The organism is Vibrio rubrogenes (genome assembly GCF_059641415.1).
In genome coordinates this window covers 1-110252 of sequence record NZ_JCARSY010000013.1, presented here as the reverse complement: position 1 = coordinate 110252, position 110252 = coordinate 1, and the positions used below count along the sequence as shown (strand labels likewise).

The window sequence follows — 110252 nt, the reverse complement described above, 5'->3', positions numbered from 1 at the left end:
GAAAGCCAGTGAAAAGTGGACGCATCCGGTGCAAAACTGGAACCTGACGCTGTCTCAGCTCAGTATCCACTTTGAAGGCCGACTCACTCCATACCTGGATTTATAAAAGTGGGCGTGACACAGAATAATGAACAGTCTCTTTAATCCTGAAATCAAAGTATTACTCCAGCGTGTTTTTGTCCCAGGTTATGTTTGTTTTATATACATATACATGCCGGATGCATTTGGAAGCTCAGCATATTCAAATCCGAATTTTTCATAGAAGGCAGGTTTACCATGATGCGCCATTAAGCTTACGTACGCCGTTTCAGGAGCATTTTTATTTAGCCAACTAGTTAGAGCTTCCATTATAAGTCTTCCAACTCCCTTTCCTTGATGCGCAGGCAATACAGCCATGTCCGTGATCACGAAAAAGCAACCACCGTCACCGATAATGCGCCCAATACCAATACGTTCAGAACCTAAATAAACGGTTACTCCGTAGATGGAATTTGGCAATGCGATTGAAGCGGCTTCTTTAGATTTACGAGATAAGCCAGCTGCCAATCTAATATTTATATAATCACTTACAGAAGGTATCTCTTCTTTTACTTCGTACATTCTTTACCCTTAAAAACATAACGCTAAGCTAAATGGCTGGAAACGCCATTGCGCAAAAACCAAACAAGCCACCTTAACCACCAAACCCAATTTATACTAAAACCGCTAAGCGTTGGGAGCCCCTCTTGAACGCTTGTATGGCAAATTAGTATGATGCACCGTCTATTTTTCTGACCGAAATTCCAGATAACACTTCATTTTCAGCCATTCTCATATTTACCGCTAAAATCTTTTCTGCGCATTTTTCAGTAGTTATGTAGTGAGTTATACAACCACATTCATTGCAGCGATGAAACTCGACTTCTTTGTCACCCCAGCAATAGAAAACAGTTTGCTTTTGGAAACGAATTAGAACTTGTTCTGGAGAGAAATATGCCCAAGATGCTGCGTAGCGACGACAGATTGAACAATTACATTCACCTACCTCAGTTGGAACTGTCGATAATTCGAGACTTACATTTCCACAATGACAAGTTAACTTCATCAGATACTCCTAAGATTTGCCTAACGAATGATACGGATTCCCTCTACCTTAACCGCCGCGTGCCATAGTTACTCATGACAGGTTAATAATACAGAGGTGACTATGCCTACCATTCATACTATTGGTATTGATCTCGCTAAGAATGTATTCAGTATTCATGGCGTTGATGCATATGGGAAAGTGTGTTCTGTTTCAAATTGCGGAATGCCGTCGTTTATGAAACCCACGTCCCAGTTTGCGCGAGAACCGACATAGACATGCGCAGAAACTTTTGTATCTACAGGCTCTGACAGCAATCCTGCTGGAACCCAATATGACTCGCCATCTGAACTGATATTTGGTACTGGACTACCACATTGACAACAAAACTCAGATTTAAAACCAGAGCTCGTAGAGAATGACCGTATTTGATGTTCGCCGGAACACCACTTAAAGCTAGATGCCTTAACTATCAACGCTGAGTTCGATGAAGAGCCCGATACTTTGCGACACAACGAACAATGACATTGATAGATGGGTGGTAATTTACCTGACAACTCAAACGAGACTTCGCCACACAAACAGTTTCCTTTCAATTTCATTATCTCCCTTAATTAGCACGCACATCGTCATTGAAGAACAGGTCGCCTAGAAATGCCATTTATTGTCGCTTGTAGAGACGCCTTCTCCAGACTTCTGTTCAGAATGCTTTCCGAACCCCATTATCACCCATAGAGATAGAATGTGAACCTCCTTTCTCATTACAGATAAATTGTCTCGTTTGTTGTTGTCAATTCAGATATAGCTGTGGTGGTTGTTTATTTGTTATCGCATGCGCGTTAGTTATAGTGCATTAGGTTATATTCTCGAGTGATACTGTCACTCAGCAGAAGTATTCACTAACAAGAGATCCCAAAAGATCCTCTCTCTTTGAAAAAATATACTTCGAGTCAAGTAACACTCTAAGACAGTAGAGTATTCTGTGATAACTTAATGAAAAATATCAATTATTATTAGAATTCAACACAAATGCCACAGCGACTGGAAAAATGATCAACTTATTTTTTATCGAAAAATAACAAGGTGGTGTAAGTAATTACTACGCGCTATGATGTTGGTATAGGGGGCTGAAGCCCAATGGAACGAAAAAGTATGCTAAGTTTCTTACCCCACTGAACGCTCCACTTGTCAACTTCTTAGCAACCCGAATTACTTACTGTACGATCCGAAACATTGGTGAGTTTGGCTGTATCACTTATCACTTATCACTTATCACTAATACTCAGTTTATTGATAACTCGTAGCTGATAGATTTTTTCGTGTAGGTCTGAGTCTGCTTGCCGTCCTCTGTATTTCCCCTCCTCTTTGGCTTTCTTTATTCCTTCAGCTGACGGCAGCGGCAATCTTGGTAATCTTTTCTTACGTTGGACTGAAATAACTTTTCCCATTGATAAATATCGGCTATGCCACGAGTGTCAAATAATACTATGGTGGCCTTGGTCGATTGAATGAAACTATCAGAAACCAAACTTTCCGTTAGTATTTTTCCATTCACTTTGGGCTGGAATGGTTTCAATCGTATCCCAGTGTTCGACCAATTTGTCATTTTCCACGCGGAACAAATCGTAGAACGCAACATGGTTATTTAAAAATGTGCCTTCACTGATCGATAAGACAAAGTTACCTTCGCCTAAAATTTTGTGATTCGCTGAATATGTCATTGGCATACCTGCTTTAGCCAGATCTCCCAGCGCCGCTCCTAGGCCGCTTAAACCATCAGCTACCATAGGGTTATGCTGAATGTATGCACTGTCTTCACTACCAATAAAATTCCCAATTTTAGCCATGTCGCCACTGATCAATATAGTTTGAACAAAATCAGCGACGATGGCTTTATTGTGTTCCGTTTTATCCAGATCTTTGATGATGGTTTCACCATCGAGCTGAGTTCTTCCACTTGGATTTTTGGGTGCCAATTCTTGCAAGTTATCCCAATGTTCTACAATTTTGCCATCTTCAAAGCGGAACACGTCAAAACCAACTTTAGGGCCAAAGAAATTGTATTCGGTATGGGTCATCACATATTCACCATCTTGAATAGCACGCTTAACTTGAGCCTTTGGACTACCTTGAGGTAACGCTTGCATCACCTCACCAAACCCAGCTAATCCATCACCAACGGCAAGATTGTGTTGAATATATTTATTCGGATTAATGTAACTAATCGCCGTTTGATCACCAGTTTCAATGCTAGAAATGACCGCTACGGCTTTTTCTTTATTGGTTAAGTCCGGTGCTTGATCTTTATCCGTTGCACAAGCAGATAGGCTCAATACGCTGATAGCGGTTAGGGAGCAGGTGAATAATTTTGAAAGTGAAAAATTCATACTATGTAATCCTCTTGTTGGTGTGGATACATAGTAAGGCGTTGTACCTGGCTTGCGCAGAGTCAATGTGAGCAGAAAAATGGTAAATATCGAACCTTGTTACCGATAAACAAATTCAGTCTGTATATTTTTGTTGAAACTGACTCGGCGTTATATTAGTCATCTTCTTGAAATATTTAATAAAATTGCTAGCATCATCAAATCCAAACTCATAAGCGATTTGTTGTGAAGATACTTTCCTGATCACGAGCTGACGTTTAATTTCCAAAATAACGAAAGCATCCACCATTTGTTTTGCCGTCAAGCCCGAAGCTAATTTACACACCAGATTTAACGTTTTATAGGTCGTATTTATCTGGTTTGCATACCAGGTCGCATCACGGATCTGTCGGTAGTGGTCTTGTAACAGTGAGAAAAAGTGAGACAGTTTCTTACTTTGTTCCTGTGAAAGCTTACTGGTATGGGACTTTTGATTTTGTTTACGTAATAAAAGTGCAAGTGCCGAAAACAGATACATCACAATCAGTGGTTCTCGTTGTTGATCCGTCAGCTCTGCCATTATTTCTTTAATCAATGTAACCACGCGACCATAGGCTTTTTCTTCAAGTGCAAATAATGGGGAGTGATGCGAATTGAGATGTGTAGGCGTGTAATTGGGTAGATGCATATTGGAATGCACCTGATCTAAAAAAGCTTGAGTGAAGACAAGCACTTTACCCTCAGGTTGATCGGAGAAATCAAAACAGTGTACTTGTTCCCTTTGAATAAAAATCAATGAACCAGGTGCAAATGAATGCTTAACAAAATCGACCATATGATACCCAGTCCCCTGTTCAATCAGAATTAACATAAAAAAATTAATTCGGTGAGGATGTTGAGGATTTGGTTCCAGATTGATTCGTTGCGCCAATGAGGCTAATTCGAAAATTTCTATTTCGGCATTTTGGGATTGTCTATGACTAAATAGAACGTTTGGAATACTCATCACAGCTACCATTTTAATTTAATAACATATTGATTTAACAATTTTTATTGGTTTTACGTTCATCATATTGATTTTGTGCGAGCAAAATGCCGCTAAGATTCACCTCAATCCAGTTAACCAGCTCTTCGACTCGATGTGCGACTTCAATGCCTTGCTCGGTAAGGCAATATTCCACATGAGGTGGAATAACGGGGTGAGCGATACGTAAAACAAATCCATCGGCTTCTAAAACCTGTAAGGTCTGTGACAGCATTTTTTCACTGACACCCATGATTTTTTTTCTCAGCTCACTGAAACGATAAGTGCCATCGAGGAGTGAGAACAACACCAATACCCCCCAACGGCTAGTGACATCTTGTAATATTTTTCGAGACGGGCATTCCTTGGCCAGCACATTACCTCGACTAAACTTTTCACTTAACAGTGTATTTAATTCTCTATTAATACTTTCACTCATATCAGATAACTCCGCCAAAGAATAAATTTGAATTATACTTACAAAAAGGTACGTACTTACATATAGTAAGTATATATGGCAAGCTATACAAAATCGAGCGTCTTAAAACAAACACAGGAGAAATACCATGATTGCAATTACTGGTGCTACAGGTCAATTAGGACAATTAGTTATTAAACATCTGCTACAGAAAACAGCCGCGGACAAGATTGTTGCCTTCGCCCGTGATCTTGAAAAAGCCGAGGCGATAGCAGAGCTTGGTGTTGAAGTTCGTCAGGCCGATTATGCGAAACCAGAAACATTAACTACAGCACTAAAAGGAGTGACTAAACTTCTGTTGATTTCTTCCAGCGAAGTAGGACAACGTGTTACTCAACATAAAAATGTTATTGATGCAGCTAAAGTTGCCGGTGTTGAAATGATTGCTTACACCAGTTTATTGAATGCAGATACCTCTCCATTAGCACTGGCAGAGGAACATATTCAAACGGAAGCCTATCTAAAACAAGTAAACGTCCCTCATGTTCTGTTACGTAATGGCTGGTATACAGAGAACTATCTGGCCAGCATCGCACCATCTTTAGCAAACGGTGGCTTTATTGGCTGTGCCAAGGATGGAAAAATCAGCTCAGCCGCTCGTGAGGATTATGCAGAGGCAGCTGCTGTCGTTCTGACAAAAGATGAACCGCAAAGTGGCAAAGTTTACGAGTTATCAGGTGATGAAAGCTACACTTTGACTGAGCTATGCGCAATCATCAGTGAAGAGTCAGGTAAAACTATTCCATATATTGATATGGAAGAAGAGGCTTTTGCCAAGGCACTTGAAAGTGCGGGTCTTCCGGCTCCATTAGCTGGCGTTCTGGCGAATTCAGATTCTGGGGCATCTAAAGGTGGATTATTCGATGATAGTCATATGCTAAGCAATTTGATAGGTCATCCGACTCAACCATTGCGCGAACTGGTAAAACAGTACCTATAAGAACTTCCGGGTCCCAGTTGATAGCTGGGACTCGGCTTATTTCAAAATCAGAACATCAATTCAGAGTGTCTGATAGACAAACTCTTTAAGTTATCTAGTGCAATTTAGTTTCCATATAACATGGATGGTTTGAATTTTTTTAAACAGAGAACGTCACATGCCCGTCGACTTTCTAACAACTGAACAAAAACACAGTTACGGCCCAGAAAAGAAAAAGCCCCCTCTTTTCAGAGAGAGCTTAGAGATGGATACTTAAGAGAGAGAAAATCAGTGCGTTAGTATGTGGATAATAAGTTCACATAGGCACCTTTTGCATGTGCATTGGTATAGCTTACTGCGGCATCAAGTTCAAATAATCCCAGTAGAGAAATCCCAATTCCCGCTGTATATACATCTTCAGAATCACTATAAGCCAGATTCTTTTTATAGCCGGCTCGCAATTTGAGTTGACGCAGGATATCAATCTCTCCACCAACACGAAGCATCTGGGTATTATCGTTGAAGTTGGTATAGCGCTCTTCTTCATTCAGATCATAATCGACACTAATGGAGGCATAATCACCTATCAGCCCAACACCAACTGTATACAGCGGCCTGAGTTGATAACTATATTGCAGATCAGCCTTGCCTGAGATACTGGAAGCAACTCGTTGAGTAGTGATATCACGAGAAACCAGATTGGTTGCCGCGAGTCCGACCCTCACCGGCCCATAGAACCACAGAAAACCAGCATCTAAGTTAAATACCGTTTCTCCGGTGCTGTTTGCATCAATATCGCTGAGATCGTAGTTCTTCAAACTGGCTTCATACACATAGGTATACACTCGTTGAAGTTTGGGAGAAACTCCGACTGAGATATGTTGCCCTAGAAATGTTTGATATTTTGCCAGAGAAAGTCCAACTTCTGTGACCGCAACAGAAACTGCATCGACCGTACTATTTTGTGCATTATCAAGCGTTGAGGAGCCAGTTGTCGCAATTGATGGCGTCACATAAGTTTCTGCATAGGCTTTGCCAAACAAATTCATCGAAATATATTGATTGGGAATCCCTATTGCAATTGCACCACCAATATCAGCTTTGAGTTCACCGCCCTTGAGCGCATCCAACTGACTCTGGAGTTCTGCTTCCCGTGATGAATCTCCGCCTTCCACATCCCTGATTAAATCACCGATATCATCAATGGTGTTGGAAATATCGTCAGGATCGTTATAAGTCAGTCCAAAACTGGGAAGTAGCATTCCCGCATCATCATTTCTGCGATAAATGGCGACAATAGCAGGATTATAGAAAGGAGCAGTGAGATAATTGGCTGAAACAACCCCAGTACCTCCCATCGCATCCCCTCGGGCCTCAACAGCGTAAGAAGCAGCCATGCTCCCTGATGAAACAACGAGAAGTGAAGGAATCAAGTATTTTAGTTTTATATCCATATGCGCTATAAACCGAATAAAATTTAATGTTTATAACGACAGATTGTTATATATCTTTAGCTATTCCTCTAGTGAAACATCATATGTTTTACTAATAACTTGAGATTGCTCAATAGTAATTGGTCCTTGCCACCGCTGATGATTCATCGATACTGCCAAAACATATCGCCCCGGTTCTAATGTATTGGGGGGTAACTCGCTCGGATAATTAGATTCATAGGTCTGTTTCCAAACTTCTGAATATTTCCCACTATGATAGCTATACGCCGAAACTCTCATTTTGGGTAATGGACAGTAACGATTCGGAATCGCTGTTTTTTCGACACGCCATTGCTCTTTTGAGCGCCAATGAATCGTGTGATAGGTCTTCGGATTATCAAGAATGACCCAAGAACTCCATGACTCACCATTTTTTCGAGAAACAATCAATCGATAGAGCCCCATAGGCAGACGATTATTCAGGTTATAACGTTTTACGTAAGTTAACTCATTGGTGACATTGTCACTTCCTACCTGAGAAAAAGAACTATCGAGTGAAATTGAATGGTCAATCCAGCGAGTGAACGAAATCTCTTCTATTTGTGACGTTGTCACTGTATCAACCAATAATTGAAATGCATCCCGTCCCGGGCTCTGAATCTCAACTCTTCGTACTGCAAGAGACTTAATCCAATCAGGAAAAGGAGCGCGCTCGAGACTCTTTCCACAATCTGCGCTCAAAGATTGGAGTAGCAAATCATTCAAATGACTGCTGAGGTGATTGCTTTCAGCGCTCTGCCATACCTCAACTAAAGAGCTAAACATTTTAGGCAGATCGTCTTCCAGCAGATGTTCATGGGCTTGAGTTAATGGTGTATTGCGTTCAAACCAATTCGCGGAAACAGAATAGCTGGGAGCGCATATCAGCACTCCCAGTAAGAAAAAACTCTTTTTTCTCATCATCAGGCTTTCATTTTATAGCCAACACCCCGTAACGTTTCAATTTCTAGTCCGGGAAGTTTTTGTCTTAATTGCAGAACATGTGTATCAACTGTTCTTGTTGTTGGGAAGTGATTGTAGCCCCATACATGATCCAACAATTCATCTCTGGTAAATACTCTTCCTAAATTACTTGCCAGAAATAGCAGTAAATCAAACTCTGTACGAGTTAACGTGATTAACTCACCTTTGTAATGCACTTCTCGTGTGGCTTTATCAATGGTTAGTTCTGCTGTGACAACTTTGGTGTCATCCTGCTGCCCATCAGGCGCTCGAAGTTGCGCTCTCACTCTGGCGAATAACTCAGCTTCAGCAAATGGTTTAGTTAGATAATCATTCGCACCAGAATCAAGTCCTGCGACTTTATCTTTCACCGTAACCAGTGCCGTCAACAAAATGACCGGAACATCTTTCAGATTTTTCCAATCAACGAGGTGTTCAACGGAATCACCATCAGGAAGTTGTCGATCTAAAATGACTAAATCTGCCTGCTCCCAATATTGTCTTACTTCTGAAATTTTCTCCGCATGTAAACAGTTATATCCGGCTTGTTCTAGACTAACTAACAATCCATCAGCCAAGTTTTTATCATCTTCAACAAGAAGCAACGTCTGTTTCACAAGGTATCTCCAAAATAAATGTTGTTGGTGGCCCGACTAGAGACATCTTGCCTCCCATTCTTCCAACCATTGATTCTACTATTGTTAAACCTAGGCCTAAGCCACTTTTACTGACAAAGGGCTTACGTAGCTGACGCCAGTCTTTCTGTGTCAGCAAGCCCTGATCGATTACCTTGAACGTAACCATATGACTTGACGTCGTTACATCCAACTGCACGGGGGCAATACCATATTTAATGGCATTTCTTAGCAAATTATCAATACAAGTTCCCAACCAATAGACATTTAATTTCGCTGCAATATCCTGATTGATTGAGAAATGAACAGATGATTCAAATTCTTCCTCTAATTTATACTCTAACCACTCAGCGACTGACGGCACCCAATCCACAGCTAAAGGCTTGGTATCGGACTGTAAATAATCTTTACTGGCCTCTGCCAACTGCCTCAGACGGCGGGAATCTTCACATAATCGCCGAAATTCATCATAGACACTTTCAGGAAGATGCTCAAACTCTCGTCTGAACCCTTCAACAGTCAATGAAAGACTGGCAATCGGTGTCCGTAATTCATGTGTCAGTATCTGTAAAATAAGCATACGACTTCTCATTTCAAGCCGTTTTGTATTCCAGCGATAGACAAACCAACTAATCACTAATAAAACGTTAAAAGCAACAAGGCCAACGAGGATATAACGCAGAATATCCGATTGGTCTTCCTCCTCCCAACACAAGTTACCGCGCCGAACAAAACAAGTTGAATCATCAGTATTGACATAACTGAAGACTAACCCCGCCTGTTCGGCATTATTCTTCCAAACATGATCAGCAAAAACATAATACTGATCACCTTTTCTCAACCAAAGCTCATTTTGCTCACTGAACATTGAGTCACCTGATATTAATGAGGTGACCGACTCACTGTCCATCCGTTGCAAACGCCCTAATAAAGTATCTTTTGGTGCTTTAGGACGTTCCTGAATATGCATATAAACTTTGAGTTCATCATAGAGCTCAGGGTGTTTTTTCACATATCGTGCAGCATATGTTCCCCCACCCGGATGAATCAAAGCGCTTCTGGCAAACCAGCGCAATGGGAGCTGCGTCCCTTTACACATTGCCCGAGTAAAAACCAGAGGCTCCGTCGTTAAGGGGCTCAAAGGTAAGTTTCCGGTACACTGTTTCGCTAAAGCGTAAAGCTGCTGGATATCTTTCAAAGGATATTGAAATGTCTGCGGCAGCATGGATTCGGGTGTAATTAGTCTTGTGGCATACTCAGCTTCTATTTTTCTCAAATCATATGAAACAAGTGCTTCGTCATATCTAAATAAGGAAATAAAATGATCGATTCTTGCTGGCAAAGAGTCTGCATGTGCATATGGAATAATAAACATGAACAACAATATGAATCGTTTTAATATCATCTTCTTATGTGACTCTATATTCTCAGGCAAGTTTCATGATCCGGTTAGTATTATGACAAAAACAGTTACCTACGTGTTATGCTGATGTCAATAATGTGTCCCCTAAATAAATAAAGCCAGCATTATTGCTGGCTTATACTACAAAGTTTTCTCTTATCTTTTAGTCCAGATGTTCCAGAATGTGCAGACATGACGCTTTTGCATCCCCAAACAACATCTGAGTATTCTCTTTAAAGAAGAGTGGATTCTGAACACCTGCATATCCGGTATTCATTGAACGCTTAAAGACGATGACATCTTTGGCATTCCAAACTTCCAAAACTGGCATACCCGCAATTGGACTATTCGGATCCTCGAGTGCAGCAGGGTTGACCGTATCATTCGCACCAATGACCAACACCGTATCCGTGTCACTGAAATCATCGTTGATTTCATCCATTTCCAATACAATTTCATATGGAACTTTGGCTTCAGCCAACAACACATTCATATGACCGGGTAAACGCCCCGCGACTGGATGGATGCCGAAACGAACTTCGATCCCTTTGGCTCTTAGTTTTTCGGTAATTTCAGAAACCGGATACTGAGCCTGCGCAACTGCCATACCATATCCCGGTGTAATCACCACAGACTTCGAGTTTTTAAGCATGTCTGCGACATCTTCAGCCATGATCTCACGATGTTCACCTTGCTCGCCATCGTCACTAATCACGACTTCTTGACCGAATCCGCCGGCAATCACGCTGACGAAAGAGCGATTCATCGCTTTACACATGATATAGGACAGAATCGCTCCCGAAGAGCCGACAAGTGCACCAGTCACAATCAATAGGTCATTCGCCAGCATGAATCCTGCAGCTGCGGCTGCCCATCCTGAATATGAGTTCAGCATGGAAACAACAACCGGCATATCTGCACCACCGATAGACGCGACCAAGTGATAGCCAAAAACAAAAGCAATCAGAGTCATCACAATCAGTGCGAAATAGCTCCCGTCAACATTGACAAAGTAGATCAGCAATAGTGTAGAAACAATGACTGCCGCAAGGTTCCACTTATGTTTGTGTGGAATATTCAAAGGTGAAGATTTAAACACACCATGTAGTTTGCCAAACGCAACGATCGAACCGGTAAATGTAACCCCCCCAATAAAAACCCCCACAAAAACTTCAACCAAATGGATGACATGTTCAGCATGTGTCACGGTTTCCGGAGCGTCGATAAAGCTATTATAGCCAACCAATACAGCGGCCATACCGACAAAACTATGGAGGATCGCAACCAACTGGGGCATCTGTGTCATTTCGACTTTCTTCGCAAAGTGGATACCGATCGTACCCCCAATCGCCATTGCAATAATAATCCAGGCAATCCCCGATGTATCAGGCGCAAAAATGGTCGCCAATAAGGCAATCGCCATCCCGGTCATGCCGTAGTAGTTACCAGCCCTCGCCGATTCCTGTTTCGATAAGCCAGCCAGGCTCATCACAAAAAATAAAGCAGCAACGATGTACGCCGCTTGTACTAATCCTGCAGACATTCGCTACTCCTTGTTATTTTTTACGGAACATTTCAAGCATACGCTTCGTGACGGTAAAACCACCGAAGATATTGATACTTGCGATCAACACAGCAATAAACGATAAAAACGTAACAAAACCATTGCCCTGACCAATTTGCAATAAACAGCCGATGACAATAATCCCTGAAATTGCATTGGTAACGGACATTAAAGGCGTATGTAGTGCATGCGTTACGTTCCAAACGACGTAATAACCAACCACACAGGCAAGAACAAAAACCGTAAAATGGCTGAGGAAGGCCGCAGGTGCAACAGAGGCAACCCAAGCGAATGCGCCAACACCAACAACGAGTCCCAATGCCTTTTTCATCGGGGATACAGCTTTTTCTTCTGCTTTCTGGAGCGATTTCACCGGTTGAGGTTTAGCTTGTGGTTGCGCTGAAACCTGAATAGGCGGTGCCGGCCAAGTCACTTCACCTTCCTTAATTACGGTCACACCGCGCTGAACAACATCCTCAAAATCGATGTAAATTTCACCATCTTTTTCTTTGCACAATAACTTCAACAAGTTAACCAGATTAGTGGCATACAGCTGAGAAGACTGCGTCGGTAAACGTCCGACCATGTCGGTGTATCCGATGATTTTCACACCATTCTCAGTAGTAACCACTTGATCAGCAACTGTATATTCACAGTTTCCGCCATTTGCAGCTGCGAGATCAACAATCACACTGCCCGCTTTCATACTGTCAACCATTGCTTTGGTAATCAGTTTTGGCGCAGGCTTTCCGGGAATCAATGCGGTCGTAATAATGATATCGACATCTTTTGCCTGATCTGCGTAAAGTTCAGCCGCTTTACGATTAAAATCATCAGACATCTCTTTGGCATAACCGTCACCAGCGCCAGAATTTTCCTGAAAGTCAACGGAAAGAAATTCCGCTCCCATCGACTGAACCTGCTCTTTTACTTCAGGACGCACATCGAAAGCCCGGACAATAGCCCCCAAACTGCCAGCAGCACCAATCGCGGCTAATCCAGCCACACCGGCACCAGCAACAAAAACTTTAGCCGGTGGCACCTTACCTGCTGCTGTAATTTGTCCAGTAAAAAATCGTCCAAATTCATGTGCGGCTTCAACGACTGCCCGATATCCAGCAATATTTGCCATCGATGACAAAGCATCAAGAGCCTGCGCCCGAGAAATACGTGGCACGGAATCCATGGCAAGCACATTGATTTTTTTACCTGACAAGGTTTCAAGTAACGCTGGGTTTTGTGCAGGCCAGATAAAACTGATCAGGGTTGCCCCTTCTTTGATCAACTCTATTTCTTCGTCAGTCGGCGCATTGACTTTCAAAATAATATCTGCACGCCATACCTCTTCATTGGATACAACCCGAGCCCCAGCGGCTTCGAAACTCTGGTTGTCAAAACTCGCTTTTTCTCCAGCGTCAGTTTCAATAAGAATATCAAAACCTAACTTTAGCAGCTGCTCTACCGAAGTCGGTGAAGCTGCAACTCGCGTTTCACCCGCAAGTCGTTCTTTAGGTACACCAATTTGCATAGTTATTCCCTTATAATTGGCACAGTAAATATGTTTAATCTAACGGCTTACTTATCGATTCAAGCAGCTGACAATCAGGCACAACCACTTGCGTTTCTTTATAACATGTTGTTTCGACGGCATTGGTCCAACGTCTGCCATAAGACTTCACCATACTAACGAGAATGTCCAGTGAATTGAATATCATGGTAAAAATTAATCATCACAAAAAAAGCAACCACAAGCTTATCGGCTTGTGGTTGCTTTCATCATGATTTTAATCAATTTGAGCAACACTCAACTGAAGATCTTTTCTCCCATCTGATCAATAAACATCTTCGCCTTATTGACCATAAGATCATCAGCACTACTGCGACTGGACAAAACATCCGACCGAATAAAGCGATGCTCTTTTATTTCACCATTGATTTCCCGGGTAATCCGTCCGGCAACCCGGTATTGACCATTTTCTGCAATCGCTTCAGGCAAAATAGCAAAATCTTTGTAATAAACAGGCTCAATAGGTGTTGATTCTTGCTGACGTTGGCCAAACAGCCGAGATAAAAATCCCACTTACTTCTCCTTTTGATATTCTGTTTGATGACTAATAATCGGGCTTTCATACCATTCCAACTCAAGGTCATCATCATAACGAGCCGTTGCAACAACAACGGGAACTTCCCGATATTCAGGATTCTGACGACGGTCATTCTTGATCATCGTTTCTCCGGCTTCAACGGCATCTTTTGCAAATTGTTTCAACTTCACTAAACGAGTTTCCGGAAGCGTAGATAAAAAATCAATATCATGGCGAATATATACAGGACGAAGTTGACTCAACGCTAAACAAGCCAGATCAGCCAGTTGCTCATGATCATAGCGAGCTTTAAAATCATCAGAACCTAAAATTTGACCGACTAAAGTTTCCATATAATTATGGACATCAACACTGATATGCATATTTATTCTCCAGTAAACGTCAGCATCCAAATGAGTATAATCTTCACTATATCGGGATTCAGGTATATCATAAACATAGTATCAGTTAACCAACCTGACATACTTTTATACATGTGGATAACAGCCATGTAAGCCAAGTAATGAAAATATTCCGTATTTTTTAGCTTCTTGGTATTTTCATCTTTGTCTCATTCAATGCACCTAGTTACGTACGCCTCACCCAAAATTCAAAAAAAGGGCATAAAAAACGACAAAATGGTGTATTTTTTGCTGAAAATCACGTAAAGTTCGTCAATTGTTTGACGAATCAACCATCTATGTTTTCAATGTCGGTCAGTTCTTCCTGGTTCCGCTCCTTACTTCCTATTCTGTTCATAGTGGCTATCCATCTCGGGATGGGCCATGAAATATTCACGCAACTATCAAATTCCAATGTACTGCTTAACTTGCCTTATGTTTTACTTTTCACGGCATTAGCAGTTGCGCAAATATTCAAACAGAGTCGTATGGGGATGCTAGCTGTCGCTCAGATACTGGCCTATGTTGTCATTCAACTTTGTTTGCAAACACCTTTAATTAGTGGCTCAACTCTCTTAGAGTTATCTTTACTGGCTTTGCTCTTTCCAATTAGTTGCGTCATATGTTACGCATTCCATGATTCAGATCTTTTCACCAAAGAATTTCTATACTATCTGTTGATTCAAGGCCTGTTCTTTGCGTGGTCACTGTTGATTCTGGATTACTTTAACCAGGGTGACTTCCCGGAGCTCTTTACACAACTATTGTTATCTGTGCCCCAGGTATCACGATTACCGTTTATTCTGTTCTTGTACCTGATTGTGTTAAGTGGCATAACCATGTTGCTGCTATTGAGAAAGAATCGTAAACTTGACGCCGTTGTTTATACATCGGTTCTCTTAATTTCAGATGTTTTTGTTTCTTTTCATCTTCCTCACATCTCCAGCATACTATTTTCTATCTCTGGTATTTTCTTAGTGCTATATGTCATTGCAGCTGGACATGAGCTGGCGTTTAACGACCGCCTCACCCACCTTCCCGGCCGTGCAGCGCTCGACCATACCATGAAGTCTCTGGGACGACATTTCACCATAGCCATGATTGATGTTGATCACTTCAAACAGTTCAACGATAACTACGGGCATGATACGGGTGATGAGGTATTAAAACTGGTAGCGAGTAAATTACGCCAAGTCAAAGGTAAAGCGAAAGCTTATCGCTACGGCGGTGAAGAATTTACCATTATCTTTAAAGGCAAAACCTCAGAAGAAGCATTTGATTATCTTGAATCATTACGCCAAGACATCCAAGAGTACGATATGTATCTTCGGAATACAGACAAGCGCCCTAAAAATGATAAAGTGGGACGCCTGAAACGCCAAAAAGATCAATCCAACGGTGTCGTGAATATCACGGTTAGCATCGGTGTCAGCGACAGTCGGTCAAGCCGAAATCCTCAAGAAGTCATTAAATCCGCAGACCAGGCTCTCTATAGAGCGAAAAAGTCCGGACGAAACCGAGTGACTGTGTAAAAAAACAACATTTTCCAATGATGTTGTTTTTTAAAAATGATTAGGTGTCCTAATATAAGTAAATCAAAACTAATATAGTGATAAAAATTAATCTATCATCTACAGTATTCCATAAATACCGATATGTGAATTATCATAAATATTATATGATAACTTGCTGTTTTTTACATGATTTCCTATATTAGAAAATAAGGATTCAATGTATCATGTCAAGCCCTATCCGTTTTAACAGGTGTCGTATGTAAAATTAATCGGATAATTTTTTAGGTAGGAGCGACAGTTGAGGAAAAATCGAATCAAAATAAGTAATAATGACAGGGATAACCTAAAATTAGTGTCTAACCAAGACTTTGGTTTTATGCTCTCTATCATAATTCTTGTTTTAGCTGGCTATCTCAACGCTTATGAGATAGGAAGCTTCAGTACACCACTGGCATTTTTGGGAGGAATTGTTGCCTTGGTAGCAACGGTTCAACCTAATCGATTGTACAGGCTAAATTTTCTATGGACTTTTACCGGGCTCCTTTTAGGAAAGGTATCTCAGACCATAATACTTGGACTCATCTTTTATCTGTTATTTTTACCGACTGGACTGATCATGCGTCTATGTGGCAAGGATGAATTAAAATTAAGACAGAAAGAATCCCACACTTTCTGGCGTCACCGACAGCAGCAGAGCCTCCCCTTTGAAGACACATTCAAAAATCAATTTTAATCACTAGGTTTAATATGGATCACCTAAAAGAGCTTTTGACTTTTCTAAAAGTGCGTAAAAAACTGTGGCTTGCCCCGATCATCATTATCATGTTTCTCCTGTGCGGACTATTCTTTTTAGTTCAGGGGACAGTCGTTGCACCATTTATTTATACCTTATTCTAGGAGAAATAATGTACATCTTGGGGATATCTGCATTCTATCACGACAGTGCCGCCTGCCTGATTCTCAACGGTGAAATCATTGCAGCTGCGCAAGAGGAAAGATTCACCAGAAAAAAACATGATGACAATTTTCCTGTGAATGCTGTTCGATATTGCGTTGCAGAAGCAAACATTACAGCCTCAGATATTGACTATGTTGTCTTTTATGAAAAGCCATTGGTTAAATTTGAAAGATTAATAGAGACCTATCTGGCATTTGTTCCCCATGGTTTCAGAAGTTTTCGTTTAGCGATGTCATTATGGATGGAAGGAAAATTATTTCAAAAATCTCTCCTCATTAATGGATTATGCAAGGCATTTGAATCTCGTATTAATTGGAAAGAAAAACTCCGATTCTCAGAGCATCACCTCTCTCATGCTGCAAGTGCTTTTTTTCCTTCACCATTTGAACGAGCAGCAGTATTAACACTCGATGGTGTTGGTGAGTGGACGACAACATCTTTGGCTATCGGTCATGGGAACCAATTAAATATCATTAAAGAAATACACTTCCCTCACTCTCTCGGGCTGCTTTACTCATCGTTTACTTATTATCTCGGTTTTAAAGTGAATTCCGGCGAATATAAGATGATGGGATTAGCGCCCTATGGTATGCCTAGATATACTCGCCTTATCAAAGACAAGCTGATCACTATTTGTGAAGATGGCAGCTTTCATCTAAATATGCGCTATTTTAACTATTGTGCCGGATTGACCATGACCAATAGGCGATTTCATCACCTTTTCGGGGGATCGCCACGACAACCTGAATCACCGATTACACAACGGGAAATGGATATTGCCGCGTCAATCCAGAAAGTCACAGAAGAAATCATTGTCAAATTAGCACGCTCGATTGCCTTAGAAACAGGTGAGCGAAACTTATGCCTCGCCGGAGGTGTTGCGCTGAACAGTGTTGCCAATGGTGTGATTTTACGAGAAAAAATATTTGATAATATATGGATCCAACCCGCCTCAGGAGATGCAGGGGGCGCTTTGGGCGCAGCACTTGCGTATTGGCATATTCATCATCAAGGGGAACGCAATTGCACCTCAGCACTGCATGACCATATGCAAGGTAGCTATTTAGGACCGGCTTATTCAGAGCATGTGATAGAACAAACGTTGAATAAGCATGGGGCGAGATACGATAAACTGACGACAGACGAATTGATCAATAAAGTCGCGCATCTGTTAACGGAAGGAAATGTCATCGGATGGATGCAAGGGCGAATGGAATTTGGGCCGAGAGCACTTGGTGCAAGAAGCATCATTGCCGATCCGAGAGCCCCAGCTATGCAAAAAAAACTGAATCTTAAAATTAAATTCAGAGAAAGCTTCAGACCATTTGCTCCCAGTGTTTTAAGAGAACACATGGCGGACTGGTTCATGTGTGATATTGATAGCCCATATATGTTACTGGTTGATCATATAAATACTGACAAACAATATAAAGTTCACGATAGTGAATCAGTGGGCATCGAAAAATTAAATTTTGCCAGATCCGCTATTCCTGCTGTAACACATGTGGATTATTCAGCACGGATACAAACCGTCCATCATAATACCAATCCTAAGTATTATGCATTAATCAAGCGCTTCTACGAATTAACGGACTGTCCGGTTATCGTAAATACGTCATTCAATATTCGCGGTGAACCGATTGTATGTACCCCGGGAGATGCTTTCCGATGTTTCATGGGAACAGAGATGGATATTCTGGTCATCGGAAATTATCTGCTGATAAAAGAGCAACAAGATATATCGCTGAGAAGCAATTATGTGAGCCATTATGAGCTGGACTAAACTGATAACAATTAACTTTGTTGTTCTTATTGTTTTGCTGCTCCTTTTGGAAGGGGGAGCTAGAATCGCATGGACGTTGAAAACTTGTATGGCGGGAACATGCAACTATAGTCAATTAACCCACCTAAAAGTACGGAAGCTATCTGAAGATAGACAATATGCTTTTATCAAACCACATGATCAATTAGGCCATGTACCAACGCCGGGATTTAGTCAGATCATTAATATACGTAACTGGTCTCATGTTAAAATTTCAATTGATGAAAATGGTTACAGGAATAATGACAACGGCATCATTGGCACACCTTCTATTCTTGCGGTCGGAGATTCATTTACATTTGGTGATCAGGTCTCGAATCATGATACTTGGCCCTCCTGTCTTGAAAGGAGCTTAGATAAAGGCGTAACAAATGCGGGAGTATCCGGTTATGGTGCTGCTCAAGCCGTTAAACGAGCAGAGATGATCTTAAAAACACATGACTACGATACCGTGATCTTATCTATTTACATTGGTGATGATTTTCACAGAGATGAACTGGATTACTTTTTCGGTTATCCCAGTCCTTCCCTCATCATAAATCAAGGTATGGTTGAATGGGCGCCATTACCATCACAAAATGTTCAGGGCAGTAAATGGAATCCAGCCCAATTATCACCGACTCTCACGTTCCTCAGGTATGCTTGGCGCTACTCCACTATTGCAGCAACACTGATAGACAGAATATCCGCGATGAAAAATATAACCATTAACTGGACAGGACGACATTTGATGCGGGAAAATCCTAATGCAGCATCAATTGACGCAATTATCAATTTCACGTTCGAAAAACTATCTCATTTACCTGTCGCTGAAAAATATGTTCTATTCCAGTATGTGGATACCGATCTCTCTAATCCTGATGGCATTAAAACAATTCGTCATATGGCGACGAGCGCAGCACAACATCACCAGATAAAAATATTAGACAGCTTTGATTATTTACAGACAGCAAGCGAAGCATCCTCATCGCCTATTTGGAATGGACATCACACTGCCTATGGTAATCAGCTGGTCTGTCAGTTTATCGCAGAAAATATGAAGCCTAAATAGCTCACCAAGCAGAAGCAGTTGGAGCGGGCAGCGGGAACCGCTCCCGCATCATCAGCTTGGAAGGATGCAGCCCACCTTAATACACAACCTCATATAAACGCTAATATCACATGTTATATTCTAGATATCAGTTAGTTAAGTAAAATTCAATCTGGTGACTTTTTCACCACACAATACTACTTTAACTCTAACTTACTGAAATTTGGGACCACCAATAATGGCCACTTTTGGCACTCGGTAGCAGAGACAGCGACCTGCGCTATCTCTGATGGTCCATTATTCATTAAATGGCTAAGCTATCTTTTCTTTACAAAAACAAGATTTGAATTTTGGCCAGAATGGTGTATTTGAAAAATAGATCCAAACGATGGCAATAAATAAAACCGTCGATATCGGACTAGTGAATATGCTTCCGATAACAGCAAACAGATCGTTATTTTCCGATAACAATGTTCTTCTCCAGTTTTGATCCATTAAATTACTTAAAATAACACCCAGAATAATGGGTGCAACCGGATAATTATATGTCTTCATAAAGTATCCGACGACACCAAATCCTAATGCCCACCAAATATCGGTTATTGAGTTAGTGATGGCGTAAGCCCCCACAATAGACAAAATTAAGATCAGCGGGATTAGTACCCCTTTTGGACAAGTCACTAGTTTGGTAAAAATACGAATACCAGTTAAACCAAAGACAAGAACGAAGATATTAGCTAGTACCAAGTTACCAACGGTAAACCAGAAAATACTTGGGTTTTCTACCAGTAAAAGCGGACCTGGGTTTAAACCATGAATATAGAGTGCGCCGATAAAGACCGCTGTTACAGCGTCACCGGGAATACCAAGAGTTAACATTGGAATATAAGCGCCTCCAACAGCAGCGTTATTTGCCGATTCTGGAGCGATTAATCCCTCTTTTGCGCCTTGCCCGAAAGGCACTTTAGGATTCTTAGTCGTACGTTTCGCATGATCATAAGCCATCAGTGCCGCGATATCCCCTCCAGTACCTGGTAGTGCACCAATAATGACACCAATTAGTGAACTCTGTACGCTCAGCGGTAAGTAACGTCGAACATCTGCCCATTCAGGAATGATTCGAGACAGTTTTTGTTTTACTGACGCTTTATCCATGTGATGCAGTTGATTTAACGCTTCAGAAACACCAAACATACCTATCATCACGGCCACGGGACTAATGCCATTCCACAATTCAACAATACCAAATGTGAAACGTTCTTCTGCAGTTAACGTATCTAATCCAACAGTACCAATCAAAATACCTAAAGCACCAGTAAACATCCCCTTAGCAAAACTACCTTGAGAAAGTGAGCTTATGAGCATAATGCCTAACATACCGAGCATTAAGTAGTCTCTGGGCTGGAACTCGATAGCAAAATCAGCAACCACTGGTGCAGCAAGCCCTAAAACAATAATCCCAATAAATCCGCCAATGACTGACATAACGGTTGATAGTCCAATGGCTTTTCCGGCTTCTCCCTTTTGGGCCATTGGATATCCGTCCAATGCTGTAGCAATCGCCGATGGGGCTCCGGGGATATTTAGTAATATCGCGGTACGCGAGCCACCATATACACCCCCCATAAAGACCCCGACCATTAAACACAACGCATTATTAATATCCCATGAAAAAGTAAATGAGATTAAAATTGAAACAGCCATGGTCACAGATAGACCTGGAATTGCCCCAATGTAAACCCCTAAGAAGGTCCCTAATGCCGTTAGCAGCAATAATTCAGGATTCATCCAGGAAATAGCAAAATGACTAAGTGCTTCTAACATATTAATATCCTAGACCATGGAAAAAATGAGATAGATGAGCGAGTATTTCACCCTCTGGAATAATCCCTTCTGGTAATACGACAGCAAAGACCAATCTAAATATCGAATAGATAGATACAAGAGACAGGACTGAGATAAAAAGGGTTCTAGCCAACCCTTTTCGATAAAGAACAAATATTGAGATAACCAGAAATACGAATGAACTGATGATAAAACCAACACTTTCAAGTAACACTGAATAAGCAATAATTAGTGCAATCATGAACGAAACCAGATTAGGAATCACCTGATCTTTAAATTGCTTAAAGGTTGCTTTTTCACCCGTCTTTTTATGGTTATCTACCACGGTAACACATGAAAAGACTAACATGATAAAGGCTGCACTCATTGGAAACGTTCCGGCTGAACTCAATGAAGTGAATCCTGAGATTAAATAAGCTTGCCATAATAAAAAGACACTTAGTCCTACCATTAAGAAACCAAATATCGTTTCTCCTGGCAGCTTGGGGGGCTGAACACTCATTTTCCACACCTTGTTTATTTCAATAGGTGGCATTAACACCACCTATCGAGTTTACTATTGATTTATTTAGCGCGATGTATATCAAATTCAGCAGGTGAATGTTTAGCAATCCCATTTTCGTACGCCAACCATGATGCAACCGAGCGGAAATGCTCTAAATATTTAGCCGCAGCTTCACCTGTTAAATTGAGGGCAGAAAGACCACGTTGTTTGAGCAGATTACGAAAACCTTCTGAATCCGCAGCCACATGAAATGCGTTAGTCAGTTTATCAATAGCTTCCTGTGGCGTTCCTTTTTTTACAAACACACCGAAAAATGGGCTATATGGAAGTTGTGGCGCTAACCCCGGATAAAATTGAGTGATTGGCTCTACTCCTGGGAGTTCAGGCACGGATTGAGTATCTAGCAAACCAATCACCTTTAGCTGACCTGATTTAATGTACTCTTTCGATGCGCTGAATGACGCTGGTTGCATGTCTATCGCACCGCCAAGCAGAGCCGTAATCGCAGGACCATCACCGTTATAAGGAATGGTTTTGACATCTAGTTTTGCTTGTGATGAAAGTAAGGCCATCATAATAGAAGGTAATCCACCAGGCCCGGTTGAGCCGACTTTAACCTCATTAGGGTGAGCCTGAACAAAATCGGTGAACTCTTTGATGTTGTTATAGGGAGCATTGGAACGAACCACAAAAATGGATGGTGACTGAGCAAGTATATTGATAGGAACAAAATCACTATAGTCAATATCCGTCAGCCCCATCACTTTGTATAGTTGAGGATTTTCAGCCCCCATAAGAATAGTGTAACCATCATTTTTTTTGGCATAAACGTATTTTGTCGCGATAACCCCAACACCACCAGGACGGTTTGTTAAGATAAAATCACCACCAAGGACTTCTTCGGCTTTAGGAGCAACAGAGCGCATTACTGTATCTGTTGCACCACCGGCAGACCATTGAATGATGCCTTGGATATCTTTTTCTGGATAGGCAGCGCTCGCCATCGCAGAGCTTAGGCATAGTGTACCAAGGAGCATTTTAATAGAGTTCTTCATGTTCACTTCCATTTTGTTGTTTCGCTGACATATGAGGATGAGAAGTAAGGAGAATTTCAGCCCAACTCAATACCAAAGATGAGATTGGTATTTACCTCATGTAATCGCTTGATCGTGTCGTTTTTATTAGTTGGCGACTTCAATCAAGAGTACCTCTTGTTTCGACACTTTTATAATAATCATTTGCATAAATCTAATCGAATTCAATTTTGTATATTTGTATTCAAAAATGATTAACATCGATAATTCTTTGAATCATTAATGAATAAAGGCAGAAATATTAAAAACACCTAAAAGCAAAGGTAAAACTATAAAATACACGAACTTAAATCAAACCATATCAATGCTAAAGCCGTTTATTTCTGGAAAAAATGTGAACTGAACTATAAATTAAAACGAATTAATTCGCCTAAACGCCATAAGTAATTGTGTGGCTCCTTGATAACTCTGCTGTACGACTTTTTTCATAAATTCGTGATTCACATCACCAGAAGGAGCCATCAGCACTTCTAAACCTATGGGAAATTCGACAGGTAGTACAGACTATTTATAAACAGACGCCCTAAGCCTAATCGGCCTAGGGCGGTAAAAATATCAGCACCCATCTGACGTCAAATCACGACAGAAAAACTAGTCAGAACGATGAGCATTTTCTCTAACTTGTGAAGCCATCCGAATATAAGCGTTAATTTCGCCATAACCATCGTAATTTCCGATACGTTGCAGTATCTCAAAGAAAACTCCGTTGATTTCTCTGGTATAGAAGTGGAGAAATTTGCCGTCCGAGTTTTCATCGTACAACACGTTAAATTGTTTTAACTTGGTCATCAGTTCCGGTTCTAACTGACAACGGGCATCCAGATCCCGATAATAGTTATCAGGAATAGATAAACGATAATCACTGGCTACTTGCTCTGCTGCTGCAAAAACGTCATCACACGAGAAGGCAATTTGTTGTACTCCAGCCCCTTTAGTGTGTTTCAGGAAACGCTGAGCCGACGCATCACTTGCCATTGACATGTTAATTGGAATACGAACTTTTTTGGTCGAGTTTGAAGCTACACGGCTAACAACCAAACCGTACACATCAGGAAGATCTTGGGTTGGTGTAATATCAAAGTCAAATAACGAACGATAATGAAATGATGTGTGGAGAAATTCCGCAGGAGAGACAGTTTGTCCTATATGGTCTATAGAATGAATACCAATTGATGTTACGGAAGTTTGGTTTAAATTAATCAGCTCAAAATCAACATCGTAAAATTTATAATTTGGATGATTCTCAACAAAATAGATTAAGCTGTCACCGACACCACGAATAGCTGGAATATTCAATTCACCGGGCCCTGCCTGATTTTGAAATTTATTACAACGGTAATAATCCAGTTTATGGAGTAATTCAGGCATGCGATTGACAGCGACCCCCAACGCACAGATAGAAACACCATGTTTTTCGTAATACTGGTGAGCCTGACTCTCAGTTTCCCGATTCAACACAATATTAACATCACCCTGACGCATCAATGTAATGTCTTTTGATTTATGTCGGTGGGTTTCCTGAAATCCCAGTGCAAGAAACAAATCCACTAACTCTTTCCCTGAATCTGTCGCCGCAGCGATTTCAATAAACTCAATGTTCTCGATACTAGGTGTAGAGATCCTTTCGTCCGGGGACGATTTTTCCTCATTTTCAACACTCATTACATCCAAATCCGAGCGGAGCGATTGCTCTTCTAACCAAAGCAGCGAACGCATACCATCGATGGCTTTTTCATAAGGTGAGGATGACCGGAACTCATCATTAAAGATTTCATGAGACAGATAATCATTGAATCCTTTTTCGCGTAGACATCGAACAAAATCCACCACGGGGAAATCCCCCTGACCAGGGAAACAACGAAAATGGCGAGAAAAGTACAGAGAATCCATCTGTATACTCGGGGCATCAGCCACCTGTACCAATGCTATTTTGTCGATTGAGATTTCATCCCTCAGTAAGTCAAGCGTATTATTACGCACGAACATGTGAAATGTATCCAGAATAATACCTAGACTATCATGGTCTGCTCGTTTCACAATATCCCACGCTTGAGTATAGTCCTTAGTATGAATCCCCCATGCTAACGCTTCATAACCAATATGAAAGCCTTCTTTGCATGCTAGCTCAGCAAGTTCATTTAAGTCATGTGCAGCACGTTGAGGATCATTAATGGCATGAGGTGAAACATTCGAGCAGATCATCAATCCTTTGGTACCAAGCTCATGCATTACCTCAAATTTCTTTTGTGCTCGGTAGAAATTTCGTTCCCGAAACGGTTCTGGCATCGCCTCGAAATCACGTAAAGGCTGCAAAGCAATAATTTCCAGATTAAGTGATTCAGCGAGTTGCCTGACATCTCTTGGGCTCATTGTGGATTGCGTCAGGTCATTTTCGAAAATTTCAATGCCATGGAATCCGGCTCTGGCTGCGGCATTGAATTTATCTTCTAGCGTGCCTGAGATACTGACAGTTGCGATCGAATATTTCATACTTCCCTTTCCCCTTATCTCCTATTCGTCTTCAGAAAAACAACGACGGGCTACTGTTGGATCAACTTTAACACCAGTAAAATATTCGAAAGCATCAATGCCTTGATATAAGAAGAGTTCAAAACCGGTAATCAAGGTCAGACCTGCAGCATCGGCATCAGACAAAAACTGAGTCATAACTGGGGTATACACGGCATCAAAAGCCCAAGTTTGATCCCCTAACAAGTCAGCTGAAAATAGCGAACCAGGCGTAGTATAGTGACCAATAGGAGTGGCATTGACCAGGCCATCACACTGAGTAACACATGTATCGACATCTTCACTACTGACAATCGATGCACTAATACCGGCTCCCGTTAGGGCATCAAGCAACGTTGCCTGACTTTCTGCTGATTCATCATAAAGGTAGATATGTTCTACATCACAGCTAGCCAAACCAAAAGCAATCGCCCTTCCGACACCACCGGTCCCTTTGATCATAACTTTGCCTGCCGATTCACCGCTTAGCCCATTCTGAAGTGCACGAGCAAACCCGGTACAATCTGTGTTCGTGCCTTTAGTTTGTTCTTCGTCCAATACCACAGTGTTAAGCGCCCCCAAATTAGAATCCGTGTATTCTTTTTTATCGATGAGATTCCACGCCCAAATCTTGTATGGGAAAGTGATATTAACACCTCGATATCCTTGTTCTCTTAACTGTGTGATTTGTTTCTCTAACGCTCGAGCATCATCTAAGTCCACATCGAAAAAATCATAATTAACATCTAAATTGTAATGTTTACCTAAATACTCATGCAGTTTCTTTGACTGACTTTTTTGAATTCTTTTCCCAACTAAACCTAATTTCATCTACATTCTCCTGATCGAGCGATAGGGTCAATTTGTAAAAAATATACGCTAACAATCTCAGACAGGCGAAGTGGAAATGTGATAAATCCCATTCAAAAATTAGAACCCTATAAGCATTGAAGGTTGCGTTTTGTATGGTTTTATTTACATGGCTTTTGAAAAAATATCAACTGATGATCAGTAACACAATTACTATCAGAGAGTATGCATTCAGTTCAACATTGAGAGATTTGATGCTACAAGTATATTAAATATCATCATATACTCGATATTTACGTACATATGGAACGTAAATCTATATTTACACCGTCTGTTTGAGCAACGCGTATATTGTGATATGGAATCAATTTTTCATGTGTATCAATCCCAGCCCAAAACATTCATTTTTGCTATAAACATAATTTTTAATTACACCAGAGACAAAACAGGCTCGCATACGAACGACACAAAAATACCGAGCCTGAAAAAGACTCGGTAAACGTGAACAATAACAAGTAAAAGTCCGTTAGAGTTTATTCATTCAGTAATAGTTGCAACCCTGCACCAGTATTCGAAATTGGAGCAACGTAATTACGATGAATTTCTGTCACCTCTCTTAACATGCAACCCCGCATAGCCAACCACATATTTAATTCAACGCCCTGTGCTCCGGCTATTTCTATCAAATCATCGTTAGTATATTTAGTCAAAGCTTCGGGGTCATTTACCAGTTTGTCCATACATTCGATATCAAAATCACTATTAATAAAACCGGCACGTTGGCCGTCAAGCTGATGAGATAACCCTCCAGTACCAAACACAACAACTTTTTGATCGCCCGCAAAAGACTCAACTGCCTTACCAATCGCCTGACCGAATGCATAACAACGTGATGGCTTTGGCATAGGGTGTCGTTCACAATTGATACAAACAGGAATCACTTTTAAGTGTTGGTACTGTTTATCTGGATACATTAGTGACAACGGAACCGTCAAACCATGATCAACTTTGATGTCCTGACAGATTGTTGGATCAAAATCGTCTTCAATCAGGCAATTAGCAATGTGCCAGGATAGCTCGGTTTCACCCGTCACCGATGGAATTGTTGTCATACCCCAGCCTTCATCCGCATTTTCATATTTCGGGGCACAGCCCAAGGCAAACGTAGGCTTCTTATCCAAGAACATTTCTAAACCATGATCGTTATAAAAAATGATAGCAATATCTGGTTTTTCCTGATTCATCCACTCGCGTATGGGTGGATAACCGGCAAAGAAATCACGCCAGTAATCGGTTTGTTCCAGGCCTTTATCCATCGCAATCCCAATGGCCGGAATATGAGATGTTGTAATACCACCAATGATTTTAGCCATTGTTCTTACCTCGCCCTTGACCATCTAGATATGCTTTAAACTCTTCTGTTGTGCGGCCGGTTTGTAATCCGCCGACATCCTGAACATTTAGACCTAATAATCCGGCAAACTTTGCCAGATAATAAATACTGCCACCTTCTTTAAGTAATCCGAGAACATCACGTTTCAGGACGGCTTGTTTTTGTTCTGGTGTCAGGCCAAATTTATCGCAATAAGCAGCCTCATTTTGTTTGAATTCCTCACGTCCTTCTGAGTTATTAAATGAATAACACATTTTATTCAAAGGGTAGCCTTTCGTAGACATTGCGCCATCGAATTTTATCGTAGATAAGTCAATATCATGTTCCATCACTTCACCTCTTCAGGCCAATATAGGCGCAACGGGTTCGTTATCAGTAGCATTCTCTGCTTCTCTTCTGTATCAGCAATTTGAGGAATGACATCCACCAACTTACCGTCATCCGGCACATGCGATTTCATATTAGGGTGTGGCCAGTCCGTCCCCCAAAGCACACGGGTTGGGAATCGATCGACTAACGTTTTAGAAAAGGGAACCACATCGGAGTAATCGGGTTGAGTATTGGTTAAACGTTCCGGACAACTCACCTTAACCCAAATGTTCTCATTTTGTTCCATAAAATCGATTAAGCGCTGAAACCCTTCACTGTCAACACCTTGTGAGACATCCGGACGCCCCATGTGATCAATAACAATCGTGATATTTAATTGAGTCAGGAACGGAATAAGTTCTTGCAAATCTTGTGGTTCAAAATAGACCACAACATGCCAACCCAATACTTTAACTCGCTCAGCAATACCAATGAATACCTCACGAGGTGTTGCATCAACAAGACGTTGAACAAAGTTAAAACGAACGGCCCGAACTCCAGATTTGTGCATAGCCTCAAGCTCTTCATTCGTGATGTCTGGCGCCACAACCGCAACCCCACGAGCCAACGAACCTGCCGAATCTAACGCGTCAATCAACGCTGCGTTATCAGTGCCATGACATGATGCCTGAACAATAACATTACGCTCAAACCCCAAGTAATCACGCAGGACAAATAATGATGCTTTAGGCGCATCACATGGCGTGTACTTACGTTTGGGATGATACGGAAAGCATTCAGCCGGGCCAAATACATGGCAATGAGCATCGATAGCCCCTTTCGGAACCTTAAAGGTTGGTTTAGAAGGGTTGGGATGAAAGGGAAGATAGTCCTTATCCATCATAATTTGGGTACCTTTTGTTATTGGTTAAATTTAATTTATTTTTTATTATTTGGAAAAACGACACCATCAAAGAGCTTTCTGGCCGTCCGCAGAATCGCCGTTGAAAGTACACTCCCAGTTTCATTAAAAGTCAGTATTACACTCATTTCACCGGTTGGGTGTTCAACACTCAAGGTCTGAACCCTTCCAGATGCCGCAGTAGCCAAGTCTGCCGCAACAGAACCTGGTAACGATGCAGCAGTTGCAACACTCACAGCACCAAAAACACCAATTGATGCATGACACCGGTGTGGAATAAAAGTTCGGGTTGAAAGAGCACCACCAGCTTTAGCCGGACTAACCAGCGTCACTTTAGGTACAGATTTGTTTGTTACATCTCCCAAATTCATCAGATGCCCGGCCTGAAGACGAATAGCCTCAATTTTATGCTTTAAATCCAGATTAGTTTCTAGTTCATCACGCCCTTCATAACCTGAAATACCTAACTGCTCAGCCGACATAATAACAACGGGCATCCCGTTATCTATCATAGTGACATCGATACCATCAATGTCGTTTTTTACTTTTCCAGTGGGTAACAACGCCCCACAGCTGGATCCTGCAATATCACTAAATTCGATCGCAATTGCTGAAGCCGTACCGGGCACTCCATCTATTTTTGCATCTCCCTGGTAACAGACCATCCCAGAAGGCGTTGCCACATGAGCCGTCGCGATTTGCTGAGTGTTTAGCATATGAATACGAACAGCAGTTTTTTCACCCTGAACGTCAACTAGCCCCCGTTCAATAGCAAATGGCCCAACCCCGGCTAAAATATTTCCACAGTTTTGAGCATCAGTCACGATCGCCTTGTCAACAAAGACTTGTAAAAATAAATAGTCCACATCCGCATCCTGATGAGTGGACGGACTAACAATCGCAACTTTAGAGGTCAGCGGGTCTGCACCACCGATACCATCAATTTGTCTCGAATCGGGCGACCCCATGACTGAAAGTAAAAAAGCATCACGTTCAGTCAGATCCGTTGGCAAATCATCTGCGAGGAAAAAAGCCCCCTTCGAAGTACCGCCACGCATCCACATACAGCGAGTACCGTTAGACATATTTTAGTCCTTTCGCTTTAAGTCTTGGTCGCATATCATAAATATCCAGACCCAGTTCACCATTTGCCAGTCTAATCCGTTTGGCTTCTTCTCGTTCTATGCGTTCTTGAGATAATTTAAGAACTTCCTCCGCTTTTTCGCGACGAACAACAACGACCCCATCATCATCTGCGACAATCACATCACCGGGGTTGATCAATTCATCCGCACAAACCAGTGGCAAATTCACACTACCTAACGTCTCTTTTATGGTTCCCTGCGAGAACACATGCTTAGACCATACCGGGAAGTTCATCTTTCTTAAATCCCGAGTATCACGAACACCACCATCAATAATTAACCCAACCACACCTCGAGCTTGTGCCGAAGTAGCCAATAAGTCACCGAAAAAACCATGGTTGGATGGAGAGCTGGGGGTAAAGACTAAGAAATCCCCTGATTTTGCCTGTTCGATTGCCACATGCATCATCCAGTTGTCACCTGCTGCACCTAAAATAGTTAGCGCAGAGCCAGCAACACAAACATCCATTTGAATTGGACGTAAATAGTCAGCCAATAGACCATAACGTCCCTGAGCTTCATGAATAGTCGCCACGCCGCACTTTGCCAAACCATCAATAACAGCTTGATCCGCTCGCTCAATATTTTGTACCACTACTGTCTCTTTCATTTTCAGGCTCCAAGTCTATTTATTTACAAGTTGTAACTTTAGGCGACTAAACACCGCTAGAGTGTTATGTTCGAAAATATCCTGTTTTTGTCGCTGATTCAGACTCGCGTTCGCATCAATATAGCGTTTAGTATCATCAAAATAATGACCGGATTCAGGATCAATACCTCGAACTGCTCCGATCATTTCGGATGCAAAAAGAATATTTTTTGTCGGAATAACATCGAGCAACAAATCGATACCTTTTTGGTGATAGACGCAGGTGTCAAAGAAAATGTTGTTCAGAACCCGCTCTTCCAAATCAAAGCCATTATCTTGTGCTAACCCACGAAAACGCCCCCAGTGATAAGGCACAGCACCGCCACCATGAGGTATAATGATTTTTAATTCAGGAAAGTCTTTGAATACGTCCGACATCATCAGTTGCTGGAACGCAGTGGTATCTGCACCTAAATAATGAGACCCGGTAGTATGGAAGCATTCGTTACACGCAGCACTGACATGCACCATCGCAGGAATATCGTATTCCACCATTTTTTCATATATTGGATAAAACGCTTTATCCGATAACGATGCCCCATTCCAATGGCCTCCGCTTGGATCCGGATTAAGGTTAATTCCTATAAACCCCATTTCTTCAACCGTACGAACAATTTCAGGAACGGATTTGGCAGGATCAGCGCCTGGAGACTGCGGAAGCTGGGCAACCGGAACAAAGTTTTGCGGGAAAAGATCACATACACGACGAATTAAATCATTTTGATGTTCAGTCCAATACTGACTAGTGTATTGATTACCAATATGGTGCCCCATCCAACTAGCACGAGGTGAGAATATCGTTAAATCCGTACCACGTTCTTTCTGTAAACGTAATTGGTTTTTGATTATTGACTCCCGAATATCGTCATCACTTATTTCGATAGTACCTTTTTCGCCAATATAGTTGGGGTCTCGGCTTACGGCTTCTTTTTGTTTATCTCGATACGTTCCAACTTGTGGTGGAGTCGTGGTGTAGTGTCCATGGCAATCAATTATCATTTTCTGACTCTCTGTTGTGCAAGGTAAACCCGCATAACCCGATGAAACCACGGTTTCCGTTGTCATACAGGAAGGTAAATGTCATTTCGATTCTCAGTTGTGATTCGTGTTACATATTTGTAAACGAATTCATCATCGGCTGTGACAGTAACAACAGTATTTACCCAGCCCAGCCAGTTAGCTATTTCAATTTAACCTCCAGCCTATTAGATTTTTAGAACACAATGTCAAAACCGGAGTCATCTCAATGGCTGATAAGTCCATCCAAATACCGAATTTACGGCACCTGAGAGTATTCTTGGAAGTCGCGAAATGCCATAGCATCAGCCAGGCTGCACCAAAAGTTTTTCTTTCTCAACCCGCCATCACTCAAGCTCTGGCAAAATTAGAACGGCAACTTGAAACTGAACTGTTTGAGCGTCACAGCGATGGGATGTACCTGACTTCAGAAGGCAAAGTTTATTTCAACCGAGTTTCTCGTTGCACAAACTATATTGAGCAAGGCTTAAAAGATGCGATGAAGCGTCACAAAGAAGAAGGAGCACCGGCATCAAAAGTCATAGCGTTACTTACGACAACCCAGCTTCGGGCACTGATGGCGGTCAGTGACGTTGAAAACTTTACGATTGCCAGCCGCAATATCGGTGTATCACAATCCTCACTTCATCGTTCTGCCCGTGAACTGGAGCAACTGATTGGTATCACTCTATTTGAAAAAACTAATACGGGGATTGCAACCACAAAGGCTGCAAAAGCACTTTGCACAGCATCTAAACTTGGGTTTGCTGAAATTTATCAGGCTTATTATGAAATCAGTGCATTGCAATCCAGAGAAGTCGGCAAAATTGTGGTGGGAAGCATGCCTCTGGCCCGAACCTCCATTTTACCGACGGCAATAAATCAATTTGCCGAGCAGCACCCAAATGTCCAACTCGCCATCCTTGATGCACCTTACTCCGATTTACTCAATCATTTACGTCATGGTGAACTCGACTTTCTAATCGGTGCACTCCGGTTTCCTGCGCCTGCTGACGATATAGAGCAAGAAGAGTTGCTTTCGCCTCACCTTACTGTTGTTGGTAGGCAGGGACATCCTCTAGAAAATGAGCCGTTCATCACACCAGAAATGCTGGCTAGTTACCCCTGGGTAGTGCCTCGCCATGGAGCTCCTACTCGTGACTTTTTTGATACTCTGTTTAATGATCATGGCGTTGAACAGCCATCGAATATCGTGGAAACTACTTCACAAATTTTAATACGAGAATTGTTGCTCGGAAGTGATCGACTCACCATGATTTCCAGTCACCAAATCGAACGCGAACGATCCTTAGGATTACTACGAACTTTTCCTTATTCGCTCAAACATACTCGCCGTCCAATCGGAATTACAACAAGAAAAAATTGGCAGCCAACACCGGCTCAACAGGCATTTTTAACCATGCTCCGAGATGCGTCACTAGTGTATCATTAATACAAAAAATCCCATGGTAATGCTTTTTTTGAATAGCTAACCAAGTTATTGAATTATCCAAGACCTAACTGCGATGCTAGAGTAAATACCATACATTTAACACTAACCATATGAATTTTCTGTCTGGCATAAAATTCAATTGTCATGCATGTACTTGTTAAAAACTAGCGCTTGATAATTGAGCTTACGCTAATAGTTTTTACGAATGTACTCTAGGAGAATATTAGGATGAAAGTATGTGTTGCGGGCGCATCGGGCGCGTTTGGAACCAAACACTTAGATGCACTAAGTGTAATTGAAGGCGTAACCGTTACCTGCATTGTAGGAACTGACATGGAGTCACTGACTCAGGTGGCAAAAAACCGAAATATTCCACATTTCACCGCTGACTTAGCTGAAGCACTTGCCATTGAGGATGTTGATGCTGTTATCCTGGCAACTCCAACGCCATTACATGCCAAACAAGCAATTCAGTGCTTAGAAGCAGGGAAGCATGTCATGGTTGAAATTCCAATGGCAGATAACATCGAAGAGGCTCGGCAGTTGGTGGATGTACAACAAAGAACCGGACTGGTCGCAATGGCGGGACATACACGCCGCTTCAACCCCAGCCACCAATGGATTCATAACAAGATTAGGGCTGGTGAATTAAAAATACAGCAGATGGATGTACAAACCTACTTCTTCCGTCGAACCAATAAAAATGCCCTCGGTCAACCAAGAACCTGGACAGACCATCTGCTATGGCACCATGCCTGTCACACCGTTGATCTGTTCCAGTATCAAACAGGAGAAACAACCAGTAAAGTTCAGGGGCTTGAAGGCCCGGTTCATCCTGAACTAGGTATCGCTACGGATATGAGTATTGGTATGAAAGTACCAGGCGGTGCGCTATGCACCTTATCATTATCGTTCAATAATGATGGTCCTCTGGGTACTTTTTTCCGGTATATCTGTGACAACGGAACGTACATTGCTCGCTATGATGATTTATATGACGGCCACGGCAACAAGATTGATTTAAGTGACGTAGCAATTTCAAATAATGGTATTGAGCTGCAAGACCGTGAATTCATTTCAGCCATTCTGGAAAATAGAGAACCCAATAGTAGTGTTGCACAATGTTTACCAGCAATGGAAACCTTATATCAAATAGAACAGTGCTTCCAGCAGGATTGAATTGTGTCGAACAACCTGCACACCATTAAGCCCCATTAGGGGCTTTTATCTTTATCTTTATCTTTATCTTTATCTTTATCTCTAGTTTAAAAACGTTATTCAGGAGTCTAAGAACATGACTAATTCACTGCTGCTTTCACCACGAATCGGCCTTGGATGTATGAATTTATCCCATGCCTATGGTGCACCCTTAACTGAAAAAGAAGGTATTTATGCACTTCATGCGGCGATGGACATGGGTTACCGGCATTTTGATACTGCAACCCTTTATGGGAAGGGAGGTAACGAAAAGCTCTTAGGTCAGGCACTCAAAGGGAAACGAGAAACAGTTTTTCTGGCCAGTAAAGGTGGAATGTTTATAGATAATGTCAGCGGAAGAAAAACCATTGATGGTTCAGCGAAAAGCATCAGACACCAGTGTGAACAAAGTTTAAAACGCCTAAACACAGACTACATCGATCTCTATTATCTACATCGATTGGATGCGGAGATTCCCATTGAGGAAAGTGTCCAAGCTCTGGCTCGGCTAGTCGAGGAAGGAAAAATTGGCGCCATTGGCCTTTCAGAGGTATCTGCCCATACCCTAGCTCGCGCACACCAGATTTACCCCATTGCCGCATTACAAAGTGAATACTCAATCTGGACACGCAACCCCGAAATCGCTGCTTTGCAAAAGTGTGCGGAACTAGGTACGACATTTGTCGCTTTTAGCCCAATAGCCCGAGGCTTTTTAGCCAATAGCGTGGTGGATATAGACAATATACAACCTGGCGATATTCGTCTAAATATGCCGAGGTTCCAAGAACCACATTTCACCAAAAACATGCTCTTATTGAACCAATTTAATACCATAGCAACCCAAATCAATATCGCTCCAGCTCAGCTCGCTTTAGCCTGGGTATTAGCCCAAGGAGAACACGTCATTGCCATTCCCGGAACTCGATCAATACCCCATATGCGTGAAAACCTATCCGCCATTAATGTCACACTTGGACCTCAGACCATCGCGCAACTTAATCAACTGATTAATCATACAACAGTTAATGGGGCTCGTTACAATACGGCACAACAATGTGAAATTGATACGGAAGAATTTTTCGATTAATTTCTTATGAAATTCAGAAGAATAGATTAACCAGCACCACTTACGGCAATGAAATTTTATTCGACAATATATGCTTTTACGAGAGAATAACGTATTGCTTAAGCAACAACAAAAGGTGATTAGTGCAATAAAAGACACCAACTAAAACGCTAATATTTCACATGATTGAAATAAATTTATTTACGGGGAAGTATTGGAGCGGGCAGCGGGAATCGAACCCGCAATCATCAGCTTGGAAGGCTGTAACCCACCCTAAAGCTTAGTTTTATGAAATCATTGATTTCGTTAAATATTTATATATATCAATAGATAACAGAAATATTTTCTTGTTGATCTTTTAACCACACAATGCCATTTTATTCCAAATTGTTTGCAACTTGGGCCACCATAAATAGACACATTTGGTACCTAATTTTACTCTTAGGGGTGGCTTTATGCCCAAACTTTTGGCCTTACGATCCAAGAAAAATTTGGTTGTTACGATCCATCCCCTTGCGGAAAACGCGTATCAATTTTTTCGTTCTCAGTCATTACTGGTTGTACCATTAGTTTGGCACATCGGTGCTAGAAGGGAGGTGCGTCCATCACATCAAAGCCATCCCTAGAGCCAAATACTAATATTTAGTTTATGCATCTTTCCATCCAGAGGTACACGCACTATATTATTGGTTGTTTGAATATCCATGCCATCAATCACTGCTCTCATATTTTTTTCCACTATTAAAGAGTCTTCTACAGAAACTCTAGCGCCAGAAGAATCAATAAGATCAACCGATTGCGTGACGGCAATAAAGTACTCGGTCTTGGCTATTTTTACGCTGACTTCAAAGCATGGCCAATCTAACGGAATGCAAGGTTGAATCGTCAGTTCTTTGCCTTCTCGATTAACACCCAGAATACCTTCCATTCCTGCTCGATACATCCATCCGGCTGAGCCTGTGTACCAAGTCCAACCGCCTCGTCCTGTGTGAGGTGCGACGGCATATACATCCGCTGCAACCACATAAGGTTCGACTTTATAACACTCAGTGTCTTCGGCATTCAGGGTGTGATTGATTGGGTTTAGTAAATTAAACAACTTGCTAGCTTTGTTGCCATCCCCCAATTTTGCATAGGCTAGAATCGCCCACATGGCAGCATGACTGTATTGACCACCGTTTTCCCTTACCCCCGTTGGATAACCTTTGATATAACCTGGGTCGTGACTGGTTTTATCAAAAGGCGGTGTAAACAATAGAGATAATTTAGACTCGGGTTGAATCAAATATTGATCGACCGAATCCATGGCTTTTGCTGCGCGTTCTGGTTCACCCACTTCAGACAACACGGCCCAAGATTGCACAATAGAGTCGATTTGACATTCATCGCTATCTTTAGATCCTAGCCAACTGCCGTCATCGAAGCTCGCTCGGCGATACCATTCACCATCCCACGCTTTTTCTTCAATAGCTTCTCTGACTCTACTTGCATGCGTCACCCAGCTTTGTACTCGTTCCCCTTCGTCACGAATGTACGCCAGAGGTGAGAATAAATTAATAGTACGAATCAGCAACCAGCCTAACCAAACACTTTCACCTTTACCGCCTTCTCCGACACGGTTCATGCCATCATTCCAATCGCCTGTGCCCATTAATGGCAGGCCATTTTCGCCCGTCAGTTCAATACATTGATCCAACCCGCGAGCACAATGCTCAAACAAGGTTGCCGACACGTCCGATTCAACAGCATGGAAATACGCGTCATGCTGACCCTCCGCCAATATTGGCCCTTCGATAAAGGCGATTTTCTCATCCAAGATGGACATATCACCCGAAGTTTCAATGTAAGTAGCCGTGGCATACGCTAGCCAGACTCTATCGTCAGATATATGCGTACGTACGCCCTGTCCTGTGTGAGGCAACCACCAATGCTGTACATCGCCTTCAATAAATTGACGACCCGCTGCACGTAAAATATGTTCTCGAGTCATATCGGGGCGACGAAAAGTCATCGACATACCATCTTGCAATTGATCCCTAAAACCATAAGCCCCACTGGCTTGGTAAAACGCCGAACGAGCCCACATACGGCATGCGACTGTTTGATAAAGCAACCAACCATTGAGCATGATATCCATCGCTCGATCTGGTGTTTTCACCTGAACCGCGCCTAACAAGGTTTCCCAGTACTCGGTTACTTCCGCCAGAACCTGATCCAAGTCAGCATGTCGATATTGCTCTATCAACTCCCGAGCTTTTCCGACCGAATCACATTGCCCCAGCAAGATCACCACCTCCACCGATTCATTTGGTTTTAGCTCAACGACACATTGTTGCGCACTACAGGGGTCCTGCCCTCCGCCCGTGCTACCAGATAACGGCGAATTTCTTAGCAAAGCGGCAGGCGCACTCATCCGACCATTACGTCCTAAAAACTCCGAACGATCAGTCGTCCACGACGATTGCATCCCGCTCATATCCGTAAATGCAACACGCCCTGGAAACGCCACACTCCAACGATTGCAAGCGAATAATGCGTTTGACCCTGCTGTATCTAAATCTGTGGTAATAAATGGTGCGGTCGCTCCGCGAGCGGTGCCTAATACCCATTCGATATACGACGTCACCGACAAACGACGGTGCTTTCCTAATTGGTTATGTAGCGTTAGGCGAGATATTTTAATAGGATCTGAGAGCGGTACATATTGTAATAACGTTAAGCCCAAACCATCGATTTGATGTTCAAAGCGACTGTAACCGTACCCATGATGGGCAATATACGCCTCCTGATCATTCAGATGCGATCGAAGTGGGTCTGCCGTAGCGCTAAACAACGCTAAGCTGTCTTCGTCGCGTACGTAAATCGCTTCACCCGATGCATTAGTAACAGGATCATTGCTCCATGGAGTTAGCTGATTCTCGCGGCTATTTTCTGCCCATGTATAACCCCCTCCTTCGGCAGCCACATGAAAACCAAAGTGTTGGTTAGCAATAACATTAATCCAAGGAACAGGGGTAAACGCGCCTTTTTCGAGAATAACAGTATACTCGCACCCACCTAAACCAAACCCACCTAAACCATTAAAAAACTCGAGCCCTTCTTTCAGCTCCGTTAACTGTTCCTTTACGCTTAAGTTACGCGATTCAAGCGACATCTTGTGACCATCAATGATGTCATCCGAGTCTTTCAAAGCAGGCGGCCAAATCGGCGCCGAAGGTAGGCGTTGGATATGTTTACTGATGGAGCCACGACGTGCAACAAGCACGACTCGAGCTACAGATTTAAGTAAATCGCGAACCGACACATCCACTAGATCTACACGCAGAACATGTACATTACCTTGCACATGATCGCCATTGAGTTTATCAACAAGTCTAGGACGAGACTGGCTACTTCGCACTGCGGTTTCAATGGCGTTTTGCAAGTCTTGTAAATAAGAACACGCGTGCTCGTTGATGATTACCAGATCCACCGCCAGCCTTTTCGTGCGCCAGTATTCATAGGCGCGCAATAATTGCTTCACTTGTTCAATGTCTTCGACGTCATCGATACGCAGCAGCACAATGGGTAAATCACCACTAATCGAGTGCGGCCACAACAAAGACTGAGCCGCCATGCCACGATGAATGGATTCGGGTGAAACACGAAAACGCGGATCTGCGTAAATAATCGGTGCCGCTAGTCGTTGAAAATCATCCGCCTCGGTTGGACTAATATCCAAATGACGCAATTGCACTTGCGCCTGCGTCCACGCCAAGGTTTTCGCTCGATCATAAGCGCTGCGGTCGTGATGTCGATCAACAAGATCCATTAATTCTTCACGAGAAGACGCAACGACTGTCCAAAACGCCACTTTCACCACAATGCCTGCTGGCACATGCACGGCATAGCGTAACGAGAAAATAGGATCTAGAACAGTTCCGATTGAATTATTGAGATCGACACTCTCAACCGACGAATCGTCACAATCAAACGCCGCCGCAGTGGCAATGGAATTACCTCGCCCAATAAACAAGGCTCGGTTGGTCTCATATTGAGGATCGGCTGTCACTTCCCCTTCTACAATGGCAAAATGCGCAGCCCAAATTGAAGTTTCTTGTGCAGCACGTTTGCGTCGGGTCGCAATTAGCGCATTGTATTCAGGGACATATTCCGTTTGCACAAACAGCTTAGCAAAGGCCGGATGAGCATTGTCAGTAGCTGGCGTTGTTAACACCAATTCAAGATAAGACGTTAGTTCAATGTCATGCGCTGTGCGACCATTATTGCTCAATGAGATACGACGCACTTCACCATCGTCTTCACCAGATACCAAAACATCCATCGTCGTGGTGAAATCGCCATCATGACGCACAAATTCCGCATGATCTTCTTCAAACACACCCACCGGATAATGACCTTTATCTTGCAGAGGTTGAGCAGAACTCGACCAAAGCTGACCTGTATTTTTATCCCGCAAGAAAATGAAACTACCGTAATCATCACATGTGGAGTCCTCCTGCCAGCGCGTCACAGCAATGTCGCGCCAACGACTGTAGCCCGCGCCAGTGGCGGTTAACATCACCACATATCGACCATTCGATAACAAATGTGTAATGGGCGAGCCTTCGGCTGTTGGACTTAGGCATCGTACTATCGGCGCAATCACCATTAGAGAAGACGCGTAGGTTTTCACTTCTTCTGCCCTAGGATGACTAATGCAAACATCCCTTGGCATACGTTCTTGTAATAAGAGCTCACATGCCTGAATCATGGGTTCTTGATGAAAACGCTGTCTAAACACGCCTTCCAGTAAGGCATTGGCAATGGCCACAATAGTCATGCCCTGATGATGCGCCATGAAACTGCGTACAATGGCAACTTGGCTTTCCGTAGGCAAACGTGCTGGCGTAAAGTCCAACGCCTCGTAAAAACCATAACGGCCACAAGCACCCATGCTGGTTAAGCGATCGTAATTATCAACCGCCGCCTGAGGGTCAATCATGGTGGCAAGCCCCGTTGCATAAGGTGCGATCACTCTATTTTCCGCCAAGCCGCGTTTTAGACCAAGTCCCAGCACACCAAAGTTGGCATATTGATAAGTAAACTCGATATCACGCGCATTGTAAGAAGATTCCGACACGCCCCAAGGGATGCCAAGTTGTTTACCGTATTCCTGCTGACGCCCAACGATCAGCCGATTGGTCTGTTCAAGTAAACTGCCTGTTGGCGCTCGCATAACCAGCGACGGCATCAAATATTCGAACATGGAACCCGACCAAGAAATTAGAACCGAGCCGTTGCCCATGGGTGTTGCTGCGCGACCAAGACGAAACCAATGCTTGGTCGCCACATCGCCTTTGGCGATAGCAAATAAACTCGCCAATCGTGCTTCCGAAGCCAATAAATCGTAGCAGCTTGGATCGAGGCAGTTTTCGGCAAGAGAATAACCAATCGACAAAAGTTTGCGTTCAGGGTCGATGAGAAAAGCAAAATCCATCGCTAACGCCATGTCACGAGCTATGCTCACGAGCGCATTTAATCTAGCCAGCAAAGAGTCGGAAGAATTGCGCAGCTCAAGCGTATCGCGCTCCTGCTCAACCATCAGCTTATTTGCGGCTTCGATCCAATAAATGAAATCAGCATGACGACCCTGTGCAATTTCTTCGCCAGAACCTAATGGTCGCTCACGTGCAAGCTTGGCAGCTTTATTAGTCAATCGAATTAAAATTGGCGTTAAGGTCTCGATAGTCTGGCGGCTGTTTAATTTACTCGCTATATCGTCCAAAGTCGCAAGCAATGGATGCGAGCTATCCGTTATGGAGATACTAATATCTCTAATATCTGGACTAACAGGGTTAGTTAGTGGTTTTGATTCAACCATTAAGGATTGTCTAGCCAATGCAATATTGTCCATAAAACCTGAGCGCACCATTGAGTTTGGATTAGCGGTTAAAGTGTCTTGAGATGGCCCAGCCACGAATTCTTCGCGCCACTGCTTGCAGCTATTTGCCAGCGTTATCAAATGCCCAGCAAGATTGCCGCTGTCCACCGATGAAATGTATTCCGGCAACAAGGTATGCAAGCTTTGTGTGCCGTACCAATTGAAAAAATGGCCGTTGTGTTTTGGTAGTTTTTCCAGTGTGACAAAGGTCGTTTCGAGTCTCTCAATCGTTTCGAATAACCCAGCCCAACCAAAATCTCGCGCCGCCACTGAAGACAACAGATACAAACCAATATTGGTCGGTGAAGTACGATGCGCCACCACAGGCTCTGGGTCTTCTTGGTAATTATCAGGCGGTAAAAAATTGTCTTCCTCTGTCACAAAGGTTTCAAAATAACGCCAGGTTTTGCGTGCAGTAAGGCGTAAACTCACCGCGCCGACATCGAGCTCATCAGGTCGCAATACTTCGGGGGATCGACTAACAAACAGGGCGACCAAAGGCGCAAGACACCAAAGCAAAGCAAACGGCAGCACCAGCAGCCACACTGCAGGATTCGCCACAATGACAAACAAGCAAACCGCTATAGCAAGCAAGGTGCCACAGGCCATATTTTGATAAAACCCCATCACCTTGAGTCGTGGGCTCGCATTACTCTGTGCCGCCGTAGCCCATTCCAAACAGTGTTTATGGGTCACGCCCAGGCGCAACAAGGTTCGTGTAATAGCATCTAGTGAACGCCAGCTTTGATCAGGCAGAAAGGCGATAGACAAAAAAGTCTGACTTAAGGCAAGACGCAAATCCCCTAACCACAGACGAAAATGATTACTGGTGTCCACACCAGAACGATGAGGAATCATCGAAAAAACACAGGGCAACAAAGGCGGAATCGCCATGAAGGCCAATAACACAAGAGTAAAAAATAGCGCCGACGATGGAAACAACAGCCAACTTAATGCCAAAGCTAACAAGGTTGTTGGTGCCACCAGCGACCGTCTTAAATTATCGAGAAGTTTCCAACGCCCCAGACTGGAAACGCCCTGCTCTGTTGGCTTGCTCATAATCCACGGCACCAGCTGCCAATCGCCCCGCATCCAACGATGCTGACGTTTCGCAGCGGTATCGTATCGGGCCGGAAACTCTTCCACCACTTCCACATCCGATACCAAACCCGCGCGAGCAAAAATACCCTCGAACAAATCGTGGCTCAGCATGGTGTTATTCGGCACACGATCCGCCAGCGCGGCTTCAAACATATCGACATCGTAAATGCCTTTGCCAGTGAAAGAACCTTCACCGAAAAGATCTTGGTAAACATCGGAAATCGCCGCCGCATATGGATCCATACCACCGGGAGCAGAAAATATCCGCTGAAATAAAGAACCTTCCGTGCCCACCGACAAAGACGGCGTGACACGAGGTTGAAGTATCCCGTAGCCTGCGACAACTCGCTGTTTTACTTTGTCCAAACGTGGACGATTCAACGGATGCGCCATTTTCCCGATTAAGCGCAACGCTGCTTCTCGTGGTAAACGCGTATCGGCATCAAGGGTAATCACATAGCTCACATCACTCGGCACACTTGGCGACTTGCCTTGAATGGCTATAAAAGTGGTGTCCGTTGCGCCGCGTAATAGTCGATTAAGCTCATGCAACTTGCCGCGTTTACGCTCCCAGCCCATCCATACATTTTCACTCGGATTAAACAGTCGACGGCGATGCAGCAAGATAAAACGTGGACCAGATGGACCCTCTTCGTAGCGCTGGTTTAATTGTTCTATTTCAAATGCCGCCCGTTCCAACCACACCGTATCACTTTCTAATTCTTCCAAATCAGCATCTTTGCCATCAGTTAATAAGGCAAAGCTCACATCACCGCCGATGCCGCTAAGATAATGCACTTCTAGGCGTTTAATTTGTTCTAATAAATCCTCTTCTGAAGTGAGTAAAGTCGGCACGGCGATTAAGGTTCGTAACGAGCTCGGTACACCAGCTTTTAGCTCAAGCCCCGGTAACATCACCGCACCAAATCGCCATGTCACTAAACGATTGACGATGACAAACGCCACTTCTGTGGCAGGAATAAAGGCCACCACTGCCCACAGCAACCAAGGTTGTGCGTGAAACGCTAGGAATCCTGCGAATAAAATACTAATGGCAAGAAAAGCCAAGGCGACAATGGCAATCGTACCGCAGTAACCCGCGACGCCAAGGCGTACGTGAAAGCGCCTAACTCTTAACCGCATGGTCGGTGTATAGGCGATGGATTTTTCGAAAGCCAAACGCCCTTGTTCAATCAGATAATAACCTGGATCCCCAAGGCGGTTTCTTTCTACCTTGGCTTCTTCAGAAAGTGCTTGCGCCGACTCTTCATTCTTTGATTCGACACTCTTTGACTCAAAAGACTTTACGCTGTCTTTCGCCATTTCTACGGCACGCTGGGCAATGTCTATTTCCGAATAATCACAGCCTCGTGCCAGTTCCTCTACGGCACTGCGATACAAGTTACGCGTCGGAAAATCCATTTGGGCATATAGGTCATAACGGTAAAATTCTTGATCGACCAGACTGACTTTCTCAAACAATTCCGACCAATCAATATCAGAAATCAAGCGCATACTGGTGATCACATTGCGAATGGTGACGTTCGATGCGCCTTGGCGTTGCTGGGCATGCTGCACCACGTCTTCTACAGAAAGACCTTGTAGCTGCAAACGCTGTTCTAGCCAGTCAAGCGCGGGCGTAGTTTTCGGGTCTTGGTCGCGTAATCGCTTTGCCAGTTGCGCAGCAAACACTTCCGATAAAGGCCCCGATGAACGTGAGGCGATATCTTCTTGTAACGCCGAATGAGCACAACCTTCCACTAAAAGTCGTGCTGTTAAATGATCTGCGTCTTGGCGCGCTTTTCGACCAACGGCAATTTGATCGGCTAAACGTCGCAAGTTTTCAATCAATACAATACGCAGCGTGATCGCCACCGCCCATAATTCACCGATGGTAAGCGGTTGCACCGTCTGATAAGCATGAATAAAACGCACGAGAGTCTCTGGATCAATATGACTATCTGTGTGGGCTACAAACGCCCAGGCTAGCCCAAATACTCGCGGATATCCGACAAAAGGTCCGCTAGCCAATTTGGGTAATTGACGATAATAACTGTCTGGTAGATCGTCTCGAATTTCGCGGATTTGTTCTTCCACTAAATGATAGTTATCTAGTAGCCATTCTGCTGCGGGAACAACACTAAGTCCTTGTTCGAGCTCCGTCGCACAGCCTCGATAAGACTTCAACAACGATCTAGCATTATCATCCAACCTCGCTTGTAACGATAAGACCGACGTTTTTTTGTCGAGAACCTGCTGAGCCTTAGCCAAACTTTTTGCATGCTCTTCAAGCCGCGCTATACCAAATAAAGCCTCGCGAACGGGCGAAGTGCTATGCCATATTGTTTGGGAGTGTTGTTGCCCAAGTCGTCCAAATAAGGAAGTAACGGTATGTAACATAAGCATCTGCCCCTTAGGTAGGGAATCTTGTAATCAACCCTCTAGCTATACTAGTCAAGCCTTGGGATAGGTGTCTGTACGCAAGCGAACAGACATACAGAAGCAGGAAGATCAAGGTGACGATTAGCTCTACAAAACCGACGCAGAAATAGGACGATTCATTATGTTACGCAGCATGATCGACTAAGAGAGATTTACAGTTGCCGCGCAGGTAGCAATATTGGCGAGATGATTGCGTTGAACCAGTAACGTGACTATCTCACCTTAGCCAGTATGGGTCTGTACGCTGGAGCACTTAGTCTCAATAACTGTCCAAAAATTCGTTATAAATTATTTGGGATACTTAAGCAGACGATCAGTTTCTTTTTTAACAACTACGTAGCATTCACAGCTCAATGCCTCAAGCGCTTGCCGATCCAACACGGTAATGTGCCCACGGCTGTATTCAATAACGCCCTTGTGTTGCAATTTGCCGGCTGCTTCAGTAACTCCCTCACGGCGTACCCCCAGCATGTTCGCAATCAATTCTTGGGTCATGGTTAACTGATTGTTATGCAAGCGATCTAGTGATAATAACAACCAGCGACAAAGTTGTTGATCAATAGAGTGATGACGATTACAAACCGCTGTCTGTGCCATTTGCGTAAGTAATGCTTGTGTAAAACGCAGCATCAATACCATCATCTCACCATGACGATTGAACTCCTCCTTGAAGAGACGTCCTTGAAGCCGATACGCATAACCAGCGCTTTGTACAATAGCCCTGCTTGGCGTGCTCTCTCCGCCCATAAATAGAGCAATACCAACCATACCTTCATTCCCCACAACAGAGATCTCCGCCGAGGCACCACTTTCCATCACATACAACATAGAAATGATTGAATTGGTTGGAAAATAGACATGCCGAAGAATATCTCCAGACTCATAAATCACCTCCCCCAACGGCAGTGGCACCAATTCAAGCTGAGGAAAAATTCGTTTCTGGACATCATCAGAAAGCTGAACTAACAAGTGGTTATGTTGCGGCTGTGGCAATTCGAGCATAACAAGTGTCCTTTCCGAAATGACTTGACCTTTACTATTGTATACCTCAAAAAACATCGCTACTACCAACTTGATAAATAGGTAATTGATTGTACTTCTCTCATTGAAAAAAAGGCGCATCACTTTACTTAGTCTGCGCCCTGTTGATGATGTGATTTGATGTTTGTGTTACTGAAAGGATTCGGTGCTGTCTCGCATATGATCCGCACCAGCAGTTTTGGACACCAAATGGCCACCGATGATTTAGTATGAACTAAATTCACAAAGCCTGGGTATGCGAAAACACGCAATAAAGCGTTTTAATTTCAATAGATTAGAAACTTAATTGAGTGCTAGAAAACTTGGAGCGGGCAGCGGGAATCGAACCCGCATCATCAGCTTGGAAGGCTGAGGTAATAGCCATTATACGATGCCCGCGCATCAAGATGACGGTGTTAATATGCCACAATCGACGAAAAAGAAAAGGGCTATTTACAAAAAATCAGTTTGATTGCACACTTCATAATCAAATTAATTTCAATTGGTTATCATACAACCAACCGTTCGTGATCCAACTTATATCCCACATCAATAATCAATCCATTACATATTGGTATACATTGGACCACCACCACCTTCCGGAGGTGTCCAGGTTATATTTTGAGCCGGGTCTTTGATGTCACATGCCTTACAATGGAGGCAGTTCTGTGCATCAATGACAAACCGTTTTTCCTCATTTTCTTCCACGATGTTATAAACACCGGCAGGACAATACCTTTGTGCCGGCTCACCATACACCGCAAAATTTTCTGCCAAGGGAATTTGTGGATCCCGTAATCGAAGATGACAGGGCTGGTCATGCTCATGAGAGACTTTGGCGATATAGACAGAAGAAGACCGATCAAAACTCAACTTTTGATCCGGTTTGGCGTAGTTGATCGGCTGGCATTGACTCACCGGTAGTAATTGAGCATGATCGGCTTGATTATCTCGAATGTGCCACGGCAGACGACCACGGAATATATTCTGATCGATAGAATTAAATAATCCGCCGCCTAAAGGACCAAATTGATGCATCGCTGCACTGCTATTTCTCGCCGCATACAGCTCTTCATGTAACCAAGAATGTTGCAGATTATCGGTAAATGACGTTAAATCAGCGCTTTGAATCTCCTGCAAAAGTGCGGGATAAACCGTTTCTGCTGCCAACATCCCAGATTTCATAGCGGTATGAATCCCTTTCAGTTTCGCACCATTCAACACACCCGCTTCACAGCCAATCAATAGACCTCCGGGAAAAGTCATCTTAGGCAATGCATGATATCCCCCTTTGGTTAAGGTTCTGGCACCGTATGATAACCGTTGCCCACCACGGAGATACCGGGCGATCTCAGGATGATGTTTCATCCGCTGAAATTCATCAAACGGGCTCAAGTAAGCGTTCTTGTAATTCAAGTCAACCACCAGACCGACAGCAACCTGACAATCATCAATAAAATAGAGAAAGCCGCCGCCATTCGCCCGACGATCCAAAGGCCAGCCAAAGTGATGGATCACCTGTCCCAATTGATGACGTTCAGGTTCAATCTGCCAAACTTCCTTTAATCCTAAGCTAAAATGCTGTGTATCAGCATCCCGATCCAGTGCATAACGCTCAAGCAGTTGTTTACCAAGATGTCCCCGGCTTCCTTCCGCGAATAACGTATATTTACCGCGTAACTCGATCCCGGGCATGTGTTGAGATTTGGGTTCTCCCCGGGCGTTTAATCCCATATCCCCCGTGATTACCCCACAAACTTCATCCCGTTCGTTGACGAGCAACTCAGATGCGGTAAACCCGGTGAAAATTTCCACACCAAGTTGTTCAGCCTGACTGGCTAACCACTGACAGAATTTTCCTTGCCGAATCAGATAACTCCCCTGATGATGCATATTCCGGGGCACAAAAAGGTTGGGAATGTGCCAAGACTTATGTTCATCTCTGAGATAAAGCAGTGCTTCCTGCTTTACTTGGGTGATAAGTGGCGCATCTTGCTGTTGCCAGTCGGGAAAAAGCTCATCCAAGGCGCGACTTTCCATAATCGCCCCTGATAAAGCATGAGCCCCGATGTCAGCCCCTTTTTCAATCAGACAAACGTTCAGTTCGTGATTTTCCGCTTGTGCCAGTTGCATCAGACGACAGGCTGCAGATAAACCGGCGGGCCCGCCACCAACAATCACAACATCAAATTCCAGAACTTCTCTCATTGATTTCCCTTACTTCTCATATGATGAATTATTGTGGCCGGCCCAAGTCCCTTACTCCATTTTTTCAATCAGTTCAGGCAGCACATCCATACAGTCTGCAACAAGCACATAGTCCGAGGACTGAAATATCGGCGCATCTGCATCATTGTTGATTGCCACAATCGTTTTGGCATCTTTAACACCAGAGGTATGCTGAATCGCACCGGATATACCGACAGCAATATACAAATCCGGCGCGATCACTTTCCCGGTCTGCCCAATTTGCAGATCATTGGCGGTGAACCCGGCATCTACTGCTGCACGTGTTCCTCCGATCGCAGCACCAAGCTTATCGCCCAGAGTCTCCAACAACGCGAAATTGTGTTCATTGCCCAACCCGCGGCCACCGCCAATCACAATACGTGCCGATGACAATTCCGGACGAGACGATTCAATCTGCTGATGGCTGATTACTTGTGAAAGCTGTACGTCCTCTGTGACCGGAACTTGAACAACGGTAGCAGCACCGCCCATATCAGCACTTGCAGGGAAAGCGGTTGTTCTTATGGTCATCATTTTGATCGGATCAACCGATTGGATCGTGGCGATCGCACTCCCCGAATAAATCGGTTTGCGAAAAATGTCGTCACTCTCGATATCAATCACTTCCGAGATGAAAGAAACATCCAGCAATGCAGCCGCTCTGGGTAAAAAGTTTTTGGAAAATGACGTCGCAGCAGCGACGATATGGGTATAGTCTCTCCCGATACCTGCAATGAGATTGGCAATATTTTCAGCAGATGCCCCAGCATCAGCAACGAGAACCGTCGCCACATTCCCCAACTGAGCCGCTTGCTCAACCACCGACTCACAATGACGACCAACCACGAGTAAATGGATGTCATCACCGATTTGTTTGCCAGCCCCGATCGCATGGAAGGTCGCATCACCTAATTTGAGATGATCGTGCTCTGCAATAATCAAAATAGTCATCAGATTACCCTCGCCTCATGTTTCAATTTACTCACCAGCTCATCCACATTTTCGACGCGAATACCCGCTCGTTGACCGCTCAGCGATGCAACATTAATCAGACGGGTTCGCCGATGCATCGCAACATTCAAGCTCTCTGCGGCAATCGATTCGATGGGTTTTCTGCGGGCTTTCATGACATTGGGAAGCGAAGCGTGACGGGGTTTATTTAACGGTAAGTCAGCAGTCAACACTGCTGGAAGCGTAAGCCGGACAACCTGTTGACCATGGTCGACTTCTCGTGTGACTAGGGCTGAATTAGATTCAAGCTCAATCTTTGAAGCAAACGTTCCCTGAGCAATGCCGAGCAGACCAGCCAACATCTGACCAGTTTGATTATTGTCACTATCCACCGACTGTTTACCGGTAAATACCACTTGCGGCTGCTCTTTCTCGACTATTTTGGCTAATAGCTTCGCAATAATCAGCGGCTCCAAATGATCTTCCGACTCGATATGAATCGCGCGATCTGCCCCCAGAGCGAGTGCCGTTCTCAGTTGTTCCTGACATGGCAGCGTTCCGACAGAAACAGCAACGATTTCTGATATCACCCCAGCTTCTTTATGCTGTATTGCTTCTTCTAATGCAATTTCGCAATAGGGATTCAACACCATTTTGGCATCTGATAAATCAACGTCACGTTGATCACTTAGCACACGAACCGCCAACGACGGATCCGCGACTCGTTTGATTGCTACTAATGCTTTCATATACCTAGCCTTATTCGTGAACTGACTTGCTCAGAGTCCTAATTTTCTGGCGATAATGCCTCTCTGAATATCATTCGATCCGGAGAAAATTCTTGAAGGAACAGCATCCAGTAATAACTGCATGATTCCCATTTCTTTTTCGATTGCGGAACCGCCAAACGTCTGAATGGCATCCAAACCACACTGCACAGCGGATTCAGAGATAACCAATTTGCTCATTGCAATTTCTAACTCGCTATCTTTGCCTTGGTCATAAAGCCAGCCTGCGCGGTACAGCAGTAAACGCGATGTGTCCAGATTGATCTTCATATCAACGATCCGGTTGGATACCGATTGGTTTTGAGCAATCGCCCGACCAAATTGTTTGCGTTCCTGCGCATGAAGAATCACTCTTTCAAGCATTCGCTCCATCGCACCGACGTAATACGCGAACAAGCATCCTTTTTCCCAAATCATCGAATCATAGAACATCGCGCCTCCGGCACCTTCACCGCCGACACGATGAGATTCAGGGACGAAAACATTCTGTAAGTAAACTTCTGACCACAAGCAAGTTCCTAAGCCATCTTTGGCATGGTGACTCCCGACAATCAGTCCTTCAGCATCTTTCGGTACCAAAAAGGCACTCACGCCTAAGAATCCCATTGCCGGATTAGTTTTTGCGTATACCAGGAAGTAGTCCGCGACAGGTGCATTCGAGATAAAGCATTTTTTTCCATTTAAACAATAACCATCCGGAACACGTTCCGCGGTCGATTTCATCCCATAAATATCAGAGCCGGCTTCAGGTTCGGTCGCGGCGTTTGCCATAATGCAAGAGCCGTCAATCAGTCTCGGCAGATAGGTTTGTTTGAGGGTTTCACTGGCAAAACTACTGAAAGGAACCACACAGGCAAATAAGTGAGCAGAAAGCGAGAACGCCAGCCCTAAATCACTACAACCTTTACCCAAAGCTTCGACCATGAGCATGGTTTCCAGTGTTGATAAACCACTCCCCCCATCCGCTTCAGCAATAGGGAGGCTTGCATAGCCAAACTGTGCGGCTTCCTCCCATAACTGACGATCAAAAGCGTGATTAGCCACACGTTCAGCCGCACTAGGTTCTAAGACATCCGATGCAAAACGGAGTGCTGTATCATAAAGCTCTATTTGTTGCTTTGTTAACTCAAAGTTCATGCTTATATCCTTATTCGGAATGAATTACCAAAACGGTGAGGACAACATCCATTAAAATAAGTGCAGCACGATAAAATTACATTTATACTGTCTAAATGTAATTTCAGCTTATGAGATTATTTCTTATTTTCATCAGAGATTGATAGGTGATATTCATCAATCATTTAATTATAAAAACCTAACCTAGCCTGTCCGTCGATATGTCGGTTTAAAACCTGCACTTTATTATTAAATATCAGGAAGCGTCTGAATTTAAATTATTAATATGGTAATCATCATAAACACACATTTTTCGATATAGCTAGTCATACCTGTCATATATTCAGTGTAGCGCACACATTTAGTCATATTTTTAATATATAAATATCAATAGTCATCATTCAATTTATAAATCTTAGTATTTAAATTAGTGTTTTTATTCTATATCAGGCGCAGATAACAATTAATGAACAATTTCATTTCAAATAATTTAAATTTATAGACTATATAATATTTTCATGAAGAAACAATGACACTTATCGAAAAATATATGACCATGTTAAAATAAGAGCCGCCCTTAAAAACACATCGGCGGCCCATTTTTAGAATTGTATAATCCGTTACCTTATTGCTCCGCAGCTATCCGCTAAGTAAGCCGCTCCAACTTGACTAATATCGCGGTTTCAGGGTCCAAAATCGGTAATACAATCCCGACTTCCCGGCACCAAGAACCAGAGACCTCACACCCCGAAAACGTCCATTGCGGCTGAGTATGAACAATATTTTCATAAAATGATGGTTTATCCAGAATAGAGAGCCGGTATGTCGCCTGCTCATCTAAACCGGGAATTCTTAAATTGCCGCTCAAGGCATGGGTCGGCATTGCCAATTGTGCAATCAGCACAACCGCCTCAGACTGATCTGCAGCAACCACGGCTTGAGCCTGATGCGCTTCATCATCCGTCGGAATTCGCCAGTTGGTTCCGGAATGAAGCAAAGGTCGTAAAGATTGATGAAGTGCCACATAACGTGCAAAATTTTCTTTCTCAGTCACATCTTCTTTCACAGGGTCAAGTTCGATACCCATATGACCGAACAGCGCGGTCAACCCACGAAATTCAATGCTGTGACGTCGACGCGTACTGTGACAATGACCAGTCCCGATATGGCTACCCATCACTTCAGGTGGAAAAAAGTAGCTCATACCACGCTGAATTCGTTGCCGCTCCAATGCATCATTATTATCGGACGGCCAGAATCGATCCGTACGTTTGAGGATTTCATAATCAATACGTCCCCCACCGGAAGCACAAGATTCGATGCTCACATGAGGAAATTGCGCCCGTAACTGATCCACCAACGCATAAAATTGCTCGGTCTGCCGAACGCCCGATGCTCTTCCCTGATGTCCGGGTTGAACAATTTCGCGATTCATATCCCATTTAATATAAGCAATATTATATTGACTCAAAAAATAACACAGCCTTTGATATAAATAATTAAATGCATCGCTATTTTGTAAATCAATCGCGTACTGATTCCTTCCCGTCGGCTGATCGTATCCCTCGACCGCCAATAACCAATCGGGATGAGTTCGGTAAAGCTCAGAATTTTTATTGATCATTTCCGGTTCAAACCAAAGGCCAAATTCCATTCCTAACTGATTGACATGCTCGATAATCGGTTCAAGACCATCGGGATATTTATTTTCATCTAAAAACCAGTCTCCCAATGCAGCTGTATCATCATTGCGTGCCCTGAACCAACCATCATCAATAATAAAACGCTCGACGCCTAATTTTACGGCCTGAGTTGCCATTGACATAATATATTCAGGCTCATGATTGAAATAGATGCCTTCCCATGTATTGAGATGAACAGGCCGAGGTTTTGCAATAAAATCAGGTGAATATATTGAATGACGGACATGGGCGTGGAACTGTTGACTCATCCCGTTTAATCCTTGATCACTGTAACTCGCATACAACCATGGCGTCGTCAGACTTTCTCCCTCTTCCAGCGTCACTTCACCCGGTAAATAGATCACTTCAGCCTGCATATAGCGCCGGCCATCTGCTTTCACATCGACACGGAGTCGATGATTACCGCTCCATGCAAAGTGAAATCCCCAGACATCGCCATGCAATTCATCAAAATGCGGTGAACCGGCAACCAGTGCCGGATAGTGCTCATGAGAGGTTCGCCCGCGCCGATTTTCTTGCTGGTAACCACCTTGAAGCAATGGCTGGCGCTCCGTCTGAAACTCTTTCACCCAACGTCCGTAGAATGTCATCAGCTCTTTCGCTCTCGCGGGTAATGGCAATGTATTGGCAAAACGATTGACCTGATACGTGCCAGACTTGATATTCGTTAGTTGATGGCGAGTTTTCACCACATCATGTTCATCGAGATGGATTTCCGTGCTCAGACGCAAGCCTGCCAACGGATCCTCACTTTCAAGATGCAGTGTCTGTCCTTTTAACGCTTTCTCTTCCCCCTGCGACGTCTGTCCCTGTAAAAAATTCTCTTTTAACGTCTGTCCTTTCTGCACTTTTTTCAGGGTAAAAACCGGAGACCAGTCTTGACCATTGCGATGTCCTTCGAGACCAGGACTACTGAACACCCCACGCCCCAATTCAGGTGACAGGGTCATCGCAACATCCGTATCCAGACGGCCATAAGGGATAGGACGATACAAAGACGAGCGGCAACGCTCGATATCACCGCTCACCTTATTTCCCCAATACAGTATTTCTGCAAACTCTCCCAACTCAATCATTAACTGAGTCTGCTTGCCGGTTAATTCAATCAGTTCTCGCTCTTTCATCACTAATCACTCTTTCGTTTTGTTAGCGCGGTGTGTTGTCACATCAGGCAAATCATCGTTGTGAACAAATTAATGAACTCTGGCATGGTCAGCAAATCATGTTCAGCGCATATATCACAAAATCTTACTTTTCCGGATAATATGACAGAATTATCAAACCATATGATGGACTTTAATCACTCGGAAATCATAATATATCTTGATGATATTACTTACAGTACAAACGCATCTGGTGTGTTGAATCCACGATGTCATCACCCCTTACTTTTAAGCACTCGGGGATGGCCTGTTTATACAGATAAAGATGTTCTTACAGATACGGAGATAACAGCATGGATGAACCATTCATCCACTTACCGGACAATCACAATACTCCGGCAGAACCTGATCATCATGGTCCATTGCTTGACGGTGAAGCAGAATTAAGTTTTGAGCTGCGTCAGCCCTTTTATATGAAGGAATATCACTGGCACCAGCAAATCGAAGTGAATATTGTTTATCAGGGGGCATTAGCGTATACGTTCAATCATACCAATGTATTGATAGAAAACGGTCAAATGGCTGTATTCTGGGCTGTCACTCCGCACCGGGTTAAGCAAACCAGTGATAATGCTCTCATGGGAATTATCAATATTCCTCTCAACATGTTTTTAAGCTGGCCACTGCCTCAGGAATTTGTGCAACAGGTCATGAATGGCGGTGTAATCTCTGCTTGTCATACTGACGTCGTCAGTTTTGCAGAGAACCAACGCTGGATGGGGGCGTATCGGGAAGGGCATGCGGTTCGTAATCAAATTGTTCAAGAAGAAATCTTCTTAATGCTGCGCCGGCTTTGCTCCTATGACTATCATGTTGAAATGTTTAATTTCATGCGGGAGACCCCATTCCGTCACACCAATTACACCGGCTATAAAAATGTTCAGTTGATGCTTGATTATATTGCAAATAACCACAACAAGGATATTAAGGTTGAAGATATCGCATCTCATGTAAAACTCCATCCCAAATATGCCATGAGTCTATTTAAAAATATGCTCAGTGTTTCCATCAAACAATACTTAATTATTATGCGTATCAATCATGCCAAAGTGTTACTCGGCAATACCCGTCACCCGATTAAAAATATTGCGACCCATAGTGGTTTTAAACATCCTAGCTCGTTTTTTGCAGCATTCAGAAACCATACCGGAATGACTCCACAAGCATTTCGAGAGCAAAGTCAGCAGCAAACTGTATTGTAATTGATTCAGGTAAATACTCAGACGTTGAAGCGTAACAGACCAAAAAATGCCAATCACACGGGGAATAGATCAATCAGGGGAAATAAGAAAAACTGGAGCGGGCAGCGGGAATCGAACCCGCATCATCAGCTTGGAAGGCTGAGGTAATAGCCATTATACGATGCCCGCATATCGGCTTGAGGTCGATAAGATGCCATAACTAAAAAAAAAGAAAAGCGCTTTTTATCTAAAAACCGTTTGTTTGTACACTTCATCAGCAAATCAATATCAATCGGTTAGCAAATAACCATAAAAATAGTGATTTTAATATTGACCACTGGTCGGACTGCAAAAGTTTCCGCACCGCGATCATTTGACTACAATAACACTGAGTACCATAGTGTGATATACACCATCATCGATAGGAGGAGGTGCAATATGAACATTCGCGATCGTATTGAATCACTTGAGCAGCAGATCTATGTTGCTTGCTCCGAAGGTGATTACCAAGCCGTCAATCATCTGGAACAACAATTAGAACATTTGCAGGGCATCGTAGAACATTCAATGAATGATGAAAGCCCATATGCACTGGAAGGCAAAGACTTCTTAGATGATGACTGGCGGTAATCACAGAAGGATCGACTTTGGCACGATGATATGCCCGAATAGTGCATGCTGTTTGGGCATATTTATGTGCACGCCACTCGGGTTATGACAATGCCACAGACTTGATCTGTGCCCACACAGACATACCGGACGATAACCCCAACTCAGATGCTGATCTCATCGTAATCTTTGCCAGCAAACGATGATGACTGGACAACGCCAGTACCACAACCACCTGCCCTTGCTGCGCTTTGCGATGGTCAATATCGACAATCACAGCCGGCAGGCGATTGAGCATTGTGGTTTGTTCCGGCTCATACAGCGCAATACTGACATCAGAAGCCAACACCCGGCAGCGATACAGCTCGTCTTTCTCCCCGATGTGTCCGGGCGCCCAAATAGTGACACCGTCACTATCAAGTTGAGTGATCCGATCAGGATGATGGTCAACAACCCGGGTATCAAAAATACTGCCCAGCTCCTCACCAAATATATCCTGATAACTGGGATCGGACATCACAACCTCAGCTTGGTCACTGACAATCACTCGTCCGTTTTGGAACAACACCACATGGTCGGCTAAACGGGCCAGTTCCCGAACCGAATGTGTCACATAAATCACCGGAATGGACAGCTCCTGATGAATTTTTTCCAAATACGGTAGGATCTCAGATTTCAGTTTGACATCCAGCGCAGATAACGGCTCATCCATCAATAACAATTTAGGACAGGTCAGCAACGCCCGCGCAATCGCAATACGCTGTTTTTCTCCCCCTGAGAGTTGATGAACCGAGCGATCCAACAAATGACTCACACCGATAAAGCGACAGATACTGTCAACGGAGATCCGCCGTTTACTGGCCGGAATTCGCCGATAACCGTATTCCAGATTCTGCTGAACGGATAAATGCGGAAATAATCCGGCTTCCTGAAACACATAACCAATGTCACGCCGATATGTCGGGAGAAAGACCCCTAGCTCAGAACACTGCCACAGCTCATCACCGACCTGCAATTTGCCGCGTTCAGGATTTTCCAATCCGGCAATCGCTCGCAGACATGTGGTTTTTCCAGAACCGGAAGGCCCAAATAACACCGTAATGCCAGAAGCGGGTAACGTTAAATCAACCGCTAAAGAGAAATCAGGATAAGTGATGGCGAATGTCGCATGGATAATGCTCAAAAACTTACCTCTCCGAATAACGATAGCGATGATTCAACCAATACATCACTAACAAGGCAATAAAAGAAAAGGCAACCAGACTGCCGGCAAGTAAATGCGCTTTACCGAATTCAAGCGCTTCAACGTAGTTGTATATCTCAACCGACATGACCCGAGTTTTGCCGGGAATATTACCACCAATCATCAAGACAACGCCGAACTCGCCCAGTGAATGACAAAACCCCATAATGGCTGCCGAAAAAATTCCCGGCCAAGCCAACGGCAGAATCACAGAACAGAAACGATCCCACGGAGAGGCTCTGAGCGTTGCCGCAACTTCAATCGGTAATTTACCAATCGCGAGAAAAGCATTTTTCAAAGGTTGTAAGACGAATGGAAAAGAATGGATCGTACAAGCAACCGCAATCCCGGTAAAAGAAAAGGGTAATTGCCCAAGATGGAGCTGCTGCAATAACTGACCAATCATGCCTTGAGGCGAAAAGACAAGTAACAGATAAAAACCCAGTACCGTCGGTGGTAACACCATTGGCAGGGAACAAATTGCCTCAATAACGCCTTTATAGCGGCATTTAGAAACACACAGCCACCACGCAACCGGAATCCCAAGTACCAGCAAACTGAAAGTAACGACCCCGGCTAGTTTTAAGGTGGTCAGCACAACAACGCTGTCAATTTCCATCCATCTACCTTTATATTCACTTACCGATACCCATAACTCTGGATGATGCGCTGCGCTCTGTCCGTCTTCAGATAATTCAGAAATGCCTGCGCGGCCTCATTGGTCTGTCCGGCTGGTAACACCACCGCATCTTGCCGGATTGGTGCATAATCTTCACGCGGAACTTCCCAGTAAGAGCCGGATTGATACTGATGGTTCTGATAAACCTGAGATTTCGCCACAAACCCCAGCTCTGCATTTCCGGTGACGACAAACTGGAATGTGGGATTTAATCCTTTACCCTGCACGATTTTGTCCTGAATTTTCGTATACAGACCCATTTTTTCAAGCACCTGTTGCGCAGCAAGCCCATACGGTGCCAATTGCGGATTCGCCATCGCGAGATGTGTATATTCTCCGCTCAGTAAACGCTCTTTCACCGCAATGTTCGGCTGTGCCGACCATAAGACTAACGTGCCGCGCGCGTATGTAAATTGATCATGCGCCTGCCGATCTTGGACCAGTTTGGTCGGGCGGGCAGTATCGGCAGCAAAAAACAGATCAAAAGGTGCCCCCTGCGTGATCTGAACATATAACTGCCCGGTCGCACCAGTTGAAATTTCGATATGGTGTGGAGACTGTGATTCAAAATCCTGACTCAGTGCTATCATTGGCCGGTAAAAATTATTCGCAACCGCAAATAAGGCGTCTGCTGACCAACAAGACGCGCTTAATAACAATCCACTCACCAACATGATAAAACGAACGTTCATACTTATATCCCTAGTCGATAGATGACGATGACTCAACCTATTGAATATTCATCAATCGCATCAGAATATACCCAAGTCACCCTAAGATGAAGTTCCAACAGAAATTATTCAGACAATCATTCCCTAGGCGGTGTCAGCAATGTACCGCAGCAACCAAGAGATGAGCAAAAATAGTGGATTGAAAAATTTAAGAAATATGGCGGGAAATAAGAGAAGAACCCTGATACTCAAACCACATCTGATATATTCAGGCTTTCGATACGCTTGTCATATTTGATCTTATACATTGATTCGTCGGCATGAGACAGTAGCCCTTGTTTATTTGACGCATCATCCGGAAAACAACTCATCCCGATACTGACACCAACAGAAATTTGGATGTCGTTCACCGAAATCGGTTGAGAGATCTCTTCTGACAACAGCTGAATTCTGGCCTCGATACAACCGACATTTTCCAGTAAATCCAAACAAATCACAAACTCATCACCACCAATGCGCCCGGCAAAATCAGGGGCTTGGATGTGATGATGAATGCGTTCGCCAATGCTGCGGATCAATTCATCACCAATTTCGTGCCCGTAATTATCATTCACCTGTTTAAATTTATCCAAATCTAAAAATAAGACCACCACTCTCATTCCAGAACGACTCGCTTTGAGTAAAGCTCGTTCCAAATGTTCCTCAAAAGCCCGCCGATTGAACAATCCGGTCAGATAGTCATGTTCAGACAAGAAAAGCAACCGCTCTTTTTGCGCTTTTAACTCCTCGGTTTGTCGATGAACTTCCGTTTGCAAATCATCCCGGGACACCATTGTTTTTCTCAGTGCACTTTTCATCTGGTGGAATAATTCCGCCAGCGCAACAAATTCAGAGTCTAAATGGTTTGTCTCGATCTGACTGCTCAATTTGCCTTGCGAGAGTTCATGAAAACCATGTTTCAGAGCCTTAAAGCCAGACTGGAAATGTCGATAAATTTGCAAAGCGAAACCCCAGACAAACGCAGAAAAAATCAGTAAATTCGAGGCAGCCAGTATCAATGTGAGCTGTTGATTCTCACGGCTTTGATTCAACTTTTTCCGTTGCAAGTCGAGCAGGTCTTCCGTCATATTCTGCACCAACATATTGTATCGGGCATGGAGTAAATCCCGGCCTGACATCTTCCCTTCCATTTGCATGGCAACCTGACCGAATTTGCTTTCCTGAGCAATCAACACCGATAAATTTTCATTCATCCGGATCATATTTCTCGTATGATGATCCGAATAAGCAAACTGATCTAATTTTTCCGATAGCCGTTGCTGTGCAGCAGAAACCTGCTTCAGCATATCGGCATCTTCATATTGTAAGAATCCCCATAACTGGCTACGCAGTGAATCAATACTCAACTGAATCTGCATGATGGACTCTAAATTATTCCGGGTCTGTTGCTGCTCTTTGGCTAAGCTCCAGAGTGAAAAAACAATCAACCCAAACAGGAGTAAAGTCGTGATTAATAGCAGCAGGAGTTTTCGTGAGATTGAACGGATCATGGTAAGATACCCTGTTTATCCCGTAACCGTTCTAACGTATCTGACGCCAGCATTTTGCGGTAATCCGGCAATGAGCCATTCACAATACCGGTATCAATGGCCCAGCGTGCCTGTAACTGCAGATTTGATAACAATGCATTACCTAACGAAAGCCGGAAAACATAGTATTTCCACGTACTTTCCAGCTGAATTTTCTCGATATTAAGTGCTTTACCGACAATACTTCGGGACGATTCAGGATGTTGATGAATCCAATCGATCGTCTCTGCCAGTGCTTGCAACAAACGTTGATGGGGCTCTTGTTTTTGAATATAAGATGAATGCATCATCAAAAGATTGAATGAGAGTTGATACACACCACTCAGACTTAAATCAACCAGTGGCACGGCTGATTGTGACACCGCCTGATAACCATATGGTTCCCATACGGATATCGCATCAACCTGCCCCTCAAACAACGCCGCGGTAAGCGCTTGTGGCTTTAAATAAACTTTTTTAATCTGATCACTGGTAAGATTATGAGCCAGTAACAATGCATCCAGATAAAACTCTGAAGCACTTGCTTTAACTACGCCCACAGTTTTACCAATCAAGTCACTCATCTGACGAACACCAGTACGTTGTAATGACAACAGTTTCAAGTCATTGTCTGACTGCACAAAACTACTCAGAACCATAAAATCTTGGCGTTTAAAACTCTCAAACATTACCACAGACTCTGAAGCCGTGGCATAATCCACCGCACCTGAAAATAGTTCACGAATACAGGCAACACCGCCATAACAAGGAACAAACGTCACATCTAACCCATGTTTGGCAAATATGCCTAACTGCTTTGCAACCAGAAATGGCGAAGACAACGGTGTCTGAGACACAGCAATATAAATATGCTCTTTAGACTCTTGTGCCAACATTGTTTGTTCTCTATGCACCCCAAATAAAAACATAGAGAAACCAACTACTAGTATGATTAACAATCCGATCCATCTAAGAAAAGTAAAACGTGTGATCATCTATCCATCATCCATATTCCTCCACACCTATATTAAGGTTCAGGAGCAGCATATGATGCCGACACTTTATCCTGATTTAACCTGAAACTGAGACATCAAATGACGTAAATCAGATGCCTGTACCGATAGATCTTCACTGGCTCGTTTTGTTTCATCCGTGCTCATCAGTACCGACTGCCCGGAATCTCTGATATGCACCATACTACGGCTGATCTGTTCAGCCGCAACCGATTGTTGTTCACTTGCAGTTGCAATCTGAATATTGGCTTCATTCAATTCGATAAGCGACTGATCAATAAAATTCATTTGCTTTCTGATGTCCTGAATCAATGTTGAAGACTGTCCAATTTGCTCACCGCTGACCTGAATGGCACTGACTGCGGAGTCGGTGTTAGCCACCAATGATTCAATTAATGAGTCGATTTCTTGAGTCGCTTCCTGACTGCGGGATGCCAGAACTCGGACTTCATCGGCAACGACAGCAAACCCCCGCCCTTGCTCACCCGCTCTTGCAGCTTCAATCGACGCATTCAAAGCCAGTAAGTTTGTTTGTTCTGCAATGGCATTCACGACAGACACAAAATTCTGAATCTTCGTCGTGCCCGATTGTAAATTGCTGATCAATGCCTGCGAGTTCTCAGCGCTTTTCACCAAATTTTCCGCAAGACGACTGGTTTCTTCAATCATCCGGCATCCATCTTTCACATAAGTTTCAGCTCGCTGACTGGATGTGGAAGCTTCTTCGGCATTGGCTGCAACTTGTGTAATTGTCGCAGCCATTTCAGTCATAGCACTCGCAACCTGTTCTGTATTCTGCTGCTGCTCATCAACCGATTGTCGATTACTACTGGCAACGGTTGCCAACTCAACTACCGAGGTCGCAATCGAATAACTACTACTCATCACTGACGACACAATATTGCCCAAAGAATTCGACATCGTCTGCATCGCCCCTAATAAGCGCCCGACTTCGTCACGACGATCCACTTGCACATCAAGATCAAAATTCCCTTGAGCCATCTGCTCGGCAACCGTACAAGCATAAGACAAAGAATGAACTAATTGACGACTGATAAACAAACCAATCAACAACCCGATCGATAGCGCGATAGCCACTAATAAAACCATCCCCCATATTGCCTGCTGCTCTTCGAGCTCCGTTTGCATAAGCGATGATTCGGTGAGTTTTTTCAACTTCGGCCAGAAGCGAACCAAGCTCCTGATTCTGAGCTGTTTGCTGCGCTTCCAGTTGCTGTGCTTTTTCAGATAATATCTGACTGTTTTGATGTTCAATAATGGCCTGAAGAATCTCTGCGGCAGAGTCTTCATAGCGCCGATGATGAACAATCACGGCGTTCAAATGCTGCAATAATCGTTGCTCTTTCTCAAGCACTTCATTTTTATGAAATTGCAACATCCCTTTGAGGTTGGACTGTGCTTGCTGAACTTCCTGATCAAAGGTCTGTGAAACAAGGCTAAAGTTTTGTTGTAGGCGTTGTAATTCTTCTGCATCAACATCCACAGAAAAATCCGCAGCTCGCAATGCCTTCTCAACAATCAACGCGCTTTGTAACTGTTTCACTGTGGCATCACTGACAAGTTGAATCAAAGGTATGTGTTCATGAGCAATCCCTTTGACCTCTTCAGCAACTCGATTCATCTTAAATAGGCTGAAAGAAGAAAGGATAATGGTTAGTATTAGCATCGTACCGACAAGAAAGACCATCTTGACAGTAATAGACTGATTCTTTATCCATTGCATAATAAAACCCGGCCAACTGTAAATGTTTATAATATTCATCGGTCAGACGTATTCATACATAGGCTGTACAATCACGTCACAACTAACTCATTTAATTTAAGTGTATAGGGCTACTGCGTAATTGCTCAGATTTTTTTGGCAATACACCATAAAATAGGCCTGCATATATGCTTAAAGCCTGAAAAAACAATAGTTAATCTCACTCAAAAATATAAAAACGATCTTATAAGAACGATCCTGACTCAGCCAAAGATTCACTCCGAAGCCCAATCCCTCGTAAAACCATATCAACGACAAATTGCGTGGCATCATCAAACTCTTGATCATTGAGGGGGCGCTTTTTAATCAGGAGAATTTCTGTGTCACAATCGGCATAAAATTGAGTCGTTCCCCAAATCATAAATAACAGATACAGTGGTTCAATGGGTCGGATTAAACCACGTTCAATCCATATTTGGATGATTGTGGCTGTTTTCTCCGTCCATTTCACCATCGGTAATTGCATGGCGTTCTGGATATGTTGTGCGCCATTGATCAACTCCAACGCAAAAATTTTTGACTCTTTCGGATGAGTGCGGCTATAACGCATTTTCCCGCGGATATAGTGTTCAATTACTTCATCTGGCGGTTGTTCTAAAGCAGCTTCGGAGAACCCTTGATTCCAGAGGTTGAGAATATCTTCCAACACGGCCAGATACAGCCCTTTTTTGGAACGAAAGTAGTAAAGAATATTCGCCTTCGGCAAATTAACCCGATCAGCAATAGCCTGAACGGATGTACCTTTATAACCATGTTTGACAAATTCATCTGCAGCAGCCTGAAGAATCAGTGCTTCATTGCGCTGACGAATCACACCTGTCTGAGCTTTACGCGACGACATTTGTTTCATATGAAGCAGAGTCCCTTTATTGAGATATGAATTGAGTTGGTACCTTATTCCCTATCCTCTTCATTGCTGTCAAGTTTTCTCTAATTTTTTTACATTACAGGGACAGACACTTTTACAGTCTCGATCCTTTCAGTTACAAGGACAGACAGTTACAAGGACAGACGTTTTTAGATTTGGTTTGCAAGGACACACACTTGTAGTAACCGATATCACAACTCCTCCTTCTGGTATCCCGTCAAGTTCGATGCGGGTCAATTAAAATCACCTCAATATTTTATCTGGATATGATCCACACATTGATAATAAAATCAGCTACAGTTGAACAGTTGGTCAAATTTTTGCATTACGCCAGCTGATATGTTGCAGGGAATGAATTGAATATGACAAAAATACCACTCTTGGAACTCTGGAATGTCAGTAAGTTTTTTCCGGGGGTTGTGGCAAATGATCAGGTGAATTTGAAACTTCATGCAGGCGAAATTCTAGCCTTGTTGGGTGAAAATGGTGCAGGAAAATCTACCCTTGTCAAAATGATATACGGTGTCACACGTCCCAGCCAAGGATCGATCTTATGGGATAATCATGAAGTTGAAATCCATTCCCCTAATCAAGCCAGAGCAATGGGAATTGGCATGGTTTTCCAACATTTTTCAGTGTTTGAAACACTGACTGTGTTGGAAAATATCGAACTGGGTCTCGATCGAGAATTCCTCCACAAAATTGACAACCTGAAACAGAAAGTATTGGAAATCAGCCAGCGTTACGATCTGCAAGTTGATCCGGATCGCTATGTGCATCATCTCAGTATCGGAGAGCGTCAACGATTGGAGATATTACGCTGCCTCATTCAGGATATTCGCTTATTGATTCTTGATGAGCCAACATCAGTTCTGACGCCTCAGGAGGTTGCCGGATTATTTCGTGTGCTGCGCAAGTTGGCCAGTGAAGGTTGTAGTATTTTATTTATCAGCCACAAACTCAAAGAAGTCACGGCACTGTGTGATCGGGCTGTGATCCTGCGTGGTGGCAAAGTCACTGGAGAATGTATTCCTGCGCAAGAAACCCCGAATTCAATTGCTCGCATGATGGTTGGCAGTGATGCCGAACTCTCAGAAAGCTATCCAAAATCTTTGGGGGGACAGACGCTTTTACAGACTAATGCGCTGACTTTATCACCAACCCACCCGTTTGGTTGTGGCCTGACGAATGTCAACCTGTCGATGCAAAGTGGCGAGATTCTCGGCATTGCGGGTGTGGCTGGGAATGGTCAGGAAGACCTGTTGGAGGCGTTAAGCGGAGAAGATCACCGTACGCCGAAAGAAAGTATTTTCTTTCATAGTCAACCTGTCGGACATTTAGATGCAGGCGCCAGACGCGCCCTTGGTATGGCGTATGTACCGACCAACCGTTTAGGCCAGGGAGCCGTACCGGATATGACACTGGAAGAAAATACCTTACTCACACATACCGCGGAACTCACCCGTTTCGGCTTTATTCAACAAAAGATGATGCAAACCCTCGCCCGCAAACTCATCCGGGATAATCAGGTTAAATGTCGCAATGAACGAGCTCAGGCCAAGAGCCTCTCCGGCGGTAATCTACAGAAATTTATTATTGGCCGTGAAGTGAATCAACAACCAACTATTTTGATTTGCGCCCACCCGACTTGGGGTGTTGATATCGGTGCAGCCAGTGCTATTCATCGTCAATTGATCGCTTTGAGAGATGCAGGGACTGCCATTATCGTCATCTCGGAAGATATCGATGAGCTGTTCGTCATTAGTGATCGTCTTGCTGCCATTTATGAAGGGCAAGTGTCTCCCATCGTCAAAACCAGTGAAACCAATATCGAGCAAATCGGGCAGTGGATTGCCGGTGGCTTTTTAAAGGATGAGGAGCTCTCTCATGCTTAAAGTTCAACCGCGCATCGAAAGTTCACGCATGATGGCATGGTTTTCTCCGCTCATTGCCATTTCACTGACATTACTGATTTCCAGTCTGATGTTATTCTGGCTGCATGTCAGCCCCGTCAAAGCTTTCAACGTGTTCTTACTGCAACCTTTCAGCGACAGTTACAATCTCGGTGAGTTGATGGTGAAAGCGACACCTTTGTTACTCTGTGCCGTCGGTCTGGCAATCTGCTATCGGGCAAATATCTGGAATATTGGTGCAGAGGGACAACTGTTAATCGGTGCCGTCGCCAGCAGTGCTGTAGCCGTTCATGCCGGAGAAGATGCTGGTGCGACAATGTTAGTGCTCGTCTTATTGACTGGTATTATTGCGGGCATGTGCTGGGCTGCAATCCCCACATTATTTAACCGTCTGTTCCATACTAATATTATTCTGACCACTATCATGCTCAACTATATTGGCCTGTATGTTCTGCTTTGGGCCGTTCATGGACCACTGAGCGATCCGGATGGTTTTGGCTTCCCTGAATCGATTATGTTCCCTGATGGGGTGACGTTACCCCTCTTGTTTGAAAGTGGACGCGCATCGGTCAGTATTATTGCTGCAATGCTGATTGCTTTCATCACCGCAATCGTTCTGTTCAAAACATTGCCGGGATTTAAAATCCGCGTCTTCGGTGAAGATACTTCCGCAGCACAGTATGCCGGATTTAACCGGCATAAAATTGTCTGGGGCGTCATGCTATTTGCCGGTGCATTAGCCGGATTCGCCGGTGCGGCTGAAGTAACGGGGCCGATTGGGCAGTTGATCCCTTCTGTCTCTCCCGGATATGGCTATGCCGCGATTATTGTCGCTTATCTGGGCAGACTGCATCCGGTCGGTATTATTGTGTCATCTTTCTTCATGGGCGCCTTATACATGGGGAGCGATCTCGCTCAAATCGAGTTAGGTCTGCCGACCGCAGTAACCGGTCTCTTTCAGGGCATTCTGTTGTTCTCTCTGCTCGCGTGCGATTTCCTGATTCATTATCAAATTAAAGTGCGCAAAAAAAGACCAACGACTACAGTGCCTGTCCCTGTAATGGCACCGGCTTTAGCGCTCAATGAGACAGATTCCTCTCACATCAGCCACCAGAAAAATGACAACGGAGCGGCATAATGGACATACTTTTCATCCAGCAAATATTGATTGCTGCCTTAAAAACAGGAACCCCATTACTGCTCATTGCATTGGGAGAGCTGGTCTGTGAAAAATCAGGCGTCCTGAATCTCGGTCAGGAGGGGATGATGCTCATGGGGGCCATGGCGGGTTTTGCCGGTGCCTATTTCAGTGGGAGTCTCGCCTTGGGATTGCTCATTGCAATGTTTGCCGGCACCATGATGGCTCTGTTGTTTGCCATACTGACTCAGACCCTGAATACCAATCAGGTCGCAACTGGTTTAGCCTTGACGATTTTCGGTACCGGGCTGAGCGCATTTCTCGGTAGTCAATTGGTGGGGAATACGATTGAAGGATTTCAGAAGCTAGCCATTCCCGGACTCAGCCAGATCCCCTTTATCGGCCCGATCCTATTTCAACACGATTTATTGGTCTACCTCAGTTTTCTCATTGTCGGTCTGACTTGGTGGATCATGCACCGGACGCGCTTAGGCCTGACCATTCGTGCTGTGGGAGAAAATCCACATGCTGCGAATGCACTGGGGATTCATGTCATTCGTCTTCGCTATGGTGTCATCGCATTTGGTGGTGCGATGGCCGGACTTGCCGGTGCTTACATGTCATTGGCTTACACCCCGATGTGGATGGAAAATATGACCGCAGGCCGAGGGTGGATCGCACTCGCACTGGTCGTTTTTGCGTCTTGGCGAATCGGCTACCTGATGCTCGGAGCCTACTTGTTTGGATGCAGTTCAATCATGCATTTAGTGATGCAGGGATTGGGCATTGATATTTCGCCCAATTTATTAGCGATGATTCCCTATCTGGCGACAGTGATTGTCATGGTTCTGATTAGTTCTGATGCGTTACGCCAAAAATTGGCAACCCCGATGAGTCTGGGAAAACCATTTGATCCAAAACTACATTCATAGCCAGATGGTTCCGCCATCCAAACACCCATTATGGTGCAATTTTTGCACCATAATGGGTGTTTAAAGCACAGAGATTCCATCATGAGTTCGCATGTGAATCCATTGTTGATCAATTTTAAACGGTTCCATCGATAATCAAACTAAATTAAACCATGCTGAGATTTGATTTTGCCAAAATACAACCATGTGGTCAGTTTTTTGCAAGTCAGCATTTTATCAACGGTTTGGCAAAATCGTTCTTGATAAAAACAGACTCTCACCGTGAATGTCTACGCCCAATGAGTAATCACAACAATCAATAAAATGATGAAATGGAGTATTTCATGAAAATAAATCAGTGGTTGTCCGTCGCAGCATTGTCGCTGTCAACGTTGTTCTCCACTTCTACACTTGCCAAAGAACCTCTTAAAGTCGGATTTGTTTATGTCGGCCCGGTTGGTGACCATGGTTGGAGTTATGAACACGATCAGGCTCGCCAAGAAATGGAAGCCCACTTCAAAGGTCAGGTCAAAACAACATTTGTTGAAAATGTTTCCGAAGGCGCTGATGCAGAACGCGTCATTACTCAATTGGCAAAAGCGGGCAATGACATTATTTTCACCACCTCTTTTGGATTTATGAATCCAACGCTCAAAGTTGCCAAACGTTTTCCTAAAGTTGTGTTTGAACATGCCACTGGCTATAAGCGCAGCAAAAATGTGGGCACTTATGCTCTGCGCACTTATGAAAGCCGTTATGTCTCTGGTGTCGCTGCGGGGATGACGACCAAATCGAATGTGATCGGCTATATTGCAACCTTCCCGATTCCAGAAGTGATTCGAGATATCAACGCTGTTTATCTCGGAGCAAAAAGCGTCAATCCGGATGTGAAAATTAAAATTGTCTGGGTCAACACTTGGTACGATCCCGGCAAAGAATCTGATGCAGCAAATGCATTGATCGATCAAGGTGTTGACGTTATGTTGCAGCATACGGATAGTCCCGCACCATTGATTGCCGCAGAGAAACGGGGTGTAATGGGGATTGGACAATCATCAGACATGCAGCACTTTGCACCCAAGTCACACATGTTCTCAGTGAGAGATTATTGGGCACCTTATTACATTAAAACCGTTCAAGAAGTGATGGACGGAACGTGGAAGTCTACGGATTACTGGGGAGGACTTAAAGATGATGTCATTCATATTACCTCCGTCAATCAGTCCTTACCGGCTGACGTCAAGACAGCGATCCAAAACACTCAGGACAAAATCAAATCCGGTGCGATTGTCCCGTTTGCTGGTCCGTTAAAAGACAATCAGGGTCATCTGAAAGTTGCAGCAGGAAGCGCAGCGTCAGATAAAGAGCTGGTCGGTATGCATTGGTATGTTGAAGGAATTGACGCCAGCATTCCAAAATAATGTCTTCACTCACTTCGTTCTCTACACGAGTACGAAGTGAGTTTTTTTTCCGACATAATTTGACCAGATGGACAGCTTTTTTCAGGGAAGAAAAACTATGCTCGAAGTGATGATCAACAACCAAATCGTCAGTATTCCTTCGATATCAGCCGATATGATGCTACTGACTTATCTCAGAGAACACCGTGCATTAAAAGGAACGAAAGAAGGCTGTGCCAGTGGTGACTGTGGTGCATGTACCGTGGTGATGGTTGACCAAGATGAGCACTATGCACTGCGTTACCGTCAGATCAATGCATGTATTACCCCGTTACATGCTGTACACGGAAAACAGATCATAACGGTAGAGTCCCTTAAACAGGGGGAACAACTTCACCCGGTTCAGCAAGCTGTCATCAACCGGCATGGCAGTCAGTGCGGGTTCTGTACCCCCGGTTTTGTTATGTCGCTCTACGCGCTCTCGAAACAGAAAAACCGACCAGAGAATCCCGCAGATTTTCTAGCCGGCAACCTATGCCGCTGCACCGGATATGGGCCGCTCATTGAAGCCGCCCATGATATCGTTCAAACCGACATCACCGATCCCCTTGATGCTCATCGACAAACAGTTCAACACTGGTTCGCTCAGGTACCACCACTCCAGTCCGAGCACTATTTTATGCCGGAGACTCGTCAGGAATTAGCCAAGCTACGTCAAACTCATCCAACAGCAAAATTAATCGCCGGCGGGACCGATCTCTCTTTGGAAGTGACGCAACGTTATCACTCTCTCCCCTTGTTGATCGATGTATCCAAAGTCGATGATCTGCTCACCATCACGGAAACCGGCGATGGTTGGCGGTTGGGGGCTGCGGTCCCGATGTATCGTGTCCATCAATTTATGCAACAACACTTCCCATCAACCGATGAAATTATTGAACGCTTAGGGAGTATTACCATCCGCCATCGTGCTACGTTGGGCGGTAGTCTGGGTCATGCTTCGCCTATCGGCGATATTGCCCCTTTACTGATCAGCTTAAATGGTCAGATTGAAGTAGATAATGGCAAACAGCGCATCCGATATGCTCCCGAAGATTATATTACCGGTTATCGTCAAACCCGGTTGCAAAATGATGAATGGATCAGTGCAATCTATCTCCCCCAAATAAAGAAACAGCAGCGACATGCAATCTATAAAGTCAGCAAGCGTTATGAAGACGATATTGCCACCGTTGTCCTCGCCTTAAATTTCACGTTTGATGATCAGCGACATATCAGTCACTGCATTATCGCGGCCGGAGGCGTTGCGGAAAAATCTGTTCGCCTGACAGCGCTGGAAACTCCATTTATCGGTCAACCCTTGACCCAGTCGCTGATCCGCCACGTTCAGGCACTGGTTCCTCAGGTGATCCATCCACTGAGTGATATTCGAGGTTCAGCCCAATACCGGATTCATCTGGTACAAAATCTGCTTCAACGTTATTTCTTTGACAATCAGAGTATTGCAATCCGGCAGGAACAAACCGGACATCAATATCCACCGATTAAAACGAGGTTGACTTATCATGCGTAAACTTATCAGTCAGCCCTATACGGCACAACCGACCCACTCTCAGCATCGATCAAATGTAGTCGGTCACTCCTTACCGCATGAAAGTGCTAAAAAGCAGGTTTCCGGAGAGGCTCTGTTTGTTGATGATTATCCGGAACCGCACGGATGCTTACATGGGGCATTAATCACCAGTACCATTGCCAAAGGCACCATCAAGCACCTCGATCTCTCTGAAGTACAGCGGTCTCCGGGAGTTGTTCGCGTCATTACCCATCACGATATTCCGGGACATAATGAAATTGGCACGATCCATAAAGGCGATCCGCTCCTGTGTCAGCATGACATCCGTTATTTTTGCCAACCCATTGCCTTTGTTGTCGCGAAAAGCCACCAACTCGCCTGTCAGGCTGCACAGAAAGCATTGATTGAATATGAAGAAGCCAAAGAGCCAGTGATCTCGTATCAACAAGCATCGCAACAGGCGCATTTACTCCCGCCCCACCAGATGGGAACCTACCAAGGACAGACGTTTTTAGCGGAAGGGACTGACCGGAACTTACCAAGGACAGACGTTTCAGCTTACCAAGGACAGACACTTTTAGTGGCTAATCCTGTGAACATCCGTGGTACGCTGGCCGTGGGCGGACAGGAGCATTTTTATCTGGAGGGCCAAATCAGTCTTGCCGAGGTGACGGAAGACGGAGGCATTTTTATCCGGGCATCAACCCAACATCCGACCGAGGTACAAAATCTGATTGCAGAAGTGCTGAACATTCCTTTCAATCACGTCACGGTTGATATACGCCGCATGGGGGGTGGGTTCGGTGGCAAAGAAACGCAAGCCGCAGCATGGGCTTGCCTTGCCAGTCTGGGCGCAAAACTCACCCAGAAAGCCGTTAAATTCAGGCTCCCGCGTGCAATCGACATGTCAACGACTGGTAAGCGCCATCCCTTTTTTAATCGTTATGAACTAACGACCACTGACGATGGAAAAATTCTGGCTGCGACTATCGAAGTCAATGGATTATGCGGTCATTCAGCCGACTTGTCTGACGCAATTGTTGACCGCGCCATGTTCCATGCCGACAACGCTTATTTTCTTGGTCAGGCCTGCATCATCGGCAATCGTCTCAAAACAGATACTGTTTCACATACCGCATTTCGAGGGTTTGGTGGACCACAAGGGATGATCGTAATTGAAAAAGCTATTCAGGACCTGGCAATTACATTGCAGCAGGATCCGTTCGATCTTCGTCTAAAAAATCTTTATCGCCCGGGCAAATCCGTCACTCCTTATGGGATGGAAGTCGAGCAAACTGCTGAACTTCATGATGTACTCACTCGCCTGGAAACCTCCTGTGATTATCGCCAGCGACGTCAGGACATCCACGCCTGGAACCGGCATCATCCGGTACTCAAAAAAGGGTTAGCCCTGACTCCCGTTAAATTTGGGATTTCTTTCACAGCAACGCACCTCAATCAAGCTGGCGCACTCATCCATATTTATACCGATGGAACGGTGCAGGTTTCACATGGTGGTACCGAAATGGGCCAAGGGCTACATACCAAAATTCAACAAATTGTAGCCCAGACATTGGGCATTCCAACTGACTGGATCTTAGTGACATCGACGAGAACCGATAAAGTACCGAATACCTCGCCAACCGCAGCTTCTTCTGGTGCTGACCTCAATGGTATGGCTGCGCATAACGCGGCTATGACCCTCAAGGAGCGGCTGCTTGACTTTGCGGTAAACCACAACGAGTGTCTGTCCTCGCAGTCCCCTCAGCCACAACGAATGGCTCACGGACGTCTGTCCTCACAATCCCATCCACCTGAAGTTAAAGATGGCATCCTCTATCTTGATGGTACAGAAGTCGAATGGGTGACCTTAATTCAACAGGCTTATTTAAATCGTGTGTCCCTTTCTGCAACAGGCTATTACAGTACACCTAAAATTGGTTATGACCGTTCGCAAGCCTGCGGACGTCCTTTTTTCTATTTTGCCATCGGTGCTTCCTGCTCGGAGGTGATGATCGATACGCTCACCGGAGAGATGACGGTTGAGCGAGTGGATATTCTGCATGATGTTGGCAGTAGCTTGAATCCAGCCATTGATATCGGACAGATTGAGGGAGGATACATTCAGGGATTAGGCTGGCTGACGACGGAAGAGCTGGTCTGGAATGATCGTGGACATCTTCTTAGCCATAGCCCGATGAATTATAAAATTCCAAGTATCTGTGACTATCCGAAACAGATGAATATTGAACTTTACGACGTCCCCAATCCAGAACATAGTATTTACCGTTCAAAAGCTGTCGGTGAACCCCCTTTTATGCACGCAATCAGCACTTGGTGTGCGATTTATGATGCCATTGCTGCAATTTCTGAACATCAGTGCATTCCCAATCTTGATACCCCTGCCACAGGGGAAAGAATACTCACGGCTTGCCAGCAACAATATCAATGGCTGGCACACCAAACGCAGACAACCCCGGTTTACAGTGAAGCAGATAGCGAGGGATAAAGGATGGCTGTTCAATCATCTGTTCATACATTGGTTAGCACTTCGATGCATTGGCTGAACGCTTGTCACATGTTACAGCAGCAAGGCTACGACTACTGTCTGGCGACCATTGTTGCAGCCGTCGGATCAGTGCCACGCGCTTGTGGGGCTAAAATGGTGATCACGACACAAGGACAGTATGATTCTCTCGGGGGAGGTAACCTGGAACGGCAAGTGATAGAGACGGCCAGAACCGAGCTGCAACGTCGTTGTCAGCACCCCAATCAAGACCCCACAGTGTCAATCGAGCGATATAGTCTAACCGCTGATCTGCAACAGTGTTGTGGTGGAGCAGTTCAGGTTTTGTTTGAATATTTCAACACGCAACAACCTCATGTCGCTATTTTTGGTGCGGGCCACATTGGTCAAGCGCTCGCTCCCATTATTAATAAGTTACAATGTCACGCAACAATTTTCGATTCTCGCCCGGACTGGTTGGCGCCACTGAATGAACAAGGAATGTCAACGCAATGTTTTGACTCCACTGAAACAGTAATCTCATCGTTACTCCCTCACACGCATCTGGTGATCATGACGCACGACCACCGTTTAGATTATGACTTAACCAGACTGGCACTGGAAAGACAGAGCTTTCCATACATTGGCCTCATCGGGTCTGAAGGTAAAAAACAACGTTTCATCTATCGGCTCAAAGAACAGTTAAGCCAGCCTGAGCTCATCTCTCAGTTAACTTGCCCAATCGGGCATCCCGACATCAAAGGTAAACGACCAATGCAGGTTGCTCTCTCCATTGCGGCGCAGCTAAATATGCTGTTTGAACAACAAGACGCGCCAGTTCAGCGCCCAATAGACATTGCAACAACGGTGACCGATCCAGTCCCAAAAAAGCAACAGCATCTTTGGCAACAAGCCAATACGTTACTTAAAGAGATATCCAAACCACCCTATCAATAAACATAAGGAAAGAGATGAACGCTGCAACTCGAACGATTCAGTTAACTCAGCCCCAATTGGCTCAAATCTGTACCAGTACCTCATGGCAGCAGCTCATGCTCGCTCATATGCCGAGCCCCGACTACGCAACATTGTGTCAAAGAGCTGATGCAGCATTTGCGCAACTTTCAGAGTCTGACTGGCTGGAAGCGTTTGCCGGCCATCCGATGATTGGCGATCTTGACACGTTACAAAAAAAATATAATCAGGGAAAACTTCTCAGTGAACAAGAGCAAGACAAAATCAAACTGGCATCGAAAGCTGTACTGCACGATCTTTTGTATTACAATCACGTTTATCTGAAGAAATTCGGCTTTATTTTTATTATTTGTGCGAGCCAACAATCGGCAAAACAGGTCTTGGAACAGATAAAGGCAAGAATCAAAAATAATCGCAGCGATGAATTGATGAATGCGGCCATAGAGCAACAAAAAATTAGTCGCCTGCGTATGGAGTCTTATCAATGAGTATATTAAGTTGTCATATTCTCGATACCAGCTCCGGTATGCCTGCTGCCCATGTACCCGTCACACTTTATCGTTATCAGGCTGGTGAACCGCTTGCATCGGCAACAACCGATGCCGACGGTCGTATCCGCTTTGCAGATATCACTTTATCATCCAATCACTATACGCTCTCATTTGATGTGGCATCTTATTGTGAAAACACCTTCGGTCAGGCATTTTTTCCCAAAATCGATGTGCATTTTCATGTGACGGCACAGAAGCATTACCATATTCCATTACTTCTCTCGCCCTACGCCTATTCAACCTATCGTGGAAGTTAAGAGTTAAGTATGCAGAAAACATTTCACCGGGGAGAGATTTTGCATTTCCCTACAAGGACACACAGTCCTGAACACAATTACCAGTATCTGAACGATGGCATTCTCGTTATCGAACAAGGAAAAATCATTGATTTACTCGATACCGATGTTTTTTTTCAGCACCACTCTATTGCCCCGGAGCAGATAGAAACACATTCGGGGTTGCTGATTCCGGGCATGATTGACAGTCATGTTCACTATCCTCAAATGGAAATGATCGCCAGTTATGGCCGGCAACTGTTGGAATGGCTCAATGACTATACATTCCCAGTCGAAACAAAGTATGCTGACGCATCCTATGCAGTACTGCAAGCTGACGCCTTTCTACAACAACTGTTTGCTCACGGCACAACAACCGCCAGTGTTTTTGCCACCGTTCATTCGCAATCCGTCGATGCTTTCTTTACCGCAGCGGCAACTTATCAGGCCAGAATGATCTGTGGCAAAGTATTGATGGATCGGCATAGTCCCAAAAATCTACGTGATACTGCCGATTCAGGCTATCGTGAGAGTAAAGATTTACTGGAAAGATGGCATCATCAGGGACGGGCCTTGTACGCGATTACGCCCCGATTTGCGCCGACAAGTACACCAGAACAACTGGCGTTAGCAGGACAGTTGGCCCAAGAGTACCCAGATGCTTTCATTCAGACACACTTAAGCGAAAACATAGATGAAATTCACTGGGTCAAAAGCTTATTCCCGGACTCACAAGACTACTTGGATGTTTATGAACGATATGGATTAGTGCGCGACAGGGCATTGTTCGGTCACGGGATTCACCTTGAGCCAAGAGAGTACCAAGCATTGGCCAGCAACCATAGCAGCGTGATTTTCTGCCCAACGTCAAACCTCTTCATCGGCAGTGGGTTATTCCCCTATTTTACCGTGAAAGAGCATGGGATACCGGTTGCCATTGCCAGTGATGTCGGGGGCGGTACCAGTCTCAATCTACTGGTGAATCAGGCTGAGGCTTACAAAATTCTGCAATTACAGCATCAAAACCTCAATCCTTTTGAATCGTTATATCTATGTACACAAGGGGCTGCTGTTGCAATGCAGTTAGATCACCAAATTGGTAATTTAAATCCCGGCACAGAAGCTGACTTCATTGAACTCGATGTCAATGGCACACCGATGCTCAAACAACGCATGGCGCAAGCAAAAACATTGGAAGAAAAATTATTTGCTTTAATTATGCTGGCAGATGAACGAGTTATCCATCAGACCTATGTGAACGGACAACGGGTTTATTGTCGCCCATGAATTACGAAAGATTTCGGGACATCAACATGGGCCCCGAAATCTTTCAAAGAGAGTCGGTCAGCTAACCATTTACCCTCGATGACATTGAATATTATCTGGTAAGTTTTTGGCTTTTAACGATAAGTGTTGTTGATCCAAGCGGACAATATCCAGTGTCCCTCCCGCATGTTTAGGAATATATTGTTTAAGATTGAGCATCGCTTCCCACTCAGGATGCGTCAGGTTCTCAACCTTTAAATCATTCGCCTCAAGGATCAATTTATCTCCTTCCACTTTCCAACTGCCATTTCCAACAACAGAATATGACACTTCGATGGGCTGTCCCGGCAAACGGGCAACCAGTGTTCCCTTGGTCACATACTTATGAGATGCAAGATAATGTTCCTGAGTAGTTAAATTTAACTGATATAGGGGCTGACGAAGAGAAGCGGTGCAATCCCACTTTCCCCGCAATAAAGACACATTTTCAACGGCTTGAGCTGCTACCGAAAATCCACTGAATAAATAGCAGCATAGCAAATAAAAATAACGCATCACAATTTTCACTTCATCTGAACAAGTTACCGAATCATAGCTAATTTTAAGCTGAAAGTGTCAGACTCAGGTTGAAACTGTTACAAGGACAGACGCTGTTGTGTTACAAGGACAGACACTTTTGGGTTTCAGAAACAACCAAATGATTAACAGGAGACGATAACAGGGCAAATACTTCAATTTGTCACTTGTAATTCTGTCAAGAACCATGCATCTTTAGTCAAATTAAATATTTGATAAAAAAGGATAATATAAGTGAATATATCCAAGGCACTATCATTCACCAGCATGATTTTATTAAGTGGTTCTGCAATGGCATCGGTTACAATTGATCTCCCAGAATCTGTTAATGTTCTGGTTGCCAATGGTGGTAAAGCAGAGATATCAAGTGGTGGTTTTTTTAGCTCACAAAGACAATTACAACTGGAAGACGGGCTACAACAAATTGTCTTTCGTTATGAGCCTTTTTTTCAAGAAGGTAAAGACAATATCGGCGTAGAAAGCGATGTGACGATTGCTGTATTTAATGCGGCAGATACCGAGCTGACACTTCAAGTTCCCCAATATAGAAGTTCGCGTGAAGCTCGGGAACATATCAGTAGTATGCAATGGTCACTTACCAATCAAGACGGACAAAAAATCTCTGTCACGCAGGACAAACTACTCAAAGACGGCATTCAATTCGGACGCAACTATCATACCGAGATGTCAGTTTACAATCAGTCTGGCAAAGTGGCATCCGTTCCTGAATATGCCCCGCAATCTGGTCTATCGGGTAAAACGATTCCAGCTCGCTCGCTCAAATCTTCTCAAACCAAAGCTTCAGCATCGACAGCGGAGACAATGTTGCGTTACTGGTATGAACAAGCTGATGAGCAAGCTCGGGCTCGCTTTAAACAATTTATCAACCAGCAATAATTTTCTCATAACTCAAAGTTGATCATTCGGTTCGATACCGAACACATTTGATTTATTCGTGAAGTGCCACCATCTCTGGATCAGAATGGTGGCATTTGTTTCATTGAAATTTAGATAACGACCAAATCTTTTTAAACCACCAATTGCTCATCACGGTACTTGATATGCAATACCCATTCGTTTTCCTCAACTCAACAACTCAAATGTGAAGTCACTTCAAGTCTCACAGCCACTATTCTCCGATGACGATCACTAACTGGTATAAAAGATAACGTTATGGCAAGGTACTATTATAAAAACAAGCCATGCTATAAAAACAAACCATAAAAAATTGCTAAGTAGATAGATTGATCATAAGGATAAGCAACATGAAACCGATAACATCCGCAGTCGCTTTATGCCTACTAATTGGTATAGCGGGTTGTCAGAGCACACCGCATCAAAAACCATCGGATAATCCAACCGATGAACAATCCCAGTCTTATGTACTATTTACTCATATCCAAACCACTTATCAGCAATGGGATAAAACGCTCACGGATGTTGAACCTTTCAAAATCTACTCCGAATCCCATTACAGAAAGCTACAAGATGCATGGAAAGATGCTCAAGCGTTATATCAGGAGCTTCAAACCGATCCATCAAGATCCACTCAAAGCGTGTCGATTTTCTCCAGCCAAACCTATGCAGACAAATTCAACCAGTATATTGACACCATCGAGCAGCAGCTAAATCAACTTCGAGCCTTCAAAGAAAAAGCGGATCATTTCCTTGCCGATGCGATTGCTGAAATGGATTACTTAACCAAGATCGACGCACAACACTATGATGCCAAAGAATATCAACGCGTGAATGGGATGTATCATGATCTGTTTGAATATGTTGCTGACGATAAGCTAGAAAAAGCACAGACAAAACAGGTGGTGTTTCTGAATACCTCTCGGAGCCTTGAAGTCAAGATCATGCGCCTCAAATATGTCCAGCCATTACAGAAAAAACTCACGTTATTAAAACAGGAAGATTTTAACGAGGTGGCTCCCATCACCTTTGCTAAAGCCAGCCATCAGATCCAATTAGTCGAAGCAACTGCTCAGTCCAACCCTAGAGATATTGAAGCCATAGAAAAAGCAGCACACCTTGGTCAGTTTGAAATCGCTCATCTCGAGCAAGTCACACACATGGTGAAACAATTACGCAGTATTGAAAACGGTCAGTTCGAACCGATTGTTCTTGAGATCGAAAACAAACTACTGGCCATTTCACAAGCTATCGACCATTCAGACTACCGAGATCAAGTATTAAGAGAACAAACGAATCGTATTCTGGAGAGTGTCGCAACCCTGCAACGGCTCGCGCAAACACAACAAGAAAACTGGCAAGCTAAAAATACGGCACAGCAGCAAAATAATCAGAAGCTACAAACAGCACTGACAGAAGCCAACCAGCAGCAACAAGCACTACAAGCACAACTGCTTCAAGAACAGACGCATGTGAAAAATCTAGAAACCTTGGTGGCACTATTAAAATCACAGCAACCATCATCAAAAGCCGCCCCTCAACCGGAGCAAGACAAATTGAAGGAAGCGGACAAAAGCTCAGCCTCCCAGCAAACGCAAACGGAGCCGGAAAATATACAGGCACCGTAAATTACACGTATTCCAACCCATTTATTTTTCAATGATTGTTGATCACAGGGATGACAAGTCTGTCATCCCTGATCGTTGTCAGGATTAATCACCATTCGGTGGGCTCGTCTTCTAGGGACAGACGTCTTAACAAGGCATTTCGTCTTCTTGTTTTCTCATGAGGACAGGCATTAAAACCAGCAAGTATGCCATACCTTATCAACATCAACGTTACATCGAAAAAATCGACATGACTCGTATGATGAAAATCACACCCTTCCCCACTATTTTCTAATTCGACATACTTCCAGCACAGTTCATTAATACGGTTTCTTTTTATGACCATCGCCAGAACACAGTTGGTTTCTCCTGATATCACAGCCTACTACCACTGCGTGTCACGTTGTGTCCGGCGAGCCTTCTTGTGCGGTGAAGACCAACTGACTGGAAAGTCCTACGAACACCGACGTTACTGGGTTGAGCAACGCATTCTGGCTTTAGCCCAGGTATTCTGTATTGATATCTGCGCCTATGCGGTGATGAGCAACCATTATCATTTGGTCGTTCATATTAATCGGAAAAAAGCAGAACAATTATCGGACAGAGAAGTCATCATACGTTGGGGAAAGGAGCATCACTTGCCACTACTGATCCTGAAATATCTAAAAAATCAGGCCTCCACTTTTGAAATTCAGACCTGTCGAAAAATTATTCACCTCTGGCGAGAGCGACTCTATTCTCTGAGCTGGTTGATGAAAGAGCTCAACTTCAGTATTGCTAAACAAGCCAATCAGGAAGATCAGTGTCGCGGACATTTCTGGGAAGGTCGATTTAAATCTCAGGCTTTACTGGATGAGAAAGCGCTGCTGGCAGCAATGGCCTATACAGATCTAAATCCGGTTCGAGCTGGTATCGCCAAAACACCAGAAACTTCAGAGTATACATCGCTCAAGAGACGGCTCGACTCATTGAATGCGCATCAAGCACCGCAATCGAAGCTCTTTCCATTTGTGGGGGAATCTTCTCAGCAAAAATCTGATGGCATTCCATTTCGCCTGATTGATTATATTGAGTGGGTTGATTGGATTGGGCGACAAGTTAGGGAAGGAAAAGCGGGTCATATTGACGACAAACAACCAGCCATTCTCATCCGATTGTCTATCAGTCGCACCGACAGCTTTGACTTATGTACCCGACTAGAACGCAGGCGATGTATATGGATTGGTTCATCGAAGCGACTTCAAGTCGTGAAATACCAATTGAATAGACAGCGTTTACATGGATTATCCGTCTAAATTAGCGATCCAAATATCCTTCCAATTTGCATCTGGCAATTCCTAACAATTGCATCAAGCTAGTCACTCGACGCTATACACACCATTTAAGCATCCTCCTATCATCTATCATCTATCATCTATCATCTATCATCTATCACCCTAACTCCATATCAGAAGATAGCCAAACTCATCACCTATGGAGAAACACGGCTGCGGACTTAGAGTGTGTGTCCTCGTAATTAAGTGTATGTCCCCGTAATAATTACATAATTCGCCACTTGTGACTTACCAACGCTTGTGGCAAATTAACCATTCAAATATGTTTGAGAAACACGTTGTTTATCCACTTTACTTACCATGGTCTCCCATCCTTTATGAAAAAGCTTTCAAAACAATGGTTGTTATTTGCTATCATTTTACTTTTGGTTCTTTCAGGTGGTCTCACTTACTGGTGGTTACAACCGGAACCACAGCCGATTTACGTGACACAAACAGTGAAAAGAGGTCACATTGAAAACAATGTCCTTGCGAATGGGATGTTACAAGCTTCCAAATTAGTCAGTGTCGGTGCGCAGGTCTCCGGCCAAATTGTGAATTTACCTGTCAAGCTCGGTGAGCAGGTCGAAAAAGGACAGCTCATCGCACAAATCGACAGCTTGACACAACAAAATAGTATCAAAGAATCCCTCGCCTCTCTTGCGAGTTTGAAAGCACAGTATCGCGCTAAACAAGCGCAAATCCATCAAGCACGACTAGCCTATGACCGTCAAAAAGCGATGCTGGCAGACAATGCCAGCTCAAAAGCCGATTATGAATTAGCCGAGTCAAACCTAGCTGTCTATCAAGCAGAATTGGATCAGTTGAGTGCCAGCATTGAACAGGCTGAAATCAATGTTGATTCAGCCAAAGTTGATCTGGGCTATACGACAATTTCAGCACCGATGGACGGCACGGTTGTTTATACCGCAGTAGAAGTTGGCCAAACCGTGAATGCCAACCAGACAACCCCTACCATCGTTGAATTGGCAAACCTAAACCAGATGACTGTGAAAGCAGAAATATCCGAAGCAGACGTCATACATGTTCATTCGGGGCAACCTGTCTACTTTACGATTCTAGGTCAGCCAAACCATCGCTATCACGCGACTTTACGTGCTATTGAACCAGGTCCGACAGTAATGGACGGTGACGATAGCGATATGACATCGAATGACTCAGAAGCAATTTATTATAATGGCTTGTTTGATATCGATAATCCGGAGGGTGTGCTACGCATCGGTATGACGGCCCAAGTAACGATCATCCTCAATCAATCTGACGATGCGTTAATTATTCCCTCTCAGATCTTACGCCCCAGTGACAATGATCCAAACGGTTATCAAGTCCCGGTATTGGTGAAAGGTCAAGTCGAGTTTCGTGATGTCACGATTGGCATTAACAATAAAGTCCGGGCAGAAGTTCTCAGTGGTCTGAACGAAGGTGATAAAGTGATTCTCAGTTTACCCAGTGGTGACTCGTATACACCTCGTCGTTTCCGTCGACCGATGGGGATGTAATACATGAAGGACGCATTACTCCATTTGTCCGGTGTATCACGCACTTTTCCTGCCGGAGAACAGACACTGACCGTATTGAAAAACATCGATCTCACGATTGAACGCGGTGAAATGGTCGCAATTGTCGGTGCCTCCGGTTCGGGGAAATCGACACTGATGAATATTCTTGGTTGTCTCGATAAACCTTCACAAGGCAATTATCTCATCAATGGACAAGATACTTCGACAATGCGCAGTGACGATCTGGCTCAACTCCGTCGGGAATATTTTGGGTTTATCTTCCAACGCTACCATTTGTTGGGTGATTTAACCGCAGTCGATAACGTTGAAGTCCCCTCCGTTTACGCAGGAAAAGCTCGCAAAAGTCGTCGAGAGCGAGCAAGTCAACTGTTGACACGCCTTGGATTGGGCGAGCGTTTAGATCACAAGCCCAGTCAGCTCAGTGGTGGACAGCAACAACGGGTCAGTGTCGCCCGGGCACTGATAAACGGTGGTGATGTCATCTTAGCGGACGAGCCCACAGGGGCTTTGGATAGCCACAGCGGTGAAGAAATGCTCAAACTGCTGCAAGAACTGCATCAAGATGGTCACACGATTATCATCGTCACACATGATATGCACGTTGCACAATTCGCGGATCGCATCATTGAAATTAAAGACGGTGAAATCATTCGTGATCAACAGCATCACAAACAATGGCACAATGCACACCGAGAAAGTCCGGCCCCGCAGCCACAGCGTTGGTTCAACGGGGATCGTTATATCGAAGCCTTCAAAATGGCTCTACTGGCCATGTCGAGCCATCGTCTCCGAACCTTTTTGACTATGCTGGGAATTATTATCGGCATTGCATCTGTCGTATCAGTCGTTGCCTTAGGTACCGGATCTCAACAAGCCATTTTGAAAAACATCAGCTCAATGGGTACCAATACCATCGATATCCGCCCGGGAAACGGATTTGGTGACCGGCGCTCCGACCGAATCAGAACACTGAGTGCCAGTGATGGCAATGCACTAAAAACACTGCCTTTTATCGATAGCGTGACCCCATCGCTCAGTAGCAGTGTCACCATCCGTTATACCAACAAGGCTGTGACAGCAAGTATTGAAGGTGTCGGGACTGAATATTTCCGTGTCAAAGGTTATGAGATTGCAACGGGGCAATACTGGGATAGCCACAGTGTTCAGTCATTAGCTCAGGAAGCAGTGATTGATCACAATACAAAACAGGAGCTGTTCCCACAAAGCAATCCAATCGGCCAAGTCATTTTTCTCAATACCTTACCCGTCCGAATTATCGGTGTAACCCAGCCGAGAGAAAGTGCATTCGGCAATAATGATTCACTGACAGTCTGGGTTCCCTATACCACCGTCTCCAGTCGGATGCTTGGTCGCCATTATCTGGATCGGCTCACGGTTAGAATCAACGATTCCGCGCCCAGTCAGGCTGCCGAACAAGCGATCATTGCTCTCCTGAAAATGCGACACGGTACACAGGACTTCTTTACGATTAACACGGATACCATCCGCCAGAGTATTGAAAAAACAACCGCAACGATGACTCTGCTCATTTCGGCAATTGCCGTTATCTCACTTATTGTCGGTGGTATCGGTGTCATGAACATTATGCTGGTTTCCGTCACGGAAAGAACCCGGGAAATCGGAGTACGCATGGCGGTCGGGGCAAGGCAAAGTGATATCTTACGCCAGTTTCTGATTGAAGCAGTGTTAGTTTGCCTCTGTGGTGGCGTGTTAGGAATTTTACTCGCCTTCCTGATTGGCGTCATCTTTTCGTATAGTGGCAGCGATTTCCAGATGATTTATTCCACAGCATCCATTATTACCGCATTTCTCTGCTCGACACTCATCGGGATACTGTTCGGATTTCTGCCTGCACGTAATGCAGCCCGTCTGGATCCAATCGAGGCACTGGCAAGGGATTAATGACCAATGAATTCAATCATGCTCAAACCATTGTTTAACATTACTATATCTACCCTACTACTGTCGGGTTGCAGCACGCTAACTCACACAAAGTTCACCCCACCACAGGTAGACATTCCGGCCACATGGCAGACACAACAAGTGACTGATCAGGTCAGTCTAAACCCATGGTGGGAACGATTTGACGATCCACAGCTCAATCAACTCATTCAACAGATGTTGCGCATCAATAATGATCTGGCGCTGGCTACACTCACACTACAAAAAGCTCGTCTGGAAGCCGGCCTAAGTGAAACCGATCGATATCCTGAATTGTCATCCACACTGGCGACTTCACATTCTAAACTGTTGGATTCAGGCAACAATAGTAAAAGTTACTCAGCCAACCTCTCTGTCAGTTATGAATTGGATCTATGGGGACGTGTCGCTTCATCCGTCAATGCAGCCCAATGGACAGCGATTGCTAGTGCCGCAGACAGGGAAAGCACCGCACAAAGCCTCGCCTCAACGACGGCTTCATTATATTGGCAAATAGGTTACCTAAAAGAGCGGATCGCACTCAGTAACAAAAGTATCGCTTACGCCAAACAAATTCTGGCGCTGGCACAACGCCAATACCAAAGTGGCGCGGTTTCTGAATTAGATGTGCTGGAAGCCAAACGCAGTTTAGCCGGACAACAAGCCGACCATAGTGATTTACTGCAATCCTTGACCGAAGCAGAAAACGCGCTGGCCATCCTCTTCAATCAACCCCCGAGGGAGAGTCAGTTGCAGATTCAGTTACTCCCCCAAGGGCCAATTCCTGAAGTCGCCGCTGGCGTACCGGCTGATCTGTTAGTCAGACGACCTGATGTCAAAGCCGCACTCTATGAACTGAAGTCAGCTCTGGCAACCCACGATGCAACCGTGGCCGGATATTTACCGACTCTGACCCTGACCGGTTCTGTTGGCGACTCTTCTTCGCAATTGCGCGATCTGCTGACAGATCCACTCGGCACGCTGGGGGCAGAGATCGTCCTGCCATTTTTGCAATGGAATGAAATGTCACTGAACCGAAAAATCGCTGAAACCAATTATCAAACGGCGCTGGTGAACTATCGTCAGACTCTTTATACCGCAATGAAAGATGTTGATAATGCACTCTCAGCCAAACAGCACTATCAATATCAGAAGCTCAGACTCAAAGAACAGTATGATGCAGCAACAGCAGCAGAACAGATTTATGCCAGTCAATACCATCATGGTGCCGTGAGTATCCGAGACTGGCTGGACGCACAAGAAACCCAGCGGAGTGCGCAGGAGTCATTACTGGAAAATCGCTACAACCAGTATCAAATTCAGGCCACGGTGTATCAGGCATTGGGAGGAAGTGATATTGCACCGCCACTTACGGTACGCAATCCTTAAATTCATCTGCACAAGATCACAGAACGGCCGGTATGAACCGGCCATTTTATGGACACATGACTGATTCAGCCCCGGACTCAAAAATCAGATGGCTGATATTTCAGATACCGCCCACTTACCCAAGCCACTTCATTGCGGAACTGAATCATCGCCCAACCTCGTGAAAACCGATAGACATAGATGTTCTCACCATACACCAACTGGCCGACCGGGCGGCCATCCAGTAAATTATCGCCACGCACATTCAATCGCTTTGCTGTCACCACATAGTGACCGGCTCCCCGGTAAAGTGTTTTCCGGCTCGCTTTCTGAGCGGGTGAGTTAGATTGAAGCTGGTGATGAGCGCTTTTCTGAACATGATAACATGCCTGTCCTTTCAGACAGCTATTGGCTTGAGCAGTGAATGTGAAAGACAACCCCAGACAAAACAGCATTATTATTTTCATACGTTTTTTCATCATTTTTTCATACTTTTGTATATACAACCTTGCGGTATTATTGTCCAATATGGAACATATCGCATTGACGCATATTCTATACACAACTGACTTCAAGATACAGTTGTTGCATAACAATGACTCATTCCAATTCAGCATATGAATGATTTAACTGACAATCAACCATGCGTTTTGCCTGAACGGCAAAATCGCCAGAGAGGCGTGATTGAGCTCAGGAACGATGAAAACCGCTATGATGTTGTGTTTCAGGCACTACACTTTAAAGCGATGAATGATCTGGTTGGCACTCCCCCGCCATAATAATGCCGGGTCGTATTGCTCCTGCTCAAACTTGCCATCAATCAACACATCGACCATCTTAACGACGGCACGCTGTTCCTCTGACAGCTCTTCAAGCGTATAACCAGTCCACATCCAGATATCCTTACCGGGACACTCATCTTTAACCCTTTTCACGAGTTGATAAATAGCAGTTAAATTAGCGGGATGAAGCGGGTCTCCCCCCGACAGCGACAGGCCACGCCGATAAATCCGAGTATCCTGTAAATCAGCAATAATCTGATCTTCCAACGCTTGCGTAAATGGGTGACCAGAATTAGGAGACCATGTACATTGGTTATAACAGCCCCGGCATTGATGCTCGCACCCTGAAACAAACAGGGTGCAACGCGTGCCTTCGCCATTAACCACATCAATCTGATGGTATTGATGATAATTCATAGTAATTACAGATGTTTCACTCGTCGTTTGACTTCTTCTTGCTTACCGAAATTAAACGGACGCGCATCAGGGCTGCCTAAATAACCGCATACCCGACGAATCACAGAGACTTTAGCCGGATCATGGTTACCACATTTCGGGCAGACAAACCCTTTACTGGTACAGGAAAACTCTCCGGTATAGCCGCACTCATAACATTCATCGATCGGAGTATTGGTACCGTAGTAAGGCACCCGGCTATAGCTGTAATCCCAGACGTTTTCCAGCGCTTCAACGTTACGCTGCATATTCGGGAACTCGCCGTAACAGATAAAACCACCACTCGAAATCGCCGGATACGGCATCTCAAAGTCAATCTTGTCGTATGGATTAACTTTTTTCTCAACATCCAAATGGAAACTGTTAGTGTAGTAGCCCTTATCCGTCACACCGTCGATCACACCAAACTCTTTGGCATCGATACGGCAGAAACGGTTACACAAGTTTTCACTCGGTGTGCCGTACAGGCTGAACCCATAGCCAGTTTCTTCCGCCCAGCGGTTGGTAGCTGCTTTGAGATAGCCGATAATTTTAATTGCTTCATCCCGGAGTCTTTGATGATCATAAACATGCTGTTGATCACCAAAAAGTGCATTGATCGTTTCATGAACCCCAATATAGCCCAGTGAAATCGATGCCCGACCGTTTTTAAAGATATGGGCAATCGGCTCATCGGCTTTGAGTCTGACACCACAAGCACCTTCCATATACAAAATCGGCGCAACCCGCGCACGGACTTTCTCTAAACGACTAATACGGGTTTCCAGCGCCCGACGCGCCAGTAACAAACGTTCATCGAGCAGTTGGTAGAAACGGGTTAAATCCCCCTTGGCCTGCAATGCAATCCGTGGCAGGTTCAGACTTACGACTCCGAGGTTATTCCGGCCGTCATGAATCAATTCGCCATGCTCTTCATAGGTACTGAGGAAACTCCGGCAACCCATCGGGGTTTTAAAGGAACCGGTCACTTCAACCACGCGATCATAGTTAAGAATATCCGGATACATCCGCTTGGTCGCACAATCGAGCGCCAGTTGCTTGATATCATAATTGGGATCACCGGCTTGATGGTTTAAGCCGTCTTTAATTGCAAAAACAAGTTTCGGAAACACTGCGGTTTTATGATTTTTACCTAAACCGGCAATCCGGTTTTTCAAAATAGAGATTTGAATCAGCCGCGACGCCCAACTGGTACCCAGACCAAAACCGAATGTCACAAAAGGAGTCTGTCCGTTGGCAGTGTGTAATGTGTTGACCTCATATTCCAGCGACTGAAATGCGTCGTAACACTCTTTTTCAGTCCGCGCCATCGCAAATGATTCGGGGTCGTGAATGTCCCATTCGTGGGCAATATCAAGATGTTTGTGATAGCTTGCCAGCACGTACGGTGCCAAAATTTCATCAATGCGGTTAATAGTTGTACCGCCATAAATATGGCTGGCAACCTGAGCAATAATCTGAGCGGTTACAGCGGTTGCTGTCGAGATCGATTTCGGGGTATCAATTTCTGCATTGCCCATTTTAAAGCCGTGCGTCAACATCCCTTTCAAATCAATTAACATACAGTTGAACATCGGGAAGAAAGGCGCGTAGTCCAAATCATGATAGTGAATATCACCAACTTCATGTGCTTGAACGATATCACGGGGAAGAATACGAGTCTTCGCGTAATGTTTCGCGACAATCCCGGCCAGCAAGTCACGCTGAGTCGGAATCACTTTGCCATCTTTATTGGCATTTTCATTCAGTAAGTCAGCATTGCTTTCATTGATTAAACCTTCGATTTCTCGTGTCAGCGCGCTCTGTCTCTCTCGGGCAATATCACGATCATGACGATATTCAATATAAGAACGAGCCAGTGATTTGTAGGGCCCCTGCATCAATTCGTTCTCGACCAGCGTTTGAATTTCTGCAATATGAACTTCTTTGTAATCCTTGAGCTTCAACTCAACAGCCAGCGCAACATTTAAGGCATAGATGGCCAGTTCTTGATCAGCATGTTCGGCTGCGGCTTCAACCGCAGCCTGAATTCTGTCGCGATGAAACGCGGCTCTTGAGCCATCGCGTTTGATTACAATCGGTTTCACTTTTTCTCCTTACCCCTCATCGTTCACTTTAGATGAAACACATGATATAGGGTTTCATATCGATACATCAACACTACATATTGTAGTGCATTTAACGAAAAGCCCCCTACGCATGTATTGATCAAGATCAACAAAGCACAGCGAATGGATAAGATAAACACGATTATTATCAGCAGATCTCATTTATGAAAGAACATCACTGAAAACCGAAATTTTTTCACCACAAGGGTGGATTTTTCACGCCAAACGGTTTCTCATCACCGCAAAATACAACACAGGAATCACGATCAATGTCAGTAACGTGGACACAAAAACCCCGAAAATCAAACTAATCGCAAGCCCGTTAAAGATTGGATCATCCAAGATAAACAGAGAACCAATCATCGCTGCCAGCGCTGTCAACAAAATCGGTTTTGTCCGGACTCTGACAGAATTAATCACGGCTTCGGAAAATGCCATCCCCTGAGCATGCTCCTGACGGATAAAATCCACCAGTAAGATAGAATTACGCACAATGATCCCGGCTAACGCAATCATGCCAATCATTGAGGTTGCGGTGAATTGTGCATGCAGGAGTGCATGCCCCGGCATCACACCAATCATCGTCAGTGGAATCGGAGACATGATAATCAGCGGTGTCAGATAAGATTTAAAATGCGCCACAACCAACAGATAGATCAAGATCATACCGACAGCATAGGCAATCCCCATATCTCGAAAAGTTTCGTAGGTAATTTTCCACTCACCATCCCACAATACCGCAACCTGACTGAGGCCCGAGGGCTGATGGATATAGTTCTGCTCAACCGGAAACGGCAGTGTTTTCATCCGGCCGGCGATCTCAAACATGCCATAGAGCGGGCTGTCAGTGCGACCGGACATATCTCCGACCACCATCACCATCGGGACCAAATTCTTATGCATGATATAATCATCTGCCGCGATCTGACGTACCCGAACCAAATCAGACAGCGGATATGCAATCCCGTCCTGACTGGTGACTCGCATCTCAAGCAGTTGTGACAGATGCGCTTTATCCCCTTCAGTTGCCTGAAGCTGAATCGGAACTGGGTACTTACTATAATCGGTATGCAAATAACTGACAGGTTTACCACCAATTGCGGTCGCCAGCGTCTGTACAATCGAGGCATAAGACACTTGAACCAAAGCCGCTTTACGACGATCAATCATCACCTGCCACTGTTGATGCGGTTCCGGCAGATAAATATCCACATCGACAATATCAGCGCTGGTTTGGAATAAGTGACGAATCTGTCTCGCGGCTTCCGAGCGCACCGCAGCCGTCGGCCCATAGACTTCAGCTAAAATCGGAGACCAGACCGGCGGGCCCGGAGGCACTTCGACCACTTTCACCTTCCCGCCAAATACGCTTGCAACAGCCACCAGCTTTGGCCGAAGCTCGCCGGCAATCTGATGGCTGTCTTTATCCCGCTCGCCCTTGGACAGCAAATTCACCTGAATATCCCCCTGATAAGGACTAGAACGAGTAAAATAATGCCGAACCAGACCATTAAAATTCATTGGCGCTGCAGTCCCGACATAAATTTGATAGTCGTGAACTTCAGGTGACTGATCGAGCACGGCCGCCATGTCGAATAACACCCGCTGCGTGCGTTCCAATGATGTGTCATCCGGCATATCCAGTATCACCTGAAATTCAGATTTATTATCAAACGGCAACATTTTCAGAATCACGGCCTGATAAACAGGGAGCAATAGTGAACCGATAATCAGCATCACGATCCCGCCACCGAGTAACCAACGATTACGCCGCTGACGGGGCGATAACACAAAAGGAGCCATGATTCGCTGCACAAGTACCTGATTCGGTTCTTTTGGCTGGTCATGAGACCGATTGCGCAATAATTTTACCGCTAACCAAGGAGTTAAAACAAAAGCGACAGCCAGCGAGATAAACATCCCCATCGATGCATTGATCGGAATCGGGCTCATGTACGGCCCCATTAATCCGGTGACAAATGCCATCGGTAATAGTGCCGCGATCACAGTAAAGGTCGCCAGAATCGTCGGCCCCCCGACCTCATCGACGGCATGAGGCAGCGAAAACTGCTGACCTTTTAATGCCATATGTCGATGAATGTTTTCCACCACCACAATGGCATCATCGACCAAAATACCGATGGAAAATATCAATGCAAACAGAGAGACGCGGTTGATGGTAAACCCCCATGCCCATGATGCAAACAGAGTCATCATCAGGGTAATCATCACCGCGATGCCAACCACAATGGCTTCTCGCCATCCCATGGTAATCAGCACAAGGATGACCACCGCACCAGTGGCAAACATCAGTTTGCCGATCAAAGTATGACTCTTCTCTGCAGCCGTGTTGCCGTAATTGCGCGTCACATCGACTTTCACATCCGCGGGGATCAACTGATTCTCAAGTACCTGCAATCGCGCTTCAACATCCCGGGCAACCGCCACCGCATTTTCTCCGGATTTTTTAGCGATTGCTATTGTAACAGCGGGTAGCAAAGTGGATTTATCACTGGTCCAAACATGCTGAGTCGGGGTATTGGCACCTAAACTCACGGTGGCAATATCACTGAGGTAGACAGGCGCCTGATTATGCATACCAACCAAAAGTTGTCTGACATCCGCCACGCGATGGAGAAATTGCCCGACTCGGACCGGAATCGCTTGATTATGATCCGTGACGATCAACTGCGAAGAATGGACGTTTGCAGACTGAAATACCTGATTCAGTTGATCAATGGTGATACCAAAACTATTCATCCGAACCGGATCGAGCCGGACATCAACAATCATGTCATGTCCCCCGACGGTATAAATATCCCGGGTTCCGTCAATGGTTTTCAGCGCTGTTTCGAGACCATGTGCCACTTCCGTCAGTTGTTGTTGCGTCATCTGACCGTCGGGATTACTGAGGGTAAGGCTGACAATTGGCACGTCTTCAATGCCTCGTGGTTTGATCACCGGCTCACCGACACCAACACCGCTCGGCATCCAATCTTTATTCGAATACAGTTTATTATAGGTTCGCACCACTGCATCATTGCGCGAAACACCCACTTTAAAAATCGCAACAATCAGGGCACCGTCCGGCTGTGAAAAAGAATAAATATTATCAATGCCCTGAATCTCAGAGATAATTTGCTCTGCCGGGTTGGTAACCAAATGTTCGACTTCTGCCGGAGAAGCACCGGGAAAAGGGATATAGATGTCGGCAAAAGTCACATCAATTTGTGGTTCTTCCTCTTTCGGAGTCACCAGCACGGCAAACACGCCCATGAGTAAACCGACCAATGCTAACAGAGGAGTTATGGCCGAGTGTTGAAACAGTGCGGCAATACGCCCGGAAATGCCCAGTTTTTTTTCCATTATGCGCTCCTCTTACTGTGCATCGATTGGAAAAGCATGGGTCACAATCTGATCCCCGATTTCCAGTCCGGATAAAATTTCAACCGAGTCACCATAGTCTTGCCCGAGCCGGACCGGATTCAGTCGCTGTGCGTTTCCCTCATCCTTCACACGAAACACGGCACTAAGCTCTCCTCGTCTGATCACCGCAGTTTTCGGCACCAGTACAACCTGCCTGTCCCCGGTATGGAATGACGCTTTCACCCACATCCCCGGCGCAAGTTCAGCGTCACTCATATCTGGTAATCTTAAGCGAATCGTAAACGTATGAGATTGCGGATCAGCATAACGAAATAACGTATATTGGCTTGGTTGCAGTACACGCCCATCCGGCAGTTCAATCGAAAACTGTTGCGCCTGTGTCACCAAAGCACGATATCGCTGCGGCATTTGAAATTCGACCCGCAGTGGTGACATCCCATAACCACTCAATAATGGCATTCCGGGCGTGACCGTTTCTCCCAACTCAACATGACGCTGGGTAACAATCCCGGCATAAGGCGCTTTAATACTGGTATAGCCTAATGCATCTTTCGCCTGCACCACCGCAGCCTTGGCAGCTTGAACAGCAGCAAATGTGGTTCGGGCACGCGCTTCCGCACTATCGAGTTGCCCTTGAGAAACCGCCCCTCGTGAAATTAACTGTCGAAAACGTTTCACCTGTGTCTGAGCTTCGTTATTCTGAGCAATGGCCTGATTCAGTTGCGCCATCGCTGCATCGTAAGATGCGGTTTGTTGGGTTGCACTGATTTCAAGTAACACATCACCTTGTTGTACGACATCATTCACATCCACGGCCATACCGACGACGCGTCCGGAGGTTTGAGCTGCAACTGTCCCTTGATTGACTGGCTGCACAATCCCATCGAATGTGACTTGCTCCGGTATCATTTCACGCGCGACTGTTAGTGTCTGTCCCGCTAACAACTCTCCTGCCTGCGCCTCTAAAACCGTCTGTCCCGCTAAGACCACCACCAGACCCAAGGTCAATTGCCGTATGTGCTGCTTCATCAGATTCCCCTCCTTTGGCGAACCTCTTGTTGTTTTCATTGATGATATGCCTGATTGAAGTTCACCGTATCAATCACTCACTGCATAAATACAAAACGCATTGCTTTTCACAACAAAATTGTTTTTCACAAAATTGCTTTTCACCCAACCCAATCACGACTTCCCACTTTGTGATTCTGGTTCTTCACAAAACAACATCTGCAAATTGACGATGATCTGTGCGGCCCGACTATCCGTCAGTGAATAAAACACCTGCTGTGAGGACTTGCGGCACTCAACCAAATGATGTTTACGCAGTACCGTCAAATGCTGAGAGAGCGCTGACTGACTCAAGGTTGAATTTTGTTGGAGCTGCCCGACCCCGACCTCGCCCTGTATCAGTTGGCACAAGACCATCAGTCGTTCAGGGTGTGCCATCATTTTCAAAAAATCAGCCGCTTCCTGAGCATGGGCTTTGATACGCTCAATCTCTGTGACTTGGTTAAGATCATGGTTGACTTGCATGAACACTCCACGAAAAAGATTTCTATGATTTATTATATTAGGCAAAACTTATTTAGAAATGCAAATATTAGATTATATTAAATTAGACTTAACTAATTTTTAGTTCTATAGTCTCTTCTATAGATCGATAGTTAATTTTAGGTTGATAGTCACTTTTTAGAGCGACCATCACAAGAAATCCCCACAAGGAGTATGTCATGACTATTGAAAATGGCGTTCGAATCATTGCGGGCAGTATGGTACTGCTTTCCGTTATTTTGACTTATTTTGTTCATCCCTATTTTGTCTGGTTGACTGTTTTTGTCGGGCTCAACCTCATTCAAAGCGCATTGACAGGTATTTGTCCGGCTGTGTTCATTCTCAAAAAGCTCGGATTGAAAGCATAGTCTCAGTCTCAAACGTAAAAAGGCTTACTTATGACAAAAATTGTAATTATCGGTGGCGTTGCCGGTGGCGCTTCAGCAGCAGCCCGGGCACGCCGTCTTAGTGAAACAGCACAAATAATCATACTCGAACGCGGTCCGTTTATCTCTTTCGCCAACTGCGGATTGCCATATCACATCGGTGGAGACATCAAAGAGCGCGGTAATCTTCTGCTGCAAACGCCGGAAAGTTTCCTTGCGCGTTTTAATGTAGACGTACGTGTGATGAATGAAGTGCTCCGCATTAATCGCGCAGAAAAAACCATCACGGTGCGTCATCTGCCAGACCAAAGTGAATACACCGAAAGCTATGACTTCTTACTTCTAAGCCCGGGAGCGGGTCCGATTGTTCCGCCCATTCCGGGGTTAGATAATCCGCTAACGCATTCACTGCGCAACATTCCTGATATGGATAAAATTATCCAAACCATTCATACCAACCAAGTTGACCACGCTACCGTTGTCGGTGGTGGCTTTATCGGTTTGGAAATGATGGAAGCCTTTCACCAGCTTGGGATTAAAACCACGCTGTTAGAAATGGCAGATCAGGTGATGACGCCAGTAGACCGTGAAATGGCTGGCTTCGCTCACGCAGAGATCCGCGCTAAAGGTATCGATTTACGTTTAGGCACGGCATTGAAATCGGTTGAATTCAAACCAACGACTTCACTGGCAAGCATGGATTCAGGTCAGGCAGAGCACCAACACGTGGATGGCGAGCTTGAGCTAACACTGAGCAATGGCGAAACACTCACTACTGATATCTTAATTATGGCGATTGGTGTTCGCCCTGAAACTAAACTGGCGGCAGAAGCGGGCCTGCAAATCGGTGAGCTTGGTGGTATTTATACCAATGAATATATGCAAACCAGCGATCCATCTATCTACGCGGTGGGTGATGCCATCGAAGAGAAAGACTTCGTCACTGGCAAACAAACTATGGTTCCTCTAGCAGGACCGGCAAACCGTCAAGGCCGTATGGCTGCTGATAATATGCTTGGCCGCAGCGAAACTTACCAAGGTACTCAAGGTACTGCGATTTGTAAGATCTTCGACTTAGCAGTGGCTTCAACCGGTAAGAACGAGAAACAGCTGAAACGTGAAGGCGTTGAGTACCAAAAAGTGTATGTCCACACAGCAAGTCACGCCAGCTACTACCCGGGTGCTGAAGTGGTTTCGTTCAAAATGTTGTTCGATCCAAAATCAGGCAAGATTTTCGGTGCGCAAGCGGTGGGTAAAGATGGCATCGATAAACGTATTGATGTGATGGCTGTGGCTCAGCGGGCGGGAATGACGGTTGAACAGCTTCAGCATCTCGAACTCACCTACGCACCGCCGTATGGCAGCGCCAAAGATGTAATTAATCAAGCGGCATTTGTGGCAACCAACCTGATCAAAGGCGATGCGGTCGCGATCCATTATGATGAAGTCGATCAGCTTACTGCGGATCAGGTTCTGCTTGATGTCCGTAACCCCGGAGAGCTACAAAACGGTTATCTGGAAGGCGCCATCAATATTCCGGTGGATCAACTGCGTCAGCGTCTGGATGAATTACCGAAAGACAAAGAGATCATCATTTATTGTCAAGTTGGGTTACGCGGTAACGTCGCCTATCGTCAACTGGTCAATAACGGCTTCAGAGCGCGTAATCTCATCGGTGGTTATCGCACTTACAAGTTCGCCACAGCATAGTCAAGATGTGGTCATGGACGTCAGTAGCCAGCAATATATTGCTGGCTACTGACTATCACAATTGAACAATCCACAACAACTATTCGCTGACAAATACATACAAATCGCCACGACAATGGTTAATACTGTACTCAATGGGTCGACCAGTATTATCGAATGCCGTCTGCTCAATCAAAAGTACAGGGGTATGTTCATTGATGTTGAGCTTCTCAAGTGATTCTTCGGTTGGCATTTTGGCTGACACCCGGCTTTGAGTGCGGGAAGGTGTAATATTCTGACTTTGAAAATAGTCGTAAAGTGACAGCTGGATTTCATCGGGGTCATGAATCAACGCTGATGGGACATAAGACTCTTCGATAGAGACAGCTTGTTCATCAATATAACGGACACGCTTTAGCAGAAACACTTGTTCACCTTGTTTGAGGTTCAGTGTTTTCGCAATGTCGGCGGAGCAAGGCACAGTATCTTTTTTAATCCATAAGGTGTCCGGTTTTTTCCCGGTTAACACAACTTGCTGAGAAAAGCTGGTTGCAGTCTTCCCTGAATATTCAACCGTTTCACTGATCATGGTTCCCAAACCTCGAGAACGTACAATCACCCCATCTTTATCCAGTAAATCTAACGCTTTTCTTACCGTAATCCTTGATACCCCAAGTAATTCATCAAACTCTCGCTCGGTTGGGATAAAGTCGCCACCTTTCAGGATATGCTGTTGCATCGCATGTTTAACGGACTCTGCAATCTTGAGATAGAGCGGAGATTTATCCTGCTGCGCAATACGAGTTTGGATAAGGTCGATAAGAGGCTGATACGTTGTCATAAGGTTCTAATTTTTATCAGTAATGCAGCCAGTATAACGGATATTAACAATGGGTACATGAGACGTGAGACGAAGAGCTAAATTTGAGGTGATCTAGCTCTCAGTTTTAGTTTATTGATTAATGACGTTTTGAGATTTTAAGCGTGAGCCTACTTCTCGAACCAGACACCACAAATCAATGCGAGTCATATGCACGCAAATACTTTGTAATTTGCTCGACACTTGGCGCACAGTCTCCCCCTTCATGGCTGACCACATAAGATGCCACAGCATTGCCCAATAAAACGGCATCAGCAAGATCCCAGCCTGAACTTAAGCCAGCCAATTGTTCCCATGACCCGAATCCGCGGGAAATCACGCTCAACATCAAGCAACAATACAGGGACAAACAATACAAGGACACACACTTGAACAATACAAGGACACTCTTCACTCCTCACACTATAAAACACCACCACCACAGAAGTTATCCTGTTTTTAATAAAATAGATTTTTCCTATTGAATGAATAGCTACAAGTGATTTTATTTTGTATTGCGGCAATGCGAATATACTTCTCGAAGGCAAGATATTGCAAAGCTAACCAACTGAAAGGAAAGTGAAAAGATTATGATCAACACAAAAATCAAACCATTTAGTGCAACCGCTTATAAAAACGGTGAATTTGTTGAAGTCACAGAAAAAAGTGCCGAAGGCAAATGGGCAGTATTTTTCTTCTATCCAGCAGATTTTACATTTGTTTGCCCGACAGAATTAGGTGATCTTGCAGATCATTATGCTGAGCTTCAAGAGCGTGGCGTTGAAGTATTCTCTGTCTCAACTGACACACACTTCACGCACAAAGCATGGCACGACAGCTCTGACACTATCGGTAAAATCCAGTATTACATGGTCGGCGACCAGACCGGTAACATCACCAACAACTTCGGTGTGATGCGTGAAGGTCAGGGTCTTGCAGACCGTGCAACATTCCTTATCGATCCTGAAGGTGTGATTCAGGCAATGGAAATCACTGCTGAAGGCATTGGCCGTGACGCTGAAGACCTGCTGAGAAAAGTAAAAGCAGCACAATACGTTGCAGCACACCCTGGTGAAGTTTGCCCGGCAAAATGGAAAGAAGGTGAAGAAACACTGGCACCTTCGCTGGACCTTGTCGGCAAAATCTAAGGATTTTCTGATTTGAGAGCGGGCCGGATGTACCAAACGACCAACGCATCCGGCTTGCTCTCCCCCATCTTCCAATTATCTAGAGTGGTCACTCTCTTTATCTAAAGACGTTGTTATCTAAAGACAAGGTGTAATCAAACATGCTAGACCAAGCGATCAAACAACAATTAAAACAATATCTCACAAACTTAAAAGAAGATGTCCGCTTAGTGGTCAGTCTAGATGAAAGTAAAGCATCTCAAGAAATTCTTTCTCTGGCTGAAGAAATCGAAACATTAAGCGACTATGTCTCGGTGGTTCATGACAATGCGGCCAGTGAGCGTAAACCGGTTATGGCAGTGACCAACCCGGAAAAAGGCACGCAATTGCGTTTTGCCGGGGTGCCGATGGGACACGAGTTCACCTCATTGGTTTTAGCGCTGCTCCATTCGGGCGGTCATCCGATGAAACTTGAAGACGAAACCATCACACAGATTGCCAACCTGCATAAAAAACTGGATGTGGAGATCTTTATCTCGCTCTCGTGCCAGAACTGTCCCGATGTGGTTCAGGCTTTCAACATGATGGCAGCGATCAATCCGGACATCCGAGTCACCATGATCGATGGCGCCCTGTTCCAAGATGAAGTCAAACAACGGGATATTCTGGCGGTGCCGAGTGTGTTCGTAAATGGCGAATTATTCGGGCAAGGCCGGATGTCACTGGCAGAAATTTTGACCAAACTGGATGATGGTGCCGCTGAAAGAGCAGCCGCCAGTCTGAATGAAAAAGATCCATACGATGTTTTGGTCGTCGGTGGTGGCCCGGCTGGTGGTGCAGCAGCTGTTTATGCCGCTCGTAAAGGCATCCGGACCGGAATCGTTGCCAAACGACTCGGTGGTCAAGTCATGGATACAATGGCGATTGAAAACTTTATCTCGGTCAAAAGAACCGAAGGGCCCAAACTGGCAGCGGATCTGGGTGAGCATCTCAAAGAATATGATGTGGATGTCATTACTGATCAGCAGGCAGACCGACTGATGGGTGCAACCTATACCGACGATGGTTATATTCACGTCAATCTTGAAAGCGGTGCGACACTCAAGAGTAAAAGTGTCATTCTCAGCCCGGGCGCACGCTGGAGAGAAATGAATGTGCCCGGAGAGCATGAATACCGTAATAAAGGCGTAGCTTACTGCCCACACTGCGACGGGCCTCTGTTTAAAGGCAAGAAAACCGCTGTTATCGGTGGCGGAAACTCCGGTATTGAAGCTGCCATTGATTTGGCAGGGATCGTCGAACACGTTACGGTCCTTGAATTTGCCGATGTGCTGCGTGCAGACCAGGTGCTGATTGATAAAGCAAACTCTCTGCCGAATATTGATATCATCACCATGGCACAGACGACCGAAGTGATCGGAGACGGCAAGCGGGTGACGGGTCTTAAATATAAAGATCGCCATACCGATGAAGTTCATACGCTATTGTTGTCTGGTATCTTTGTGCAAATTGGTTTGGTTCCCAATACCGAGTGGCTGAAAGATTCTGATGTGACGCTCTCACCAAGAGGCGAAATCGAAATCGGTAGCCGGGGGGATACCAGTATGTCGGGTGTATTTGCTGCCGGTGATGCGACGACTGTCCCTTATAAGCAGATCATCATTGCCATGGGCGAAGGGGCCAAAGCCAGTCTCGGAGCATTCGATTACCTGATTCGTCATCAGGGCTGATATCCGTCAACGAGTGTCGCGTTCATAACCGACAGTCACTACAACAATTATTCCCCATGACGCAAAGCGGGCGCTGAACATCAGTGCCCGTTTTTTCATGGATATCTCAAACAGCTCCAGCTCCTTCTATTGTCTGTCCCCTCAGCTCCTCAACTCATCAACTAGTGTCTGTCCCTTTAATTTGTCCCTTTAATTTCTGGTGTCTGTCCCTTTAATTTTTCTCTTCAATTGTCTGTCCTTCCAATGATTCCAATGCAGACTGAAAAATATGCTAGTTATGCCTTTTGTACCTGAATTGTCTATAGTTGCGTATGAATAAGTCATATACTGCATAAGGAAAGTTCAACCATGCATAGATATCTCTTGATAATATTTGTGATGATCGGTGCTATCAGTTGCAGTGGCGGAGACTGGCGTACTGCAAGCCGAGAGCCCGCAGGTATAGCTCCAAAACCGGAGCAAGAAAAAGATGCGGTGATTGAAGTGTATGCCGCAGAGGCATTCGGCTGGCGAGGCTGGTTTGCCGTGCACACTTGGATTGCCCTGAAACCGGAAAATGCTCCCGAATATACTGTTTACGAGGTTATCGGCTGGCGACTCAAGCAAGGACGTCCGGTTCTGACCCAGTATCAGACTAAACACCCGGATCGCTACTGGTATGGTTCTAAACCAGAGAAAGTGTTGTCACTCCAAGGCACAAAAGCGAGTCAATTGATCCCTGAAATTACGGCCGTCATTGAATATTATCCGTGGGCAGATGAATACAACCTGTTCCCGGGGCCAAACAGTAATACATTTCCGGCATGGGTTGGCTTACAGGTACCGGCACTGGGATTGAAAATGCCTTTCCGAGCCATCGGGAGCGGCTACGCCAATTAGCTCAATTTATGTCATAAGACATCAAATCAGACTGCGTCAGCCGCAGCCTTAATTTGTGCCTTTCAGCATCACCGGCTAGCAACAGCAGAATCAGCTCACCTGATCAAGCTCAACCAGATTGTGTGGTTGCCATGGAGAATTAATCGAATCAGGCTGAAGCTGAATTCGCCACATTTCCCGGTAACCCTGGAAATCTGTCCGAGCATGAATCGTTGTATGGTTATTCAGTAGCACCAGATCGCCATTGCGGAACTGATGCTTAAAACACACGACCGGATCCATACAAATTTCGAGCATCCGATCTTCCAGTACATTCATATCCTCATAATGCTCTGACTGCTCAATTGTCGAATAGTTAGGTTGCAGTGCTCCGGCATGATCGCGATCATCCCACATTTCCCACCAGCGAATCGTATCTTGTCCGGTCCATGGACAGGTGATCAATAACGGATAAGATTTGCTGTCTCCACCGAAGTAACTTTCCCGGGTCGAATAACGCAGTACCGTATTTCTCAGTTGTTCCCGTTCCCTGCCATGAATTCGCAGTGCTGCCAAAGCCGTATCTGCCGTAAGATTCAGTCCATGAATATCGGCATCAACCGGTTCATTTCTGTGACAGTAGAGCACAAACTCATTGGGAGTAAAATCTTCGTACTGATATCGCTCCTGACTGATTCCCATATAGGGAGGAGGACAAAGCAAGTCCCAGTGCATAGGTAGCGCTTCCTGAGAGTCGGCAGAGGAACTCGGCTTGTCCTGATGTCCTTCAATCGGTGTGATGATGTGTGTATAACCGAACTTCCAGGGTACCAGAGCACCGCGCTGACCATACCACTGTTCCAGATCTTCCGGCTCAGCGAATGTGTTAAATCCTCTGAGAACGACGGTGCCGAACTCTTTGATCAGATTCTGGATATCCTGATGTGCGATAGCCGAGACCGGGCAATCATTATTCTCATTGATCAACATAAGCCCGAATTTCTCGCGATAAAGCACTGCTTTCACCTGACTGAGTAATTGTTCATTTTCCTGAGTGCTGGCCGACAGACGGATATAACACCAAGAGCGATCGTCATACGTTACCGGAAGAACAACGCCATCCCGTTCAAAGTGGCTCTGCCTAGTATCCGCAATAAATCGTCCACTTGATGCATCAAACAACATCGCACAGTGCCAGGGTGTTTTAAAAGCACGTTCCTCAAACAAATAAAGTGAGTATTTCTTACCAACCATGGCGTGCTGATGGATACTCAAACGAATACAATCCGGGAATTTCTGATTGAGAAAGTTATCCAACGCACGTCCCTGTACCATCATTCCTTTCGCAATTTCGGCCAGACGCAAACGCCGTTTTTTCGTAGAAAGATCTGCCAGTACATGACACTGATCCTGATTCATGAATTTTTTCAGACCAAGATAAGTGTTATTCATCTTGTTATCTCTTAACTTCAGTTCTGCGAAGTTTTCTTCATAACCCGGCTCACCATACTTTTCTTTTAGTCCTCGGAAATATTCAAAATCCTCCAGCTCATCAAACTCTGAGAAATGTTCAAAATTGACAATCTTCAGAGAATCACTACAGTTCATCCTCTTCACCATTTCACGAAGGTGATCCGAATACTCGTAATGATGATCAATATTGACAGAAATATAATCAGAAAATGTATGATAATCTGAGAAAATATAGAAAGTAATCCCGGGGTCATAGACCGCCTGTATGTCCCGAATCGCCTTCACAAACTTTCGTAAAACCAAATACTCACCTAGATCAGGAGTATGACTAATAACTTTGTCTAAGTTATTAGTTTTACATGGAAATGCGGGTAATAACAGTTGCACTGGCTGTTCTTCAGTGACAAATTTTCTGACCTGATCTTTCAACTTCAGTAAGCCATGAATGCTGGCATCAAACTGTGCGATTAACTGATTCAGTAATATAAATGTAATTTCTTCGATCTGACGTTCTTTTCTATTTTTCAGCATGAATCTACCCCCCTCATCTTAATAATACAAATGTAATTAACAGATATTTATTCAAAAATTTTATATCTACAACAAATTAAAATTTCAGACTACGCAACTAATAAAACACTACAAAATGTATTTTGAATTTAGTTCTAAAACTAATAATAAAAGCCCAAAATCTGATGAGTGCATATTATTATCATAGACATGCATATGTACTAGATGTAAAAATAGGAACGAACTGTTAATAATAGAGGAACAGTCATGTTGGATAATTTAAAACGTATCGCAATATTTAACAAAGTTGTTGAATGCGGCTCCTTTACTCAAGCCGGAAAAATGCTTGGTATCGCGAAATCAAAAGTGAGTGAGCAAATTTCATTATTAGAAAGTAATCTCAATGTTCGTCTCTTACACCGTACAACTAGAAAAATCAGTTTAACAACCGAAGGGGAAGTGTTTTACCGTAATAGCCAATCACTAACTCATATTGCAGAGACTGCAGTAAATTCTGTTGAAAATATGGTCAACTCCGTGACAGGGATGATTCGTATTGGTACAACGGTTGACTTCGGAGCCTATTTTCTGACCCCACTAATCCGCAAGTTTCACGAAGAGTTTCCGAACGTTAATTTTGATATTCAACTTGAAGACGGTTTGCAGGATCCAGTTGAGCACAACCTCGATTTAGTCATCCGCATAGGCGAGCTAAAAGCCTGTTCACTGGTCGGCCGAATCCTTGCTCCATTTGAATTGGGTTTGTATGCAACTCAAAGTTATCTGGACACTCATCAGCCGATTCATACATTAGAAGATTTGAAAAATCACGCCTGGATAACCCTAACCCGCCTACACCATGATACTTTAACCCTCTCCAGTAAGGGAGGAAAATTTTATCAGGATATTCATATAGATACAAAACATCAGAGCAATTCTCCCCTCGGTGTCATCTCGATGATTCAGCAAGGACTCGGTATTGGCCTCATTGCGAATTTTCTGATTAAAGAACTTGATGACACAAATCTGGTACGTCTGTTTCCTGAGCTCTCTCAACAAAATCCCAATATCAAGATTCTCTACCCATCCCGGAAAAACATTCCTCTGAGAACCCGTCTTTTCATCCAGTACCTGATACGAGAGATTAACTCTGAATTTATGGAACAACCGATGGTATCAACTCTGTATACTGAAAGTAACTGAGTTTAAGTAACCAAGATAAAAGTGATTATCCACAGTTCAAACTTATTCTATTAATCTGACCATCAGATCCGAATATATTGACAGTCGGGCACGAAATATTATTCATTCACGTGATCAAAGTTCACAATTTTATATATTACTATTGATATAATAGTATAATTAATGTGTCAATAATATAACTGGTCATTAAACATCCAGCACCATCGCTTTAATTATTTATTGTATTTATGTGTCAATTGATATATTTTATCTAGCAAGCATTATCATATACATGAAAATGTTGTGTGCATAAATATTTTTGCTCATGATATTAAACTTCACATAGAAATAGTAATATCGCACTATATATTATTACTTGGATTTATTGTATCTATATTTATAAAAATAAAATCTATTCATACAACAAAATATTTCTATATCGCAACAGAAACGAGACAAGGAAGCTAATAATATAAGTAAAAATAAATGTTATTTCCGGCAAGTCACAGCAGCTTTTTGAAATCAACGCTGTTGCTCTCGGAGCAGCGAAAACATTTAATTATCCATATATTTTCCGTTGCAGAAGCTCTATTGAAGAATACAGACACGAGAACAAATCTATCAGATAGTGGTCTAGGAAAGCGGACGCCTTGTTGTTTATGCCTACGATAATTTTGACGGACAACAGATGGTATATGCCATGCTCATCGGGCCTATCCGCACTTGTGCACATGATTGAAATGAAATAGCATACGTAAAAACAGACTAACAGTGTGGTTATTGTCTATTTTATGAATAATTTCAGATAGATACTATCATGTCGGTGAATTATCTAGTGAATTAATAGATTTGGTTTCTTTCATTTCAATTAAAAATTATCACCGATACTCATCTCAAAATACAACCAAAATACGAGCATACCTTGATTGATTCCGTCATACTGAATCATTGAAAGTAATGAGAAGTGCATCAGGACGATCACACTGTTTATTAGCTGGATATCAGAAACTTGGTTATCAAAAACTCGGTTATCAGAAACAATGGAGAATCATCATGGTGAATATTATGATCGATGGATCAACTTACACAGTCGATCCGAATCAAACACTGCTTAGTGCGACAAGAACCTGTGGGATTCCCCTGCCTTCACTCTGTGATACCGATGATGCTGATGGTATTCATCAACACTGTGAACTCTGTGAAGTTGACATTCGCGGTACAGGTATCGTCCCCGCTTGTCAGGAAATGCCGGTAGAAGGCATGGTGGTAACCACGACATCCAGTCACCTCTCAGAACGGAGAAAAAAACACCTTCAGGACATTCTTTCCCAACCGAATATCATCTGTAGTGAACCGCCCTGTCAAACCGCCTGCCCTGCCCATGTTGATATTCAGCAATATTTGGCGCTCATCGCACAGGGTCACTATCAGCAAGCGATTGCCGTCATCAAGAAAACGCTCCCAATGCCGCTGTCGATTGGCCGGGTATGCCCTGCTTTCTGTGAATCCGGATGCCAGCGCCAACAATTGGATGAACCATTGGCTATCCGCCAGTTGAAACGCCACGCAGCCGATCATGATCTGGCTGCGTTTCAGTCTTATCTGCCAGAAAGAAAAGCAGAAAAACACAGAAAAGTAGCGATTGTCGGTGCCGGACCGGGGGGACTCAGTTGCGGTTATTTCCTCACCAACGAAGGTTATGATGTCACCATACTGGAGGCCATGCCCCAAGCGGGTGGATGGCTTCGCTATGGTATTCCCGAATACCGGCTGCCCAAAGCAATTCTTGATCAGGAAATTGAATTGATGTGTCGTCATGGCATGACCATTAAGACCAATCAGCGACTCGGCAAGGATTTCCGGCTCTCGGCACTGAGTGACAGTTATGATGCGATTTGTCTGGCAATCGGTGCATCGCAAGCCAGTGGTATGGCGTACCCCGGTAGTGATCTCGATGGCTGCTATCTCGGTGTGGATTTCCTGAAAGATCACATGCTTGATCAGCAGTGTTCCGTCGGTCACAATGTTGCGGTCATCGGTGGCGGCAATACTGCCATTGACTGTGCCCGGACCGCGCTACGTCTCGGGGCACAGGCCACGATCATTTACCGTCGCTCTCGAGAAGAGATGCCGGCAGAAGATTATGAAATCGAAGAAGCAGAACATGAAGGGGTCCAATTTTATTTTCTGACCAACCCCGTCGAGAATATTGCCGATCAAAATGGCCGGGTCTGTCAGGTCAAACTGGAAAAGATGGCCTTAGGCGAACCAGACGCCTCCGGGCGCAGACGCCCTCAACCGACGGGTGAGTTCATCACGGAATCCTTTGATACCGTGATTTCAGCAATTTCACAGCAAACGGATGTCAGTTTCCTTGCTGATGACAATATCACGCTTCCGCTCAACCGGTATCAGACCATTGATGTGAATGAAGACAATATGTTCTCCGGCTCACGCAATATTTTTGCCATCGGTGATTTTCGCCGAGGTCCGGCAACCGCTGTCGAAGCCATCGCCGATGGCCGTAAAGCGGCATACGGCATTGACCGTTTTCTTGGTGGCGATATGGAAAAACTGTATACCGAATCCTTCCGGGAAAGAAATGTCACCAGAAGTCATCTGATCCGGCCGGAACATCTTGAAAAACTCAAAGACGAACTCCGTTCAATCGTTCATGGTGATACACAAGAACAACTTGATCAGGCACTGACACAAGCAATGCAGCACATCCTGAGAGCTAAAATGCCGGAACTGACATTAGCAGAACGCCGGCATAACTTTAAAGAAGTCGAAACAGGCTTCACGGATCAGGTTGCGATGAACGAAGCCCGTCGCTGTTTAAGCTGTGGTTGTCCGGATGGGAATGACTGTAAACTCCGCCACTATGCGACGGATTATCATGTCGATAAGTCTGTACTGCCACATTCAGATTGTGCTTAAGTTAATAAAAGTGCTTCAGTGAACAAAGCAGCACTTCAGTGTCCGAATTTGCAGCAATGTTATCGTAATTGTTAGGCCGAAACACACCACCAAAATAGCACAGGGGCAGATTTATCTGCCCCTGTTTGGTTTCTACACACGAGCACCGCTCGGCATCATTTAATGACGGGCATTGATGAGTAAGGGTTCATTTTGCGTCGCAACCAACACCACCGCCACTGTTTTCGACGTCGGTGTGTCGCTCCAGTCCCCTTTACTGTCGAGTGGGATCAGTGCATTCGCTTCCGGGAAATACGCAGCTACATTTCCCTGAGGAATCTGATACGGGACAACCTTGAAGTTATAAATTTTCCGTTGGACATCATCGGTCCAGACCGTCTTGATATCGACTCGCTCTTCCGGTTTTAATCCCAGTAACTCAATATCTTTCGGATTCATGAAGATCACCTGCCGCTCTCCCCGAATGCCCCGATAACGGTCATCATACCCATAAACCGTGGTATTATACTGATCGTGTGAGCGCATCGTCTGAAGAATAAAAACGGGTTTATCGGTCATACTCTGCGGGTCAAACGACAATATATGCTCCGGTAGTTCATTTGCAGCCATCACCGCTTTCCCCGACGCTGTTTTCCAGTTCAGCTCTCTGGCACTATTCCCCAAGTAAAACCCACCCGGTATATCGAGGCGTTGATTGAAGTTGTCAAAACCGGGAATGGTTTGTTCAATCAAATCACGGATACGATCATAGTTATCCGCCAGAGATTGCCAGTCGATCGGGTTATGCGCCCCAAGAGTCGCTTTAGCGATACCAACCACAATCGCCACTTCAGAATGAATCGACTCCTCACTCATATCGACCCGTCCGGATGAAGCATGAACCATTGAGAATGAATCTTCGACCGTGACTCGCTGTTCACCACTGGCCTGCATATCAATATCGGTACGCCCCAGACACGGCAATATCAACGACGCTTTACCCGGATTTACATGACTCCGGTTCAGCTTCGTCGCAATATGGACAGTCAGTTCACATTGACGCATCGCTTCTGCTACCCGGGCCGTATCCGGTGCTGCCGCAACCAGATTGCCTCCCAAACCGATAAAGACTTTACTGTCACCACGCGCCATCGCCTGTAATGCGTGATGGACATTATGACCATGCGCTTGTGGCGGACGGAATCCGAATACCTTTTCAATATTATTGAGCAACGCTTGTGGCGGGTGGTCATTGATACCCACAGTCCGATCCCCCTGCACATTCGAATGACCACGGACAGGACACAATCCCGCTCCCGGTTTGCCAATTTGACCGAACAACAATTGTAAATTGACAAGCTCTTCAATAATGGCAACCGAATGTTTGTGCTGCGTAATACCCATTGCCCAGGTCACTATGCGTCTTTCCGCATGAAGATAAATATCGGCCGCTTGAATAATTTCATCCTGAGTCAGGCCTGATTGCTGAGTAATAGCCGACCAAGGGGTTGCTTCAACCTGTTCGAGGTATACGGATAGTCCCTCTGTATGCTGTTCTATAAACGCTAAGTCAAACACCGACTCGCCCCGTTGTACCGCTGCCTGATGATATCCCAGCAGCACTTTAACGATGCCGCGGACAACAGCCATATCGCCCCCCAGTTTCGGCATGAAATAGTGGCTGGTTGTCGGTGTCGAACTGTTACTGATCATTTCAAATGAGTGTTGCGGATTGGTAAAGCGCTCCAACCCTCGCTCTTTCAGATTGTTGAAAGCAACAACTTTGGCGCCGCGCCGATAGGCATCACTCAATGTTTCGAGCATTCGGGGATGGTTGGTGCCCGGGTTTTGTCCGAATAAGAAAATCGCATCCGCATGTTCAAAGTCATCGATGGTGATCGTGCCTTTCCCGATACCAATACTTTTCCCCAGCGCATAACTGGTTGCTTCATGACACATATTGGAACAATCAGGGAAATTATTGGTGCCGAAGCGACGGACAAATAACTGATAAACAAAAGCGGCCTCATTGCTGGCCCGTCCAGAAGTATAAAATTCAGCCTGATTGGGGTCTTCCAGTAAATTCAGATAACTGGCCACCATCTCGTAGGCATCTTCCCAACGGATCGGCTCATAGTGATCCGTTTCCGGGTTATAGCTCATCGGCTCATTGAGACGCCCCTGATATTCGAGAAAATAATCCGTCTGCTTATTCAACCAGTTTACCGAATATTGCGCAAAAAATTCCCGGCCGACCCGGCGAGATGTTGCTTCCCAGTTCACTGCTTTCGCACCGTTTTCACAAAAACGAAACCGTCCCGGAACCCCTTTCTCACCCCAGGCACACCCCGGACAGTCAAAACCGTGATTTTGATTTGTACGCAATAAGTTGGATATATTTTTCGCTACATTCTCACTTTTGAATAAATGCTGAGTCGTCGCCTTTAAAGCTCCCCACCCACCGGCAGAACCTGAATATTTTTTATAACTCATTTGCTTCTCTTCTTATTCTTGATGTTCAGAAAACATCCGCCAATGCAATGCCGTGATACGAATGCATCATTCGTATCCGGTCAATCAATCAGGCATCTCTTCCATCACATTGAGTAGTCAACAAAGACGGGACAGATAGAAACTGCATATACGCTCTCTTACAATGAACAAACGAACACGCATAGAAACGTCTAAATGATAACACGCTCAAAAACTCCCAAATGACCAAAAACGGCAAATATCAGTTTAGTTTCACCGCAAACGATGCTGGTTATTTGTTAGGAGGCCGAACTCATGCTGAAAAAGAAAGAAACCTGACTTGAATGCATCGAAAATACTCCTTAGCAATGACCGGGGTCAATAAATAGCCTTCAACCCAAATTTTTACTCAAATACTTGTTTTGCTATATTCCATACTAGTTGTTGAATATTGATTAGTATTTTATGTAATTTCACGCCAAGGTTACTGACAAAACCAAAAATAGAATCATATTTTTCATTAATGAAACTTTTTGCTTAATATTGGAATGCATGGTTGTTTTTAATTCAAAATTAATATACATGTAAATGCATATAATTTTTTTATTGACGAGTAGAAAATTCGGATGACCGAGCCGTATATTCGTGTCATTTTAACTTACATGCGTGACGCAAACATTGTCGGTATTTGGTTGTGTTCAATTGATAATTCGTATGGCCATGAAATTATTGGTCAATCTACATAATTTTATGGTTCTACCCCACAACTGAGTGATTTTTTGATATATTAATCGTTTAAATTTTACGAAATGAATGATGAAAAAACTTATATCTGAATGCCTGTATTTTTTGAGTTCACATTTTGGGCCAATCTTTAAAATTTTCGGGCCATTTATACTGATAACCACCTTCCTTGGTCCTTGGCTTAAGGCATCATTCAGTTCATCCAATGATATCTGGGTCTACTTTTTATATCTTGCTCTGTTTAGTTTCTTACAAACTTATCTTATGGCACGATTTATCAAATTCATGGCTTTTATAGCCTCAGGGAAGCAAATCGGACGATCAGTTTCGTGGAAAACTTGGTTCAGGTTATTCGTTGTATATCTCATTTACGGTATAGCAATAATGTTAGGCTTTATCGCTCTAATCATTCCCGGGATATACATTGCTGCCCGATATGCATTTGCAGACTTTGAAACTGTCTTAAATAATAGGTCTCCGATTTCTGCTTTAAATGAAAGTTGGCAGGATACCAAAGATATTGTCGGAAAGTTGATGATTGTTACCGCCTTGATGAGTGGAATTCAAGTGTTGCTTGGATACGGATTCGGT

85 protein-coding genes, 2 tRNA genes and 2 pseudogenes are annotated in these 110252 nt (G+C 44.4%); 35 read left to right on the top strand and 54 right to left on the bottom strand.

The features are described from left to right. Positions 1 to 186: 186 nt before the first annotated feature. From AC55NX_RS11630 to AC55NX_RS11600, 7 genes and pseudogenes are all read right to left on the bottom strand, one after another. Complete coding sequence (locus AC55NX_RS11630; protein ID WP_496995887.1) at positions 187 to 600, bottom strand: GNAT family N-acetyltransferase; 414 nt, start codon at positions 598 to 600, stop codon at positions 187 to 189. A 145-nt stretch (positions 601 to 745) separates the two neighbouring features. Beyond that, on the bottom strand, positions 746 to 1084 hold the full coding sequence (locus AC55NX_RS11625; RefSeq protein WP_496995886.1) for a GFA family protein: 339 nt from the start codon (positions 1082 to 1084) through the stop codon (positions 746 to 748). 155 nt (positions 1085 to 1239) lie between these two features. Beyond that, entirely contained in the window at positions 1240 to 1665 is a 426-nt protein-coding gene (locus AC55NX_RS11620) for a GFA family protein (RefSeq protein WP_496995885.1), read from the bottom strand. A gap of 669 nt (positions 1666 to 2334) precedes the next feature. Next, positions 2335 to 2483 (bottom strand): annotated as a pseudogene (locus AC55NX_RS11615) (recombinase family protein); the annotation flags it as partial. 97 nt (positions 2484 to 2580) lie between these two features. Next, positions 2581 to 3450 (bottom strand): nuclear transport factor 2 family protein, encoded by an 870-nt coding sequence (locus AC55NX_RS11610; RefSeq protein WP_496995884.1) that lies wholly within the window; start codon positions 3448 to 3450, stop codon positions 2581 to 2583. A 115-nt stretch (positions 3451 to 3565) separates the two neighbouring features. Beyond that, on the bottom strand, positions 3566 to 4435 hold the full coding sequence (locus AC55NX_RS11605) for an AraC family transcriptional regulator (protein WP_496995883.1): 870 nt from the start codon (positions 4433 to 4435) through the stop codon (positions 3566 to 3568). A gap of 34 nt (positions 4436 to 4469) precedes the next feature. Then, a complete protein-coding gene (locus AC55NX_RS11600; RefSeq protein ID WP_496995882.1) occupies positions 4470 to 4892 on the bottom strand; it encodes a winged helix-turn-helix transcriptional regulator in 423 nt (140 codons plus the stop codon). 127 nt (positions 4893 to 5019) lie between these two features. Between AC55NX_RS11600 and AC55NX_RS11595 the strand changes: the two genes are divergently transcribed. Then, positions 5020 to 5871 carry an SDR family oxidoreductase gene (locus tag AC55NX_RS11595; RefSeq protein ID WP_496995881.1) on the top strand — a complete coding sequence of 284 codons (852 nt, stop codon included), beginning with the start codon at positions 5020 to 5022 and terminating at the stop codon, positions 5869 to 5871. Between the two features lie 275 nt (positions 5872 to 6146). Here the strand turns inward: AC55NX_RS11595 and AC55NX_RS11590 are convergent, their stop codons facing one another. The 8 genes from AC55NX_RS11590 to AC55NX_RS11555 form a co-directional block, all read right to left on the bottom strand. Further along, positions 6147 to 7304 carry a conjugal transfer protein TraF gene (locus AC55NX_RS11590; protein ID WP_496995880.1) on the bottom strand — a complete coding sequence of 386 codons (1158 nt, stop codon included), beginning with the start codon at positions 7302 to 7304 and terminating at the stop codon, positions 6147 to 6149. A gap of 60 nt (positions 7305 to 7364) precedes the next feature. After that, complete coding sequence (locus AC55NX_RS11585; RefSeq protein ID WP_496995879.1) at positions 7365 to 8246, bottom strand: DUF2861 family protein; 882 nt, start codon at positions 8244 to 8246, stop codon at positions 7365 to 7367. After that, on the bottom strand, positions 8246 to 8902 hold the full coding sequence (vxrB, locus tag AC55NX_RS11580; protein ID WP_496995878.1) for a response regulator transcription factor VxrB: 657 nt from the start codon (positions 8900 to 8902) through the stop codon (positions 8246 to 8248). The genes AC55NX_RS11585 and vxrB overlap by 1 nt, the downstream gene beginning before the upstream one ends. Continuing rightward, positions 8877 to 10325, bottom strand: coding sequence for a sensor histidine kinase VxrA (vxrA, locus tag AC55NX_RS11575; protein WP_496995877.1), 1449 nt, complete (start codon positions 10323 to 10325; stop codon positions 8877 to 8879). Before vxrA ends, vxrB begins: the two co-directional genes overlap by 26 nt. A gap of 160 nt (positions 10326 to 10485) precedes the next feature. Beyond that, positions 10486 to 11865, bottom strand: a complete 1380-nt coding sequence (gene pntB, locus AC55NX_RS11570) for a Re/Si-specific NAD(P)(+) transhydrogenase subunit beta (protein ID WP_496995876.1) — start codon at positions 11863 to 11865, stop codon at positions 10486 to 10488. Positions 11866 to 11878: 13 nt separating this feature from the next. Beyond that, complete coding sequence (pntA, locus tag AC55NX_RS11565; RefSeq protein ID WP_496995875.1) at positions 11879 to 13414, bottom strand: Re/Si-specific NAD(P)(+) transhydrogenase subunit alpha; 1536 nt, start codon at positions 13412 to 13414, stop codon at positions 11879 to 11881. Positions 13415 to 13690: 276 nt separating this feature from the next. Next, positions 13691 to 13966, bottom strand: a complete 276-nt coding sequence (locus tag AC55NX_RS11560; RefSeq protein WP_496995874.1) for an HlyU family transcriptional regulator — start codon at positions 13964 to 13966, stop codon at positions 13691 to 13693. Then, entirely contained in the window at positions 13967 to 14353 is a 387-nt protein-coding gene (locus AC55NX_RS11555; RefSeq protein WP_496995873.1) for a late competence development ComFB family protein, read from the bottom strand. Between the two features lie 317 nt (positions 14354 to 14670). Here AC55NX_RS11555 and AC55NX_RS11550 point away from each other — a divergent pair, with 317 nt between their 5' ends. From AC55NX_RS11550 to AC55NX_RS11530, 5 genes are all read left to right on the top strand, one after another. After that, the gene (locus tag AC55NX_RS11550; protein ID WP_496995872.1) at positions 14671 to 15903 is read left to right on the top strand and encodes a GGDEF domain-containing protein; all 1233 of its coding nucleotides are present in this window, start codon (positions 14671 to 14673) and stop codon (positions 15901 to 15903) included. 280 nt (positions 15904 to 16183) lie between these two features. After that, positions 16184 to 16618, top strand: a complete 435-nt coding sequence (locus AC55NX_RS11545; protein ID WP_496995871.1) for an SxtJ family membrane protein — start codon at positions 16184 to 16186, stop codon at positions 16616 to 16618. Between the two features lie 14 nt (positions 16619 to 16632). After that, a complete protein-coding gene (locus tag AC55NX_RS11540) occupies positions 16633 to 16782 on the top strand; it encodes a DUF5989 family protein (protein WP_496995870.1) in 150 nt (49 codons plus the stop codon). 8 nt (positions 16783 to 16790) lie between these two features. Beyond that, positions 16791 to 18626, top strand: a complete 1836-nt coding sequence (locus AC55NX_RS11535; RefSeq protein ID WP_496995869.1) for a carbamoyltransferase family protein — start codon at positions 16791 to 16793, stop codon at positions 18624 to 18626. Beyond that, positions 18613 to 19716 (top strand): SGNH/GDSL hydrolase family protein, encoded by a 1104-nt coding sequence (locus tag AC55NX_RS11530; RefSeq protein WP_496995868.1) that lies wholly within the window; start codon positions 18613 to 18615, stop codon positions 19714 to 19716. Before AC55NX_RS11535 ends, AC55NX_RS11530 begins: the two co-directional genes overlap by 14 nt. A gap of 291 nt (positions 19717 to 20007) precedes the next feature. Here the strand turns inward: AC55NX_RS11530 and AC55NX_RS11525 are convergent, their stop codons facing one another. From AC55NX_RS11525 to AC55NX_RS11475, 11 genes are all read right to left on the bottom strand, one after another. Next, positions 20008 to 21519 (bottom strand): tripartite tricarboxylate transporter permease, encoded by a 1512-nt coding sequence (locus tag AC55NX_RS11525; RefSeq protein WP_496995867.1) that lies wholly within the window; start codon positions 21517 to 21519, stop codon positions 20008 to 20010. A 1-nt stretch (position 21520) separates the two neighbouring features. Next, complete coding sequence (locus AC55NX_RS11520) at positions 21521 to 22075, bottom strand: tripartite tricarboxylate transporter TctB family protein (protein WP_496995866.1); 555 nt, start codon at positions 22073 to 22075, stop codon at positions 21521 to 21523. A 29-nt stretch (positions 22076 to 22104) separates the two neighbouring features. Further along, positions 22105 to 23100: a tripartite tricarboxylate transporter substrate binding protein gene (locus AC55NX_RS11515; RefSeq protein WP_496995865.1), complete on the bottom strand. Its 996-nt coding sequence runs from the start codon at positions 23098 to 23100 to the stop codon at positions 22105 to 22107. Positions 23101 to 23730: 630 nt separating this feature from the next. Then, a complete protein-coding gene (locus AC55NX_RS11510) occupies positions 23731 to 25629 on the bottom strand; it encodes a bifunctional sugar phosphate isomerase/epimerase/4-hydroxyphenylpyruvate dioxygenase family protein (protein ID WP_496995864.1) in 1899 nt (632 codons plus the stop codon). Between the two features lie 21 nt (positions 25630 to 25650). After that, entirely contained in the window at positions 25651 to 26478 is an 828-nt protein-coding gene (locus tag AC55NX_RS11505; protein ID WP_496995863.1) for a shikimate dehydrogenase family protein, read from the bottom strand. Between the two features lie 512 nt (positions 26479 to 26990). Further along, positions 26991 to 27830, bottom strand: coding sequence for a class III extradiol dioxygenase family protein (locus AC55NX_RS11500; protein ID WP_496995862.1), 840 nt, complete (start codon positions 27828 to 27830; stop codon positions 26991 to 26993). Beyond that, a complete protein-coding gene (locus tag AC55NX_RS11495) occupies positions 27823 to 28179 on the bottom strand; it encodes a protocatechuate 4,5-dioxygenase subunit alpha (RefSeq protein WP_496995861.1) in 357 nt (118 codons plus the stop codon). The genes AC55NX_RS11500 and AC55NX_RS11495 overlap by 8 nt, the downstream gene beginning before the upstream one ends. Then, entirely contained in the window at positions 28179 to 29063 is an 885-nt protein-coding gene (locus AC55NX_RS11490) for an amidohydrolase family protein (RefSeq protein WP_496995860.1), read from the bottom strand. The genes AC55NX_RS11495 and AC55NX_RS11490 overlap by 1 nt, the downstream gene beginning before the upstream one ends. 35 nt (positions 29064 to 29098) lie before the next feature. Next, complete coding sequence (locus AC55NX_RS11485) at positions 29099 to 30166, bottom strand: 4-oxalomesaconate tautomerase (RefSeq protein ID WP_496995859.1); 1068 nt, start codon at positions 30164 to 30166, stop codon at positions 29099 to 29101. Continuing rightward, positions 30159 to 30836: a 4-carboxy-4-hydroxy-2-oxoadipate aldolase/oxaloacetate decarboxylase gene (locus AC55NX_RS11480; RefSeq protein ID WP_496995858.1), complete on the bottom strand. Its 678-nt coding sequence runs from the start codon at positions 30834 to 30836 to the stop codon at positions 30159 to 30161. Before AC55NX_RS11480 ends, AC55NX_RS11485 begins: the two co-directional genes overlap by 8 nt. A gap of 15 nt (positions 30837 to 30851) precedes the next feature. Beyond that, positions 30852 to 31940, bottom strand: a complete 1089-nt coding sequence (locus tag AC55NX_RS11475) for an amidohydrolase family protein (RefSeq protein ID WP_496995857.1) — start codon at positions 31938 to 31940, stop codon at positions 30852 to 30854. Between the two features lie 181 nt (positions 31941 to 32121). Here AC55NX_RS11475 and AC55NX_RS11470 point away from each other — a divergent pair, with 181 nt between their 5' ends. From AC55NX_RS11470 to AC55NX_RS11460, 3 genes are all read left to right on the top strand, one after another. After that, positions 32122 to 33345, top strand: coding sequence for a LysR family transcriptional regulator (locus tag AC55NX_RS11470; protein ID WP_496995856.1), 1224 nt, complete (start codon positions 32122 to 32124; stop codon positions 33343 to 33345). Positions 33346 to 33573: 228 nt separating this feature from the next. After that, the gene (locus tag AC55NX_RS11465; protein ID WP_496995855.1) at positions 33574 to 34524 is read left to right on the top strand and encodes a Gfo/Idh/MocA family oxidoreductase; all 951 of its coding nucleotides are present in this window, start codon (positions 33574 to 33576) and stop codon (positions 34522 to 34524) included. Positions 34525 to 34639: 115 nt separating this feature from the next. Next, a complete protein-coding gene (locus tag AC55NX_RS11460; protein WP_496995854.1) occupies positions 34640 to 35629 on the top strand; it encodes an aldo/keto reductase in 990 nt (329 codons plus the stop codon). A gap of 601 nt (positions 35630 to 36230) precedes the next feature. On the opposite strand, the gene AC55NX_RS11455 is transcribed toward AC55NX_RS11460, so the two are convergent. From AC55NX_RS11455 to AC55NX_RS11420, 8 genes are all read right to left on the bottom strand, one after another. Next, on the bottom strand, positions 36231 to 45032 hold the full coding sequence (locus tag AC55NX_RS11455; RefSeq protein ID WP_496995853.1) for a GH36-type glycosyl hydrolase domain-containing protein: 8802 nt from the start codon (positions 45030 to 45032) through the stop codon (positions 36231 to 36233). 330 nt (positions 45033 to 45362) lie between these two features. Beyond that, complete coding sequence (locus AC55NX_RS11450; RefSeq protein ID WP_496995852.1) at positions 45363 to 46076, bottom strand: Crp/Fnr family transcriptional regulator; 714 nt, start codon at positions 46074 to 46076, stop codon at positions 45363 to 45365. A 342-nt stretch (positions 46077 to 46418) separates the two neighbouring features. Continuing rightward, a tRNA-Gly gene (locus tag AC55NX_RS11445) sits at positions 46419 to 46493 on the bottom strand. A 165-nt stretch (positions 46494 to 46658) separates the two neighbouring features. Beyond that, positions 46659 to 48302 carry an electron transfer flavoprotein-ubiquinone oxidoreductase gene (locus tag AC55NX_RS11440; protein ID WP_496995851.1) on the bottom strand — a complete coding sequence of 548 codons (1644 nt, stop codon included), beginning with the start codon at positions 48300 to 48302 and terminating at the stop codon, positions 46659 to 46661. Positions 48303 to 48353: 51 nt separating this feature from the next. Continuing rightward, positions 48354 to 49274 (bottom strand): electron transfer flavoprotein subunit alpha/FixB family protein, encoded by a 921-nt coding sequence (locus AC55NX_RS11435; RefSeq protein ID WP_496995850.1) that lies wholly within the window; start codon positions 49272 to 49274, stop codon positions 48354 to 48356. Continuing rightward, positions 49274 to 50023, bottom strand: coding sequence for an electron transfer flavoprotein subunit beta/FixA family protein (locus AC55NX_RS11430; RefSeq protein ID WP_496995849.1), 750 nt, complete (start codon positions 50021 to 50023; stop codon positions 49274 to 49276). Before AC55NX_RS11430 ends, AC55NX_RS11435 begins: the two co-directional genes overlap by 1 nt. Positions 50024 to 50053: 30 nt before the next feature. Beyond that, entirely contained in the window at positions 50054 to 51199 is a 1146-nt protein-coding gene (gene pigA, locus AC55NX_RS11425) for a prodigiosin MBC biosynthesis dehydrogenase PigA (protein ID WP_496995848.1), read from the bottom strand. 625 nt (positions 51200 to 51824) lie between these two features. Further along, on the bottom strand, positions 51825 to 54005 hold the full coding sequence (locus AC55NX_RS11420; protein ID WP_496995847.1) for an alpha-galactosidase: 2181 nt from the start codon (positions 54003 to 54005) through the stop codon (positions 51825 to 51827). A gap of 332 nt (positions 54006 to 54337) precedes the next feature. Between AC55NX_RS11420 and melR the strand changes: the two genes are divergently transcribed. After that, entirely contained in the window at positions 54338 to 55246 is a 909-nt protein-coding gene (melR, locus tag AC55NX_RS11415) for a transcriptional regulator MelR (RefSeq protein ID WP_496995846.1), read from the top strand. Between the two features lie 93 nt (positions 55247 to 55339). Here the strand turns inward: melR and AC55NX_RS11410 are convergent. Beyond that, positions 55340 to 55414, bottom strand: a tRNA-Gly gene (locus AC55NX_RS11410). 249 nt (positions 55415 to 55663) lie between these two features. Between AC55NX_RS11410 and AC55NX_RS11405 the strand changes: the two genes are divergently transcribed. After that, positions 55664 to 55855 carry a hypothetical protein gene (locus AC55NX_RS11405; RefSeq protein ID WP_496995845.1) on the top strand — a complete coding sequence of 64 codons (192 nt, stop codon included), beginning with the start codon at positions 55664 to 55666 and terminating at the stop codon, positions 55853 to 55855. Positions 55856 to 55937: 82 nt separating this feature from the next. Here the strand turns inward: AC55NX_RS11405 and modC are convergent, their stop codons facing one another. The 8 genes from modC to AC55NX_RS11365 all read right to left on the bottom strand — a co-directional run bounded on the left by modC (position 55938) and on the right by AC55NX_RS11365 (position 63641). After that, a complete protein-coding gene (gene modC, locus AC55NX_RS11400) occupies positions 55938 to 57017 on the bottom strand; it encodes a molybdenum ABC transporter ATP-binding protein (RefSeq protein ID WP_496995844.1) in 1080 nt (359 codons plus the stop codon). Positions 57018 to 57021: 4 nt separating this feature from the next. Beyond that, positions 57022 to 57696 carry a molybdate ABC transporter permease subunit gene (modB, locus tag AC55NX_RS11395; RefSeq protein WP_059121743.1) on the bottom strand — a complete coding sequence of 225 codons (675 nt, stop codon included), beginning with the start codon at positions 57694 to 57696 and terminating at the stop codon, positions 57022 to 57024. Positions 57697 to 57716: 20 nt separating this feature from the next. After that, on the bottom strand, positions 57717 to 58448 hold the full coding sequence (gene modA / locus AC55NX_RS11390; RefSeq protein ID WP_496995843.1) for a molybdate ABC transporter substrate-binding protein: 732 nt from the start codon (positions 58446 to 58448) through the stop codon (positions 57717 to 57719). A 227-nt stretch (positions 58449 to 58675) separates the two neighbouring features. Continuing rightward, complete coding sequence (locus AC55NX_RS11385) at positions 58676 to 59977, bottom strand: diguanylate cyclase domain-containing protein (protein WP_496995842.1); 1302 nt, start codon at positions 59975 to 59977, stop codon at positions 58676 to 58678. Then, entirely contained in the window at positions 59974 to 60990 is a 1017-nt protein-coding gene (locus AC55NX_RS11380; protein ID WP_496995841.1) for an ABC transporter substrate-binding protein, read from the bottom strand. The genes AC55NX_RS11385 and AC55NX_RS11380 overlap by 4 nt, the downstream gene beginning before the upstream one ends. A gap of 66 nt (positions 60991 to 61056) precedes the next feature. Continuing rightward, positions 61057 to 62010, bottom strand: a complete 954-nt coding sequence (locus tag AC55NX_RS11375; RefSeq protein ID WP_496995889.1) for a methyl-accepting chemotaxis protein — start codon at positions 62008 to 62010, stop codon at positions 61057 to 61059. After that, entirely contained in the window at positions 61991 to 62752 is a 762-nt protein-coding gene (locus AC55NX_RS11370; RefSeq protein WP_496995840.1) for an MCP four helix bundle domain-containing protein, read from the bottom strand. Before AC55NX_RS11370 ends, AC55NX_RS11375 begins: the two co-directional genes overlap by 20 nt. A gap of 223 nt (positions 62753 to 62975) precedes the next feature. After that, entirely contained in the window at positions 62976 to 63641 is a 666-nt protein-coding gene (locus tag AC55NX_RS11365; RefSeq protein WP_496995839.1) for a TetR/AcrR family transcriptional regulator, read from the bottom strand. 380 nt (positions 63642 to 64021) lie between these two features. Here AC55NX_RS11365 and AC55NX_RS11360 point away from each other — a divergent pair, with 380 nt between their 5' ends. The 10 genes from AC55NX_RS11360 (at position 64022) to guaD (ending at position 76188) form a co-directional block, all read left to right on the top strand. Further along, positions 64022 to 65554, top strand: a complete 1533-nt coding sequence (locus AC55NX_RS11360) for an ABC transporter ATP-binding protein (RefSeq protein ID WP_496995838.1) — start codon at positions 64022 to 64024, stop codon at positions 65552 to 65554. Beyond that, the gene (locus AC55NX_RS11355; protein WP_496995837.1) at positions 65547 to 66710 is read left to right on the top strand and encodes an ABC transporter permease; all 1164 of its coding nucleotides are present in this window, start codon (positions 65547 to 65549) and stop codon (positions 66708 to 66710) included. Before AC55NX_RS11360 ends, AC55NX_RS11355 begins: the two co-directional genes overlap by 8 nt. After that, positions 66710 to 67642, top strand: coding sequence for an ABC transporter permease (locus tag AC55NX_RS11350; protein ID WP_496995836.1), 933 nt, complete (start codon positions 66710 to 66712; stop codon positions 67640 to 67642). Before AC55NX_RS11355 ends, AC55NX_RS11350 begins: the two co-directional genes overlap by 1 nt. 323 nt (positions 67643 to 67965) lie before the next feature. Further along, positions 67966 to 69042, top strand: coding sequence for a BMP family ABC transporter substrate-binding protein (locus AC55NX_RS11345; RefSeq protein ID WP_496995835.1), 1077 nt, complete (start codon positions 67966 to 67968; stop codon positions 69040 to 69042). Positions 69043 to 69139: 97 nt separating this feature from the next. Further along, on the top strand, positions 69140 to 70594 hold the full coding sequence (gene xdhA, locus AC55NX_RS11340; RefSeq protein WP_496995834.1) for a xanthine dehydrogenase small subunit: 1455 nt from the start codon (positions 69140 to 69142) through the stop codon (positions 70592 to 70594). After that, positions 70587 to 73103, top strand: a complete 2517-nt coding sequence (gene xdhB / locus AC55NX_RS11335) for a xanthine dehydrogenase molybdopterin binding subunit (protein WP_496995833.1) — start codon at positions 70587 to 70589, stop codon at positions 73101 to 73103. Before xdhA ends, xdhB begins: the two co-directional genes overlap by 8 nt. A 3-nt stretch (positions 73104 to 73106) precedes the next feature. After that, positions 73107 to 74057 carry a xanthine dehydrogenase accessory protein XdhC gene (xdhC, locus tag AC55NX_RS11330; RefSeq protein WP_496995832.1) on the top strand — a complete coding sequence of 317 codons (951 nt, stop codon included), beginning with the start codon at positions 73107 to 73109 and terminating at the stop codon, positions 74055 to 74057. Between the two features lie 14 nt (positions 74058 to 74071). Then, positions 74072 to 74563 carry a 2-oxo-4-hydroxy-4-carboxy-5-ureidoimidazoline decarboxylase gene (locus AC55NX_RS11325; protein WP_496995831.1) on the top strand — a complete coding sequence of 164 codons (492 nt, stop codon included), beginning with the start codon at positions 74072 to 74074 and terminating at the stop codon, positions 74561 to 74563. Beyond that, a complete protein-coding gene (gene uraH / locus AC55NX_RS11320; protein WP_496995830.1) occupies positions 74560 to 74883 on the top strand; it encodes a hydroxyisourate hydrolase in 324 nt (107 codons plus the stop codon). The genes AC55NX_RS11325 and uraH overlap by 4 nt, the downstream gene beginning before the upstream one ends. Positions 74884 to 74892: 9 nt before the next feature. Further along, positions 74893 to 76188 carry a guanine deaminase gene (gene guaD, locus AC55NX_RS11315; protein ID WP_496995829.1) on the top strand — a complete coding sequence of 432 codons (1296 nt, stop codon included), beginning with the start codon at positions 74893 to 74895 and terminating at the stop codon, positions 76186 to 76188. A gap of 69 nt (positions 76189 to 76257) precedes the next feature. Here guaD and AC55NX_RS11310 read toward each other — a convergent pair whose 3' ends face one another. Next, positions 76258 to 76722 carry a hypothetical protein gene (locus AC55NX_RS11310; RefSeq protein WP_496995828.1) on the bottom strand — a complete coding sequence of 155 codons (465 nt, stop codon included), beginning with the start codon at positions 76720 to 76722 and terminating at the stop codon, positions 76258 to 76260. Positions 76723 to 76977: 255 nt separating this feature from the next. Between AC55NX_RS11310 and AC55NX_RS11305 the strand changes: the two genes are divergently transcribed. The 6 genes from AC55NX_RS11305 (at position 76978) to AC55NX_RS11280 (ending at position 85449) form a co-directional block, all read left to right on the top strand. After that, positions 76978 to 77640 carry a DUF2057 family protein gene (locus tag AC55NX_RS11305; RefSeq protein ID WP_496995827.1) on the top strand — a complete coding sequence of 221 codons (663 nt, stop codon included), beginning with the start codon at positions 76978 to 76980 and terminating at the stop codon, positions 77638 to 77640. 368 nt (positions 77641 to 78008) lie between these two features. Then, the gene (locus AC55NX_RS11300) at positions 78009 to 79286 is read left to right on the top strand and encodes a DNA repair protein (protein ID WP_496995826.1); all 1278 of its coding nucleotides are present in this window, start codon (positions 78009 to 78011) and stop codon (positions 79284 to 79286) included. 317 nt (positions 79287 to 79603) lie between these two features. After that, the gene (locus AC55NX_RS11295; protein ID WP_496995825.1) at positions 79604 to 80560 is read left to right on the top strand and encodes a transposase; all 957 of its coding nucleotides are present in this window, start codon (positions 79604 to 79606) and stop codon (positions 80558 to 80560) included. 356 nt (positions 80561 to 80916) lie between these two features. Continuing rightward, positions 80917 to 82098 (top strand): efflux RND transporter periplasmic adaptor subunit, encoded by a 1182-nt coding sequence (locus tag AC55NX_RS11290; RefSeq protein WP_496995824.1) that lies wholly within the window; start codon positions 80917 to 80919, stop codon positions 82096 to 82098. A 3-nt stretch (positions 82099 to 82101) separates the two neighbouring features. Further along, entirely contained in the window at positions 82102 to 84042 is a 1941-nt protein-coding gene (locus AC55NX_RS11285; protein ID WP_496995823.1) for a MacB family efflux pump subunit, read from the top strand. A gap of 6 nt (positions 84043 to 84048) precedes the next feature. Next, entirely contained in the window at positions 84049 to 85449 is a 1401-nt protein-coding gene (locus tag AC55NX_RS11280; protein ID WP_496995822.1) for an efflux transporter outer membrane subunit, read from the top strand. A gap of 77 nt (positions 85450 to 85526) precedes the next feature. On the opposite strand, the gene AC55NX_RS11275 is transcribed toward AC55NX_RS11280, so the two are convergent. The 6 genes from AC55NX_RS11275 to AC55NX_RS11250 form a co-directional block, all read right to left on the bottom strand. Next, positions 85527 to 85895 carry an SH3 domain-containing protein gene (locus tag AC55NX_RS11275; protein ID WP_496995821.1) on the bottom strand — a complete coding sequence of 123 codons (369 nt, stop codon included), beginning with the start codon at positions 85893 to 85895 and terminating at the stop codon, positions 85527 to 85529. 264 nt (positions 85896 to 86159) lie between these two features. Beyond that, positions 86160 to 86627 carry an anaerobic ribonucleoside-triphosphate reductase-activating protein gene (gene nrdG / locus AC55NX_RS11270; RefSeq protein ID WP_496995820.1) on the bottom strand — a complete coding sequence of 156 codons (468 nt, stop codon included), beginning with the start codon at positions 86625 to 86627 and terminating at the stop codon, positions 86160 to 86162. 5 nt (positions 86628 to 86632) lie between these two features. Beyond that, a complete protein-coding gene (gene nrdD / locus AC55NX_RS11265; RefSeq protein WP_496995819.1) occupies positions 86633 to 88753 on the bottom strand; it encodes an anaerobic ribonucleoside-triphosphate reductase in 2121 nt (706 codons plus the stop codon). A gap of 237 nt (positions 88754 to 88990) precedes the next feature. Further along, entirely contained in the window at positions 88991 to 92140 is a 3150-nt protein-coding gene (locus AC55NX_RS11260) for an efflux RND transporter permease subunit (RefSeq protein ID WP_496995818.1), read from the bottom strand. 12 nt (positions 92141 to 92152) lie between these two features. Beyond that, positions 92153 to 93178, bottom strand: coding sequence for an efflux RND transporter periplasmic adaptor subunit (locus AC55NX_RS11255; RefSeq protein ID WP_496995888.1), 1026 nt, complete (start codon positions 93176 to 93178; stop codon positions 92153 to 92155). Positions 93179 to 93343: 165 nt separating this feature from the next. After that, positions 93344 to 93694: a metalloregulator ArsR/SmtB family transcription factor gene (locus tag AC55NX_RS11250; protein ID WP_496995817.1), complete on the bottom strand. Its 351-nt coding sequence runs from the start codon at positions 93692 to 93694 to the stop codon at positions 93344 to 93346. 197 nt (positions 93695 to 93891) lie between these two features. Here AC55NX_RS11250 and AC55NX_RS11245 point away from each other — a divergent pair, with 197 nt between their 5' ends. Both AC55NX_RS11245 and AC55NX_RS11240 read left to right on the top strand, forming a co-directional pair. Further along, positions 93892 to 94080 carry a YgaP family membrane protein gene (locus AC55NX_RS11245; protein ID WP_059121769.1) on the top strand — a complete coding sequence of 63 codons (189 nt, stop codon included), beginning with the start codon at positions 93892 to 93894 and terminating at the stop codon, positions 94078 to 94080. Between the two features lie 30 nt (positions 94081 to 94110). Continuing rightward, on the top strand, positions 94111 to 95808 hold the full coding sequence (locus tag AC55NX_RS11240; protein WP_496995816.1) for an FAD-dependent oxidoreductase: 1698 nt from the start codon (positions 94111 to 94113) through the stop codon (positions 95806 to 95808). A gap of 79 nt (positions 95809 to 95887) precedes the next feature. On the opposite strand, the gene AC55NX_RS11235 is transcribed toward AC55NX_RS11240, so the two are convergent. Both AC55NX_RS11235 and AC55NX_RS11230 read right to left on the bottom strand, forming a co-directional pair. Continuing rightward, positions 95888 to 96628, bottom strand: a complete 741-nt coding sequence (locus tag AC55NX_RS11235) for a GntR family transcriptional regulator (RefSeq protein WP_496995815.1) — start codon at positions 96626 to 96628, stop codon at positions 95888 to 95890. A gap of 175 nt (positions 96629 to 96803) precedes the next feature. Next, a complete protein-coding gene (locus AC55NX_RS11230; RefSeq protein ID WP_496995814.1) occupies positions 96804 to 96995 on the bottom strand; it encodes a hypothetical protein in 192 nt (63 codons plus the stop codon). A gap of 241 nt (positions 96996 to 97236) precedes the next feature. On the opposite strand from AC55NX_RS11230, the gene ahpC reads away from it, so the two are divergent. The 3 genes from ahpC to AC55NX_RS11215 all read left to right on the top strand — a co-directional run bounded on the left by ahpC (position 97237) and on the right by AC55NX_RS11215 (position 100382). After that, positions 97237 to 97794, top strand: coding sequence for an alkyl hydroperoxide reductase subunit C (gene ahpC, locus AC55NX_RS11225; RefSeq protein ID WP_496995813.1), 558 nt, complete (start codon positions 97237 to 97239; stop codon positions 97792 to 97794). Positions 97795 to 97934: 140 nt separating this feature from the next. Continuing rightward, positions 97935 to 99503, top strand: coding sequence for an alkyl hydroperoxide reductase subunit F (ahpF, locus tag AC55NX_RS11220; protein WP_496995812.1), 1569 nt, complete (start codon positions 97935 to 97937; stop codon positions 99501 to 99503). 348 nt (positions 99504 to 99851) lie between these two features. Further along, entirely contained in the window at positions 99852 to 100382 is a 531-nt protein-coding gene (locus AC55NX_RS11215) for a DUF3750 domain-containing protein (RefSeq protein ID WP_496995811.1), read from the top strand. A gap of 90 nt (positions 100383 to 100472) precedes the next feature. Here AC55NX_RS11215 and AC55NX_RS11210 read toward each other — a convergent pair whose 3' ends face one another. Beyond that, positions 100473 to 102365: an L-tyrosine/L-tryptophan isonitrile synthase family protein gene (locus tag AC55NX_RS11210; RefSeq protein ID WP_496995810.1), complete on the bottom strand. Its 1893-nt coding sequence runs from the start codon at positions 102363 to 102365 to the stop codon at positions 100473 to 100475. A 246-nt stretch (positions 102366 to 102611) separates the two neighbouring features. On the opposite strand from AC55NX_RS11210, the gene AC55NX_RS11205 reads away from it, so the two are divergent. Continuing rightward, positions 102612 to 103547 (top strand): LysR family transcriptional regulator, encoded by a 936-nt coding sequence (locus tag AC55NX_RS11205; RefSeq protein WP_496995809.1) that lies wholly within the window; start codon positions 102612 to 102614, stop codon positions 103545 to 103547. A 1032-nt stretch (positions 103548 to 104579) separates the two neighbouring features. Then, a complete protein-coding gene (locus AC55NX_RS11200) occupies positions 104580 to 106466 on the top strand; it encodes an FAD-dependent oxidoreductase (protein WP_496995808.1) in 1887 nt (628 codons plus the stop codon). A 159-nt stretch (positions 106467 to 106625) separates the two neighbouring features. On the opposite strand, the gene AC55NX_RS11195 is transcribed toward AC55NX_RS11200, so the two are convergent. Continuing rightward, positions 106626 to 108938, bottom strand: a complete 2313-nt coding sequence (locus AC55NX_RS11195) for an FdhF/YdeP family oxidoreductase (protein ID WP_496995807.1) — start codon at positions 108936 to 108938, stop codon at positions 106626 to 106628. A 1107-nt stretch (positions 108939 to 110045) separates the two neighbouring features. Between AC55NX_RS11195 and AC55NX_RS11190 the strand changes: the two are divergent. Then, positions 110046 to 110252 (top strand): annotated as a pseudogene (locus AC55NX_RS11190) (hypothetical protein); the annotation flags it as partial.

Coding starts and splice junctions, on each gene's coding strand:
- AC55NX_RS11630 (WP_496995887.1), bottom strand. CDS start 600: ATGTACGAAGTAAAAGAAGAGATACCTTCTGTAAGTGATTATATAAAT.
- AC55NX_RS11625 (WP_496995886.1), bottom strand. CDS start 1,084: ATGAAGTTAACTTGTCATTGTGGAAATGTAAGTCTCGAATTATCGACA.
- AC55NX_RS11620 (WP_496995885.1), bottom strand. CDS start 1,665: ATGAAATTGAAAGGAAACTGTTTGTGTGGCGAAGTCTCGTTTGAGTTG.
- AC55NX_RS11610 (WP_496995884.1), bottom strand. CDS start 3,450: ATGAATTTTTCACTTTCAAAATTATTCACCTGCTCCCTAACCGCTATC.
- AC55NX_RS11605 (WP_496995883.1), bottom strand. CDS start 4,435: ATGAGTATTCCAAACGTTCTATTTAGTCATAGACAATCCCAAAATGCC.
- AC55NX_RS11600 (WP_496995882.1), bottom strand. CDS start 4,892: ATGAGTGAAAGTATTAATAGAGAATTAAATACACTGTTAAGTGAAAAG.
- AC55NX_RS11595 (WP_496995881.1), top strand. CDS start 5,020: ATGATTGCAATTACTGGTGCTACAGGTCAATTAGGACAATTAGTTATT.
- AC55NX_RS11590 (WP_496995880.1), bottom strand. CDS start 7,304: ATGGATATAAAACTAAAATACTTGATTCCTTCACTTCTCGTTGTTTCA.
- AC55NX_RS11585 (WP_496995879.1), bottom strand. CDS start 8,246: ATGATGAGAAAAAAGAGTTTTTTCTTACTGGGAGTGCTGATATGCGCT.
- vxrA (WP_496995877.1), bottom strand. CDS start 10,325: ATGATATTAAAACGATTCATATTGTTGTTCATGTTTATTATTCCATAT.
- pntB (WP_496995876.1), bottom strand. CDS start 11,865: ATGTCTGCAGGATTAGTACAAGCGGCGTACATCGTTGCTGCTTTATTT.
- pntA (WP_496995875.1), bottom strand. CDS start 13,414: ATGCAAATTGGTGTACCTAAAGAACGACTTGCGGGTGAAACGCGAGTT.
- AC55NX_RS11555 (WP_496995873.1), bottom strand. CDS start 14,353: ATGCATATCAGTGTTGATGTCCATAATTATATGGAAACTTTAGTCGGT.
- AC55NX_RS11550 (WP_496995872.1), top strand. CDS start 14,671: ATGTTTTCAATGTCGGTCAGTTCTTCCTGGTTCCGCTCCTTACTTCCT.
- AC55NX_RS11540 (WP_496995870.1), top strand. CDS start 16,633: ATGGATCACCTAAAAGAGCTTTTGACTTTTCTAAAAGTGCGTAAAAAA.
- AC55NX_RS11535 (WP_496995869.1), top strand. CDS start 16,791: ATGTACATCTTGGGGATATCTGCATTCTATCACGACAGTGCCGCCTGC.
- AC55NX_RS11530 (WP_496995868.1), top strand. CDS start 18,613: ATGAGCTGGACTAAACTGATAACAATTAACTTTGTTGTTCTTATTGTT.
- AC55NX_RS11525 (WP_496995867.1), bottom strand. CDS start 21,519: ATGTTAGAAGCACTTAGTCATTTTGCTATTTCCTGGATGAATCCTGAA.
- AC55NX_RS11520 (WP_496995866.1), bottom strand. CDS start 22,075: ATGCCACCTATTGAAATAAACAAGGTGTGGAAAATGAGTGTTCAGCCC.
- AC55NX_RS11515 (WP_496995865.1), bottom strand. CDS start 23,100: ATGAAGAACTCTATTAAAATGCTCCTTGGTACACTATGCCTAAGCTCT.
- AC55NX_RS11510 (WP_496995864.1), bottom strand. CDS start 25,629: ATGAAATATTCGATCGCAACTGTCAGTATCTCAGGCACGCTAGAAGAT.
- AC55NX_RS11505 (WP_496995863.1), bottom strand. CDS start 26,478: ATGAAATTAGGTTTAGTTGGGAAAAGAATTCAAAAAAGTCAGTCAAAG.
- AC55NX_RS11500 (WP_496995862.1), bottom strand. CDS start 27,830: ATGGCTAAAATCATTGGTGGTATTACAACATCTCATATTCCGGCCATT.
- AC55NX_RS11495 (WP_496995861.1), bottom strand. CDS start 28,179: ATGGAACATGATATTGACTTATCTACGATAAAATTCGATGGCGCAATG.
- AC55NX_RS11490 (WP_496995860.1), bottom strand. CDS start 29,063: ATGATGGATAAGGACTATCTTCCCTTTCATCCCAACCCTTCTAAACCA.
- AC55NX_RS11485 (WP_496995859.1), bottom strand. CDS start 30,166: ATGTCTAACGGTACTCGCTGTATGTGGATGCGTGGCGGTACTTCGAAG.
- AC55NX_RS11480 (WP_496995858.1), bottom strand. CDS start 30,836: ATGAAAGAGACAGTAGTGGTACAAAATATTGAGCGAGCGGATCAAGCT.
- AC55NX_RS11475 (WP_496995857.1), bottom strand. CDS start 31,940: ATGACAACGGAAACCGTGGTTTCATCGGGTTATGCGGGTTTACCTTGC.
- AC55NX_RS11470 (WP_496995856.1), top strand. CDS start 32,122: ATGGCTGATAAGTCCATCCAAATACCGAATTTACGGCACCTGAGAGTA.
- AC55NX_RS11465 (WP_496995855.1), top strand. CDS start 33,574: ATGAAAGTATGTGTTGCGGGCGCATCGGGCGCGTTTGGAACCAAACAC.
- AC55NX_RS11460 (WP_496995854.1), top strand. CDS start 34,640: ATGACTAATTCACTGCTGCTTTCACCACGAATCGGCCTTGGATGTATG.
- AC55NX_RS11455 (WP_496995853.1), bottom strand. CDS start 45,032: ATGTTACATACCGTTACTTCCTTATTTGGACGACTTGGGCAACAACAC.
- AC55NX_RS11450 (WP_496995852.1), bottom strand. CDS start 46,076: ATGCTCGAATTGCCACAGCCGCAACATAACCACTTGTTAGTTCAGCTT.
- AC55NX_RS11440 (WP_496995851.1), bottom strand. CDS start 48,302: ATGAGAGAAGTTCTGGAATTTGATGTTGTGATTGTTGGTGGCGGGCCC.
- AC55NX_RS11435 (WP_496995850.1), bottom strand. CDS start 49,274: ATGACTATTTTGATTATTGCAGAGCACGATCATCTCAAATTAGGTGAT.
- AC55NX_RS11430 (WP_496995849.1), bottom strand. CDS start 50,023: ATGAAAGCATTAGTAGCAATCAAACGAGTCGCGGATCCGTCGTTGGCG.
- pigA (WP_496995848.1), bottom strand. CDS start 51,199: ATGAACTTTGAGTTAACAAAGCAACAAATAGAGCTTTATGATACAGCA.
- AC55NX_RS11420 (WP_496995847.1), bottom strand. CDS start 54,005: ATGAAAGAGCGAGAACTGATTGAATTAACCGGCAAGCAGACTCAGTTA.
- melR (WP_496995846.1), top strand. CDS start 54,338: ATGGATGAACCATTCATCCACTTACCGGACAATCACAATACTCCGGCA.
- AC55NX_RS11405 (WP_496995845.1), top strand. CDS start 55,664: ATGAACATTCGCGATCGTATTGAATCACTTGAGCAGCAGATCTATGTT.
- modB (WP_059121743.1), bottom strand. CDS start 57,696: ATGGAAATTGACAGCGTTGTTGTGCTGACCACCTTAAAACTAGCCGGG.
- modA (WP_496995843.1), bottom strand. CDS start 58,448: ATGAACGTTCGTTTTATCATGTTGGTGAGTGGATTGTTATTAAGCGCG.
- AC55NX_RS11385 (WP_496995842.1), bottom strand. CDS start 59,977: ATGATCCGTTCAATCTCACGAAAACTCCTGCTGCTATTAATCACGACT.
- AC55NX_RS11380 (WP_496995841.1), bottom strand. CDS start 60,990: ATGATCACACGTTTTACTTTTCTTAGATGGATCGGATTGTTAATCATA.
- AC55NX_RS11375 (WP_496995889.1), bottom strand. CDS start 62,010: ATGGCTCAAGGGAATTTTGATCTTGATGTGCAAGTGGATCGTCGTGAC.
- AC55NX_RS11370 (WP_496995840.1), bottom strand. CDS start 62,752: ATGCAATGGATAAAGAATCAGTCTATTACTGTCAAGATGGTCTTTCTT.
- AC55NX_RS11365 (WP_496995839.1), bottom strand. CDS start 63,641: ATGAAACAAATGTCGTCGCGTAAAGCTCAGACAGGTGTGATTCGTCAG.
- AC55NX_RS11360 (WP_496995838.1), top strand. CDS start 64,022: ATGACAAAAATACCACTCTTGGAACTCTGGAATGTCAGTAAGTTTTTT.
- AC55NX_RS11355 (WP_496995837.1), top strand. CDS start 65,547: ATGCTTAAAGTTCAACCGCGCATCGAAAGTTCACGCATGATGGCATGG.
- AC55NX_RS11350 (WP_496995836.1), top strand. CDS start 66,710: ATGGACATACTTTTCATCCAGCAAATATTGATTGCTGCCTTAAAAACA.
- AC55NX_RS11345 (WP_496995835.1), top strand. CDS start 67,966: ATGAAAATAAATCAGTGGTTGTCCGTCGCAGCATTGTCGCTGTCAACG.
- xdhA (WP_496995834.1), top strand. CDS start 69,140: ATGCTCGAAGTGATGATCAACAACCAAATCGTCAGTATTCCTTCGATA.
- xdhB (WP_496995833.1), top strand. CDS start 70,587: ATGCGTAAACTTATCAGTCAGCCCTATACGGCACAACCGACCCACTCT.
- xdhC (WP_496995832.1), top strand. CDS start 73,107: ATGGCTGTTCAATCATCTGTTCATACATTGGTTAGCACTTCGATGCAT.
- AC55NX_RS11325 (WP_496995831.1), top strand. CDS start 74,072: ATGAACGCTGCAACTCGAACGATTCAGTTAACTCAGCCCCAATTGGCT.
- uraH (WP_496995830.1), top strand. CDS start 74,560: ATGAGTATATTAAGTTGTCATATTCTCGATACCAGCTCCGGTATGCCT.
- guaD (WP_496995829.1), top strand. CDS start 74,893: ATGCAGAAAACATTTCACCGGGGAGAGATTTTGCATTTCCCTACAAGG.
- AC55NX_RS11310 (WP_496995828.1), bottom strand. CDS start 76,722: ATGCGTTATTTTTATTTGCTATGCTGCTATTTATTCAGTGGATTTTCG.
- AC55NX_RS11300 (WP_496995826.1), top strand. CDS start 78,009: ATGAAACCGATAACATCCGCAGTCGCTTTATGCCTACTAATTGGTATA.
- AC55NX_RS11295 (WP_496995825.1), top strand. CDS start 79,604: ATGACCATCGCCAGAACACAGTTGGTTTCTCCTGATATCACAGCCTAC.
- AC55NX_RS11290 (WP_496995824.1), top strand. CDS start 80,917: ATGAAAAAGCTTTCAAAACAATGGTTGTTATTTGCTATCATTTTACTT.
- AC55NX_RS11285 (WP_496995823.1), top strand. CDS start 82,102: ATGAAGGACGCATTACTCCATTTGTCCGGTGTATCACGCACTTTTCCT.
- AC55NX_RS11280 (WP_496995822.1), top strand. CDS start 84,049: ATGAATTCAATCATGCTCAAACCATTGTTTAACATTACTATATCTACC.
- AC55NX_RS11275 (WP_496995821.1), bottom strand. CDS start 85,895: ATGAAAATAATAATGCTGTTTTGTCTGGGGTTGTCTTTCACATTCACT.
- nrdG (WP_496995820.1), bottom strand. CDS start 86,627: ATGAATTATCATCAATACCATCAGATTGATGTGGTTAATGGCGAAGGC.
- AC55NX_RS11260 (WP_496995818.1), bottom strand. CDS start 92,140: ATGGAAAAAAAACTGGGCATTTCCGGGCGTATTGCCGCACTGTTTCAA.
- AC55NX_RS11250 (WP_496995817.1), bottom strand. CDS start 93,694: ATGCAAGTCAACCATGATCTTAACCAAGTCACAGAGATTGAGCGTATC.
- AC55NX_RS11245 (WP_059121769.1), top strand. CDS start 93,892: ATGACTATTGAAAATGGCGTTCGAATCATTGCGGGCAGTATGGTACTG.
- AC55NX_RS11240 (WP_496995816.1), top strand. CDS start 94,111: ATGACAAAAATTGTAATTATCGGTGGCGTTGCCGGTGGCGCTTCAGCA.
- AC55NX_RS11235 (WP_496995815.1), bottom strand. CDS start 96,628: ATGACAACGTATCAGCCTCTTATCGACCTTATCCAAACTCGTATTGCG.
- AC55NX_RS11230 (WP_496995814.1), bottom strand. CDS start 96,995: ATGTTGAGCGTGATTTCCCGCGGATTCGGGTCATGGGAACAATTGGCT.
- ahpC (WP_496995813.1), top strand. CDS start 97,237: ATGATCAACACAAAAATCAAACCATTTAGTGCAACCGCTTATAAAAAC.
- ahpF (WP_496995812.1), top strand. CDS start 97,935: ATGCTAGACCAAGCGATCAAACAACAATTAAAACAATATCTCACAAAC.
- AC55NX_RS11215 (WP_496995811.1), top strand. CDS start 99,852: ATGCATAGATATCTCTTGATAATATTTGTGATGATCGGTGCTATCAGT.
- AC55NX_RS11210 (WP_496995810.1), bottom strand. CDS start 102,365: ATGCTGAAAAATAGAAAAGAACGTCAGATCGAAGAAATTACATTTATA.
- AC55NX_RS11205 (WP_496995809.1), top strand. CDS start 102,612: ATGTTGGATAATTTAAAACGTATCGCAATATTTAACAAAGTTGTTGAA.
- AC55NX_RS11200 (WP_496995808.1), top strand. CDS start 104,580: ATGGTGAATATTATGATCGATGGATCAACTTACACAGTCGATCCGAAT.
- AC55NX_RS11195 (WP_496995807.1), bottom strand. CDS start 108,938: ATGAGTTATAAAAAATATTCAGGTTCTGCCGGTGGGTGGGGAGCTTTA.